Raw genomic sequence first — 107,143 nt, 5'->3', positions numbered from 1 at the left:
CGATGTGCATCCGGCCGGGTTCGAGTATGTGCCTGGTAGTGCGAAGGTGTCGGCGGCGTCGACGTCGGCGGTGACTCCGAGCGTGGATGTGGCGAACAACCGGGTGTCGGTGTCGAACTCGCTCAGTGCGTGGATGCTGTCGAAGAACGTCAACCGGACGGTGTCGTTGGAGCTGTCGTACAAGGTTCCGGACAACGCGCCGGCGGGGACGTTCGACAGTGGTCTGACGTTCGACGTGAACACCTTCGGTTCGACGCAGGTCTTCAACCCGATCGGCGTCTTCGCGACCGTCGAGGCGCCGGACACCGCCACCTTGACCGGGCTGACCGTGCCCGGCTCCGCGGCTGCGGGCACCGCCGTCGAGCTGTCGGCGACGGTGGCCCCGGTTCCCACCGGCGGCACCGTGCAGTTCAAGGACGGCGGCGCGCCGATCGGTGCACCCGTCAACGTCGTGGACGGCAAGGCGGTGCTCTCGCACACCTTCGATACGAACGGGAGCCACCCGATCACCGCGGTGTACTCGGGCGCTGGTCGGTTCCTGGAGTCGGCCTCGCCGACGTTGTCCGTGAACGTGTCTGGCGGTAGCGGCGGCGGAACCGGTTCGGCAGGATTGAACTTCGGCTCCTGATCATCTGCAGCGTGAAAAGGCCCTCACCCGACCGGTGGGGGCCTTTTCACATGTCCGGGCGACACGCACCCGATGGTGGATACGTGGTTCGATGGGGGCGTGGCAACAGAACCGATCCGGCTCGAGGTGATCGTCGGAAGCGTCCGCGTCGGCAGGTTCGCACCTGTGGTCGCCGACTGGTTCGTGCGTCGGGCGCGCGCGCACCAGGCCTTCGATGTCGGCGTGCTCGACCTCGCCGACATCGCGCTGCCCGCCGATCTGTCCGACGGTCCCGAGGCTGATGTCTTTCGCGAACGGGTCGACGCCGCAGCGGCGTTCGTGGTGGTGACCCCGGAGTACAACCATGGCTATCCGGGTGCGCTGAAGAATGCGATCGACACCGCGAAGGAGCAGTGGCGGGCGAAGCCGGTGGGTTTCGTCTCCTACGGCGGACTGTCGGGTGGTCTGCGCGCCACCGAACAGCTACGTCAGGTGGTCGCCGAGGTGCACATGGTCTCGATCCGCCAGACCGTCAGCTTTCATCAGGCGCGCAAGCGATTCGGTCCGGATGGGGAGACCGAGGACGGAGCCGCGATCGACGGCTCGGTCCGACTGCTCGATCAGCTGGCGTGGTGGGCAGAGGCGCTGCGGACCGCGCGTGCCGCCGACCCGTATCCCGGCTGACCGATCCTCACCGGGCCGGCTGAAGCGGGCGGGTGGCCCTCGGCCTGCCGATGAACGCGGTCTCCTGCGCGATGGTGACCAGGACCAGGTCGACCTGATTGCCGCCGGCACGGAGGGTCACACGGTCGCCGCTCGCGCCCGGCTGCACGATCGAGATCGTTGGATCGATCGCCGGCATGGGCTCGTGGACGTCGCGAACCCGGATGGTGGTGACCCCGGCGCGTGGCGGCACCGGCTCCACCCCGTCGAACAGAACCGCGGTGAAGGTCGGGTCGAGGCGGGTGGGATCCTCGACCAGCCGCAACCGGTCGGGTGTGGCGATGGAATCGATCAACGAGCCCCACACCTGGGGACGGTCCGAGTGGATCTGGATCCGGGCTCCCGTCGCGACGGCTCGGAAGACCAGCTGCTGTGCGAGGTACAGCTCGCCGAGCACGTCCACGTACTCGATCTCCGGTCCCACGATCCGGGCCGTCAGTCCGTGCCCGTAGTTGTCTGAACCGATCAGCTGGCCGCATCCGGACAGCGGCAGGGCCAGGGCATCGAGCTGTGCAGCGGAGAACTCGGTGAACGGGGTCAGCGTGTCGAGGTGGGCCGAGGAAAATGGCAGGTTGGAGGCCAGTCCATCGGCCTGTCTGCCCTGCATCGAGATGAGGCCGGGAAGCTCGAGCCGCTCCGGCAGGGTGCGGGTGGTCATCCGGCAGGAGGCGGCGATCCGTACCTCGCCCGTGCGTGTGCCGGGACGCAGCCGCACGGTCACCGTGGTGCCGAGGCTCGATGGTGCCCACAGCTTGGCCAGCAAGTCATCGGACAGCACCCGCGGATCGATCGCATAACCGGTGTTGCACACACCCGGCAGCGGAGTGTGGGTCCAGGAACGGGAGAACGAGTCGGGCCGCACGCCGCGGGTGATCTGTGATGCGGCGGAGGTGATCTCGCTTGCGCTGAGCAGCCGGGACGGGCAACCGGCCTCGGACAGTGCGCGGACGATCCGGCGTGCCGCGATCGACGCGGCCCGCGCCGCACCGGTGGTGCCGCCTCCGCGCCGGGCGACCGCACCGGACTGGGTGGTCGCGTCGAATCGAACCGCGAGCCATACCGTCCGCTGGGCCATGGCGGGCAGCGGACCCACCAGTTGGTCGTACACCTCGGTGGCGGGGCTGCCCGCGCTCGCGCGGTAGCCGTGGCTGACGATGTCGATGCCACCGAGACTGATGTCGTGCTGGGTCATCGATTCGGCCAGTGCGAGCACGGGGAGCCGGTGCACCGATTCGAATCCGTCGCGGGTGACCTGAGTGAGGTTGCCGGGGATCGGGAGTACCTCGATGACCGCGACCACCGACCCGTCGTCCCAGTGCAGCCCGACCACGGGACCCGAAGGGGTGCGGAAGTCCGACGTCTCGCCGAGACGGCGTTCGCGCCCCAGCAGATACCGCCATCCGGTGGCAGCCCAGTCGAGCAGACAGCGACCGCCGACCGGGACCAGCCCGAGCAGGGCGACGGCCGCTCCGACAGCCACGGCCGGCCACCAGGTCGCGCCGCAGCCTGCCGCCGCCACGCCTGCGCCCGCCCCCAACAGCTGCGCGATCACCAGATTTCGAATCGACACCCTCGGCACCACATGCCGACGCCGCCCCCGCGGTCGAGACACGATCTTCCCCCATCGCCCCTGATCCGTGCGGTCCCCGCCGCTCGGTTCCTCGACAGAACTGTACTGTGTCCCTCCGTAGTGCGCGCCAAACGGGGGAGGGATCATGGCAGCACAGCCGACCACGCGTTGGCAGGTCAACGGGTATCGGTTCTTGGTTCGTCGGATGGAACACGCCCTGGTTCGCCGGGATGTGCGAATGCTGCACGACCCGATGCGGACCCAGTCGCGTGCGCTGACCGTGGGGGCGGTCCTGGCGGTGATCGGCCTCGCCGGGTGCGGAGCGTTGGCGTTGATCCGGCCGCAGGACAAGATCGGTGACGCGCAGATCGTCGTCGGCAAGGACTCCGGGGCGATGTTTGTGATGGTGGAGGACACCCTCCACCCGGTGCTGAACCTGGCGTCCGCCCGAATGATCGCGGGCGACGCGGCGACGCCGGTCATCGTCAAGGAGTCGGAGCTCGGCACTCGTCCGCGTGGCGCCCTGATGGGCATTCCCGGTGCGCCATCGGCACTTCCGCACGGTGAGCCGACCGCATGGACCGTGTGCGATTCCATCGCGTCGGGCGGGACCAAGGCGATCAGTACCGCGGTCGTCGCGGGTGACCCGGAGCTCGGTGAGAACATCTCGACCCTTGCCGACGGCAAGGCGCTGCTGGTGACCGGAACGGACGGCACGTATCTCGTCTACGACGGAAAGCGTGCCCGGATCGACCCCGGCAATCGCGCCGTCTCGCTCGCGTTCGGTCTCGACGGCGTCGAGCCGCGGCCGGTGAGCCCGGGCCTGCTCGCGGCGATCCCGGAGGCGCCCGCCATCAGTCCTCCGGTCATCGAAGGAGCGGGCGGCCTGCCCGGCTACTCGTTGCAGGGCAAGACGGTCGGTTCGGTCGTTCGCGTGCAGGACGCGCAGGAGACCAAGTCCTATGTGGTGCTGCGGGACGGGCTGCAGCGGATCAGCCAGGCCACCGAGGACCTCATCCGGTACTCGGACTCCCAGGGCAGCGCGGGCACGGACAGCGTCACCCCGGACGTCGTGTCTCGTGCTCCTCAAGCGAACGACCTTGCCGTGTCGACCTTTCCGGCGGTGGTACCGGAGATCGTCGATATCGACAGCCGCCCGGTCAGCTGCCTGTCCTGGCGGCCGATCGGTGGGGCCGACGAGTCGGGCGGGGGACTGCGTGCCACCGTGGACGTGATCACCGGCAACGCGATTCCGCTCCCGCATGGCGCCGAGATGGTGGCGCTGGCGCAGGCAGACGGAACCGGACCCAACGCCGACACCGCCTACCTGAAGCCGGGTAGCGGTGGACTGGTCCACACCACGGGTATCGATCCCTCGAGCGAGCGCAAGGGCGCCCTGTTCTTCGTGGCGGATACGGGAGTCCGCTACGGCGTGGAGAACGTCGAGACCGCAAAGGTCCTCGGCTTCACGGACGGGAGCGCCTCGGCGCCGTGGTCGATCGTCGGGATGCTCCCTCCCGGTCCGATGCTCGGCAGGGAGGCCGCCTTCCTGGCGCACGATGGGGTGGCCCCCGACGATCAGCCGGTCGACGTTTCGCCGCCGTCGCGTTGAAGCCTGCGGCGCAACGGGAACGAGGCCAGTAGTCCTAGCCCCAGCAGCGCCACGACGCCTCCCGCTCCCGCCACGGCGACATTTCGTGGGCGATCGTCGGGTGGCTCAGGTGCATCGGGGATGGCCATCGCGGCGGACTGGGCGTCTTCCGTTGGTATGCCACCGGGAAGCTCCGCGGTCACCGCGGCCGCCGGGTCGATGACGCCGTGCCCGACGAGCGGGTCCCATCCGTCGGCCGGTGCGTGCGCTGTCTGCTCGATCCGGTCCATGACCTCGCGGGCGGTCAACTGCGGGAACCGGGCCCGGATCAGCGCAGCGGTGCCCGCCGCATAGGGCGCGGCGAAGCTGGTGCCCTGAACCGAGCCACCGTTGACGGAATCCGTCAGCCCGGTCGGTTCCGGCCTGCGCGGGTCGAGCGAGGTGATCTCGGTGCCGGGCGCGGCGACGTCGACCCACGGGCCGGGAACGGTGAAGGCGGACGGCGCGCCGTCCGGATCGACCGAACCCACGGCGAGCACCTGATCGTCGTACCAGGCCGGGGTCGCGATGGTGGTCACCGAATCCCATGGATTCGCATGGGGTGTAGCGGGATTCGTCGGCGGGTTCGATGCCCGGCAGGCCTCGCTGTCGAGATTGCCCGCCGCAGCGACCACGACGATGTCCTTGATGCGGGCGGCGTAGTCGACGGCGGCGCCGAGCATCGCGCTGTCGCCCCCGCCCACGGGGACGCACGCCACCTCGGAGATGTTGATGACCGTCACCCCGGGGAAGTCCGCGGCATGCCGGATGGCCCGGCCGAGGGTGCTCACATTGCCCACGCCCTTCGCGTTCTGTCCCTCGGCGTCCTTGCGGCCGTCGGTTTCCCGATAGATGTTGCTCGACTGCCGGATGCTCAGGATCCGGGCATCGGGAGCAACGCCCACGAATCCCGTCTCACCGTCACGATTCGCGGCGATGATGCCCGCCACCAGGGTTCCGTGCGCATCACAGTCCTGGGTGCCGTCGCCGGTGGAGACGTAGTCCCCGCCGGGGATCAGTCCGGGCAGGCGGCTGTGCCGCTCGACCCCGGTGTCGATCACCGCGACCGTCTGGCCCCGGCCGGTGCTGAGCGGCCACACCGACTCCAGGTCGAGAGCGCGCTGCGGAGGCGGTACCTGCGCGAGGTCCCCGACCGGCTGTGTGGTCGAGCAGGGATCCCTGAGCTCGGTCTTCGGCCCGGACGGCGCCGAGTTGGGCGGCACCCGGCCGGGGTCGATCGACGGCGGGGGGACTGCGATCGCGGTCGCCTGGCCGAGTGACACCGTGAGGGCGATGCCGGCGAGTGCGATCGGGATCCGTCGTGCGGGGGCGCTCACAGGCCGCGCATCATGGTGAACAGTCCGGACACCCAGCAGACCAGCGGGACCACCGCGGCGATCGCCGCGTAGTCGAGCAGTTCGACGCCGCGACGCAGGACCGGCGAGAAGGTCTGGTTCGGTGCGATGACGCCCAGCGCCAGCGCGAGACCCGCGACGACGACGGCGAGTGCGAAGACGCCGACGGACTGTCCGGGATTGGTGACGGCGGCGCCGACGAGGAGCATCAGCACGATGGCCGCGCCGCCGCCGATCAGGGGCGCCGCCTGCTCGGCACTGGCGTAGGTGCGGCCGCGCAGCATCAGGACTCCCGCGCACACCGTCGCGAGAATGGTTCCTGGCCAGTAGATTCCGCCGTCGGCAAAGACCTTGGCGGCGATCAGGGCGCCCACCGCGGTCAGCACGGTCATCGCGCACACGAGGCCGGTGAGGTACTGCCGGGCACGGGCAGCGCGCGATGCGAGGGAGGTGAACGAGGGCAGTGCGGCGTCCGGTTCGATGGCCTCCTCCTCGATGTCGACCGCCGACCCCGGTGCGGGCACGGGTGGCAGGGGGAGTTGGGCCAGCAACATCGCGATGCGCGGGGCGACGGCGAGTCCGGTGAGCGCGACGGCCGCGAGGACAGCACCGATCGCATACGTGGGCTGTGCGGTCAGCGTGCCGACCGCGGCGGCGGCGGACACCGGCAGCGCGGCGGACGCGATCCCGGTGAACAGCGCAAGGCCGACGCCGCTGATCCGCAGCGCGAGTGCGGCGGCCGCCCCGCATGTCACGACGCCCAGCAGCAGGCCGGGGGCGCCGAGTCGGCCCGGCACCATCAGTGCGCCCGCGGTGAATGCGAGAGGCATCGCGCAGCCGCAGAGCACCGCAGCCGCGGCACGGTCGAGGTAGATCCGGCTCACGACGGTGCCGGCCGTGATCAGCAGCGCGGCGACGAACAGGGCCGCGAACGCGCCGATGAGGCTGTCCGATTCCGCGCGGGCCAGCAGCAGCGCTCCTGCGCCCGCCGCCGTGGCGAGGACCGCGACGGCCCCGCCCATCACCCGTGCCGAGAGCGGGGTCCAGCGCCGGTACCGGTCGGCCTCCAGCGCCGCGACGTTGTGCATGATGTCGTCGAACAGGGGTGCCGGGGCGCTCGTCGGCGCGGATTGCAGTACCAGCAGGTCGCCGTCGCGAACTCCGTGTTCGCCGAGGCTGAGGGTGGCCGACAGCGGTGACTGCCCGATCCGTGCCAACACCCATTCGGTTGGCTCGAACGGCTCTGCGGGCGTGGCGAAGTCGTTTGCGATGCTGTGGCTTTCGATCATGTCGACGATGCCGGGAATGATCAGTGCCAGCGGCACCCCGAACGGGACCGCGAGGTCCACCTGGGTGTGATCTGCCAGGATCGTCAGGCGACACAGGTCGGTGCGGCCACCCCGATGTGCGTCGGCCGAAGACGCATCCACGCGCGCAGCGGTCATGGTTCGTTTCCCCCCAAGAAACTCGGTGTGCAGGTCCCCACCTGCACCGATCCTCGCCTAACGGGTGCACTCTACGACATGGGGATCCTCGGACCGGCGCTGTGGGGCGGGCGGGGGATGGGCTAACCTCTCATGGCTCGAGGTGTCGACTCAGGGGAGTGGGTCCATTTCGGGATCACCGAGCGGAATCTGGGGGGTGAACGCGCGTGAGTACCGTGCGATTCGTACGAAGGGCGCGCCGAGAGGTGCCGCGCACGCCTGGCGGCGAGCTGAGCCTGCAGGCGCCGCCCGAGATCCCGAAGATCATTCCTGGCAACCTGCTCACCAAGCTGCTGCCGGTGGTGATGGTGGTGGCGATGCTCGGCATGGTCGCCCTGATGTTCACCTCCGGCATGGCCGCCAACCCGATGTCTCTGCTGTTCCCGGTGATGATGGTCGTCTCGATGCTGGGGATGCTCGCGGGTGGGGGCGGAAAGGGCGGGGGCGCCAGGTCGGCCGAGGCGAACGAGGACCGCAAGGACTATCTGCGCTACCTCGATCAGCTGCGCAGGGACGTCTACGACACCGGCGACAAGCAGCGCGCGGCGCTCGAATGGAGTCACCCGGACCCACGGTTCCTGTGGACGCTCGCGGGGACCGCGCGGATGTGGGAGCGGCGGGTCGCCGATCCGGATTACTGCCACGTTCGGGTCGGCCGAGGCAGCCAACGGCTGGCGACCCGGTTGATCGCGCCCGAGACCGGTCCGGTGGAAGATCTCGAACCGGTCGCCGCGGTGTCGCTGCGACGATTCGTGCGCACCCATTCGGTGGTCCACGAGCTGCCGACCGCGGTCTCGGTACGTGGATTCGCCGCCATCGGCATCGACGGTGATCGGCAGGCGGCCCGGGCGATGGTGCGTTCGATGCTGGTGCAGCTGTGCACCTTCCACGGTCCCGATCAGTTGCAGATCGCGGTCGTCTGCGGTCCCGACACCGCTCCCGAGTGGGAATGGGCGAAATGGCTGCCGCAGTCGCAGCATCCGGAGGCGCAGGACGGGGCAGGTACCAGCCGGATGTTCTTCGGTTCGTTGATGGAGTTCGAGGCATCGCTCGGACCGCAGCTCGCCGTGCGCAGCCGATACTCGCGCAACGCCCCGGCGACTCCGGGGGTGGCGCAGATGATCGTGGTGATCGACGGCGGGATCCTGGACGGCGAGTCGATCATCGACGGCGGCCTCGACTCGGTGACGGTGCTCGATCTCAGCGGCTACTGCCCGAAGCTGGCGGCAAGCCGGGGGATCCAGCTGGTGATGGATGGCGAATCCATCGGCGCACGAAGCGGTTCCGGGATCGAGATCTTCGCGGTCGCGGATCACCTCAGTACCCATCAGGCGCAGACCGCAGCCAGGCGGCTGGCCCCCTACCGAACGGCAACCCAGCAGGCGACCGACGCGGTCGAGGACGGTCAGCCGGTTGCGAGCTGGCACCACCTGCTCGGCATCCCGGATGTCGCCACCCTCGACCCGGAGGTGGCCTGGGCGCCGAGGACCGCGCGCGAGCGCCTGCGGGTACCGATCGGCGTCGGTATGGACGGTTCGCCGGTCGAGATCGATCTCAAGGAAGCCGCCGAGAACGGCATGGGCCCGCACGGCCTGTGCATCGGCGCAACCGGATCGGGGAAGTCGGAGTTCCTCCGCACCCTGGTGCTCGGGCTCCTGGCCACCCATTCGCCGGAATCGCTCAACCTCGTGCTCGTCGACTTCAAGGGCGGCGCGACCTTCCTCGGACTCGAGGGAGCGCCACATGTCGCCGCGGTCATCACGAACCTCTCCGAGGAGTTGGCGATGGTGGACCGGATGAAGGACGCGCTGGCGGGTGAGATGAACCGCAGGCAGGAGCTGCTGCGTTCGGCGGGCAACTTCGCGAACGTGTCCGACTACGAGAAGGCGCGTGCCGCCGGAGCCGACCTCGCCCCGCTGCCTGCGCTCTTCATCGTGGTCGACGAGTTCTCCGAGCTGCTCAGTCAGCAGCCGGAATTCGCGGATCTGTTCGTGGCGATCGGGCGGCTGGGCCGGTCCCTGCACATGCACCTGCTGCTGGCCAGCCAGCGGCTCGAGGAGGGCAAGCTGCGCGGGCTCGACAGCCACCTCTCCTACCGGATCGGCCTCAAGACGTTCTCTGCCAACGAGTCCCGCACCGTTCTCGGTGTGCCCGACGCGTACCACCTTCCCGGGACGCCGGGCTCGGGCTACCTCAAGTGTGACTCGGCCGAGATCGTGAGATTCGCAGCGGCCTATGTCTCCGGTCCCTACCTCGGTGGACGAACCAGGGGTGCGATCGAGGCAGCCGCGTCCCCCGTCGACCTGCGCCCGCGCCCGTTCACCGCCGCACCGGTATCCGACCTGATCATCGATGTCCCGGCCGCGCCGCCGCCGAGCGCCGCGGACGCAGAGCCCGAATCGAGCGGGGCGACGGTCCTGGAGACGGTGGTGGACCGGATCCGTGGACGCGGACCCGCCGCCCACAACGTGTGGCTGCCCCCGCTGGAGGACCCGCCGACCCTGGACTCGATGTTGCCGACATCCGTTCTGGTGGAGCCGGTTTCCGCGGTCAGTACGCTGCGGGCGCCGATCGGCATCGTGGATCGGCCCTACGACCAGCGGCGCGACGAGCTCGTGGTCGATCTCTCCGGATCACAGGGCAACATGGCGATCGTCGGTGGACCGCAGTCGGGCAAGTCGACCGTGCTGCGCACCGTGATCATGTCGATGGCCCTGGTCCATACTCCCGAGCAGGTGCAGTTCTACTGCCTCGACTTCGGTGGCGGCACCCTCGCGGGCCTGGCCGGACTCCCGCACGTCGGATCGGTCGCGAACCGCCTCGACGTGGACCGGGTGCGGCGCACCGTCGCCGAGATGAACTCCATCGTGCGTCAGCGGGAGCACCGCTTCCGGGAGCTGGGCATCGATTCGATGGCGGAGTTCCGGCGGCTGCGTTCGCTCGACCCGGCCACCGGCGGCCCGGGAGCGCTCGGCGTCTCCGAGGACCCGTTCGGCGACGTGTTCCTGGTGATCGACGGCTGGCCCAGCATCCGGCAGGACTTCGAACCCCTCGAGGCGCAGATCGGCGCGCTGGCCGGTCAAGGGCTCTCGTTCGGCGTGCACGTGCTCCTCACGGCGTCCCGGTGGGGCGAGATCCGCCCGGCCCTCAAGGATCAGCTGGGCACCCGGATCGAGCTCCGCCTCGGCGACCCGTCGGATTCGGACGTGGGTAGGCCAAAGGCATCCCGTGTACCGGAGGGGCGACCGGGCCGCGGTATGACGCGAGAGGGTCTGCACCTGCTGACGGGCTTGCCACGGGTGGACGGGAACCCGCGCAGTGCCGACCTCACCGCGGGCGTCGCGGACGCCGTCGCACGGATCTCGGCGGTCAGCCTCGGGCGCGCCGCACCGCCGGTGCGGATGCTCCCCGAACGGTTCCCGCGCGCCGAACTGCTCGCGATGGCGGCGCCGGGCCGTCCGGCCGCGGGGGACGGCGGATGTCTCCGGATCCCGATCGGCATCGACGAGGCCGAATTGGCCCCGGTGTTCGTGGACTTCGCGGAACAGCCGCACATGCTGACGTTCGCCGACAGCGCCTCGGGCAAGACCACACTGCTGCGCGGGATCTGCGCGGGCATCATGGAATCGAACACTCCATCGCAGGCCAAGATCATCCAGATCGACTACCGGCGGACCATGCTGGGGGTCGTCGAGGGAGATCACCTCGCCGGGTACGCGCCGAACTCGTCGACGGCGACCAAGTTCATGAACGAGCTCGCCTCGATCATGGAGACCCGGATGCCTGCACCCGACATCACCCTCCAGGCGATGCGCGAGCGGAACTGGTGGACCGGCCCCGAGATCTACGTGGTGGTCGACGATTACGACCTCGTTGCCACCGCGAGCGGGAACCCACTGACCCCGCTGCTCGAGTACCTGCCGCACGCCAACGACATCGGCCTGCACCTGGTCATCGCCCGCCGGTCCGGCGGCGCGGCCCGGGCGCTGTACGAGCCGATCATCGCGCGGTTGCGCGACCTCGTCCCCGCAGGTCTCGTGATGAGCGGAAGCCGCGACGAGGGCAACCTGATCGGCACGATTCGTCCCAGTGAGATGCCGCCGGGCCGAGGCACTCTGGTCACAAGGGCCGGGGCGTCCCTGGTGCAGGTGGCCTGGCTCCCGCCGCTGTGATCGACGACGGGGTGCTGGCCATCCACCTCACCGAGTCGACGGTCTGGGGATGCCACGCAGGCGTCCACTTCGATTGTCCGGCAGCGGTGTACGCCGACTCCTTCGGCTTGCGGTTCGGGGAGCAGGCCTTCGCCGCGGGGATCGCCGATCCGGAGTCCTTCGAGCCGTACCCGATCAGGTATGTCGACGACGAGTACCTCTCGCTCGGCGATCGCGTGTTCCCGATGGGTGACGTGCTGGCAGGCGTGCTGGGAAACCTGGTGGCCGGGCTCGGGGTGCGCGCCGCACCGGATCTGGTGGTGCTCACCCACCCGGCGCACTGGGGTCGCGGTCGTCGGCGGGTCCTGGTCAAGGCCGGCCGCGGCATCGGCAAGGGTGTGCTCCTGATCAGCGTCCCTGAGGCGCTGGCGCGGTGGTCGCCCGAGTCGGTGCCGACCGGAAGCGCGGTACTCGAGGTCGGGTTCCTCGAGACGACGGCCTCGGTGCCGGGCGCCGACGGCGACGACTGCGTCCACCGGGGGGAACTGGGCTCGTCTGATCTGCGTGACAACCCCGACGCGGCAGGCGAGTTCGTCGCGGCGATGCGTGAACTGTGCCCCGAGCGGCCGCCGAGAATCCTCGTGACCGGCGAACTGCCGGGAACGGCTGGACTCTCGATCGTCGATGCGGTCGAGGCCGGGTGGGATCTACCGGCGGTGGTCGCGACGGTCCCTGGCTCCGCCGTGGCCACGGGCGCGCTGGCCCGCGGACTCGACGTGGTTGTCCGGGTACCGGCGCCGATCGAGGCGATCGTGCCGGTGGTGCGCCGGTCGCGGTGGGACGGCGTCGGCCGGTGGGGCCCGCTCGTCGCGGCCGGTCTGCTCGTGGTCGCGGCGATCACCGCGGTCGTCGTCGTCTCGGGCAGCACCGATCCCCGCGCACCGGCGGAGCAGGCGAAGGTAGTGCGGGCGCAGGCATCGGCGAACGCGGGCCGGGTGAGCCTGACCGTTCCCCTGGGGTGGCGCGAGCGCGCCGACCGCGACGACGCCGCCCGGGTGGAGTTGGTGCCGGAGCAGGGTGCGGCGGCCCGAATCCTGGTCGTGGCGCAGGAACTGACGCCGGGCGCCGATCTCGAGGCGGTGGCGCACACCCTGCGCCGGCGCGCGGCGATGCGGCCGGAGACCTTCGCCGCGCTCGAGCGCGGTGTCGTCGACGGGCGGCCGGGACTGCTGTACCGAGAGAGACCGGACCCCGATACCGAGGTGCGGTGGTCCGTCTTCGTCGAGGACGGGCTGCAGGTCAGCATCGGCTGCCAGATCTCGCCCGATCGGTGGGGCGACCTCGCCGGTCCGTGCGAGCAGGCGGTTCGCTCGGCGGCGATCGCCGGTCGCTGACCGCGTGCCTGCTCGCGGAAATTGATCCGGATTCGATGGAACCGAACGGCCGGGCGCGCGCGTCCAACTATCTGTAGGCGCGGTCCGTCTCAGTCCAGAGGGGGCTGGAAATCCAGGACGCGGACGATTTCGAAGGAGTTGGGCATGAGCGGTCAGATGAGGACCACCACCGAAACCATGGAGACCGCCTCGCGGCACGTGGGTGACGTCAATGCGGACATCCAGGGACAGCTGTCCTCGCTCCAGGGTCGGCTCGCCGCCGTCAACGGTGCCTGGGAGGGCGCCGCCAAGGTCGCGTTCGACAACCTGATGGTCCGGTGGGACTCGAGCGCCAAGCGCCTCAACGAGTCGCTGCTCGCGATCAGCGAGAACATCAAGGCCAACGGAGTCGCGTACGCGGCGGTGCAGGACGACCACACCAGCGCCATCAACAGCGCGGGCGGCGGCCTCAACATCTGACGTCGCGCTCGGGTCGGCCCGGGCGAGATCACCTTTTCGAACCAGACTGCTTCCGATCCACACTGTAGGAGGACCCATGAGCGGGACCATGCGTTACGACTTCGGCGCCATCGACGGCGCCCGCGCTGACATCGCCGCCACCAGCGGCAACATCAACGGCAAGCTGGGTGACCTGAAGAGCTACCTCGCTCCGCTCGTCTCCGAGTGGGAGGGCTCCGCGTCGGAGGCCTACCAGGCGCAGCAGGCCAAGTGGGATTCCGCCGCCAACGAGCTGAACCAGGTCCTCGAGGCCATCGGTCGGGCCGTCGGCGCGGGCAATGACGACATGAATGCGACGAACAACAGCGCGGCCGCCAGCTGGGCCTGAGGTCGGCGCGCTGGTCGCGTTCATGCCATGAGGATTCCCCGGTGGAGGAGAGCCACCGGGGAATTCTCGTGTTGGGGCCGGGTCATTGATTCGGGTTCGTCGGACGCGGATACTCGTAGCACCTTCGCCGAAAGGGGCAGGGGATGACGCAGACCGCAGGGGCCGACTCCGGTCCGACGGACGCCCGCCGCGCGCGGCCGCGAAGCTACCTGATGTGCCCCCCGACCTACTTCGACGTGGTCTACAGCATCAACGAATGGATGCGGCCCGAGGATCCCGTCGACACCGCGTTGGCGATGTCCCAATGGGAGCACCTGGTCGACACCTATCGGCGGCTCGGACACGAGGTCCTGACGATCGAACCCGTGCAGGGACTCCCGGACATGGTCTTCGTCACCGACAGCGGGCTCGTCATCGACGGGGTCGCGCTCGGTGCGCGTTACCGAACCGAGCAGCGGGCGGCGGAGGCCGACCACGTGCTGCGATGGTTCCGCGCCAACGGACTGCTCCGGCCCACCCGTCCCGAGTACGTCAACGAGGGCGAGGGTGACCTGCTGGTGGTCGGCGACATCGTCTGCGCGGGAACCGGGTTCCGCACCGACGAGCGCGCGCACGCCGAGGTGGCCCGGCACCTGGGTCGCCGGGTGGTCACCCTGCGACTGATCGATCCCCGGTACTACCACCTCAACACGGCGCTCGGCGTGCTCGACGATCACACCGTCGCCTACCTGCCGCGGGCCTTCGCCCCCGAGAGCCTCGGCGTCCTGCAGGACCTGTTCCCCGACGCGATCATCGCCGAGGAAGCCGACACCGAGTGGCTTGGCCTCAACCTGGTCAGCGACGGTCGCAATGTGGTGCTGCCCAGTCAGGCGCACCGGCTGGCTGATCGGCTCGCGGAGCGGGGCTACACCCCGGTCCCCGTGGACTTCTCGGAGTTCCTCAAGTCCGGCGGTGGGATCAAATGCTGCACCCTCGAACTCCGCGGGTATCGCGAACTGAAGGCGGCTCGATGAGCGCGCGGGTGCCGGTGACCGCGGGCACGCTCGCGGAACTCGCACGGGCGAGGGAGCACAGCGCGCACAACTACGATCCGTTGCCGGTGGTCATCGACTCGGCGCACGGCGCATGGGCGCGCGGCATCGACGGCGTCGAGTACCTCGACATGCTCGCCGGGTACTCGGCGCTCAATTTCGGACACGGTCACCCGCGGCTCGTCGAGGTAGCCCGCGCGCAGCTCGGCACGCTCGCGCTCACCAGCCGAGCCTTCCAGCACGCGGCGTTCGCCGGATTCTGTGAGGACGTGAGCCGACTGTGCGGCAAGGAGGCGGTCCTACCGATGAACACCGGGGCAGAAGCCGTCGAGACCGCGCTGAAACTGGCTCGCCGCTGGGGGTACGACGTCAAGGGTGTCGCCGAGGACAGCGCGGAGATCATCACCTTCGCCGGGAATTTCCACGGCCGGACCATCACCATCGTCGGGTTCTCCACCGACCCCGATGCGCACGACGGCTTCGGCCCGTACCCACCCGGGTTCCGCACCGTCGACTACGGCGACCTCGATGCGCTCGCCGCCGCGATCACCCCGAACACGGTGGCCGTCCTGATCGAACCGATCCAGGGTGAGGCCGGTGTGCTGGTCCCGCCCGCCGGCTATCTCGCCGCGGTCCGGGCGTTGTGCGACGAACACTCGATGCTCATGCTCGCCGACGAGATCCAGAGTGGGCTCGGCCGGACCGGCGACACCTTCGCCTGCGATCACGAGAACGTCGTTCCCAACGTCTACATCCTCGGTAAGGCGCTCGGCGGCGGGCTGATCCCGGTCTCCGCCGTGGTGGCGGACCGGTCGGTGATGGAGGTGATCCGTCCCGGTCAGCACGGCAGCACCTTCGGCGGGAACCCGCTCGCCTGTGCGGTCGGCAGCGAGGTGGTCCGGCTGCTGGAGACGGGGGAGTTCCAGCAGCGCAGTCGCGAACTCGGCGCGTACCTGCACGATCTGCTCGGGCAGCTGCCGGCGGACCAGGTCTCGGAGGTCCGCGGCCGCGGGTTGTGGGCAGGCGTGCAGCTGGCGGCGGGTCAGCCGGGCGCCCGGGTCATCTGCGAGCGCTTGCTGGCCCGCCGGGTGCTGGCGAAGGACGCGCACGAGGGCACCATCCGGATGGCGCCGCCGCTGGTCATCGAACGCGACGAGATCACCTGGGCGGTCGAGCAGCTGGCGGACGCGCTCGGCGAGCGGTGAACCCGACTTTGACCAGGCCCTGACCTGCGCGGTATGGTTCTACGTCGGCGTGCGGTACGGCGCGGCACTCACGTGCCCGTTGTAGTGCGGGTTCTCGGGTCTCCACTGGCCGCCGAGATCATCCGGACCACACGCTGTGGCCAGCAGCTACACGATATGACGAGGAAGTTCTGTGTCTACGTACACCCCGAAGGCCGGAGATGTGACCCGCACGTGGCACGTCATCGACGCCACTGACGTGGTGCTCGGCCGACTTGCCGTGCAGGCAGCGAACCTGCTGCGTGGCAAGCACAAGCCCACCTTTGCACCGCACGTTGACGGCGGCGACTTCGTCGTCATCATCAACGCTGACAAGGTCGCGATCAGCGGCAACAAGCGTGACGGCAAGCTCCTGTACAACCACTCGGGATACCCGGGTGGCCTGCGGTCCCGCACCGTCGGCGAGGTCCTCGAGCGGACCCCCGACCGCCTCGTGGAGAAGGCCATCGTCGGCATGCTCCCGAAGAACAAGCTCGGCAGCGCCATCGCCGGCAAGCTGAAGGTCTACGCAGGCCCGAATCACCCCCACGCCGCGCAGCAGCCGGTTCCGTTCGAGATCAAGCAGGTGGCCCAGTGACCGAGCAGAACGAGACCGCTGAGGTCGTTGTCGAGGAGACCGTGGTGGAGGAGTTCGACTCCGCGGATCAGCCCGAGATCGTCGAGGAGTTCGAGGCCGAGGCGGCCGTCGCCCCCGCAGCCCCGATCTACATCGATCGCCCGATCCAGACCGTCGGCCGTCGTAAGGAGGCGGTCGTCCGCGTCCGCCTGACCCCCGGCACCGGCGAGTTCAAGCTCAACGGCCGCACCATGGAGGATTACTTCCCCAACAAGGTGCACCAGCAGCTCATCAAGGCCCCGCTCGTCACCGTGGAGCGCACCGAGTCCTTCGACATCGTTGCCCTCCTGCACGGCGGCGGACCGTCCGGACAGGCAGGCGCCCTGCGTCTGGCCATCGCCCGGGCCCTGATCGAGGTCACCCCCGAGGATCGCCCCGCCCTCAAGAGCGCCGGCTTCCTCACCCGTGACGCCCGCGCCGTCGAGCGCAAGAAGTACGGCCTGAAGAAGGCCCGCAAGGCATCTCAGTACTCGAAGCGCTGATGTGTCGCCGATGCCGGCCCCGAGGGTCGGTATCGGCACCTGTTCACCAACAAGAGCAGGCGTCCAGCAGTACCGGACGCCTGCTCTTGTCGTAGCGAAGACAGAGGGGTCTGCTTACATGGGTCGGATGTTCGGTACGGACGGTGTGCGTGGCTTGGCGAATGCGGAGCTCGACGCCGAGTTGGCGCTGCGGATCGCGGGGGCGGCAGCCTCGGTGCTCGCGCTCTCCGAGCGGGGCGCGCCCCGACCGACAGCCGTCCTCGGACGAGACCCCCGCGCGAGCGGTGAGATGCTCGAGGCGGCTGTCACCGCCGGGCTCACCGCGGCTGGCGTCGACGTCATCAACGTCGGTGTGCTGCCAACGCCTGCCGTCGCCTTCCTCACCGGTGCCTACGACGCCGCGCTCGGCGTGATGATCTCCGCCTCGCACAACCCCATGCCGGACAACGGCATCAAGATCTTTGCGGCGGGTGGGCACAAGCTCGACGACGAGTCGGAAGACCGCATCGAGGCCGCCATCGCCGACCGCGACCTGATCCCGCGGCCGACCGGTGCCGGGATCGGTCGCGTCCGCACCGCGGTCGACGCGGCCGAGCGGTACCTCGAGAATCTCGCTCGCGCCACCACGCACCGAGTCGACGGGTTGACCGTGGTGGTGGACTGCGCGAACGGCGCCGCCTCGACGGTCGGCCCGGAGGCCTACCGGGCGGCAGGCGCGCGGGTCATCGCGATCCATGCCGATCCTGACGGCCTGAACATCAACGACGGCTGCGGCTCCACCCACCTCGACGAGCTCAAGACCGCGGTGCTCGCGCACGGTGCGGACCTGGGCATCGCGCACGACGGGGACGCGGACAGGTGCCTGGCCGTCGATGCCACCGGCGCCGTGGTCGACGGCGACGCGATCATGAGCGTGCTCGCCCTCGCCATGCGCGAGTCCGGCGAATTGGCCCAGAACACCCTGGTCGCGACGGTGATGAGCAACCTCGGCCTGCACATTGCCATGCGTGAGGCGGGTATCGAGGTCCGCACGACGGCGGTCGGCGACCGGTATGTCCTCGAGGAGCTGCGCAACGGTTCGTTCAGCCTCGGCGGCGAGCAGTCGGGACACGTGGTGTTGCCCGGCTTCGGGACCACCGGCGACGGCGTGCTCACCGGGCTCCGGCTGATGGGCCGGATGGCCCAGACCGGCAAGTCGCTGCGCGAGCTGGCCGCGGTGATGCGCACGCTGCCGCAGGTGCTGGTCAACGTCCAGGTCACCGACAAGGCCGCGGTCGCCTGCGCGCCCTCGGTGCTCGAGGCGGTCGCCGAGGCCGAGGCGATGCTCGGCGAGGCGGGCCGCGTGCTGCTCCGCCCGTCCGGCACCGAGCAGTTGGTGCGGGTGATGGTCGAGGCCACCGAGATCGAGATCGCGCAGAAGCTGGCCGACGGGCTCGCGGACCGGGTCGCCTCGGTCTAGGACGCAGCGCGCCCGCGGTCCGGAATGGGGGTGAACCCCGAACCGTTTCGGGGGATTCGCCTCATCCTCCAAGGGGATACCCCGAGGCCGAAATCAACCCTCAGCGCGATGCGGTGGCGGCACCGACTCCCGAATAGTGGAGGACAACGCAGCGAGCCGCTGCACCGTCCGCCGAAAGGGAGCGCCATGACCACCCAGACCACCAGCCGTCGCCTCACCCGCGCCCGTACCGGGAACATCTTCGGCGGTGTCTGCGCAGGCCTTGCCGAGTATCTCGGCTGGAAGCCGTGGCTGGTGCGGGCCCTGTTCGTCGCCTCCTGCCTACTGCCGGGTCCGCAGTTCCTCATCTACCTCGCGATGTGGATCTTCATTCCGAAGAGCGAGATCTGACCAGTTTCCGACTTCTCCTCGAAGAGCACCGCCCGACACCAGTCGGGCGGTGTTCTTCTCTGCACCCCTGTGACCCGTTGCACACGCGCGGCCCGATATGACACACTTCCGATTAGAAATAGCCATGTCACAAGGTTGGGGGCGGGGAAGGAGTCCGGATGGATCGGGAAGTCCCGGCAGAGTCGGCCACCAGTACTTTGGAGCGCGCCTCGCTGGTCCTCGATGTCTTCGACGGTGGGAGGCGTCTGAATCTGACGCAGATCGTGCTGCGGACGGGGCTGCCCCGTTCGTCGGTGCACCGGATGCTCGAGCGGCTCGTGTCGTTGCGGTGGGTGATCCGGCAGGGCAACGAGTACGGACTCGGCCTACGGATGATGGAGCTCGGTTCGAGCGCCGTGCACCACGATCCGCTGCGACAGGCGGCCCTGCCCAGCCTGCAGTGGCTGCACCGGACCACCGGATGCATCGTGCACCTCGGGGTGCTCGACGGAACCGACGTGATCTACCTCGAGAAGATCGGCGGGGAGCTCGCCGCCGCGGTCACCTCGCGGGTGGGTGGCCGGCTACCCGCATACTCGTCGGCGGTCGGCAAGGCGATGTTGGCTTCGTACGATTGCGCGATACTCAAGTCTCCTGGGCTCGTGACGGTCCGCGAGACCGGCACCGCCTACGAGCGTGAGGAGTCCCTGCGGGGGTTCGGCTGCATCGCCTCGCCCATCGGTCCGCCCGGCGGCCGTGAGGCGGTGGCCGCCGTCTCCATTTGTGCGCCCATCAACCGGGTGGTGTCGGAGGATCGACTCCGCTTTCCCGTGCGGACGGCCGCCGCTCAGATCTGGCGGGAGTACAAGGACTCGCAGGGCGGATCGGCGCGACCGCCGCTCGTGCGCAGTCACTCCGCGTCGATGTAGGCCAAGCCCCGGTCCCGGCAGGAGTCAGTCCTCCGCGGCCGGGGCGCCGTCGGTCACCTCGCCGACGCGCCAGCTGCCAGGGGCGATCGGCCTGGGCAGGTCCCACTCGTCGAACTCCTCGACGCGACTGTATTCCCTTGCCGCGGTATCGATGTCCTCGAGCAGGCCGCGGGCCAGGTCGATCTCGGCCTGGAAGTAGCGCTGCGACCACCGCAGGCTCAGTGCGGTGAACGCCCATGCCGGGTCACGATCGGACCTGGCCGCCTGCGCGCCTGCCCGGTCCCGGATCTCGCAGAGGTTCTTGATGTGCTCGGTGACAAGGAATTTCAGGTGTTCCGGATCGTTCAGGTGTCCCATCCAGAGTCGGAGCACGACGCCGTGCTTGAGGACCGGCAGTTCCACGGGTGCGCTGTGTGACCAGGCCCGGATCGCGCCGACGCCCGCATGGGTGATCTCGTAGACGCGGCGTGCCCGGATACCCGGTTCACAGACGACAGTGGACCTGACCAGGTCCAGGTCCTCGAGCTTCTTGAGCTCCGAGTAGACCTGACTCAGGGACGGACCCCAGTAGAAGTACTTGACGCTCAGATCGGCCCATCGCTTCAGATCATTGCCGGTGAGCTTCTCCCCGAACGTGAACATCCCCAGCACCGCCCATGCGGTGGCCGGGAGTTCGGGGTACGACGCGGAATCCGGTGTGGGCTCAACCACGGCTGGAGAATAGCATTCGGCGGCCGAGGATCAGCTGCGCTGACGGTTCGGTACGCGCCCGGCGAGCAGCATCTCGACGGTAGCGTCGCCGTACTCGTCGCGCAGTCGGCCCGTGACGTCCGGGGCACGGCGCATGTGCGCGCCACCGTCGACGGTGACGGCCGTACCCGTGACCCAGGATGATTCGGGCCCCGCGAGGAATCGGATGGCGCCTGCGATGTCCGTTGGCACCCCGAGTCGCCCGAGGGGCGTCTGCTCGAGGAACGCGGTCGGCCGGTCGCCCGTGAAGCTGGCCGCAACCTTCGGATTGTCCGGTGAGTTCACCAGACCCGGCCTGATGCAGTTGATCCGGATGCCGAGATGGCCGAACTCGTCTGCTGCCGTTCGGATGAGCGCCTCGAGCCCGGCCGCTCATGTACGGAAACGTCTGAGTCGCGATGACCGAAGAGGTGAACACCATCGATCCGCCGCCGGCGGTCGCCATGGCAGGCACGCACGACTTGATCGCGACGAAGGCGCTGGTGATGTTGATCTGCAGTTCGTCGGTGAAGCCCCGCGCGTCGTTCATCAGCAGGGGGGTCGTGCTGCCCCGACCCACCGTGCTCACGCAGATGTCGAGCCCCGCATCGCCGCTCGCCCTCTCCACGGCCGCGGCGACGTCCTCCTCGATCAGCGAATCGCCGACGATGTGATCGACCCGGGCACCGGCGGGCGCCCGCGCGGCCAGTTCCGCCGCGAACGCGGCGATCCTCGCCTCGTCTCGGCTCATGATCGTCACGGACGCACCAGCCGAGAGCAGGGCGCGGGCACCCGCGCCGCCGATGCCACCGGCGCCGCCGATGAGCAACGCAGACTTGCCGCTGAGGCCGAGTTCCATCGTGTGCACCTCCGGAGGGTGGGCGCGTTGTCGCTGCCCTGAGGCCCCGAGGCTAGCGATGTCCTCCGAGGGTTCACGGTGGCGATGTCCGCTCCGCGGGAAATCCCGGCTGGCGCCGTCGGTGCTCAGAAGTGCACTGCGACAAACGATTCGGGTGGACTTCTGCCGTGGCAGTCCAGGGTTGCGAGTTTGTCCGCTCGGCGGGAAATCCCGATTCGCTGCAGTGTGCCGCGGTCCTACGTTCCGGTTGGCAGTTCCTGTCAACCCGACGAAAGAAGGTCCTTCATGTCTCGACGCGGTACCAGGGTCGCGACCCTGCTCGTCACGAGTTCGGTGCTGTTCATGGGTTCGGCCGGTCTCGCGGCGGCCCAACCCGCCCTTCCCCCAGTGCTCGGCGGACTCCTCGAGTCCGGTTCGGCGGGGCTGGGGAGCCTGGCCCCCGTCGCGGATGCCCCGCGGCTCGAGAGCGTGGACAACTTTCGCGATGTCGCGGGCACCGGAACCGGCTACCCCGCGGCGCACGGTCGGCAGGTCGCCAAGGGGGTGTTCTATCGCTCCAACGCGATAGCACCGAACGATGCGGACCGCGCGACCCTCGCGGGCCTCGGCCTGGCCGTCGCCTACGACCTGCGCAGCCCTGGGGAGGTCGCGAAGAAGCAGGACCGCCTCCCCGACGGGGTTGCGTACATGAACATCCCGATCCTCTCCGGCAACGTCGACGAGGCCGAGATCCTCGCAGGTATCCACACGCCCGAGGACGCTCGCGAGGTGATGCGCGCGGGCAACCGTGCGTTCGTCACCGGTGAGGTGGAGCGGGCCGGGTTCGGGAAGCTGCTCACCGAACTGGCGAACACCGATGGGCCGCAGGTGTTCCACTGCACCGCGGGCAAGGACCGCACCGGTTGGGCGTCGTACCTGCTGCTGAGCATCGCCGGGGTGGCGCAGGGGACGATCATGGACGACTATCTGCTCACCAACGAGTACGCCAGGGACTCGATCGCGGCCACGCTCGCGCACATCGAGCAGGGCCAGGGGCGGGAGACGGCCGCGAAGATCGCGCCGTTGATCGGGGTCGATCAGAGCTATCTGCAGGCGGGTATCGACCAGTTGGTCACCTCCTACGGCACGGTCGAGAACTACCTGACCGCCGGGCTCGGGCTCAGCGCGGACACCGTGACCACGCTCCGGCACAAGCTGATCGGCTAGCCGCTCGCGCCTCCGATCGGTGGATCACAGCGTCGACGCCGGCCCTGAATGAGTCGCCCCGCCTCAGGCGGGGCCGGTGGACGCCGCGGGAGACGAGATGACGTCGGCCGACCGTCGCGTCCTGCCTACCTACGGTTGCGTACTGATCCGCGACTCGGGCAGGCTTTTCCCGCATCGACCACATACCGCGGGAGAGATGACATGGGGCACTACAAGAGCAACGTGCGCGATATTGAGTTCAACCTGTTCGAGGTGCTCGGAATCGGAGAACTGCTCGACGGTGGCGCCTACGGCGACCTCGACACCGACACCGTGCGCAACATTCTCGCGGAGGTCGCGAGGCTGGCCGAGGGGCCGGTGGCAGCCTCCTTCGTCGCCGCGGATCGGCATCCCGTCGAGTTCGACGCGCAGAATCACTCGATCGTGGTCCCCGAGCCCCTCCGCAAGACGGTCGAGGCCGTGAACGAGGCCGGCTGGTCGCGACTCGGGCTCCCCGAGGGCATGGGTGGCGTGCCCGCTCCCGCTCCGCTGGTCTGGGCCATCGGCGAGATGCTGGTCGCGGCGAACGGATCGGCGAGCTTCTTCAACATGGGTCCGCTGATGGCCAGCGTGCTCTACACCGTCGGGACAGAGCAGCAGATGCACTGGGCCAAGGCCGGATTCGAGCGCGGCTGGGCGGGCACCATGGTGCTGACCGAACCCGATGCCGGATCCGATGTCGGCGCGGGCCGGACGAAGGCGATCGCGCAGGACGACGGCACCTGGCACATCGAGGGCGTCAAGCGGTTCATCTCCGGCGGCGACGTCGGTGACACCGCCGAGAACCTCTTCCATCTGGTGCTGGCCCGTCCCGAGGGCGCGGGCCCTGGGACCAAGGGCCTGAGCCTGTTCTACGTCCCGAAGTTCCATTTCGATCCGGACACCCTCGAACTCGGTGAGCGCAACGGCGTGTACGTCACCGGCGTCGAGCACAAGATGGGCATCAAGTCGTCCCCGACCTGTGAGCTCACGTTCGGGGCCACGGACGTTCCCGCGGTCGGCTGGCTCGTCGGTGACGTGCACAACGGCATCGCCCAGATGTTCCAGGTGATCGAGAACGCTCGAATGATGGTGGGCACCAAGGCCACCGGGACGCTGTCCACCGGGTACCTGAATGCACTCGCCTACGCCAAGGAGCGCGTGCAGGGCGCGGACCTCACCGAGATGACGGACAAGACCGCACCCCGGGTGACCATCACCCACCACCCGGATGTGCGCCGCAGCCTGGCGATGCAGAAGGCGTACGCGGAGGGTCTGCGCGCCGTGTACCTCTACACCGCGGCGCACCAGAACGCCGACGTCGCCGAGTTGGTGTCCGGTGCCGACGCCGAGCTCGCGGAGCGGGTGAACGACCTGCTGCTGCCGATCGTCAAGGGTGTCGGCTCCGAGCGGGCCTACGAATTGCTCACCGAGAGCCTGCAGACCCTCGGTGGCTCCGGCTATCTGCAGGACTACCCGATCGAGCAATACATCCGCGATGCCAAGATTGACACCCTGTACGAGGGCACCACGGCGATCCAGGCGCAGGATTTCTTCTTCCGCAAGATCGCCCGCGACCGCGGTGTCGCGCTCGCACACGTGTCGGGCCAGGTACGCCAGTTCATCGACAACGCCGCGGGCAACGGCCGTCTCAAGACCGAACGGGCGCTGCTCGAGAGCGCGTTGACCGACGTGCAGGAGATGGCGGGGATCCTGACCGGGTACCTGATGGCCTCCCAGCAACAGCCGACCGAGCTGTACAAGGTCGGGCTCGGCTCGGTGCGCTTCCTGTACGCCGTGGGAGACCTGCTCATCGCGTGGCGCCTGCTGGTGCAGGCGGATGTGGCGCTGGCGGCCCTCGACGGCGACGCGCCTGCCAAGGACCGGTCGTTCTACCGGGGCAAGGTCGCCGCCGCGTCGTTCTTCGCCAAGAACGTCCTGCCACACCTGGCCGCGACGAAGGTGGTCCTCGAGACGATCGACAACGAGATCATGGAGCTGGAGGAAGAGGCGTTCTAGCGATGGGAAGCCTCATGTCCGATCGACTGATCACCGTCTCGGCGCCGATCGACGCCGCGGTGACGATCACGATGAACCGGCCCGAGAAGAAGAACGCGCTCTCGATCGCGATGCGCGACCAGATCAGCGATGCGCTGGACGGACTCGCGTCCGATGAGGCCGTCAAGGTGGTGATCCTCACCGGAGCGGGCGACGTCTTCAGCGCAGGATTCGACCTGCGCGAGTTCGGATCCGAGGATCCGGACGTGCAGGCGGGGCTGTGGCCGTCGAGCGACCGGTTTCATCGCACGGTGCTGCAGCACCCGCTGCCGATCGTGGCCGCGGTGAACGGGCCTGCCCTGGCCGGAGGGTTCGATCTCGCGGCGATGTGCGACATCCGGATCGCGTCCGTCACCGCGCGCTTCGCCCACCCCGAGCAGTCGTTCTCCGATGTCGTCTACGGCCCGCTGCACGACCTGGTGGGTGGCGCGGCGGCGCGATATCTGTGTCTGTCGGGACGGTCGGTCGACGCGGGGGAAGCGCTGCGGCTCGGAATCGTCAGCGAGGTCGTCGCGGCAGGGGAGCTGGCCGCGGCCGCGCGGGGCCTGGCGCGCGACATCGCTCGTGCTCCGCGGGACATTCTCGTGCGGACCAAGGCCAAGGCCCTGCGTCGGGCGAGCGGACCGGCGGGTACCGCGACCCTCGAGCTGTGAGCCTGTGCCACCGGAGGGAACCGAACCGGCCCCGGCTGCGTCTGTACTCGTGACAGGTGTATTCGGCGGGGGGAGTCGCGGTGGGGGAGCGTTTCGAACTGGACGTGGCGGCGCTGCACACCGTCACGGCGGGGTTCGTCACCTCCGCGGCAGCACTGGACGCGGCGGTGGCGGCGCTGCGGAGCCGTGACGAACGGTTCGCGGCTCCGGTGCGGGCCTGGGCGGAGGCGACGAGGTCGAACGCCGACCGGCTGGAGCGGACGACGACCGAGTACCTGCGGCAGGAGCGGGAGAACGCCTGGTCCGTCGGCGGGGCGGACCGGTGAACGCCGCCGCGTCGGGCGAGCTGGCGTACTTCGCCCGGTTCCTGCCGCGGCTGGGGTCCGTGACCGAGCCGACGATCGACTACGACCAGCTCGGCGAGCGGTACTTCGGACGCATCGAGGGTGATCTCGCGGCGCTGCGCGCGGACGCGGAGGTGGTCGGGGCAGCGGTCGACACGATGCGGGCGCAGTGCGACGCGCAGCGGCAGCTGATCCTCGGCCTCGCGGCCGGATGGGAGGGCGCCGCGGCCGACTCGGCGCGGGCGGCGCTCGATGCCGACCTCGATCGGGCCCGTGCGAGCACCGAGGCCATGGCCGCCGTGCACGCGGCCCTGCTGGCGGCGGCCGACGTGATCGCGAGGGTGGTCGCCGCGAACGCCGCGCTGATGAGCGAACTCGACGCGACGCAGATCGGCGGGCGCACCCCGGCGGAGGTCGACCTGATGATCGCGGTCGCGCGGCTCGAGCCCGGCGATCACGCGTGGGGGCTGCTGCGGCAGGCGTCGGGTCTGTTCGCCGAGCTGGCCCCGATGATCCCGCCCGTGGTGCGACCAGGGGCACTGGTCGGCGACCGGCTCCTCGACGTCGCCGTCGACCTCGCCTCGACGTGGTTGAGCGAGGTGTTCGTGCCGCACGTGCAGGCGCAGCTGGCCGGCGTTCTCGAGCTGTGCGATGCGACGGCGCTGGCGGTCGAGGGCGCGCACCGGATGGTCTCGGACGCAATGGAACTCGCCGGGTCCGATCCGAATGGAACCGGTCCGGTCGACACGGTTGCCGATCCCGTCGCCGGATCCACCCCGGCGGTTCCTGCGCAATCGCCCGTCTCGCCGGTGACGGCCGGCGAACCGACGGTGACGATGGTCGTCGTCGAGACCACCGACGGTCAGACCCTGCAGCTGGTGCGGGACGACGCCGAGCCGAGAACCTACCGTGTCGAGATCGGCGCCGACGGTGAACCGTTCCTGTGCGAATGCGGTTCGCGGGCACCCGAATCCGCGCCACAGCCGGTGTCGCCTGATCTCGCCGCGGTCACGGCGGATCGTCCGGTGCCCGAATTCCCGGCGTCGGAACCCCCGGCGTCGGCGCCCCCGGTGCCCGAATCCCCGCCACCGGCAATGTCGCCGGCACCGCCCTCACGGCAGGCTCGCGACGGCGGGTCGAAGGCCCCCGCATCGACCCTCGACGGGCAACCGGCAGGCCCGGCACCGGAGTCGGGGGCCGAACTGGCAGAGGCCGGTCCGCTGTGAGGGACGGGCCGACGGCCGAGTCGGTGCTCGCCGAGCATTCCGCCGCGCTGGATCGGATCCGGGTCGGCATCGCGGACGCCGATCTGGCCGCCGAGGCGCGTTCACGCCAATTGTGTTCCGCGGCAGTGGATCGACCGGCCGCGGAGACGGAGCCCGGCGACGGCTACCCGGTGAGCTGGCTCGTCTGATCGGCCGCCGGTTCGACTACCAGGGAGCCGGGGAGGTGGGCGCCGGGCAGCGCGAACTGTTCGTACCGGGTCTCGCCGAGCAGGTGATAGAGCAGGTATCCGGTCAGCAGTGCGCGCGTGGTCTTCTGCGTCCGGCGCTCCGAACCGCCGAGGCCGAGCGCGCCGAGCAACCTGCGGCCCTCGGGCAGCCCGCCTGCGGAGCCGCCGTCGACCGTTCGCAGGATCGCCTGACCGCCCCAGGCCTCGGCGATCGCGCGGGCGTTGCAGTTCAGCGAATCGATGTCCTCGCCGCCCGCGACGATCAACCCGGGACCGGCGATGGCGGCGGCGGACTTCTCGGCAGACGGCGCGGTCGGTGCGGGGAACAGTGCGGCGACGGCCGCGGCCGGGCCGTGCTGGGCGGCCGCGATCACCGCTGCGCCCGCCCCCATGCCGTGGCCTGCGTAGGCGACCCGGGTCGGGTCGACGCTGATCTTCCCCGGGCCGAGGCGCACGCCCGCACAGATGTCGACCGCGGTCCGCAGGTCCGCGGCGAGGCCGAGGTGTGAGGGGACCGGCGTGCGCTGGGTGGCGGGCGCGGCCACGACCAGGCCCCAGGACGCGAGGTGGGTGAGGGTCTGGGCGTACCGGTCGACGCCGGTCATCCAGCCGTGTGCGAACGCGACCGCAGGCAGCGAGAAGCCTTCCGCCGGTGTGTACACCACACCGGGCTGGCCCGCGAGGGAGAGGTCGCCGCGCAGCACCTTGTGCGGACCGCGCTTAGATAGCTGAGAGGCCAGGGTCTTCGGAGTCGGCGCCACGAGGATGACCGTATCCGATCGAGAACCACGAGGGAGAAGCGACAGGTGTTTGGCATTCCGCTACCGGTGCCCCGTGATCTGCCGCGCGCGTTCGAGAACGTGTGCGCCCGGCTCGGGTCGAACGGGCTGGCGGACCTGCGGCCGACGCCGTCTGAGGTCGTCGACTCGAACGCCGAGCGCACGATCCGTCGCTTCCGCTCCGCCGACCGTCCGGCGACGGGCGTGCCCCTGCTGTTGGTGACACCTCTGGCCGCCACCTCCGTCGCTTTCGACCTGCGTCGCGGCTGCAGCGTCGTCGAGTACCTGATGGAAACCGGCCGTGACGTGTACGTCGTCGACTACGGCCCGGTGAACTTCCAGGACCGCAGCCGCGGCTTCGAGCACTGGGTGGACGACGTCATTCCCGATGCGGTGCAGGTGGTCAGCGACGACGCCGACGGTGCGCCGGTCCATCTCGCCGGCTGGTCGCTCGGCGGGATCTTCGCCGTCTACGCAGCCGCGGCACATCCGGAGCTGCCGTTGGCCTCGCTCACCCCGATCGCCAGCCCCTTCGACCTGCGGCAGGTTCCGTTGTTCGCGACGCTGCGTCCGCTGGACCGGCTGTTCGGTCCCTACACCGTCGCTCCTCTCTACAAAGCGCTCGGCACCATCCCTGCTCCGCTCACCAGCCTCGGCTTCAAGGCCGCGAGCGTCGACAAGTACCTGACCAGGCCCTTCACCATGCTCGCGAACCTCGACGACCGGGACCACCTCGAACAGCTCGAGGCGGTGGACCGCTTCATGAACAGCATGTACGCGTATCCGGGTCGCACGTTCGGCCAGCTCTATCACGTGGTGATGCGGTCGAACGAGTTCGCGACCGGCCACATGGAGATCGGTGGCCGCCGGGTGAGCCTGAGCGACATCGACGTACCGACCATGGTCATCGCGGGCGCTGGCGACGGGCTCGCGCCGGTGAAGGCCGTCCATCACCTCACCGAACTGCTCACCGGGGCGCCTTCGGTCCGCTTCGGTGCGTACCCGGGAGGGCACCTCGGCGTGCTCACCGGGCGCGCGGCCCGCGAGACGATGTGGCCCGCGCTCGCCGACTTCCTCGATCGGTCCGAGCCGGATATCACAGCACAGTAACTGCCGTTTGCGCACAGAAATCCGGATGTCGCGAAAGCATCACGATCGGGGGTTCCGGTCTGTTTGAATTCGCGGGAATTTCCCCGACTATCCGGACGGTGCCCCATGCGCAGAGCGGCATATTGTCTCGCACTCTCGTTCCTGTTTCTCCTGGTCGCCGGTCCAACGCCCGCCGTAGCGCAACCGGGCCCCTCGGTGCTCGGGGTCGGGGAGTACCCGCGCCTGGTCCGGCTCAAGCAGTCGGGCACGATCCTGGCGTCGATGACCAGCCGCGATGCGCAGGGCTACTTCTCGCCGATCCTCGAGAGCACCGACGACGGCGCCAGCTTCCATCCCATCGGCGCGATCCGTGACCCCGAGGCCAACTCGGGGCTGTGCTGCAGCACCCTCTTCGAGGTGCCGCAGCAGGCCGGCCTGCTGCCGCCGGGGACGCTGCTGTGGGCGGGCACGGTCGGGTACGAGGCGGGCCGCGACCGGCGGATCGCCATCAAGGTGTGGGCGAGCTGGAACGGCGGCCGGGACTGGGTGCCGCTCGGCGTCGCGGCCAGGTCCCCGAACCACGAGGGCGTCTGGGAGCCCGAGTTCGTGGTCGATGCGGCGGGGACCCTGTGGCTGTACTACGCCGATGAGACCGAGATGCCCCGGCACTCACAGGTGCTGAGCAGGGTGTCGTCTGTCAACGGCCTGGACTGGGTGAACAAGGAGGTGATCCTCGCGCGGGATCCGCAGCGCGTGCGTCCCGGCATGGCCGTGGTGACCCGGCTGGCGGACGGGCGGTTCGCCTCGACTTACGAGATGTGCAATTTCGGCGCCGAATACTGCAGTCCGTACGTCAAGGTCTCACATGACGGCGTCAACTGGGGTGCGACGACCGACCCGGGGGTCCGCGTGACCACCGCAGACGGCAGCTACTTCCAGCACTCGCCGTACCTGCAGTCCGTGCCTGGCGGGCCGAACGGCACCCGACTGGTGCTCGGCGGCCAGACGTATGTCGGCAAGGACGGCAAGCCGTCCGCGAAGAACGGCAGGGTGCTGCTCGCCAACGACAACTTCGGGGCGGGCAACTGGTTCGAGATCCCGGCTCCGGTGGCGGCACCGAGCGCGAAGAACAAGACCTGCGCGAACTACAGCTCTCCGCTGCTGCCGGTGGCGGGTGGATCCAGGGTCCTGCAGGTCGCCGTCGAACTGCACAACGGGGTGTGCACCGCGTTGTTCGGCACCGGCCCGGTCACACCGTGACCCAGGTCACCCCGCGGCCGCGCCCTACCGGTCGGCAGGGGTTCGGCAGCCCAGTACCCTGGTGAACCATGTGCGGAATCGTGGGATACGTCGGCCACCGCCAGGCGCTGGACGTCGTGGTGGAGGCGCTGCGCCGGATGGAGTATCGCGGATACGACTCGGCCGGCATCGCGGTCCTCGACGGTGCGGGCGGGGTCGCGATCGAGCGTAAGGCGGGCCGCCTGGCCAACCTCGAGGCCGAGCTCGCGGAGACCGGCACCGAGCGTTTTGTCGGCACCACGGGCATGGGCCACACCCGCTGGGCGACACACGGCAGGCCCACCGACCGCAACGCGCACCCGCACCGGGACACCGCGGGCAAGGTCGCGGTCGTGCACAACGGCATCATCGAGAACTTCGCCCCGCTGCGCGCCGAGCTCGAGAACGACGGCGTCGAGTTCGCCTCCGACACCGACACCGAGGTGGCGGTGCACCTGGTCTCGCGGGCCTACGCATCCGGCGACACCGCCGGGGACTTCGTGGAGAGTGCCAGGACGGTGATCCGCCGCCTCGAGGGCGCGTTCACCCTGGTGTTCACGCACGCCGACCACCCGGACACCATCGTCGCGGCCCGCCGGTCCACCCCGCTGGTGATCGGCGTCGGCGAGGGCGAGACCTTTCTCGGATCCGATGTCGCGGCGTTCATCGAGCACACCCGCGATGCGGTCGAGCTCGGTCAGGACCAGGTCGTCGTCATCACCGCCGACGGCTACACGGTGACCGACTTCGACGGGAACGAGGACGTCCCCACGCGTCCGTTCCGGATCGACTGGGACCTCGCCGCCGCCGAGAAGGGCGGCCACGACTACTTCATGCTCAAGGAGATCCAGGAGCAGCCTGCGGCGGTCGCCGACACCCTGCTCGGGCACTTCGATGCCGGTCGCATCGTGCTCGACGAGCAGCGGCTCTCCGATCAGGAACTCCGCGATGTGGACAAGGTGTTCGTCGTGGCCTGCGGCAGCGCCTACCACTCCGGCCTGCTCGCCAAGTACGCGATCGAGCACTGGACCCGGCTGCCCGTCGAGGTGGAGCTGGCGAGCGAATTCCGTTACCGCGACCCGGTTCTCGACCGTTCGACGCTCGTCGTCGCGATCTCGCAGTCCGGTGAGACCGCGGACACCCTCGAGGCGGTGCGGCACGCGAAGGACCAGAAGGCGCGCGTGCTCGCGGTGTGCAATACCAACGGGTCCCAGATCCCGCGTGAGGCCGACGCCGTCCTCTACACCCGGGCCGGACCGGAGATCGGTGTCGCGTCCACCAAGGCCTTCCTGGCCCAGGTGACCGCGAACTATCTGGTGGGGCTGGCGCTGGCGCAGGCGCGCGGCACCAAGTACCCGGACGAGGTGGCCAGGGAGTACCGCGACCTCGAGGCCATGCCGGAGCTGGTCGCGCGCGTGCTGCAGACGGTCGAACCGGTCCGGGCGCTGGCGCGGGAACTGGCGCACTCGCCGACCGTGCTGTTCCTCGGCCGCCACGTCGGGTACCCGGTGGCGCTCGAGGGTGCGCTCAAGCTCAAGGAGCTCGCGTACATCCACGCCGAGGGCTTCGCCGCGGGCGAGCTCAAGCACGGGCCGATCGCGCTGATCGAGGAGGGCCTTCCCGTCATCGTCGTGATGCCGTCGCCGAAGGGGCGCGCCGTCCTGCACTCGAAGCTGGTCTCCAACATCCAGGAGATCAAGGCCCGCGGCGCGCGGACCATCGTGATCGCGGAGGAGGGCGACGAGGCGGTGCGTGCGCACGCGGATCACCTCATCGAGATCCCGGCGGCGCCGAGCCTGCTGCAGCCGCTGCTGTCCACGGTCCCGCTGCAGGTGTTCGCGGCCGAGGTCGCGCAGACCCGCGGCTACGACGTGGACAAGCCGCGAAACCTGGCGAAGTCGGTCACCGTCGAATAGCACACCGAGGTGGGTGGCACCGTCATCGAACGATGATGGTGCCGCCCATCTGCGGGTGCAGGGTGCATTCGTACGGGTAGGTGCCCTGTCTGCTGAAGTAGTGGCTGAACTCGCCCTCGGACATCGTCCCGCTGGCGAAGTCCCCTTCCGCGGTGCCCTTCCCGGTTGCGGTGACGTTGTGCTCCACGCCCTCGTCGTTGAACTCCCAGGTGACGGTGTCACCGATGAGTATTCGGGTGGTCGACGGCCAGAAGGCGTTGTTGTTGATCTCGACGGTCTTGTCCCGCGCCTGCGCCGGACCCGCTGTTCCCGCGAGAACCGACGCGACCAGAAGTCCCGTTGCGATGGTGGCGCCGAGTGCGCGCATGGATAAAGGGTAGCCCCGAACGGCGGCCGTGGCGATACGGTGATCCGATGCGCGAGTACTTCACGGTCGATCAGGTGCGCGCCGCCGAGGCCCTGCTGCTCGCCGCGCTACCCGAGGGCGCCCTGATGCGCCGAGCCGCGTACGGACTGACCGCCGTGGTGGCCTCGGAACTACGTTCTCGGACCGGCGGTGTCGCGGGCAGGCGGGTGACCCTGCTGGTCGGCTCCGGCGACAACGGCGGGGACGCGCTGTGGTCGGGAGCGATGCTGCGCAGGCGCGGGGTCGCGGTCCGGGCGATCCTGCTCGACCCCGTCCGGGTCCACGCCGCGGGGCTGGCGGCGTTGCGGGCCGCAGGCGGGCGGGTCGAGGTGGGCGCCGACGCCGATCTCGGCGACCCCGACCTGGTGGTCGACGGCATCGTGGGGATCTCGGGGCGGGGGCCGTTGCGACCGCCCGCCGCCGCCCTGGTGGCCAGGCTCCGCGCGCCGATCGTCGCGGTGGACCTGCCGAGCGGGGTCGACCCCGACACCGGGGTCACGGCGGGGCCCGCCGTGACGGCCGCCGTCACCGTCGCCTTCGGGGCGCTCAAGCCCGTGCACGCCCTCGCGGCGGCACACTGCGGCAGGGTGGAACTGGTCGACATCGGACTCGACCTCCCGGATGCCTCGGTCCGGACCATGGCCGCGGCCGAGATCGGCGCCAGCTGGCCGATGCCGGGATCGGCGGACGACAAGTACAGCCAGGGTGTCGTCGGGGTGATCGCGGGCAGCGCCCGCTATCCCGGCGCGGGCGTGCTGTGCGCGGGTGCCGCTGTCGCCGCCACGTCCGGCATGGTGCGGTATGCGGGAACAGCTGCGCCGCAGGTTCTCTCGCGCTGGCCGGAGGTCGTCGCGGTGGACGGGTTCGGCGCCGCGGGCCGGGTGCAGGCCTGGGTGGTCGGCCCGGGGATGGGTACCGGCGAGGAGGCGCTGACGGTGCTCCGCGCCGTCCTCGGCACCGACCTGCCTGTGCTGGTGGACGCGGACGCCCTCACCCTGGTGGCCGCGGAGCCCGGGCTCGTCGCCGGCCGGGCGGCGCCGACGCTGCTGACCCCACACGCGGGAGAGTTCGCCCGGCTCACGGGGCGCGATCCCGCGGCGGACCGGGTGGGGGAGACCCGTAGCCTGGCGGCCGAGTGGGGGACCGGCGTGCTGCTCAAGGGCCGGTGCACGGTGGTAGCCGATCCGGACGGATCGGTCCTGCTCAACGAGGCCGGTGGTTCCGCAGCCGCGACCGCCGGTGCCGGGGACGTGTTGTCCGGCGTCATCGGGGCCCTGATGTCGACCGGGCTGGCGCCGCTGACCGCTGCGGCGATGGGTGCCCGCGCGCACTCGCTTGCCGCCAACCTGGCCGCGGGGCAGGGCTCGGGCACGGCAGCGCCCATCTCGGCCGATGCGCTGTTGTCCCAGGTCAGGGCCGCGGTGAGGGTGCTTCGTGCCCAAGCGGTGCCCTAACTGTGACCTCGTTAGTGATGGAAATCATTTGGCCTTTTCGTGGTCAATGGCAGGATCGGTGATCGTGACCTCCGACTTGTCCGTATGGGACGATCTGCGCATGACATCCGCGGTGGGCCCGTCCGCGCCGCAGGCGGAAGCGCTGATCGATCTCGACGCCATCGCACACAACGTCCGGCTGCTCCGTGACCACGCGGGCGACGCCGCGGTGATGGCCGTGGTCAAGGCCGACGCCTACAACCACGGGGCGGCGGCGGTGGCGCGCACGGCGCTCGCATCTGGGGCCGCCGAGCTGGGGGTCACCACGGTCGACGAGGCCCTGACGCTGCGGGCCGCCGGCATCGACGCACCGATCCTGTCGTGGCTGCACACCCCGGACACGGACTTCACGGCCGCGATCGCCGCGGGCATCGAACTGAGCGTGTCCTCGCCCCGGCACCTGCGATCGGTGGTCGCTGCGGCCCGCACGCTCGGGTCGACGGCGACCGTCTCGCTCAAGGTCGACACCGGACTGGGACGCAACGGTGTCTCACCTCTCGAGCTCGACGACACCCTCCGCGATCTGGCCAGGGCCGAGGCCGAGGGTGCGGTGCGACTGCGCGGGATCTTCTCCCACCTGGCGCACGCCGACCAGCCGCACCACCCGGTGATCGACACCCAGGCCGCCCGCCTCGAGCACGCCGTGGCCGAGGCCAAGCGGGTGGGGCTGCGTCCGGAGGTGGTGCACCTGGCGAACTCGGCCGCCGTGCTGACCCGGCCGGACCTGCGTTTCGACATGGTCCGCCCCGGCATCGCGATCTACGGGCTCTCCCCGGTTCCGGAACTCGGCGGGTTCGGGCTGCGGCCGGCCATGACGCTGCGGGCGCGGGTGGCACTGGTGAAGAAGATCGCCGCGGGCGAGGGCGTGTCCTACGGGCACACCTGGATCGCGCCCCGCGACACCACCGTCGCCCTCTTGCCGGTCGGCTACGCCGACGGCATCCCGCGTGCCCTCGGCGGCCGCTTCGAGGTGCAGATCGGTGGCAGGCGCCATCCGCAGATCGGCCGGGTCTGCATGGACCAGGTTGTCGTCGACCTCGGACCGGATCCCGCGGGGATCGCGGAGGGGGACGTGGCAGTGCTGTTCGGCAGCGGCGACGAGGGCGAACCGGTGGCCCAGGACTGGGCCGACGCCCTCGACACCATCCACTACGAAGTGGTGACCGGGGTACGGGGGCGAATCGTTCGGGGCTTCACCGGCCGGGAGGACCTGCGATGAATCCGTTCGGGAAGGCGGGCCTGGTCGGCGGCGCGGTCAGCGCCGCCGCGCTCGGCGCGCTCGCGGGGATCACCGTCGGGCACCGCCCGACCGCCCGCCGCAGCGGCAGGCGGGACCGGTACGCCAACGAGGACTTCCGGTTGATGAGCGCCGATCGCGCCAGCATCGTCGCGGCCGAGGACGGCACGGCGCTCGCGGTTCGGGAGGTCGGTCCAGCCGATGCCCCCCTCACGGTGGTCTTCGTGCACGGCTACTGCCTGCGCATGGAGTCCTGGCATTTTCAGCGGCGCCAGCTCGAGAAGCGTTGGGGCAAGGCGGTTCGGATGGTCTTCTTCGACCAGCGCGGCCACGGCCGGTCCGGGGTCCCCGCGCCCGCGAGCTGCACCATCGGTCAGCTCGGTCGGGATCTCGATGTGATCCTCCAGGCCGTCGCGCCGAGGGGACCCGTCGTGCTCGTCGGACACTCGATGGGCGGCATGACGATCCTGGCCCTGGCGAGGCAGGTGCCGGAGTTGTTCGGCACCAGGGTGATCGGGGTCGGTCTCATCTCCACCGCGGCCGAGGGTCTCAACAAGACCGGGCTGAGCAGGAACCTGCAGAACCCCGTGATCGACGCGTTCCGGCTCGCGGTCCGCACCTCGCCTGGCCTGGTCCAGTTCGGGCGCGGCGCCGCGCGCATGCTGATCTCGCCGATCCTGCGCGCCGCCTCGTACGGCACCGATGTCAGCGAATCGCTGATGCGGTTCTCCGAGTGGATGCTCAACCAGACGTCGGTGACCACGATCGTGAACTTCCTCAAGTCCCTTGAGCTGCACGACGAATCGGCGGCGCTGCCGGTCATCGCCGAGCTGCCGTCGTTGGTGCTCTGCGGGGATGCGGACATGATCCTGCCGTTCTCCCAGTCCGAGGCGATGGCGGCCGAGCTGCCGGAGTCCGAGCTGGTGCGCGTGGTCGGCGCCGGGCACCTGGTGCAACTCGAGTTCCCGATCCGGGTGACGGACGCGATCGACCGACTGGTGGGCCGCTCCATCGCCGAGCAGGGCGATTCCGAACGGACGGTCGTCGGTGGCTGACGAGGAACCGCGCACGATCCATCTGCCGACGACCGAGGACACCGAGGCGTTCGGCAGGCGCCTCGCCCTTGAGCTGAACGCGGGCGACCTGGTTGTGCTCGACGGCCCGCTCGGCGCGGGCAAGACCGCGCTCTCGAGGGGGATCGCGGCCGGGCTCGGCGTGCAGGGCCGGGTCAGCTCGCCGACGTTCATCATCGCCCGCGAGCACCGCGCTGGCGGCGAGCGTCCCGGCGGCGGTGAGCCGGTGGCGATGGTGCACGTCGACGCGTACCGGCTCGGCATCGGTGCCGATCCGGGACAGACCTTCGACGAACTGGACGCGCTGGACCTGGACACGGACCTCGCGGGTGCCGTCGTGGTGGTCGAGTGGGGCGAGGGCGTCGTCGAGCACCTGGCCGAGCGGCATCTGCTGGTGCGGCTGCGGCGCGAACCGGAGTCGGACGTGCGCACGGCGCAGTGGACCTGGGTCTCCTAGGTATCCTCGATAACCGTGCTCGTACTCGCGGTCGATACCGCCACGCCTGCCGTCACAGCCGGGGTGGTGCGCCTTGAGGGCGACACCCCACGAACCCTGGCGACCCGGATCACGGTCAACGCACGGGCCCACGCGGAGGTGCTGACCCCGCACATCCTCGAATGCCTCGCCGAGGCGGGCGTGGTCCCCGCGGATCTCGACGCCGTCGTGGTCGGGTGTGGCCCCGGCCCCTTCACCGGCCTGCGGGTCGGCATGGCAACGGCCGCAGCATTCGGTGATGCCCTCGGGATCCCGGTGCACGGTGTCTGCAGCCTGGACGCAATCGCGGTCGAGGCCGCGCTGGGACGGGATCTGCTGGTGGTCACCGATGCCCGCCGCCGGGAGGTGTACTGGGCGCGCTACAGCGGCGGTGTCCGTGTGGAGGGACCGGAGGTGAACAAGCCGGCCGACCTGGAGCCCACTCCCTCGCAGGCGATCGCGGGATCGGCCGGTCACGTCGACCTGTTCGACCTGCCCGTCGAGCCGGTCGAGACGCCGTCGCCCGCTGGCCTGGTCGCGGTGGCCGCCGTCGCGCTGCGTTCCGGTGCGGAGCCTGCGCCGTTGGTGCCGCTGTACCTGCGTCGCCCCGACGCGGTCGCCATCGCGGACCGGAAGAAATGACCGCGCGGATCGTCGAGATGACCGCGGCCGACGCAACCCGCTGCGAGGAGCTGGAGACGGTGCTGTTCCCCGGCGACAGCCCGTGGAGCGCGGAGGCCTTTCGTTCGGAGCTGACCGGGCCGCACAACCGCTACTTCGTCGCCCGCGACGAGTCCGGCGTGATGCTCGGCTACGCGGGGATCGCGTTGCTCGGTCGCGGCTCCGACGCCGAGTCCGAGGTGCACACCATCGGGGTCGATCCCGCTCATCAGCGGCGTGGCCTCGGCGCGCAACTGCTCGCCGCGCTGTTGCGGGAGGCCGATGGACACGGCGGTCCGGTGTTTCTCGAGGTCCGCACGGACAACGAGCCGGCGATCGCGCTGTACCGGGGAACGGGTTTCGAGATCGTCGGGACCCGAAGGAACTACTACCAGCCCAGCGGCGCCGACGCGTACACCATGCGTAGGCCCGCCGCCCGGGTCGAGGGGCAGCTGTCATGATCGTGATGGGGATCGAGAGCTCGTGCGACGAAACGGGCGTCGGCATCGTCCGGTGGCACGAGGACGGCACCTGTGAGCTCCTGGCCGACGAGGTGGCCTCGAGCGTCGATCAGCACGCCCGCTACGGCGGCGTGGTGCCGGAGGTGGCCTCACGCGCCCACCTCGAGGCGATCGTCCCGACCATGCGGCGGGCCCTCGCGCAGGCCGGGATCGCCAAGCCGGACGCGCTCGCGGTCACGATCGGACCGGGACTGGCAGGGGCGCTGCTGGTCGGCGCGGCCGCCGCGAAGGCGTACGCGGCGGCCTGGGATGTCCCGTTCTACGCGCTGAACCACCTGGGTGGGCACGTGGCGGTGGACACCCTCGAGCACGGCCCGATGCCGCCGTGCGTGGCGCTGCTGGTCTCCGGCGGGCACACCCACCTGCTGCACGTCGAGGATCTGGCGCGGCCGATCGTCGAACTCGGCACCACGGTGGACGACGCCGCGGGCGAGGCGTTCGACAAGGTGGCCCGGCTGCTCGGACTCGGATTCCCCGGCGGCCCGGCACTGGATGCGGCAGCGCAGGAAGGGGATCCACGGGCAATCGCCTTTCCGCGCGGCATGACCGGACCACGGGACGCCCGCTACGACTTCTCGTTCTCGGGGCTCAAGACGGCGGTCGCGCGATTCGTGGAGTCGAAGGAACGGGCGGGGGAGCCGCTCCCGATCCCCGACATCGCGGCGTCCTTCCAGGAGGCGGTAGCCGACGTACTCACCATGAAGGCGGTGCGGGCGGCAACCGATGTCGGGGTCGACACACTGGTGCTCGGGGGCGGGGCGACCGCCAATTCGCGCATCCGCTCGCTCGCCGAGGAGCGTTGTGCCGCGGCCGGTTTGACCCTTCGTATCCCCAAGCCGCGGTTGTGCACCGACAATGGGGTGATGATCGCCGCGTTGGGAGCGCACGTAATCGCGGGGGGTGCCACGCCCTCGCCGCTGACGGTGGCAACCGATCCGGGCCTCTCGGTGACCGTCAGCCAGTCATGGACGGCGAGCGATGACCGATGAGGCGTTCGAGAATCTGCCGAGGGAGCAGCGGCGCAGCCTGATCCGGCGCGCCGCCTTCCGTCCGCTCCTCAGCGCGGTCGCGCTGGTGGTGGTGTACTTCGTCATCCCGATGGAGAATCTGGAATCCGCCTCCGCGATCGGTGGACTGGTTCTGGGTGTGGTCTTCGTCGGCGCGCTCTTCGCCTGGCAGATCAGGAAGATCGTGCGCGCGGAGCATCCGGGTCTGCAGGCGATCGCAGGCCTCGGGCTGATGCTGCCGGGGTACCTGCTCGCCTTCGCGACGCTGTACCACCTCATGTCCGTGTCGGCGCCGGAGAACTTCGACGAGCCGCTGACGAAGATCGATTCGCTGTACTTCACGCTGGTGTGCTTCTCGACCGTCGGGTTCGGCGACATCACCGCGACCACCGAGGTCGCCAGGGCCATCGTGTCGGCGCAGATCGTGGGGAACCTGTTCCTGATCGCGGTCGGTGTCCGGATCATCACCGCCGCGGTGCGGCTGGGGCAGCGCCGCAGGGGCGTCGCGCAGTGAGCGGGTTGCTCAGGCCCTGACGGGGACGGACAGCTCCAGCAGGGTCGTCCCGGTCGGCGCCTGGATCAGGTCGTCGATGGTGACCTCGTCGAGCGAGTCGTAGAACGCGATCTGGGCGCGGCGCAGTGCGCTGCGGAGCCTGCACCCGCTGCGCAGCGGGCACGGATGGTCCCCCTCGCAGGTGACGACCTCCTCGTCGCCCTCGAGGGCGCGGGCGAGCGTGCCTACGGAGGTGTGCAGGCCCGCCTCGGTGATCGTGAGCCCGCCGCCCCGACCGCGGCGGGCTTCGACCATGCCGAGTTCGCGTAGCCGGACAACGACCTTGGCCGTGTGCGTGTACGGAATCGACATCTGATCCGCCACCTGACTCGTGGTCAGGCCGCCGCCTCCAGGGGAGGCGGCCAGGCGCATCACAACGCGCAGCCCAAGGTCGGTGAAACGCGTCAGCTGCACGCTCCGACCGTATGATACTTGCATCTGAGATGCAACAAAACCGTCACGCCCGTGGCGAAACCAGCACCAGCTCGGTGTTGTGATCGACGGATCCGCCGAGCAGTTCCGGGTCGGCGTGGATGTCGTTGAACGACAACTCGCGGTACAGCGAGGCCAGGCCCTGCTGGCTGAAGTCCCCGTGCCGGACCTCGTACGGGCTGTCCGACTCGACCAGCGTGGTCAGCAGCGAGAGCGTGCCGTCGGTGTTGTCGACCACCTCGATCAGCCGCGCGTGCTGCGGGAAGTCGATGTGCGAGGCGGTGTTGATCTCCCAGAAGCCCTGCGCGGCAGTGGCACCGGGGTGCGGCGTGATCCTGTTCTCGTGGGTGTGCCCGTTCACCCAGGCGAGCACGTTCGGGAAGCGGTGCAGCAGATCCACCAGTTCGGCACCGCTGTGGCGGCGCTCGCCGGGGCGCTCGGGATCCGGAACCAGGTTGTCCATCGAGCCACTGGTGTGGTGACTGAACAGCAGGAAGTAGGTGTCCTCCCGCGACTGCGTCACCGGGCGGCCGCCCGCGTCGAAGAAGCGGCTGCTGCCCGCCTGCAGGGTCTGCTCGATCCAGCGGAACTGGGCCTCGCCGAGGGAGCCCTCGACGAACCCGGCTCGGTTGGTGGAGTCCATGCTGATCCCGACCACGCCAGGCGCGATCTCGAACGAGTAGTAGCCGATGCCGGTCTCGCCCGCGTCGGGGGCGAAGCCGTGTCCGACCGGACCGGGGCCGGCATTCCTCGGGTCGAGGTGGGCGGCGATGTACTGCCGAGGGGTGAACGGCGCACGGTTGGCGTCGGGCGTGACGATGCGCGGCGGAGTGGTGACCGCGGCGAGGATGCTCGGCAGCGCAGCCGGATCCGAGCTCGCGGCGCTGCCGATCGCGCGAGCCTGCTCGGAATCGGGTGTCTCGATCTTGATCGAGCCGGTATACATGGCCTCGAGTGGTCCGATTCCGCTGGGGATGGTGCCCTGGATCGAGTCGTCGTGGTTGCCGAACACGCTGTACCAGGGGGTGCGCAGGCCCGGGCTCGTGACGGGCGTGAGGGCCGCGGCGCCGAGCAGCCCTGGCAGCTCAGGGAATCCGGCCTTCTTGTAGATGTCGCGGATCGGCGACTCCGGGTTCCAGTACAGGTCCGACCCGGAGTTCTGCACGCCCTCATAGCGATCCGCGGCGCCGGTGTTCGGGATGAAGGTGCCGCCGTTGAGCGCGGTCAGCAGCCAGCCGAGCTCCGCGTGCTCCTTGTTGTCGGTGTTGTCGCCGGTGGTCACCACGGCGTCGAACGCGCGGCGGGTGTGCGGGCCGCCCGGCAGGGAGTTGATCCGCGACACGAGCGAGACCAGGCCCTGTGTGGTGAGCGTCTCGTGCGGGCGGAAGGCCGACCCGTTGAGCTGGTGCACGTACTCGAATCGCATGGGGGACTGGGCGTCGACGATGTGCAGGTCGGTCAGCTGCACCACGGAGGCGAGGGCCCTCCTGCGCTCCTCACGGCCCGACCGTGCCTCGGCGAGCTCGCCGCGCACGATCATCTGCCACCCGGGTCCCGCGGTGAGCCTCCGGTAGCCGGACCCGCCGACCGGGGTCGCGACGGCCTCGAGCGTGGTGCCGGCAAACGAGGCGGGCAGCGGATCGGCCGCGGCGTACCAGGTACCCCAAGGTGCCCTTCCGAATGCGCCGGCCCCGATGGTGCCCGCGGCTCCGAGTCCGGCCAGTCCGATGAATGCGCGCCTGCTGATGTTTGCCACGGCGACGACTCTAGGTCACCCGTCGTACACCTCGGGTTCACACCGTCGTCCCGCCTCCGCCCCTGAGCGGTCCGGATACCCGCCGACCTTGAGCGCTGGCACTCGCATGTATAGAGTGCTAGTTGGCGCTGACCGAGCCTCGGCACCCGCGACGACGGGGCTCGAGTGAGATGCCGCAAGCGTACGAACAAACCATCACGTCCTGGGAACAGCCCTGGACGCACAAACCCCTGAAAGTGGAGGGCTCATCGTGGCGAGCGTGAACATCAAGCCGCTCGAGGACAAGATCCTCGTCCAGGCCAACGAGGCCGAGACGACGACTGCCTCAGGCCTGGTCATCCCCGACACGGCCAAGGAGAAGCCCCAGGAGGGCACCGTCGTCGCCGTCGGCGAAGGGCGCGTGACCGACAAGGGCAACCGCATCCCGGTCGACGTCAAGGAAGGCGACACCGTCATCTACAGCAAGTACGGCGGAACCGAGATCAAGTACGCCGGCCAGGAGTACCTGATCCTCTCGGCACGTGACGTGCTGGCTGTCATCTCCAAGTAAGCCACTTGCGAACCGCCCCGGCGTCCAACACATGGGCCCGGGGCGGATCGCGTTGCGGACCCTCCCAATCCAGGAGTAGCTGAGCAATATGTCCAAGGAAATCCAGTTCAACGAGACCGCGCGGCGGGCCCTCGAACGCGGCGTCGACACGCTGGCCGACGCGGTCAAGGTCACCCTCGGTCCCCGCGGTCGACACGTGGTGCTCGCCAAGGCGTTCGGCGGCCCCACGGTCACCAACGACGGCGTGAGCATTGCCCGTGAGATCGAGCTAGAGGACCCGTTCGAGAACCTCGGCGCCCAGCTCGTCAAGAGCGTCGCCACCAAGACCAACGACGTCGCGGGTGACGGCACCACCACCGCCACCGTGCTCGCCCAGGCGCTGATTCACGGCGGCATGAAGAACGTTGCTGCCGGCGCCAACCCGATCGCACTCGGTGTGGGGATCAGCCAGGCAGCAGATGCCGTGTCGGAGGCCCTCATCGCCGCCGCCACCCCCGTCGAGGGCAAGTCCGCGATCGCTCAGGTCGCCACCGTCTCCTCGCGCGACGAGGAGATCGGTGAGCTGGTCGGCGAGGCGATGACGCGTGTCGGCGTCGACGGCGTCGTGACCGTCGAGGAGTCCTCCACGCTGCAGACCGAGCTCGTCGTCACCGAGGGCGTGCAGTTCGACAAGGGCTACCTCTCGCCCTATTTCGTCACCGACATCGATGCGCAGCAGGCGATCTTCGAGGACGCGCTGATCCTGCTCTACCGCGAGAAGATCAGCTCGCTGCCCGACTTCTTGCCGCTGCTCGAGAAGGTCGCCGAGGCGGGCAAGCCGCTGCTGATCATCGCCGAGGACGTCGAGGGCGAGGTGCTCTCCACCCTGGTGGTGAACTCCATCCGCAAGACGATCAAGGCCGTCGCGGTGAAGGCGCCGTTCTTCGGCGACCGGCGCAAGGCGTTCCTCGACGACCTCGCGGTCGTCACCGCGGGCACGGTCATCAACTCCGACGTGGGCCTGACCCTCAAGGAAGCCGGACTGGAGCTGCTCGGCAGCGCCCGTCGGGTCGTCGTCACCAAGGACGAGACGACCATCGTCGACGGCGCGGGCACCGAGGCGGACATCGAGGCCCGGGTCGGGCAGCTGCGTCGCGAGATCGAGAACAGCGACTCCGACTGGGACCGTGAGAAGCTCGAGGAGCGCCTCGCCAAGCTGTCCGGCGGCGTTGCGGTGATCAAGGTCGGCGCGGCCACGGAGACCGAGCTCAAGGAGCGCAAGTTCCGCGTCGAGGACGCGGTCAACGCGGCCAAGGCCGCGGTCGAGGAGGGCATCGTGCCCGGCGGCGGCTCCGCGCTGGTGCAGGCGGGCCAGACGCTCGGCGCGCTGGCCGCATCGCTGTCCGGCGACGAGGCGACCGGCGTCGAGGTCGTGCGCGCGGCGCTCTCGGCCCCGCTGTTCTGGATCGCCACCAACGCGGGCGTCGACGGCTCGGTCGTGGTCAGCAAGGTCGCCGAGGCGCCCAAGGGCCATGGCTTCAATGCAGCCACCCTCACCTACGGCGACCTGCTCGCCGACGGTGTGGTGGATCCCGTCAAGGTGACCCGTTCCGCGGTGGTCAACGCGGCGTCGGTCGCCCGCATGGTGCTCACCACCGAGGCCACGGTCGTGGAGAAGCCGGTCGAGGCCGCCGATGCGGATCACGGCCACGGCCACAGCCACTAGCTCCACCGTCGCCCCCGGGTGACGACACGACAGGCCCCGGACGGATCTCCGTCCGGGGCCTGTCGCGTTCGGCTATCCCAGTGGCAGCGAGGCGAACACGTCCGTGGTCGGCCGCTCCGAACCACCTGCGGGTTCCACAGTGAAGGCCAGCAGCGAGGCGCCGTCCAGATCGTCGAGCACGGCCACGGTCGAGGGCGACACCTGATCCGGCGACATCATGCCCGCCGAGACCGGGGCGCCGGTGCCCGCGATCAGCCACATCTGATAGACCGAGTCCGATGCGGGCGGGGTGACGTCGTTCATCATCAGCACCGCGGCATCGGTCGACCTGGAGTAGACGGCGGTCGCCGAGCCGCCGCCTGGCACCGCTGTCGATGACGTCCGGACGTCCGGGGCGCTCATCACCTGGGCCGCCACCGGCTGCGTTGGAGTCGGTTCGCGCAGTTGCTGCCCGATGACCACGCCGCCCGCGAGCAGCGCGACGGCGGCGGCCGCCGCGCCGACGAGCCTCCATCGGGTGGTGGTGCGCCGTCGGTCGGCGAGCGAGACCGGCGCCGGGCCCTGCCCGGTGCGGGGCTCCTGCGCGATCTGCGTCAGCAGGCGTTCGCGTAGCTGTGCGGGCGGAGCGGTCTCGTTCGCGGCGGCGGTCGTCGCCAACGTCTCCCTGCATCGGCGCACCACGGTCTCGAAATCGGTCCGCAGCCTGTCGTCGGAGGTCGCGAGCAATTGCTCAACGGCACGGCGTTCGTCCGCGTCGAGGGTGTCGAGCGCGTAGGCGTTGGCCAGGTCGATCTGGTCGTCGTCCATCACGCCACCCCCAGGCATCCTCTTAGCCGGGCCAGCCCGTCCCGGATGCGGGTCTTGATGGTGGGCAGCGCAACCCCGAGTTGTACGGCGACCTCACGGTAGGTGCGCCCGCCGTAGTAGGCGAGCGAGACCGACTCGCGCTGCACCGATGTGAGGGTGTCGAGGCAGTCGACCACGGCCTGCCGGTCCAGGCGCCCGGAGACCTCCTCGGCGACCTCGTCGAACTCGCTGCCGCGGTTGCGTGACTCGTAGACCACCTCGCGGTTCGAGTGCGACTGCTCCGACCGGACGCGGTCGACCGCTCTGCGATGCGCGAGGGTCAATAGCCAGGACACCGCGGAGCCCCTGGTCTTGTCGAAGTCGTCGGCGGTGCGCCAGAGCTGGAGGTAGACCTCCTGGGTGGTTTCCTCGGCGAAGCCGGGATCGCGCAGTACCCGGAGCACCATTCCGTAGACGCGGGCGCAGGTCCGGTCGTACAGCTCGGCGAAGGACCCCGAATCCCCGTCGGCGGCGCGGGTCAGCAGGGCGGCCAGCTCGGCCGACTCGGCCTCGCGACGGGCGAGGGCCTGCCCGGCGTCCGCCGGGCAGGCCGCCTCACCGAGACCGTGCTCGGGCGCAACGCCGGAACCCGTGGGCCCTTGGCCCGTCACCACTTTCCGATCCCGTTCATAGACAACCACGTTACTGCGGCATCAACACGGAATCGATGAGGTAGACGGTGGCATTCGCGGTGCTGACGCCGCCGCAGACGACATTCGCGTCGTTGACCTTGAGGGCATCCCCCGACCCTGTCACGGTCACCGCGGCGCCCTCGACCGTCGGGTGTTGGCCTGCGATCTCGCTCGGCGCGATCCGGCCCGGCACCACGTGGTAGGTGAGGACCTTCGTCAGCAGCGCGTCGTCGGTCTTCAGCGTGTCGATGGTGGCCGGATCCACCTTGCCGAAGGCGTCGTCGACCGGTGCGAACACGGTGAACTGTCCTCCGTTGAGGGTGTCGACGAGGTTGACATCGGGGTTGAGCTGCCCCGAGACCGCGGCCACCAGGGTGGTGAGGAGGGGGTTGTTCGAGGCGGCGACGGCCACCGGATCCTGGGCCATGCCGGAGATCGAGCCGCCGCCCTGCGGGACGGCCTCGGCGTAGCTCGCGCAGCCGGGTCCGACAAGATTCGCGGCGGGGTCGGCCGCCATCTCCGGTGCCATCGCGTCATCGGACGTGGCGGGGGCGGGCGCGGAGTCGTCGCTGTTGGCGGAGGAACACGCCGAGACGCCGATCAGGGCGACCGACGCGGTGGCCGCGATGGCGAGGGCACGGATGCGGGTGGTGCTGGTGCTCATGGGACTGCCTTCCCGAGTGTTGTGCGAGTGCTGTCGGGAAGGCATTCGGAGCGGGTGGTGCGGAGGATGGGTCACGCATCTCGGCGCGGCCCCTGATGCCGGGGCCGCGCCGAGATACGAGGTTGCCTATACCGCGATGCGGTGGCGGCCCCTGCGGGCGTGCATCTCACGTTCGGTCTCGGACATGCCGCCCCAGATCCCGTACGGCTCGCTGACACTGAGGGCGTGGCTGCGGCACTGTGCGAGTACGGGGCACTGACGGCACATCTCCTTGGCGCGGGTCTCACGCTGGGTGCGTGCCCGGCCCCGCTCGCCGTCCGGATGGAAGAACATCGCGGAGTCCACTCCGCGGCACAGGCCGTGCATCTGCCAGTCCCAGATATCGGCGTTCGGTCCGGGGAGGTGATTCGGCTGAGGCATGCCATCTCCTGTCCATCCATACACCTGAAGAGCCTCCAGGTCTGCAATCAATTCGTCTCGGCAACGTTAGAGGTATTGCGGAAAATGAGTCAATAGTTGCTCAAGTGGGGATTTCCATAGTGTTCGCACGAGAATTTAACGTTCCGTTCATAGACAAGGACATGTAGCCGTGATCGGCTGTCGCTGCGGCGGCCCTCCTGCTGGGCATCGGTGGCCTGAAAAGGGTGCTGACGAGTACTTTTGCCTGTTCGATGCGGTGGGAGGGTGGGGCGCGGGTCCTGGCAGTGCGCGAGCGGGCGTTGAGATTCTTGGTTAACGCAATTGCCACAAACCGGACTCTGAATCAGCTGCCTGATTCAATCTTTGATTCAACCTTGAAATACGTCCGCGTGGACGTAACTATCGACAAACGCGGGGTGAATGGGGTATTCGGCGGGGTGGGTGCGCCGCCGGGGCGGACGCGGACCGGCCCTACTCTTGGCCCGGTGGGGACACTGATCAACGCCGCATTCGGCGACCAGCCCGGGTTGGCCCCGTTGCCTGCCGCCGTCGACAACACGCAGCTCTGGCTCAGGGCGGTGGCGCTCGGTGGACAGGGGCGCTACGCCGCGGCCAGGACCGAACTGCTGAGCATCGCGCGTCGGCGCCCGAGCCCGGGCGTCGCCTCGCTCGCGCTGAGCACGGAGGCCTCGTTGCTCAGGCAGCTCGGGTGGCATCGGCTGGCGGCAGGCTTCGACGGGCGCGCGCTCGCGGTGCTCGGCGGCACGGCAGGCGAAGAGGCGACGGTGCAGACCGCCGCTCGATGCGACGCACTGACCGGGCTGGCCGCGGACGCGCTCGGCTGCGGTCGGCTCGCGCTCGGTTCGGCCCTGCTCGAGCGGTGCGCGCCGCTCGTGGGGAACGATCCCGCGCTGTGGCGACAGCGCATCCGCCTGAACTGGGTGAGCGCCGAGATCGCGCTGGCGTTGGGGGACGCCACCACGGCGCGTCGGCACGCGAGCGCCGCCGTCGACCTCGCCGGTGACGTCGATTCGGTGCGGCACCAGGTGAAGTCGGACCTCCTGCTCGCGGCGGCTCTCAGTGCGGGCCCGGACCCCGATGCAGCGGTTGATCTGGGCGAACAGGTGTTGAGCCGGTGCGCCGAGCATGGCCTCTTGCCCCTGCGATGGGCGGCGGCAATGCTGGTAAACGGAGTCCGTCCCGGTGCGGACGCGGCGGCGATTCGGGACGAATGTCGACGGCAAATCTCCGCCCGCGGTGGCCGATTCAGGGATCTGTGAGTATCTGTCGCTATCCTTCAAACGTTCCACCGCCAGGTGGGAGCGCTCTGGAGCGGGCGCCACTGTAACGCCAGGAATCTCTCTGACGATGACTAATACGAGCGAGGAGTTGGACTCAGCCGTCGCTGCGGCAGCGCAGGGCGATCGAGTTGCCTTGTCTCGAGTGCTGGAGAGTGTTCGACCCTTGGTTGTGCGTTACTGCCGATCACGGGTCGGAGCCGCGGAAAGGGGACAACTGTCCGCGGACGACGTGGCGCAGGAGGTATGCCTGGCAGTGATGACCGCTTTGCCGCGGTATCAGGATCAGGGCCGCCCTTTCATGGCATTCGTGTACGGCATCGCCGCGCACAAGGTGGCCGATGCCCACCGGAACGCCGGGCGTAACAAAGCCGAGTCGATGGCCGAAGTGCCAGATGTCATCTCCACCGAGGAGGGACCCGAGAAGCTCGCATTGGACTCGGAGACCACACGGCAGATGAACGCGCTACTGGGAACCCTCCCCGAGAAGCATCGGGAGATCCTCGTCCTGCGTTTGGTTGTCGGCCTGTCGGCGGAGGAGACGGCGGCTGCCGTCGGCAGCACGGCAGGAGCAGTACGGGTCGCCCAGCACAGGGCGCTCACGAAGTTGAAGAACGAAGTTGCGAAAGCGGGTGAGATGTATGGCTAGGGGCAGCAAGCGTGGTGGGGACCACGAGGGAACGCGGCGGGACACGTCCGGTGCCGACCTCACCCCGGACGCGTCGTCCCTCGACGACACCGACGCCTCGTCCGCCGATGCGACGGCCGTCGATTTCGCCGCCATCGCGCGGGACGATGCCCTCATCGACGCGATCGCCGGTGACGGCCCGATCGCGACGAACAGCCCCGAGGAGTTCGAGCTCGCGACCCTGCTGACCGCATGGCGCGCCGAGATCCTTGCCCCCGCCATGCCTGCCGAACCCGATCTCGACCAGGTGGCCGCCGCCGTCGACCGGGAACTGGCGACCATCGGATCACCCCGCCGCTCGGGTCTGCGGTTGCTCCGGCCCATCGTGGGCGCCGCCGCGGCCATCGCCGTCGTGATGGCAGGGCTGACGGTCTTCTCCTACAACGCCGTACCGGGCGATCCGCTGTGGAAGGTCAAGGAGGTCGTGTTCACCGAGCGCGCCAACTCGACCGTCGCCGGCATCGACACGACCACCAACCTGGAAGAGGCGGAACGCCTCATCCGCGCGGGCGACCCGCAGGCGGCGCTGGTGGTGCTGGAGTCCGCACGCAAGCGGGTCGACGACGTGAACGAGTCGGCCAAGCGCGACGAGCTGACGGCCTGGCGGGAGCGGCTGGTGGCCGACGCCGTCAAGACCCCTCCGACGACGACCACGCCGCCCTCGGCGCCGGGGACGAGCCCCGGACTGCCCGCAGTCCCGGGTGTGACGCTGCCGGGGGACACGGTGACTGCGCCGGTGCTGCCCACCACCGTGCTGGACCTCCCGAGCCTGCCGACCACCGTCCCGCCGGTCGAGACGGGGGTGCCGCCGATCACGGTGCCGCCGATCACGATTCCGCCGACCCAGGTGCCGCCGATCACGATCCCGCCGATCGTGACGACGCAGCCGCCGGTGCTGACGACCGTCCCGTCCGTGCCGACCACCACCAAGGTCGTGCCGCCGACCCAGGACACGCCGACGCCGCGGGACCTGACGTCGAACCCGCCGCCCAGCTGACCCGAGCCCAGACGCGAAACGGCCCGACAAGGTGAATTCCTTGTCGGGCCGTTTTCGTCGTGTCGGTTGCGGGTCAGGCGTCGAAGCCGTCGCCGTGCAGCGCCTCGTTCATCGACGCGTCCGCGTAGCCGCGGCAGTAGTCCCAGGTGACGTAGGCCTCGGGGACCGGGTCGTAGGCGGGCTCGTGCGGGCGCACGGTGCCGTCCACGAGCAGCTGCAGCAGGTTGGCGCGCAGCATGTCCCAGTCGTGGTAGTGATCCTGCTGGCAGTCGTCGCAGCACACGACGAGTCCGCGGATGCCGCGGTGGCCGAGCAGGGCCTCATAGACGGCAAGGTCCGCGAGGTCCTCTTCGACGGCCAGTCGCTCATGGGGGTCGAGGGGCTGACCCGGCTCGATCGCGTCCAGCGCGGCCGACGGATCGGAGGGGTCGCCGGCGAACGGATCCGGCGGCAGACCGGGGGGCAATTGATCACGCACAGGTCCACGGTACGCAGCGCATGCGGGTCTGCGCCAGCCGTTCCGCTCACCACGTTCGCTCGCACCCGTGTCCAGCCGATACCATGGTGGACGGGCTGAGGGAATAGTTCGCCCTCGACCGAGCATTCTTCTCAGTCCCGAAGCAATCACGACTTGACCGCGCCGCGGGGATTCGACGCCCCGCACGGCGGCGCACCACAGTTCCAGGAAAGGGTCCCGAGCCGCATGAGTATTTCCGGAGGACACGTGCGTACCGGAGGGGACCGCCCCGACAAGGTCGCCATGCTGGGACTCACCTTCGACGACGTGCTGCTGCTGCCTGCGGCATCCGACGTGATCCCGAGCCAGGTCGACACCTCCAGCCAGCTGACCCGGGAGATCCGGCTGCGGGTGCCGCTGGTCAGTTCGGCGATGGACACGGTGACGGAGTCGAGGATGGCGATCGCGATGGCGCGCGCAGGCGGCATGGGCGTGTTGCATCGCAACCTCTCACTCGAGGCCCAGGCCGGCCAGGTCGAGACGGTCAAGCGGTCAGAGGCCGGAATGGTCACCGACCCGGTCACCTGTAAGCCGACCGACACCCTGGCCGAGGTCGACGCCACCTGCGCACGCTTCCGGATCTCCGGACTCCCGGTCACCGACGACGCAGGCCAGTTGGTCGGCATCATCACGAACCGGGACATGCGCTTCGAGGTGGACCAGAATCGGCCTGTCGCCGAGATCATGACCCCGGCGCCGCTGATCACCGCGCGCGAGGGCGTCACCGCGGAGGCCGCGCTCGGGTTGCTGCGCAGGCACAAGATCGAGAAGCTCCCGATCGTCGACGGACAGGGCAGGCTGACCGGCCTCATCACCGTCAAGGATTTCGTCAAGACCGAGCAGCACCCGAACGCCACCAAGGACCGCGACGGTCGCCTGCTGGTGGGCGCGGCGGTCGGTGTCGGCGACGACGCCTGGAACCGCGCCATGACCCTGGCCGATGCCGGCGCCGATGTGCTTGTCGTCGACAGCGCACACGGCCACTCCATCAACGTGCTCGAGATGATCACCAAGCTCAAGGGTGAGATCGGCGACCGCGTCCAGCTGATCGGCGGCAATGTCGCCACTCGGGCCGGCGCCCTCGCGCTGGTCGAGGCCGGCGCGGACGCCGTCAAGGTCGGCGTCGGGCCCGGCTCCATCTGCACCACCCGCGTCATCGCCGGTGTCGGTGCCCCGCAGATCACCGCGATCCTCGAGGCCGTTGCCGCCTGTAAGCCCCTCGGCGTGCCGGTCATCGCCGACGGCGGACTGCAGTTCTCCGGCGACATCGCCAAGGCACTCGCCGCCGGCGCCTCGACCGCCATGCTCGGTTCGCTCCTCGCGGGCACGGCCGAGTCCCCCGGCGAGCTGATCCTGGTCGGCGGCAAGCAGTTCAAGAGCTACCGCGGCATGGGCTCACTCGGCGCGATGCAGAGCCGCGGGCAGGGCAAGTCCTACTCCAAGGACCGCTACTTCCAGGACGACGTGCTCTCGGAGGACAAGCTCGTCCCCGAGGGCATCGAAGGGCGGGTGCCGTTCCGTGGCCCGCTGTCCCAGGTCACTCATCAGCTGACCGGCGGCTTGCGTGCCGCGATGGGGTACGCAGGCGCCTCGACCATCGAGGAACTGCAGGAGGCGCAGTTCGTGCAGATCACCGCCGCGGGCCTCAAGGAGAGCCACCCGCACGACATCACCATGACGGTAGAAGCGCCGAACTACGTCGCGCGGTAGCCGCGCGGGATAGTTTCCAGCGAAGATCCAGGCAAGCATCAGCCACAACGAAGAAAGGGGCGCGCGTGCGCGACCTCGTTGAGATCGGCATGGGCAGAACCGCCCGTCGCACCTACGAGCTGGACGACATCGACATCGTCCCCTCCCGCCGGACCCGGTCCTCCAAGGAGGTGTCGACGGCCTGGCAGCTCGATGCGTACCGCTTCGACATCCCGGTGCTCGCGCACCCGACCGATGCCCTCGTCTCGCCCTCGTTCGCGATCGAGCTCGGCAAGCGCGGCGGGCTCGGCGTCATCAACGGCGAGGGCCTGTGGGGTCGGCACGCCGACGTCGACGCGAAGCTCGCCGAGCTGGTGCACCTCGCCGAGACGGACGACGACCCGGACGCGCCGATCGCCCGGCTCCAGGAGCTGCACGCGGCGCCGATCCAGCCGCACCTGCTGGCGGCGGCCGTCGCGCAGGTGCGCGACTCCGGTGTCACCACCGCGGTCCGGGTCAGCCCGCAGAACGCGCGCGCGCTGACCCCGGAGCTGGTGAAGGCCGGGATCGACCTGCTGGTGATCCACGGCACGATCATCTCCGCCGAGCACGTCGCGCACGGCGAGAGCGAGCCGCTGAACCTCAAGACGTTCATCTCCGAGCTCGACGTCCCCGTGATCGCGGGCGGCGTGAGCGATCACCGCACGGCGCTGCACCTGATGCGCACCGGCGCCGCGGGTGTCATCGTCGGCTACGGCTCCACCGAAGGCGCCACGACCACCGGCGAGGTGCTGGGCATCGGGGTGCACATGGCCACCGCGATCGCGGACGCCGCGGCCGCGCGTCGGGACTACCTCGACGAGACCGGCGGGCGCTACGTGCACGTCATCGCGGACGGCGACATCAGCACCTCGGGCCACCTGGCCAAGGCCATCGCCTGCGGCGCGGACGCCGCGGTCCTCGGCGCGCCCCTCGCGGTCGCGGCGGAGGCCCCCGGTGGCGGCTGGTACTGGCCGTCGGCTGCCGCGCACCCGTCGGTGCCGCGTGGCGCGCTGCTGCCGGTCGCCGCGGGCGAGCGCCCCTCCCTCGACCGCGTCCTCACCGGACCGTCGGACGATCCCTACGGTTCGCTGAACCTGGTCGGTGGACTCCGTCGCTCGATGGCGAAGTCCGGCTACTCGGACCTCAAGGAGTTCCAGAAGGTCGGCCTGACGGTTCGCGCCTGACGTCGCTCGGCGGCATCCTGCCTGTTCCTGCTACCTGTCGTTACACTTAGGCAACCCTTGTGGCATCGGTCACAGGGTTCCGGTGCATACTGACGAGTAACTAATCCAGGTTCATGGTGGAGGTGTCCAGATGGGCAAGCGTGCAACGGACTTCGATGTCCTGATCGTCGGATCCGGCTTCGGAGGCAGCGTGACGGCGCTGCGGTTGGTGGAGAAGGGGTACCGGGTCGGCATTCTCGAGGCCGGCCGCCGGTACGCCGACGCGGACTTCGCGAAGACCAGCTGGGACCTCAAGCGGTTCCTGTGGGCGCCCGCGCTCGGGTGCTACGGCATCCAGCGCGTGCACCTGCTTCGCGACGTGCTGATCCTCGCGGGAGCGGGCGTCGGCGGTGGATCGCTGAACTACGCCAACACCCTCTACAAGCCGCCGGCCTCGTTCTTCGAGGATCCGCAGTGGCGTGACATCACCGACTGGCACGACGAGCTCAGCCCGTACTACGACCAGGCTCGCAAGATGCTCGGTGTCGTGCAGAACCCGCACATGACCCCCGCGGACGAGGTGATCAAGTCGGTGGCCGAGGACATGGGCGTCGGCGAGACCTTTATCCAGACGCCGGTCGGGGTGTTCTTCGGTGAGCCCGGTAAGACCGTCCCCGACCCCTTCTTCGGCGGTGCAGGCCCGGACCGCACCGGATGTATCGAGTGCGGCGAGTGCATGACCGGCTGCCGGCACGGCGCGAAGAACACCCTGGTGAAGAACTACCTCGGCCTCGCCGAGAAGGCCGGGGCCACGATCATCCCGATGACCACCGTCACCGGGCTGCACGAGGCATCCGACGGCAGCTGGGACGTGGTGACCCGGCGGACCGGCGCCAAGATCCGCAAGAACCACAAGACCTACACCGCGCAGAACGTCGTGCTCGCCGCGGGCACCTGGGGCACCCAGCACCTGATGCACGAGATGAAGGACTCCGGCTCGCTGCCGCGCCTGTCCGACAGGCTCGGCGAGCTCACCCGCACCAACTCGGAGGCCATTCTCGGCGCCGCGAAGCTGAAGGTGGACCCGAACCTGGACCTGACCAGGGGCGTCGCGATCACCTCCTCCTTCCATCCGGCCGCAGACACCCACATCGAGCCGGTCCGTTACGGCAAGGGCTCGAACTCGATGGGCCTGCTGCAGACGCTGATGACCGACGGCGGCGGCAGCACACCGCGCTGGATCAAGCTGCTCAAGGCGATCGCCGCGAACCCGGGCCAGATGGCCAGGATGCTGTCGGTGAAGAACTGGAGCGAGCGGACCATCATCGCCCTGGTCATGCAGAACCTGGACAACTCGATCACCACCTACACCAAGCGCGGTCTGCTCGGCCGCCGCAAGGTCAGCAGCAAGCAGGGGCACGGCGAACCGAACCCCACCTGGATCCCGGCGGGCAATGAGGCCACCCGACGGATCGCGGAGAAGATCGACGGGGTCGCGGGCGGTACGTGGGGAGAGGTGTTCAACATCCCGCTCACCGCGCACTTCCTCGGCGGTTGCACGATCGGATCGGACCGCGAGCACGGTGTCATCGACCCGTACCACCGCGTGTACGGCTACCCGACCCTGAGCGTGGTCGACGGGTCGTCGGTGTCGGCGAACCTCGGCGTCAATCCGTCGCTGACGATCAGCGCGCAGGCGGAGCGTGCGGCGTCACTGTGGCCGAACAAGGGTGAGCAGGACCTGCGTCCGGCGCAGGGCGAGGGCTACCGCCGGATCAACCCGATCGCGCCCAACAGCCCGGTGGTGCCCGCGAGCGCCCCCGCGGCTCTGGTCCTGCCGATCGTCGAGATCCGCACCGGCACGGAGCAGGAGAAGACCGGAACCGGCGCGGCCTGACCGGATTCGACACGGGAAGCCCCCGACCATTGCGGTCGGGGGCTTCCCGCGTCCCGGGGCAGGCGGAGCAGGCGATGGGGTGCGCGGGGCGGGGGAGCTGGGCCGATTAGACTGGCCACGTGGCAGATACCCAGCACTCCGGCCCCTCTCAGCAGCAGCCCGTTCTCGTCGTCGATTTCGGGGCGCAGTACGCGCAGCTGATCGCTCGCCGGGTGCGGGAGGCGAACGTCTACTCGGAGGTGGTCCCGCACACGGCGACCATCGAGGAGATCGTCGAGCGCAAGCCGCTCGCGGTGATCCTCTCCGGCGGACCCTCGAGCGTGTACGAGGATGGCGCCCCACAGCTGGACGCCCGGCTCTTCGACCATGACATCCCGGTGTTCGGCATCTGCTACGGATTCCAGGCGATGGCTGGTGCCCTCGGCGGCACCGTCACCCACACCGGAACCCGCGAGTACGGACGCACCCAGCTCAGCGTGGACGGCGGCGTGCTGCACGAGGGCCTGCCCACCACCCAGCCGGTGTGGATGAGCCACGGCGACGCGGTCACCGATGCGCCCAAGGGCTTCGAGGTGACCGCCACCAGCGCGGGCGCCCCGGTCGCGGCGTTCGAGGACCGCGCCCGGCGCCTCGCGGGCGTCCAGTACCACCCCGAGGTGCTGCATTCCCCGCACGGCCAGCAGGTGCTCAGCCGCTTCCTGCACGAGATCGCAGGCATCCCGGGCACCTGGACCGCCGCGAACATCGCCGAGTCGCTGATCGAGCAGGTCCGCGAGCAGGTCGGCGACGGACAGGCGATCTGCGGATTGTCCGGCGGCGTCGACTCCGCCGTGGCGGCGGCGCTCGTCCAGCGCGCGATCGGTGACAAGCTCACCTGTGTGTTCGTCGACCACGGCCTGTTGCGGGCGGGCGAGCGCGAGCAGGTCCAGCAGGATTTCGTGGCCGCGACCGGCGCGAAGCTGATCACCGTCGACGCGGTCGACACCTTCCTCGGCGAGCTCGAGGGCGTCTCCGATCCTGAGACCAAGCGCAAGATCATCGGCCGCGAGTTCATCCGCAGCTTCGAGGGCGCGGTGTCCGAGGTGCTCGGCGAGAGCGCCGCGCACGGTGAGACCGTCGACTTCCTGGTCCAGGGCACCCTGTACCCCGATGTGGTCGAGTCCGGCGGCGGCACCGGCACCGCGAACATCAAGAGCCACCACAACGTCGGCGGCCTGCCCGAGGACCTGCAGTTCAAGCTGGTCGAGCCGCTGCGGCTGCTGTTCAAGGACGAGGTCCGTGCGGTCGGCCGCGCGCTCGGCCTGCCGGAGGAGATCGTCGCCCGGCAGCCGTTCCCCGGTCCCGGCCTCGCCATCCGCATCGTCGGCGCGGTCGACCAGGACCGGTTGGAGACACTGCGGCAGGCGGATTCCATTGCGCGCGAAGAGCTGACGGCCGCGGGCCTGGACGGTCAGATCTGGCAGTGCCCGGTGGTGCTGCTCGCCGATGTGCGCAGTGTCGGTGTGCAGGGCGACGGCCGCACCTACGGCCACCCGATCGTGCTGCGCCCGGTCTCCAGCGAGGACGCCATGACCGCGGACTGGACGCGGCTGCCGTACGACGTGATCGAGCGGATCTCCACCCGCATCACCAACGAGGTTGCCGAGGTGAACCGGGTGGTGCTGGACGTGACCAGCAAGCCGCCGGGCACCATCGAGTGGGAGTAGGCGGCTCCGCCGCCCTGTGCGCGTGTTGCACCCCGATCGGGGTGCAACACGCGCACAGTCATTTCCGGCCGTCCAGGTACAGGTAGCCGCCGACCAGCGCGACCATGCCCAGTAGGCCCGCGCCCACCGGGAGGGCACAGCCGACCGCGGTGATGACGGTCGCGGCGGCCAGCACGATCGCCATGGTCCTGGATTCGCCGGCGTCCGTACTGAGCAGCGACTCACCCATCGACCTGGCCTCATTCGGCTCTCGCATGAGCAGCCAGGCGGCGAGATAGACGGGAACGCCTGCGCCCGCGAACAGCAGCGAGAGCAGCAGCGCCAGCCGGACGCTCGACGTACTCACGTTCAGTCGGCGCGCGATGCCCGCGCTGACGCCGGCGATCATCCCCTCGTCGGGCAGCCGCTGCGGAAGGTCATGGAGGAATGAGCTTTTCGGCGTCGCGGTCTCGGGTTCCGGCATGAAGGTCTCGTTCGTGGTCATGTGATCAATCCTGTCGGCCCGCCGCGGCCCACACCATCGGGAAGGACCCCGATCTTTCGCGCGCGGACTCGGGGTGTCCGGCTCAGGGTGTGGCGAGTGCGGCCGGGTCGACGCCGGGCTCCTCGCGACCGGACAGCGCGGTCGCGACCCACAACGAACGCTGCGCGTCCGCGGTCTCGCCGTTGCGCAGGTAGTCGAGGTGGTTGTCCACCTCGCGGGTGATCGACCATCGCCGCGACAGTTCCCTGTCGAGACCGGCGGAGTCGGCGAGGTCGTCACAGCGCGCCCGCAGGCCCGCGCCCCGCCGGCCGTCCAAGTCCGCCAAGCGATTCCACAGCATCGGCGCGACCGCGAACTCGCCGACCGCGGACAGGGGCTTGGGGTCGATGGCACGCCAGTCGTCGCGGCAGGCGAGGACGTTCTCGAAATGCAGGTCCGTGTGGACCAGCACCGGACTGCCCGCCTGCTCCCGGCACACGGCTACGGCGTCCTCGATGAGCCACTGCGGGCAGGGCCTGCCGAGCCGCAGCCACAGCTCCGGTAGTTCCGTCTCCCAGCGCGCGGCCAGGTCCGCCAGGGTGTCGAAGTCGTCTCCCGGTTCGACACTCGACAGTCCGCGCATCAGCGCACCCCAGATCGGGATCGCCTGCGGCACCGGCACGCTCAGCAATGACCGGGCCGGATCCAGGCGTTCGAGCAGGATCGCCTGCTCGTCGGGGTCCGCGCGCAGCATGCGGACCGCGCCCCTGCCCTCCCAGTGCGCGAGCGCCGCCGACTCCATCGCTGACTCGGGGCTCGGGTACGACACCTTCAGTGCGGCGGGCGTGCGGTCGGGCAGCAGGACCGGGATCACGACGGCGACGTTGCCGTGCCAGAGCCGGGATCCCTCCCTGGCGAGCCCCCACTCGTCCAGCAGTCTCGTGATCAGTCCGGGTAGTCGCCGCAACCACTCCTCGGCGTCCGGGGCGTACGACCGCACCCGGGCGCCGTAGGAGTCGGGGATCGTCAGCACTATTTCCGGCGGCCGGGGGCGAAGACCAGGACCACCCCGACCACCACCGCGGCGAGCACGACGATCCACCGGAACTGGGCGTCGCCGAGGGATTCGAAGCTCCCCGGCCCGATCAGGGCCCCCACGCTGACCAGCAGCGCGACCAGCCCCGAGAGCAGGAGCAGCGCCGAGGGGCGTCGCCCCGCCTTGCCTGTGTTTTCGGTGTTCTCAGCCACGATCCACCCGCATCTCTCCGAACGTTCCGTCCATGTTGAGTGTCAGCACGGGGCCGCCGATTCCGTTGGCCCCGCCGTCGATTCCTTCGGGGAGGCAGTTCGTCTCCCCGAACGCGATCGAGCAGTTGTTCTTGACGTCCATGTTCTGGGGGACCAGAACCGTCATGCTGCCCGCGTTCATCTCCACGTCCACCGTCTTGTCCCCGGTGAGTTCGACGCCGCGGAGGTCGAGGGTGAAATCCCCGAACTGGCCCGAGTATTCGGGCTGGAGGTCGGCGGCCGTTGGCGTCCACCTGATGTCACCCATGTTCCTGCCGTCCCAGTCGACCGGTCCGATCAGCGAGGCCAGCAGCACGAATCCGATCAGCGGCCCGGTCACCACGAGCAGTCCGTAACCCCTTCGGAGGAAGGCCCCGACGAGCATGCCGACGCCGATCACCGCCAGGGCGACGGCCCCGATCCGTGCGGGGGAGAGCCACTCCGAGCCGGTGGCCGAGCTCACCGCCCAGGTGGCCGCGGCCGCGATGATGGCGAGGCCGAGCACCGTCGTGGTCAGCCGGGACTTCGGAGGCTTCGGGAGTACGGGCGGTGCGGGAGGCGTTGGCTCGGGTAGATCCCATGCGAAGGGGGCGACGCCGAGCGGGTCCCAGGCCGGGGGCTGGGGGACGTCGCTCGTGACCCCGCTCGTGGCCGTGCCGGTAGCAGTAGCAGCGCTGGTACCCGGACCGGTCGTGGTAGCCGTGTCCGAGGGAGCCGGAGCCGGAGACGCGGCGGTCTCGGTCGCCGCCGCCGCTGTCGGCTCCGGCGTGGGGGCGGTGGGCGGCGTCGAGGGCTCGTAGGTCTGCGGCAGCGTCGTGTACGGGCCGACCGAGTACGGCGCGGATGCCGGGAACGTGGTCGGCGGGAAGGTGGTCGGTGGGAACATCACGCCTGCGTAGCCGGTCGGCGGATAGACGTCAGCGGGCAGCGCAGGTGGCACCGGTGTGCGCTGGTAGAGCAGCCACAGGCCGCCGAGCATCAGCGCGAGGCTGATCAGGCCGGAGCCGCCGAGCCCGACGCCGACGGGGCCGAGCGTGCTGAGCGCGATGATCAGCGCGACCGCGAGCACCACCGTCTTGGTGCCGGACTCCGAGCTGTGCCCCCGGCCGACGAGCGATTCCGCCGCGGACGTCTGGTCGCCCGCCTGGGGGAGCAGCAGCCAGCCGGCGAGGTAGAGGACGATGCCGACCCCGCCGAAGATGGTCGACACGGCGAAGGCGACCCGGACCAGCACGGGATCCACGCGGTAGCGATGGCCGATACCAGCGGCGACGCCCGCGATCGGCCCCTGCCTGGGCAACCGCACCGGACGGGTGCGCCACAACTCGTGCAGCTGTTCCTGGAAGCTCGGATTGCTCATGATTTCAATCGTGGTCGGCGCATGCCGCCGTGCATATCGGGAGAAACCCTGATCTTTCGACGCGGACGGGGTCGGGGTGTCCGCGGTCGGTTCAGGGTCGGACCCTGATGCGCGTCGGGCGGTCGGCGTGCCACCATCGATGGTGTGCAGCCGGTCCCGCGTGCCCTCCCCACTGGGGAGGCGCCCTACCCCCGCCTCGAGCGCCGTGTCGGCGGTCGGGTGGTCGGTGGTGTCGCGGGCGGGATCGCCGATCATCTCGGCATCGACGTCCTCAAGGTGCGGGTGGCGTTCGTGTTCCTCGCCGCGCTGGCCGGCGCGGGCATCGTCGCGTACGGGCTGCTGTGGATCTTCACCCCTCCCGGCTCGGACACCGAGCGGCCGAGTCCCGTCGAGCGTCGGCGCGCCTTCGGGCTCGCGGTGATCGGTCTGGCGCTCTCGGCGGGACTCACGTGGCTGCTGAGCGGCAGCGCGGCCTCGATGATCGTCCCGGTGATCGTGGTTGCCGTCGGTGCGGCGCTGGTGTGGCGCGAATTCGATTCAGGCGGACCGCGTTCCGCGCTCGGGCTGCCTCAGCGTCCGACGGTGCTGACGTGGGCGCGGGTGCTCGGCGGCGCCACCCTCATCGTGATCGGGCTCGGCGTTGTGGTGATCGCGCGGGTCGACCTGGACTCGCTGAGGTCGTCGCTGCTGGCCGTGGTGGTGACGCTGATCGGGGCCGGACTGCTGACCGTGCCGCTGTGGCTGCGGATGTGGCGGGACCTGGCCGACGAGCGCGCCGCAAGGATCAGGAACGAGGAGCGCGAGGAGATCGCCTCGCACCTGCACGATTCGGTGCTGCAGACACTGGCACTGATCCAGAAGCAGGCCGATCGGCCCCAGGAGGTCATGCGGCTCGCGCGCGGCCAGGAACGCGAGCTGCGCAAGTGGCTGTTCGACGGAGGGGAAGCCGCGCACGCCAGCCTGGCGGAGGCGCTGCGGACCATCGCGGGTGAGGTCGAGGACCAGCACGGCATCACGGTGCGCCCGGTCACGGTCGGGGATGTCCGGCTCGACGTGGACCCGGCCGAGTCGGGACTGTCGAAGGAGGGCATCACGGCGTTGCTCGGCGCCACCCGTGAGGCACTGGTCAACGCCGCCAAGCATTCCGGTGAGACGAATGTCGACCTGTTCGCCGAGGCGGAGGCCGATGAGGTGAATGTGTTCGTGCGCGACCGCGGTACCGGTTTCGACGTGGACGCGGTGCCGGAGGACCGGCAGGGTCTGGCCAAGTCGATCAGGGCCAGGATCGAGCGTCGTGGCGGCGTGGTGGAGGTGCGGTCAACGGTGGGGCGCGGCACAGAGGTGCGGATTCAGATGCCCCGCAACGGCAATGGGCACGACGGGCCTCCCAGCGACGAGGGCGCCGGGCCCACGGCAGAGGAGGCCGCTGTTCTAGAGTGGTCGCGACAGCTGACGCCGCATCCCGAGATCAAGCACGAGTCCGATCCCCAGTCCCATCCCGAGGAGCAGCCCAGGTGAGCACCCCCACCGCCGCGTATCGCGTATTCCTGGTCGACGACCATGCCGTGTTCAGGTCCGGGGTGCGGGCCGAGCTCGGATCGGAACCGGACATCGAGGTCGTCGGTGAGGCGGGCGGGGTGGCCGAGGCGATCGCAGGCATCAACGCCACGACCCCCGATGTGGTGCTCCTGGACGTGCACATGCCGGACGGCGGCGGTGTGGCCGTGCTCGGGGGCATCGCGGCCGGCCCGGTGTGCCTCGCGCTGAGCGTGTCCGATGCGGCGGAGGACGTCATCGCGGTGATCAGGGCGGGCGCGCGTGGCTACGTCACCAAGACCATATCCGGGACCGAGCTCGCGGACGGGGTGCGCCGGGTGGCCGGTGGCGACGCGGTGTTCGGACCCCGGCTGGCGGGCTTCGTGCTCGACTCCTTCACGGGGAGGTCCGCCGTCCCCGAGCCGCCGCTCGATCCCGAACTGGACTCGCTCACCCCGCGTGAGCTGGAGGTGCTGCGGCTGCTCGCCCGTGGGTACACCTACCGCGAGATTGCCGAGGACCTGGTGATCTCGGTGAAGACGGTCGAGACCCACGCCTCGAACGTGCTGCGAAAGACCCAGCAGTCCAACCGGAATGCGCTCACCCGGTGGGCGCACCGGCGTCAGATCGACTGAATCGGGGCGTTGCCGTCGGCCGATCGGTCACATGCTGAACAGGACGACGGTCAGGACGACGATGGCGATGGCGGCGATCGCGATGAGCGTCAGCACGAGCGCCATCGGCGGGGCGGGGACGGATCGGCGCGAGGGTGCAGGGGCCGACGGGCTCACGGCCGGGCTCGGCGGCCCTGGCACCCGGGGACCCGGGCGGGGGACATTGCCGAGCGGGACGTTCTGGTCCACCGCGGGCAGGCCGGCGATGGTGCTGGTGGGCAGCCGGTTCGAGCGGCGCACCTGCCCGCCGGCGGCGCCGCGCCTTGCCCAGAACGGAACCGTGCCGTCGGCCTCCAGCAGCGGTGCGTCGAGGACGTAGGCGGGGTTGCCGCCGGTACCTGCCGCGAGGGAGGCGAGCAGGTCGCGTGCCTCGCTCATGGTGGGCCTGCGGGTGGGGTCCGGTTCGAGCATGTGCAGCAGCGCGTCGGTGATCTCGGCGCTCTTGACCGGCCGCATGATCTCCGCCCTCGCCACCCGGTGCAACAGGGCGATGGAGTCCTCGTCGATCCCGAACGGCGGCTGTCCCTCGGTGGCCGTGTACAGCGTGGCACCGAGCGAGAACACGTCCGAGGCCTCGCTGGGATCGCCCCCGCGCGCGACCTCCGGGGCGAAATAGGCCGGGGTGCCGGTGATCACGCCGGTCTGGGCGGGGGTGGTGTCGCTCTTCGCCCTGGAGATCCCGAAGTCGCTGACCTTCACCGTGCCCGCCGCGCGACCTCGGTCGGCGATGAGGATGTTGCCGGGCTTGATGTCGCGGTGCACGATGCCAGCCGCGTGCGCGTCGACAAGGGCGTCGGCCACCTGTGCCCCGATCTGCGCGACCTGGAGCGGCGGCAGCGTCTCGGTGACGTTGAGGGCCTGGGCCAGGCTGCGTGAGGGCAGGTACTCCATGACCAGCCACGGGTCGCCGTGCTCGAGCGCGACGTCGTACATGGCGATCGCGTGGTCGTGCGAGAGCTTCGCCGCGATCCGGCCCTCGCGCATGGCACGCGACCGGATCTCCTGCGCGGCCTCCTCGGTCAGTCCGGCCGTCGAGGTGACCTGCTTGATGGCGACCTCGCGGTGCAGCAGCGTGTCCTGTGCCAGCCAGACCGCGCCCATGCCTCCGCTGCCCAGCTTGGAGCGCAGTCGGTAGCGGCCCGCCACCAGGTAATCCGGTCCGACGATCCGCTTCGACTGTTCTTGCTCCGTCACACCCGAGAGGTTAGTGGAGGGCTCGGCTGCGGGTCTCGAGCGGACGCTGAACTGGCGGTTTCCCGCCGTCTTGACGGATGTCGGGAGGAGGGTCTTTACTGAGAAGAGTTCGAATGCGTGTTCGATACCACGTCCTTCCCCGTGGTTGATCGACCGGCCGTGACGGCGGTGGAGCGAAGGTGGGAGACGGTGGTGTCGGTGGTTGGTGCGATGGCCGAGGTGGCCGATTCGGCACGGTCGGAGCCAGTGGAGCCCGCAGGGTCGCCGGACCTGGCCGGGTTGTCGAGACAGGAGCGGCTCGAGCAGCTCCGGCGCCGGATGGCGGCCGTGCCCGCGCGGGGCGAATCGGTTGCGACCAGGCCCGTGTCGCAGCCGTCCGGGACCGAGGGGCTCCCGCAGCAGGCGGGGTCCGCAGGCGTACTCCCCGTTCCGCCCGCGCTGGCGTCGCTGCTGCCGCGCGGGGGGCTGGCGCGGGGTTCGGTGGTGTCCGTGTCGGGGGCGGGCTCGCTGTTGCTCGGCCTGCTCGCCTCGGTGACGGAGGCGGGAGGTCACGCGGCGGTGATCGGCCTGCCCCGGCTCGGGCTGCTGGCCGCCGCGGAGATGGGGGCCGAGCTCGGCAGGCTCGCGCTGATCCCGGACCCGGGTCCGGACCCGGTCGAGGTCGCTGCCGTCCTGCTCGACGGGCTCGACCTGGTGGTGCTGGGTCTCGGCGGGCTCGCGGTGCCGCCCTCTCGGGCGCGCGCCGTTGTGGCGCGGGCGCGGAGCAAGGGCTCGACCCTGGTGGTGACGGACGGGCGCTGGGACGGCGCCGAGATCCGGCTCGAGGCCAGGGTGTGCGGCTACGACGGGATGGGTCAGGGTGCCGAACTGGGGCGCGGGCGGCTGCGCGCGCTCCGGCTTGCGGTCAGCGCGAGGGGTCGGGCGTTCCAGCCCCGCACCACCCGGCTCGACCTGCGGCCGGTTCACGGCCGGGTGGAGTGGACGGCGGAAACGGTGCGGCAGCCAGGGGTGTTCCCGGAAGCGGTGTCGCTGTGACCGCCGGTGATCCCGCGCGGGTGCTGGCGCTGTGGTGTCCCGACTGGCCCGCGATCGCGGCCGCGGCTGCGGCGGACCTGCCCCCGACGGAACCCGTCGCGGTGACGCTGGGCAATCGTGTCGTGGCCTGCTCGGCGACGGCGCGGTCGGAGGGGGTACGCAGGGGATTGCGCAAGAGGGAGGCGCAGGGGCGCTGCCCTGGGCTGCACGTGTTCGCGGTCGACGTGGGTCGGGACGCCCGGCTGTTCGAGCCGGTCGCCACGGCGATCGACGCGGTGGCGCCCGGCGTGGAGGTGCTGCGGCCGGGGTTGCTGGTGCTCGCCGCGCGCGGGGTCAGCCGCTATTTCGGCTCTGAGCCCGCCGCCGCCGAGCGGCTGATCGACGAGGCCTCGGCGGCGGGGGTGGAGTGTCAGGTGGGGATCGCGGACGAGCTGTCCACCGCGGTGATCGCCGCCCGAAGGGCGGCCCTGGTCCCACCGGGAGCGGGTGCCGAGTTCCTCGCCCCGATCCCGGTGGCCGAGCTGGCAGCCGAGCCGAGCCTGGCGGCGAAGGGGCGCGCGGACCTGGTCGACCTGTTGCATCGGTTGGGGCTGCGGACCATCGGCGACTTCGCGGCGTTGACCCCGGTGGCGGTGGCGTCCCGGTTCGGTTCCGATGCGGTGCTGGCGCACCGCAGCGCGCGCGGGGAGCCGGAGCGTCCGCCGTCGGCACGGCGGCTGCCACCGGACCTGGACGTCGAACAGCGCTGTGATCCACCGATCGAGCGGGTGGATGCGGCGGCGTTCGCGGGGCGGGCGTTGGCCGAGCGGCTGCACGCCAAGCTGTCCGCCGCGGCGGTCGCGTGCACCAGGCTGCTGGTGCACGCGAGCACCGGTAACGGGGAACATCTTTCGCGGACCTGGCGGTGCGCGGAACCGCTCACCCCCGAGGGCACGGCGGACCGGGTGCGCTGGCAGCTGGACGGCTGGCTCACCGGGCGCAGCGAGTCGCGGCCGACGGCAGGCATCGAGGTGCTGCGCCTGGAGCCGGTGGAGGTGGTCGCGGCGGGTGCACTGCAACTGGGATTGTGGGGCGGGGTCGGTGCCGAGGACGAGCGCGCCAGGCGGGCGCTGGTGCGCGTGCAGGGTCTGCTCGGGGGTGACGCGGTCCAGGTGGGGGTGCTCAGCGGCGGCAGGGGGCCGTTCGAGCGGGTCACCCTCCTGCCGCTGGGGGATGAGCTGCGACCGGCCGCGGACCCCTCCGCGCCCTGGCCGGGGCGGCTGCCCGAACCGTCACCCTCGGCCGTGCTGTCGGGCCGGCCGCGGGTGGCGTTGGAGGGGGCGGGCGGCGCGGCCGTGCTGGTCACCGAGCGCGGTGCATTCAGTGTGGCTCCGGTCCGGCTGCGCTGGGGCAGGCGGGAGTGGGAGCTGCTGGGCTGGGCGGGACCGTGGCCGGTGGACGAGCGTTGGTGGGATCCCGCGGTGGCCCAGCGGGCGGCCAGGGCGCAGGTGCTGCTGGATGAGCCGAGGGCATTGCTGCTGATCTGCGCCGAGGGGGTCTGGACCGTGGAGGGCGTGTACGAGTGAGGTCCGGATGGCGCGCACCACCTTGCTGGATACCCCCTATGGGTATATCGTTCGTGTCATGACTTCGGATCGCGGAACTCATGCCGGTCATCGCGCGCCCGACGGACAGCCGGGGCACGACCCCGCGGTGGTCGAGGATCATGCCGGCCACGGTGCGCACGATCACGGCAGGCAGCCGGACCGAGGCGGCCATGAAGCCCACGAAGCTCATGCGGGACACGAAGGCCATGGCGGCCAGGGGGATCACGCGGGCCACGCTGATCACGTCGGACAGTTCCGGCGACTGTTCTGGATCATGCTCGCGATCGCCGTTCCCGTGGTGCTCGCCAACGCGATGTTCGCCGACCTGATCGGGTACACGTTGCCGCACAGCGGACTCGTCACCTGGATCTCACCGGTTCTCGGCACGGTGATGTACGTCTGGGGCGGCAGACCCTTCCTCACCGGCGCTGTCGCCGAGATCAAGGCCCGCCAGCCCGGGATGATGCTGCTGATCGCGCTGGCCATCACCGTGGCGTTCATCGCGTCCTGGGGCGCGAGCCTCGGAATCCTCAACCACGAGTTGGACTTCTGGTGGGAGCTCGCGCTTCTCATCGTGATCATGTTGCTCGGGCACTGGATCGAGATGCGCTCGCTCGGACAGGCGTCGAGCGCGCTCGAATCCCTCGCCGCCCTGCTGCCGGACGAGGCGGAGCGGCTCGACGGCGACGAGCCGGTCACCGTGCCGACCTCCGAGCTGACGACAGGCGATCTCGTCATCGTCCGGCCGGGCGGCCGGATCCCGGCAGACGGCACGGTCGTCTCCGGCGCGGCCGACGTGGACGAGTCGATGATCACCGGCGAGTCGGCGACGGTCCGCCGCGCGGTGGGCGACCGGGTCGTCGCGGGCACCGTCACCACCGATTCGGCTCTGCGCGTGCAGATCACCGCGGTCGGGGACGACACCGCGCTCGCAGGCATCCAACGGCTGGTGAGCGAGGCGCAGAGTTCGTCGTCGCGGGCCCAGGTGCTGGCGGACCGAGCCGCGGGCTGGCTGTTCTGGTTCGCGCTCGGCGCTGCGGTCATCACCGCTGCCGTGTGGCTGATCCTCGGTGCCCCCGAATCCGCGGTCACCCGCACCATCACCGTTCTCGTCATCGCCTGCCCGCACGCGCTCGGCCTCGCGATCCCGCTTGTCGTCTCCATCGCCACCGAGCGGGCGGCCCGCGCCGGTGTGCTCATCACCGACCGCAGGGCCCTCGAGTCGATGCGCACGGTCGACGCCGTGTTGTTCGACAAGACCGGCACCCTCACCAAGGGGGAGCCCGCCGTCGTCTCAGTCGCGGCGGCGCCCGGGTACACCGAGGACCAGGTCGTCGAGCTGGCCGCCGCCGTCGAGCGCGACAGCGAGCACCCCCTCGGCCGGGCCATCGTCGCCGCCGCCGAGCAGCGCGGGCTCGCCGTACGGGTGGCCACCGGTTTCCAGGCGCGCAACGGGGTTGGGGTGACGGCCACCGTCGCGGGCGCGGAGGTCAGCGTCGGTGGACCGGGCATGCTCGGGAGCCACGGTCTCGCCGCCCTGACATCGGCGGACGAGTGGTCGGGCCGGGGTTCGACTGTGCTGCACGTGATCCGAGACGGCGCGGTCGCCGGGGCGGTGGCCCTCGCCGACGAGATCCGTCCCGAATCGAAGCAGGCCATCGACGCACTGCACGAGCGCGGTGTGCACGTCGCCATGATCACAGGGGACGCCGAGGCGGTCGCCCAGTCCGTGGCGCAGCGACTGGGAATCGACGAGGTTTTCGCCGGTGTCCTCCCGCAGGACAAGGGCGCCAAGGTCAAGGCCCTGCAGTCCGCCGGCCGCAAGGTGGCCATGGTGGGGGACGGCGTCAACGACGCACCAGCGCTGGCGCAGGCGGACGTGGGGATCGCGATCGGTGCCGGCACCGACGTGGCGATCGCGTCCGCGGGTGTCGTGCTCGCCAGCGACGACCCCCGCTCGGTGCTGTCGGTGATCGAACTCTCCCGTGCGACCTACCGGAAGATGATCCAGAACCTGAGCTGGGCGGCGGGATACAACCTGATCTCGGTGCCGCTCGCGGCCGGGGTGCTCGCGCCGTGGGGGTTCACCCTCCCGATGGAGGTCGGGGCGCTGTTGATGTCGGCCTCGACGGTCGTCGTCGCGATCAACGCGCAGCTGCTGCGGCGGCTGGACCTGCGGCCCTCGGCCGTTCTCGCGAAGCGGCCTGAGTAACCTCACCACGTGGCCGCGGACGGGATGGCCGAGGCTGCGAAGGGCGGTTGCGGACGGTGATGCTGATGACTGCCACGACAGCCGACGATGTCGAGCTCTCCTTTCGTGATTCCGGTGGCGACGATCCGGTTCCGGTGATCCTGGTGCACGGCATGGGCGGCGACAGCCACACCTGGGACCGGTTCGCCAGGACCATGGTCGGCAGGGGGCGCCGGGTGATCGCCCTCGACCTGCGTGGCCACGGCCGCAGCGCGCACGCGCCGTCGTATCTGTTCGCCCAGTTCGGTGCCGACCTCCTGCATCTGTGCGACCACCTCCTGCTCGAACGCGTGGACCTGGTCGGGCACTCGCTCGGCGGGCACACGGCCTCGCTGGTCGCGCAGGCACGCCCGGACCTGGTGCGGCGCCTGGTCCTGGAGGAGGCGCCGCTGCCGCTCCGGACCGGCGAGACGCTGGGGCGGTTGAGCAGCAGATTGCCGACGCCGGTCGAACTCTGGCACGCCGTGACCGGGGTGATCCGACACCCGCGCGCGGTGCTCGCGTTCGACCGGTCGATGACACGCAGCGCGCTGGCCCAGTTCCGCGAACCGAACCCGGTGTGGTGGCAGAACCTGTCCGACATCACCGCCCCGACCCTCGTGATCAGCGGCGGCCCGGGTGGGATGGTCGACCCGGACCGGCTGGCGGCGGCCACGGCCGCCATCCCGCGGTGCGAGGCCATCACGATCAAGGTCGGCCACAGCGTGCACCGCGACCGGCCGAATCAGTTCGAGGCCGCCGTGACGGCGTTCCTCGAGGACTGATCGTCGGCTGCCGCGTCACCACCCCGCGCTGAACGAGTACCAGGGCCCGCGCTGGTGCCAGACCTGCACGCCCTCGCCCACCGGGTCGGGCGTGGCGGGCTCTCCGTCCGGCAGGTAGGCCACACCGTCGTCGTCGAGGAACCCGCTGTCGGTGACGACGAAATAGACGTTGTCCCCGTGCCTGCGGACGCCCCGGACGTCGTAACCGCCGATCCGGCGGTCGACGTCGGCCGGGGCGGAGCCGGACCGGATGTCTGCGACCGCCGCCGCGAAGTCCGACTGCGAGAGCTGCCAGCGTGCCTGCAGCGGTGCGTCGACCACCACCAGCGCGGCGGTGGTCGACGCGATGAGCGGCACCGCAAGGATCCAGTTGGACCAGGCGTTGCGGCGTATGAGAAAGGTGGTGGCCTTGACGGTCCAGCAGACCGCGATCAACACCGTCGGCCAGAGGCAGAACAGGATCAGGATCCAGCTGTTGGGCGTGGGAAAGGTGAACGCCCACAACGCCGCCCCGCACACCAGCGCGGTGGTGGCCAACAGCGACCATCCCGGCGGTTTGTCCCAGAACGTCGCCCACCACCGCAACACTCCGCAGCCCCCTCGTCGGCCCCGACCCCGAACCGAGGCTACCCGCGGGGTCGCCAGCTCCCGGTCTGCCGCGCGTAGGTGGCAGGCGGTGTCCCGACCGCCGCGGTGAACGCGCGGATCAGGTGCGCCTGGTCGCTGTAGCCGAGCCGGTCGGCCAGCTCCGCCCACACCACGGGGTGTCCGCTGTGCGCCTGCTCGGCGGCGTCGAGCAGGCGGTGTCGCTGGATCACCCACTTGGGCCCGATGCCGACGTACTCGGTGAACATCCGTTGCAGGCTGCGCACGCTCATCCCCGCGATCGCGGCCACCTCGTCGACCCGGTGGATGCCCGGGTCGTGCTCGATCCGCTCCAACAGCGCGGACACCTTCTCGGTGGACGGATCCGGTTCTGGCCGCACGGCTTCGAGGTAGTCCTCGACCAGTGCGGTCATCTCGTCGTCATCGACCGTGTCGAGCGCCGCGGCCGCGACCGGGCCGTCGTCGAGATCGAGGAGGTCCCCGGCGGGCAGCACGGTGCCCTCGAGCGCGCCGACGCTCGAACGCAGGAACGGTCGGAACCCGCCCGCCCGGAATGCCACCCCGATCACGTGCCCGGTTCCCAACAGCTTCCGGCTGAACGGATCGCGGCTCACCCCGTGCACGAGCAGCCGACCCTCCTCGGCGGCCATGTGGATCCTCGGCTGCGGGAGCACCTGCTGTTCGTGCGCGCCGTCGACGGCCCAGTGCACGATCCAGATGTACTCGACGAAGGGCGCCAGCGACTCTCGGGGGTGCCGCCGCGCGACGGTGAACCGCTCGGCGGCCTCGTCCGGGTGCAACACCGCCTCCGGCGTGCCGTGGGGTGGGGTCGATTCGGTCATCGCCCTCGATCCTACGATCGGCATATGACACTGACTGCGCTCGACGGCAAGCTCATCGGCTGGTCCGCCGCGTATCTGCTCTCGCAGGCCAACATCGCGCGGTTGCTCGGCCCCGCCGGGCCCAAGCTCCTCAAGACCCAGACCGCGCTGTCCGCGCGGACCTATCGGGGCGTCCTCGACAGCATGGACGAGGCGGAGACGGCCCGGTTCCGCAGTCACTTCGGACCGGACATGATCCATCCGGTCATCTACGGGGTCGCGCTGTGCACGGGGGCCAAGCGGCTGGGCCAGCTCACCGAGTTGTCTCCGACCACCCGCCGCGCACTGTACGCGGCCCCGGTCGTCGCCGCGGCCGCGGACTACGTGGAGAACGTGGTCGACCTGTACCTGCTCGACCACCGCGACCGCATCACCGACCCGGTGGTGCGCGCGACGTCGACGGTCAGCATCACCAAGTGGGTGCTGAGCCTCGGCACCCTCGCGTACCTGTCGCAGGGCTTCGTGCGGGTGTGGGCGGGCATGGCGACCGGTCGCCGGTAGCGGCGCGTTTGTTCAATCCTCTGTCGTGGTCGCCGCCTACGGTTGGACCATGGCGGTCGAACGCAGCATCGAGCACTTCCCGGACCAGGCGAGCTTCCGCGACTGGCTGGCCGCGCACCACGACAGCTCACCCGGCATCTGGCTCAAGTTCGCGAAGAAGGGGTCGGCCCAGACCAGCCCCAGTTGGGACGAGGCCGTCGAGGTCGCGCTGTGCTTCGGCTGGATCGACGGTCAGGCCCGCAAGTGCGACGACGACTTCTCGCTGCGCGGTTTCACCCCCAGACGCAGGCGCAGCCCGTGGTCGAAGCGGAACCGGGAGAAGGCCGAGCGGCTGATCGCCGAGGGGCTGGTGCAGCCGTCGGGTCTGGCGGAGATCGAGGCGGCCAGGGCCGACGGCCGTTGGGAGCGGGCCTACGAGGGGCAAGCCTCCGCGACAGTGCCGCAGGACTTCCTGGACGCGCTGGCCCTGGTCCCCGCGGCGGAGGAGTTCTTCGGCACGTTGAACAAGGTCAATCGCTTCGCGGTCAGCTACCGCCTGCAGGAGGCGAAGAAGCCGGAGACCCGCGCCCGCCGGATCGAGAAGTTCGTGCAGATGTTCGCCGAGGGCAAGAAGATCCATGGGTGACGCCGCGGGCACAACGGCCGGGTGATCGTGTCGACGGTCAGCATCACCAAGGGCCGGATGGCTGGGCCGTGTGGGTGGGATCAGCTCCAGAGAGCGGCGATGCGCGCGGCTTCGGACTTGCCTTGGCCGCGGCCGCATTCGGCGGCGGGGAGGCGGGTGGCGGTGTCGAGGGGGTTGGCTCCGAAGGCGGTGAGTGAGGGCTCGTCGGGTCGGATGACCTCGACCAGGGCCCCGTCGGCGGTGAGGGCCGCTACTTCGGCGTCGAGGTGGACGTCGGGGTTGGCGGCGATGACGAGGATGCGGTTGGCACCGGTGGCGTAGTCGGAATTGGTGGAGGTGCGGACGCCGCCGTCGACGTAGCGGACGCCCTCGATGGTGACCGCGGGCCAGATCAGGGGGACGGCGGAGCTGGCGGTCACCGCGTCGACGAGAGAGACGCCGGAGTCGCGGTGGAAGACGCGGGGCTCGCCGGTGGCGCCGTCGACGGCGAGGACGAGCAGTTCGCGATCGGGCCAATCGTGGACGGGGAGACGGGATTCGATCACGGCGCGGCGGTCGGGTTCGGGGATGGTGTCGGCGCGCAGCGCGGCGGCGGCCAGACGACGGGTGATCTCGGCCTGGTCGCCTTCGGCCTCCTCGGCGATGGCATTCCAGGTTTCGAGGAGCAGGGGGATGGGGTTGCCAGGGGGCACGATCTCGTGGCTTTGCAACGCCGGGTCGACCTGGCGCTGGAACAGTTCGCCGATGGACAGGCCGCTGCCGATCTGGGCGGCGACATTCGCGCCCGCGGAGGTGCCGACCAGCAGGTCGGCGTTGGTGACATCGAGCCCGGCTTCCGCGAGACCCGCGACGATGCCGGTTTCCCAGGCGATTCCGGCGACCCCGCCGCCGCCCAGCACCAGTGCACGCTCGTCTGCCATGCTCGCTCCACTTCGTACGGGCTGAATTCCAGATGGTCACCGAACCTAGCGCGAGCCACCGACAAGGGCTCGCCTGCCGAGGGCAGGAAGATCCATGGGTGACGCCGCGGGCACAATGGTCGGGTGACCGCCCCAGCCCCCGCACCGACCTGCTCCGCGCTCTCCGCGACGGACGAGCCGCTCGCCGGGACCGCGGCACACGTCACCGGCTGGCTGTGTCTCGAACACCCCGGCGCCTGGGGTCGCGACGTGCTCGGTGGTGAGGCGCTCGGTCCCGAGCTGTCCGCGGAACTGGAACGACGGACCGAGGCCGCGGGCGTGCGGCTGCTGCTGATCCGCAGGCCGGGCCGGAGCAGCGCGCCTCCGGACAGGCGCACCGTGCTGATCGGGCGCTCGGATCCGTCCGGTGCCTGGTGCGAGCGGCTGGAGGTGGCCGATCCCGCTGCCCTGCTGGACCTCGACCTCGAGCTGCCGGCCACCGCGCCGGGGATCGGGCGTCCGGTGACCGACCCGGTCACCCTGGTGTGTGCACACGGCAAGCGCGACCAGTGCTGCGCGGTGCTCGGCAGGCCGATCGCGGCGGAGCTGTCCGCGCGGTTCGGGGATTCGGTGTGGGAGTGCTCGCACACCGGCGGGCACCGGTTCGCGCCGTCGATGATCCTGCTCCCGACCGGCTACACCTACGGACGGCTCGGCACGCGGCAGAGCATCGAGGCGGTGCTCGCGGCCGGTCGTGGTGAGGTCCAGCTCGAGGGTCTGCGCGGCCGCAGCTGCTGGGAGTCGGCAGGCCAGGTCGCAGAAATCGCGGTGCGGGAGCAGGTTTCGGCGAGTGCCTCGGACCTCACGGTGGACGAGTCCGGCGCGCTGCCGGTGGTCCGCCATCGCGACGGGCGGGCATGGGCGGTCGAGCTGTCCCGCACCGAACTGGCCGCGCGCCCGCCGAGCTGTGGCGCCGCGTCGAAGGCCGTCGTCGCGCTGGTCGCGGAATCGGTCCGGCCGCTTACCGCGTGATCGCCGCGGTCCCTGGGACACTGGGGTGCATGTCCGAGAACAGTGACCTGCCGCGATACCGCGTCCTCACCGGACCCGACGACGCCGAGTTCTGCCTCCGGGTCAGCGCCGCCCTCGACGCCGGATACGACCTGCACGGATCACCCGCCGTCACCTTCGACGGCGACCGGGTCATCGTGGCGCAGGCGCTGATCCGCCCGCGCTAGCCCGACCCGCCGCGCGTCACCAGTGGGTGCCGGGCACCACGCGGGCGATGCGTCGTCCCACCTTCGCGACGGTGGAGTGCCTCGGTTTCGCCGCGGGTGCCGCCGCGGGTGGTGTGGCGGTGACGGCGCCGCCGTTCGCGGTCACGCCCTTGGCGGCGGGGGAGTCCGGGAACGCCCGGTACATCCGGTGCAGCACCCGGTCCTTGACGCCCGGCGCGAACAGCTGCCCGTACTCGCCGAGGGTGCCGAGCGGGTCGTCGATCCGCTTGGGGCGCTCGACCAGCCCGCGAACCACCATCGCGGCGGCCTTCTCCGGGCTGATCACCTTGCCGATGTTTGCCTTCCCCGACGGCGTGATCATGGGGGTCTCGACGAGCGGCATGTGGATGGTGGTGAATGTGATGCCTGCCGAGAGTGTCTCGGAGGCAATGGTGTCGGTGAACCCGTCGAGGGCCGCCTTGCTGGCGACGTAGGCGGAGAACCGGGGCGTGTGGCTCTGCACGGCGGCGCTGGAGATGTTCACGACATGCCCGAAGCCGCGCTCGCGCATCTGGGGGAGCAGCGCTAGGACCAGTCGGACCGCGCCGAAGTAGTTGACGGCCATGGTGCGTTCGTAGTCGTGCAGCCGGTCGGTCGAGGCGAACACGCTGCGGCGGATCGATCGGCCGGCGTTGTTGACCAGCATGTCGACGTGGTCGTGCTCGTCGAGGATGGACTTGACGGTCTGCTCGACCGATTCCCCGTCGGTGATGTCGCAGGGATATCCGAACGCGGCTCCGCCATCGGCCCTGATCTCGGCGACGGTGGCCTCGAGCTCATCCGCGCCGCGGGCCAGCAGCAGCACGGTCGCGCCCTTGGCGGCGACGGCGCGGGCCGAGGCGCGCCCGATCCCCGAGGACCCGCCGGTGATCATCACGTGCCGCCCGGCAAGGGGACCGGACCGGCGGTTGCGGGCCGGGTCGAGGTTGCGTGCCCAGTAGGACCAGAGAACGCCTGCGTAGGAACCGAAGGGCGGCACGGTGATCCCGGTACCGCGCAGCGCCTCCTCGGTCTTGCCTGCGTCGAAGGTGGTCGGCAGGGTGAGGTGGTCGAGGATGACCGGCGGGATACCGAGCCTGCCCAGCACCACGTTCCTGGCCGCCTCGACGCTGCGCAACGGCGGTCGCATCACCGGGGCGGCGACGACGCCGGGCAGGTCGGCCACCGGGTGCGGGGCGCCAGAAGCCTTGGCCAGGGCCGCGTACACCTCGCGCATCGGCTGAGGTTCGGGATTGACCAGGTGGAACACCTCTCCGTCCCGGCCGGGCATCAGCATCAGCGCGACGATGGCCTTGGCCACGAAGTCGACGGGGACCAGGTTGGTGGCGCCGAGGCTGGGCACGGCCACCGGGAGTCGGGAGGGCAGCTTGGCGAGCCCGGCGATGGCCGGGAACAGGTAGTACGGGCCGTCGATCTTGTCCATCTCGCCGGTGGTCGAATCCCCGACGACCGCGGCGGGGCGGTACACGCGCCAGGTCAGTCCCGCGGTCTCGCGGACGAGCTTCTCGGCCTCGAACTTGGTCCGGTGATAGGCGGTGGGGAAGCCCTGTCCGAGATCGAAGTCGTCCTCGGTGAAGGTGCCCTTGTGGTCGCCCGCGACCGCGATCGAGGAGACGTGGTGCAGGGTGGCGCCGGTCCGCTTGGCGAGCTCGATGACCGACCTGGTGCCCTCGACGTTGGTGCTCGCCTGCTCGTCGCCCGCGGTCATGTCGTAGATCGCGCCGAGGTGCAGGAGATGGTCGGCGGCGGGCGGGGCGGCGTCGAGGCCGAGTCCGGGTTCGGTGAGGTCGCCGAGCAGCGGGTGCACCCGGTCGCCGCCCTCCCAGCCGGCGGCCAGCTGTCGGAGCCGGGCCGCCGAGGCCGGTCGCACCAGCACGTGCACCTGGGCGTCGGGGTCGCGGCGCAGCAGCAGTGCGAGCACGTTGCGGCCGAGGAACCCGGTCCCGCCGGTCACGATGTAGGTCGACATCAGCTTTCCTCCTGCGTAGGGCTACGACAGTTAACTTACTCCGAAGTAAGAATGTGCGGAAGGCCAGGACGGCGCGAGTCTCGTGCGTGGCGCGCCCGCGTCGGCGAGGATGGGTCCCATCGGCGAAACGGGAAGAAGGAGTCGACGCGATGACGAAGTACCTGATCTCGTTCCCCAGTGGCGCCATGGTCCTTTCCGACGAGGAGCTGCAGGCGGCTTCGGATGCGTCGCACGCGGTGGTCGAGGAGGCGAAAGACGCAGGCGTCTGGGTGTTCGGCGGCGGAATCGACGAGAGCGTTCCGCCTGTCCTGGTCGATGGGGATGGCGCGGTGACCGAGGGCACGTACCCGCAGACGACGCAGCTCGAAGGCGGCTACGCGGTACTGGAGTTGCCCTCCCGCGAGGCGGCACTGGAATGGGCTGCGAAGCTCGCGGCTGCCTGCCGGTGCGCGCAGGAGGTGCGCGCGTTTCATTACGATCCCGCCAGCTGACGGGGTTCGGCATTTGAAATCGAACCGCGAATAGCACAGGTACATGATCGCCAGCAGCGGCAGGATGGTGACCAGTTCCTCACCGAACAGCTGCGGGATGGTCGATTCTGGGTGCGGGCGCGGCGGCTGCCTAGCCACGACGCGGACCGTCAGCTCGACTGCGCGAGCTGACGATCCGCGTCGTTCCGCACGGGAGCCGCGGGGAGGGCGGAGACCTCAGTGCCCGATGCCGACCTTCTCGTGCACCTTGCGCATCCACGCGGGCGCCCACCAGTTCGCCTCGCCCATCAGCTTGACCAGCGACGGGACCAGCAGCATCCGGACCACGGTGGCGTCGATGATCAGCGCCAGGATCATGCCGACGCCGAGGAACCGCATGATCGACAGCCCGGAGATGGTGAAGGCACCGGTCACGATGATCAGCAGCGCCGCGGCCGTGGTCACGATCCGGCCGGTCCGCTCGGCGCCGAACCGCACGGCCTCCTCGGTGCTCGCCCCGTTCGCCCTCGCCTCGACCATCCTCGACATGAGGAACACCTCGTAGTCGGTGGACAGGCCGAACACGACCGCGAGGATCAGGACCACGAAGGTCGCCTCCAGCGGAGCCGGGGTCACGTCGAGCAGGTCGGCGCCGTTGCCGTCCTGGAAGATCCAGGTCAGCACGCCGAACGTGGCGGCCATGCTCAGCCCGGCCATCGCCACCGCCTTGATCGGCAGGACCACCGACCCGAACGCGAGGAACAGCAGCACGAGGGTCGAGCCGACCATGATCGCGAGCATCAGGGGCAGCTTCGCGGTGACCGCGTCGTTGCCGTCGTCGACGAGGGCGGCGCCACCGCCGACCAGCACGTCGACGCCTGCCGGGGCCGGGATGGCCCGCACATCGCGGACCACCTGGCCGGGGGTCGCCCCCTCGGCGTAGGTCGCGGACAGGATCGCGAAATCGTCCGACGCCGCGACCATCCGCGCCGCGGCGACGCCGTCGACGGCCCGCACCTGCGCACCGACCTCGCTGAGCTGGGCGGTGGTGGGTGGCGCCCCGTTCTCGCCGCGCACCATCACCGTCGCGGCCTCACCGGTGGTGGGGAACTCGGTGGACAGCGTGTCCGCCGCGGTGCGGGCCGGGTCGTTCGGCGGCAGCGCGGTGTAGGTGACCTCGCCGAGGCTCGCGCCGAACAACGGCGCGGCCAGCAGCAGCAGGCCCGCGGTGATGGTCACCGCCACCGTGGCAGGCCTGCGCATCACCTTGGTGACCACGCCGCCCCAGAACTTGCGGGCCCGCTCCTCGCCGCGTTCGACGGTTCCGCGCCGCCAGGCGAGCGAGTTGATCCGGTGGCCGAGGACCGCGAGCAGCGCGGGCACCGCGGTGAGGGAGAGCACCGCGGCCCCGGTCACCGCGGCGATCGCCCCGAAACCGAGCGAACGGATGACCGCCTGCGGGAACACCAGCATGCCCGCGAAGGCACAGACCAAGAGCAGTCCGGAGAACATCACGGTGCGTCCGGCCGTGTCGACGGTGCGGCGCACGGCGGCACCGGGTTCGGTGCCAGAGGCCAGCTCTTCCCGGAAGCGGCTGACGATGAACAGGCCGTAGTCGATGGCAAGGCCGAGCCCGAGCAGGGAGGCGACGTTGATCGAGAACGAACTGACCTCGGTGACGGTGGTGAGCAGTCGCAGGATCGCCAGCGCGCTGAGCACCGCGAGCATTCCGACGAACACCGGGACGGCCGCGGCCGTGACGGTGCCGAAGACGACCACAAGGAGCAGAAGGGTGATGGGCAGCGCGATGGCCTCCGCGCGCACCAGGTCCTGCTGCAGGTGGACGTTGAAGGAGTATCCGACGACGGTGCCGCCAGCGAACTCGGTGTCGATCCCGGGTGGGGTGAGCGCCGCGGTCATTTTGTCCAGCTCGGTGAAATGCGCGCCCGCGTCCCAGTCGATCGAGATCGTCGCGAGGGCCTTGGTGCCGTCGTTCGAGGTCATCAGCTTCGCGGTGTTCGGGTCGACGGACCAGTACGAGGCGGTGGCGAGGGTGGGCACCTGCTCGCGGAACGCCGCCAGGTTCTGTTCGACCTCGGGGCCGATGTCCGCGAGGGTCTTGCCCTCCGGCGCGGTGTAGATCGCGACGATGTCCGGTGACTGTGGGCCGAACTTCTCGTTGACCAGCGAGCTGACCTGTGCCGCTTCGCTGTTCGGGTCGATATAGCCGCCCTGGCTGAGCTTGCTGAAGACCCCGAGTCCCCAGAGTCCGCTGATGAGGACGGCGAGCACCGTCAGAATCAGGACCCACCATTTCCGGGAGACGACGAATTTGGCCCAGCGCGTCATGTATGACTCTCTCGGATCGGGGGGTCGGATGCGCCACGACTCTACCGATGGCCCGCGCGGGGCTGCCCCTGGTGCCCGGCCGTCGAAACGCGGAGAGTGGACCCATGGGCATTCCGGATGTCATGTCGGGATGGCGGGTCCGCGAGCCGGGGCCGATGCGCGGCGAGCCGGTGGAGCTCGCGGAGCTGCCGGTGCCGGAACCGGGTCCATCGGAGCTGCTGGTGCGGGTGCGCGTGTGCGGGGTCTGCCGCACCGACCTGCACGTGGTCGAGGGCGATCTGCCCGTGCACCGCGGCCACGTGGTGCCCGGCCACGAGGTGGTCGGCGAGGTGGTCGGGTGGGGCGACGAGGCCGGCTCGGATTTCGGTCTCGGCGACCGGGTCGGGATCGGATGGCTCCGGCAGACCTGCGGCGAGTGCCGGTACTGCCGCCGCGGTCGGGAGAACCTCTGTCCGCACTCGCGGTACACGGGATGGGACGTCGACGGTGGGTATGCGGAGTTCGCCACCGTTCCCTCGGCATTCGCACACCGGCTGCCCGACGGCTATCTGGACGAGGAGCTGGCGCCGCTGCTGTGTGCCGGGATCATCGGCTACCGGGCGCTGACGTGCGCGGAGGTTCCGGAGGGCGGGCGCCTCGGCATCTACGGTTTCGGTGGCAGCGCCCACCTGGCGGCGCAGGTCGCGTTGGCGCGCGGCGCCGAGGTCCACGTCATGACGAGGGGGGAGCGGGCAAGGGAGCTGGCGCTCGAGCTCGGCGCCTCCTCTGCATCCGGCGCCGCGGACCCGCCGCCGGTGCCGCTGGACTCGGCGATCCTGTTCGCCCCGGTCGGCGAGCTGGTCCCGACCGCGCTGGCCGCCCTTGATCGGGGCGGCACGCTGGCCGTCGCGGGCATCCACCTCTCCGACATCCCGCCCCTGAACTATCAGCGGCACCTGTTCCAGGAGCGGACGCTGCGATCTGTCACGGCCAACACCCGCGCGGACGCCCGCGAGTTCCTGGAGTTCGCGGGGACGCACCGGCTGTTGGTCAGCGCGATGGGGTACTCGCTCGACGAGGCCGACCGGGCGCTGTCGGACCTGAAGGAGGGTCGGGTGACCGGCGCCGCGGTGCTCATCGTGTGAGGCGTCGGAACTGCTTCCGACTTGTATTGCGGAGCGGCGTCGTGTTCGAACCGACGGGTCGTAGCGTGCCGTCGGTGAATCTCGGATCGGTGCGGATCCAGTCGCCGTTCGCTCGTGTCGCTGTCTGCGTAGCTCGCTTCGCGTCCAAGTGTCCTGCTCCGGATCATCTGTTCGGTGCCCGAGCAAATAGCCAATCGGATGATGTGGCCCCCTGGGCCTGATTCGTAGCGTGGGGGACATGAACATCATCTCGCTGATCTCCCGCCGTACCGCTGTCGCCGCCTCGACCGCCGTGCTCGCCGCGCTCGCGATCGCCCCGACCACCGCCGCTGCCGCCGCTGCCGCCGCACCCGCCGCACCGGCGTACGTCGGCTCATCCCACGTCGCGCAGACCCCCTCGGACGTGCTCGCCTCGACCCCGTGGAAGACCACCAGCGCGATCGACCAGGACGGCAACCGCGTCGCCCTCGACAACCCGGCCGTCTCGAACTTCGTGGGCTGGGCCTACTTCAAGGCAGACGGCACGTACACGATGTACAACCTCGACGACAGCCCCAAGCTGCACGGCGACTGGACCGTCACCCCCGACGGCTCCGAGCGCTGGATCAACGCGAAGAACGACGCCGGCCAGGTTCTCTTCCAGCGTGTCGTCCCGATCACCCAGCTCGACAAGAACGTCTTCACGTACCGCATCTTCCCGAACGCGGCCGACACGAGCGTCTACTACGACATCGTGCACACCAAGACCAACCACGTCGAGCCCGGCACCGACGGCCGCGGCCCCGGCGCGAACGGCAACCAGGGCGGCAACGGCAGCGCCGACTACCACTTCAACAACGGCAACAGCCACTGACCCGAACACACAGAAGGCCCGGCCCCCGATGGGGGCCGGGCCCTCTGCAAGTTCTGGGAGCGCCAGCTGTCGACGTGCGGTGATGTCACATCCCACCTCGAGGCCGGCGAGTGCCGGCGCGCCGGGCCCCACCAGCAAAAGCGGCGCCACGACCGGGCCCCGTGTTGCCGCCGCGCCCTCGAGCGGGACGGCGGCGCTGACGCCGCTCACACGTCCACCGAGGTGGCGGGCATGCGCTCGCGGCCCGGCCCGGCCACCCGCACCGAGAAGGGGCGGAATCCCTTGGCGATAAGCAGGATCGGCAGGATCAGCTCGAACAGGCCGCCGGGGACGTACATCAGCATCCCGGGGTCGGAGTCGAGCGTGGCGATGTCGAGCAGGCCCGCCGGGATGGCGAGGAGCAATACGCCGTAGCCGACGAGGCCGAGCCAGGCGAGCCAGGACGGGACGAGTCCGGTCTGGAGCAGAACGAACGACAGGATCAGTCCGGCGATGCCGGAGAAGAGGTAGATGAGCAACTCGTACTGCTCGAACTGCGACTTCGTGGTGAGGAGGTAGATGCCGACGGCTCCGATCGCCGCGCACTCGAGGCACCGGGTGACCAGGTAGGCATCGGCGAGGGTCCTGCTGTATCGGCCAAGGGTTCGCCGCAATGCGAGGCCGATGCCGACCACGGCGAGGCCGCAGACGGTCTGGAGCAGTACACCCGCGACCAGGCTGCCGGTCCTGCCGGTCTCGGTGGAGAAGTACTCCTGGATCAGGGCGTCCCCGACCAGGAACGCTGCGGTGGAGAAGAGGAACAGCGCGCCGACCGTGCGGGCGGTGGTTCTGCTCGCTGCGTCGGTGCCCTGGCGGTGGTGGTCTGTCGGGGTTGTCGTCATGACGTCTTCCTCGGTGGTGGGACGTGAGACTTACGGTGTAAGTAGTTCTACGCTTACAGGGTAAGTGCGTCAAGACGAGAGGGGGAGGCATGGCACCGCCGAGGTCTGCGCGGGGTCCGCGCGGCCGGCTGAGTCGGGACGAGGTGCTCCTGGCCGCCGTCGCCTATGCCGACGAGCACGGGATCGCGTCGCTGAGCATGCGCAAGCTCGGCGAGGCGCTCGCGGTCGAGGCGATGTCCCTCTACAACCACGTGGCCAACAAGGACGACCTTCTCGACGGGATGGTCGACCACGTCTTCGGCGAGATCGTGCTCGACCCGGGCGCATCCGGCTGGCGGCAGGCAATGCGACTGCGGGCGATCTCGGCCCGCGAGGTGTTGTCGCGTCATCGATGGGCGATCGGGCTCCTGGATTCCAGGACCAGTCCGGGCCCGGCGACGCTGCGACACCATGATGCCGTCCTCGGGAGTCTTCGGGCGGGAGGCTTCTCGGTTCCGATGGCCGCGCACGCATTCGCCGTCCTCGACAGCTACATCTATGGCTTCGCGCTGCAGGAGGCCGCGCTTCCCTTCGAGGGTCCGCAGGAGACCGAGGACCTGGCTCAGGCCATCCTGGCGGGAATGCCGGCCGACGAGTATCCGCACCTCACCGAGTTGGCCGTCGAGCACGTGCTGCAGCCCGGCTACGAATTCGGCAACGAGTTCGAGTTCGGTCTCGACCTGATCCTCGACGGCCTGGAGAGGTCTTCCGCGGCAACCTGATTCGCGACGCCTGCCGCTCGGGTGCCGCACTGCCGGGGTGGGCGCCCGGGTGGGGTCTGTTGACTCCCGCGCACAGCCCGGTTCATAATAGAACACACGTTCGATGCGACTTCCCCGCTCGAGCTCCGCCGCCGGATCCCCGACGGCCGGATGCGCAGGGAAGGTGAACGCGATGGGCTGGGGAAACGGGCCACCGACGTGGTCGGAGATGGAGCGGGTGCTCTCCGGCAGGCCGGGACGGAACCCGCCGGAGGCGATGTACCCCGGCGACGGCAGCGACAGCCCGGCCTGGTCCCGCAAACGCGGCGAGTACCGCGCGGGCCCGATCTCCAGGGACGAGACGCCGACCGTGCCCTATGCGGAACTGCACGCGCACTCGGCCTTCAGCTTTCTCGACGGCGCGAGCCCGCCCGAGGAACTGGTGGAGGAAGCGGTCCGGCTCGGGCTCGAGGCGATCGCGCTGACCGACCACGACGGGCTCTACGGGGTGGTGCGCTTCGCGGAGGCGGCCAAGGAGCTGAACATGCGCACCGTCTTCGGCGCCGAACTGTCCCTGCCGTCACACGATGCGGAGTCGCCGGGTTCGCGGACGGGGACGCCGGACCCGGGCGGCACCCACCTGCTGGTGTTGGCGCGCGGGCGGGAGGGCTACCGGCGGCTGTCGCGGCAGCTCGCGGCGGCACACCTGGCGGGAGGGGAGAAGGGCAAGCCGCGCTACGACCTGGACGCGCTGACCGAGGCGGCTGGTGGGCACTGGCAGATCCTCACCGGCTGCCGCAAGGGGCACGTGCGCATGGCGCTCGACTCCGGGGGCGTCTCGGCCGCGGAGGCGGAGTTGCGCGGACTGATCGAGAGGTTCGGCAGGGACCGGGTCACCGTCGAGCTCACCCACCACGGCGTGGCCGAGGACGACGAACGCAACGGCGCGTTGGCCGCGCTCGCCGCGGCCGCGGGAGTGCCCGTCATCGCCTCCACCGCAGCACATTTCGCCGGTCCGCCACGCCGACGCCTTGCCATGGCGATGGCGGCGGTCCGGGCAAGGCAGAGTCTGGACGAGGCGGCCGGCTGGCTGGGGCCGACCGGCGGCGCGCACCTGCGGTCCGGCGCGGAGATGGCCCGGCTGTTCGCCGCGCATCCCACCGCGGTGCCGGGCGCGGCCGAGCTGGGCCGCGAGTGCGCCTTCGACCTGCGGCTGATCGCGCCCGAGCTACCGCCGTTCGAGGTGCCCGCGGGCCACGACGAGGACAGCTGGCTGCGGGAACTGACGATGGCGGGCGCCAGGCGGCGCTACGGCACCCCCGAGCAGCGGCCCGACGCCTACCGGCAGATCGAGCACGAGCTGACGATCGTCGCCCAGCTGGGGTTTCCGGGATACTTCCTCGTCGTGCACGACATCGTGTCCTTCTGCCACCGCAACGACATCCTCTGTCAGGGCAGGGGATCGGCGGCGAACTCGGCCGTCTGCTACGCGATCGGCATCACCAACGTCGACCCGGTGGGGAACAAGCTGCTGTTCGAACGGTTCCTCTCGCCCGAACGGGACGGCCCGCCCGACATCGACGTCGACATCGAATCGGATCGCCGCGAGGAGGCGATCCAGTACGTCTACAACCGCTACGGCCGCGCGTATGCGGCGCAGGTCGCGAACGTCATCACCTACCGCGGCAAGATGGCGGTGCGGGACATGGCTCGGGCGCTCGGCTTCTCGCAGGGCCAACAGGATGCGTGGAGCAAGCAGGTCAGCCGATGGACCGGGGTCTCGAAGGAAGCAGATACCGATATCCCGCCCGCGGTGCTGGAGCTCGCGGGCCAGATCGAGGGCCTGCCCAGGCATCTCGGCATCCACTCCGGCGGCATGGTGATCTGCGATCGTCCGATCGCCGACGTGTGCCCGGTGGAATGGGCGCGGATGGAGAACCGGAGCGTTCTGCAGTGGGACAAGGACGACTGCGCGGCGGTGGGGCTGGTCAAGTTCGACATGCTCGGGCTCGGCATGCTCTCCGCGCTGCACTATATGATCGACCTGGTCGCCGAGCACAAGGGACTCGAGGTGGACCTGGCCAGGCTGGACCTGTCCGAGGGCGCGGTCTACGAGATGCTGCAGCGCGCCGATTCGGTCGGGGTGTTCCAGGTGGAATCCCGCGCCCAGATGGCCACCCTGCCGCGACTGAAGCCGCGCAACTTCTACGACCTGGTGGTGGAGGTGGCGCTGATCCGGCCCGGGCCCATCCAGGGCGGTTCGGTGCACCCGTACATCCGGCGCCGCAACGGGATCGAGCCCGTCACCTACGATCACCCGTCGCTGGAGAAGGCCCTCGAGCGGACCCTTGGGGTGCCGCTGTTCCAGGAACAGCTGATGCAGATGGCGGTCGACGTGGCCGGGTTCACGGCGGCCGAGGCCGACCAGCTGCGCAGGGCGATGGGGTCCAAGAGGTCGCCCGAGCGGATGGAACGGCTGCGTGGCCGGTTCTACGACGGGATGCGCGATCTGCACGGCGTCACGGGTGAGGTGGCGGACCGGATCTTCGAGAAGCTGTACGCCTTCGCGAATTTCGGTTTCCCGGAAAGTCATTCGCAGAGTTTCGCCGCGCTGGTGTTCTACTCGGCGTGGTTCAAGCTGCACCACCCGGCGGCCTTCTGCGCCGGCCTGCTGCGGGCCCAGCCGATGGGGTTCTACTCCCCGCAGTCGCTGGTCGCCGACGCCCGCAGGCACGGGGTCCTGGTGCACGGGCCGGACGTGAACGCCAGCCTGGCGCACGCCACTCTCGAGGGCGACGGACTGGAGGTCCGGCTGGGTCTCGGGGAGGTGCGGCACATCGGTTCGGCACTGGCGGAGAAGATCGTGGCGGCCAGGTGTGAGGGCGGGCCCTACACCTCCCTGCTCGACCTGACCGGTCGGGTGGAGCTGACCACCCCGCAGGCGGAGTCGCTGGCCACCGCGGGCGCGCTCGGCTGTTTCGCCGGGTCGCGCAGGCAGGCGCTGTGGGCGGCGGGGGCGGCCGCGGGGGAGCGGCCGGGCCGGCTGCCGGGGATGGGCGCCTCCACCGTCGCGCCCACCCTGCCCGGGATGAGCGACGTCGAGCTCGCGGCCGCGGATGTGTGGGCGACCGGGGTCTCGCCGGACTCCTATCCCACCGAGTTCCTGCGCCCCCAGCTCGAGGCGCTTGGAGTGACCCCGGCGTCGGGGTTGCTGGCGGTGCCCGACGGCGACCGGGTGCTGGTCGGGGGAGCGGTCACCCACCGTCAGCGTCCGGCCACCGCTGGCGGGGTCACCTTCATCAACCTCGAGGACGAGACGGGGATGGTGAACGTGGTCTGCTCGGTGGGGCTGTGGGCCCGGTACCGCACGCTCGCGCACACCGCACCCGCGCTCCTGGTCCGCGGGAAGGTGCAGAACGCGGAGGGTGCGGTGACGGTGGTGGCGGACCGGCTGCAGCGGATGGACCTGCGGATGGCGGGCAAGTCCCGGGACTACCGGTGAACCGCGCCGAGTGAACGCTGGGGCGTGTCGGAGCTCCGTTCGCCGTCGCCCACCGGCCTAGCATCCCGGGTATGAAGGCACCTGCGCTCGCCACGATCCTGATCCTGATCGCGTTGTTGGCGGGCTGCGGTGGCGGCGAACCCGAGCAGTCGCAGTCCGAGCCGCAATCCTCGTCCGCGGCCGGTGCCGAGGCGGGCATCGCGCCCGATGCGAAGCTCGCCCCTGCGCCCGCGGAGGGCCTAGCCGAACGGCAGGAGGTCACCACCGGTTCCGTCTCGCTCACCGCGGCCGACCCCGTCGACACCGGCCGCACCGTCGTGCGCATCGTCGAGAACGCGGGCGGACGGGTCGACGATCGGACCGAGCGCCCGCGGACCGACGACACCGAGCCGAGTAGTTCTCTGACGGTTCGGATCCCGGCGGACCGCCTCACCGCCACCCTCGACGAGATCTCGGACCTGGGCGAGGTGACCGGGGTCAGCGTCAGCAGGAGCGATGTCACCATGCAGGCCCAGGACCTCGACGCGCGGATCGGTGCGCTGCAGGCCTCGGTCACGCGACTGCAGGCGCTGATCGCGACCGCAGCGAACACCGCGGATCTCATCGAGGCCGAGAACGCGCTCTCGCAGCGGCAGGCGGAAGTCGACAGCCTCGTCGCGCAGCGACGCGTGCTGGCCGACCAGGTCGAGCTCGCGACCATCTCGATCGACATCACGACCGACGGGCCGGGCAGCGCGGACCCGGACAGTTTCTGGGACGGCGTCGTCGCCGGGTGGCACGCACTGCTGTCCGCGCTGCACGGACTGGTCGTCTTCCTCGGCCGGGCTGTCCCCTGGGTGGGATTCCTCGCGCTGGTCGTCCTCGTCGGGTACGCCCTCCTGCGGCTGGTCCGAAGGCGCTGATCCTAGGCGTCTCGGGGTGTGACCGGTCACGTCCACGGCCACGCAGATACCCTAGGGGGTATAGTTCGGATCGACTGAGAGGAGTCGCCGTGAAGGTCGTCATCGTGGGTGGGGTCGCCGGAGGTATGTCCGCCGCGACCAGGTTGCGTCGCCTGGACGAGGAGGCGGAGATCGTCGTCTTCGAGCGCGGCGCGCACGTGTCGTTCGCGAACTGCGGGCTGCCCTACTACGCGGGCGGGGTCATCGAGGACCGGGAGGCGCTGCTGCTGCAGACCCCGGAGAGCCTCGCCGCCCGGTTCCGCCTCGACGTGCGGGTGCGCACCGAGGTGGTCGCCGTCGACCCCGTCGCCAGGACGGTCACCGTCCGCGATCTGCGGACCGGCGACGAGGCAGCGGAGTCGTACGACTCACTGGTGCTCAGCCCCGGCGCGAGTCCCATCGTCCCCGACATCGAGGGTGTCGGGCGGGCGCTGGTCCTGCGCGACGTCGAGGACGTGGACCGGCTGGTCGGCGAGCTGAATGCCGACGCCCGCACCGCGGTGATCGTCGGGGCCGGGTTCATCGGCGTCGAGCTCGCCGAGAACCTGCGACACCGTGGACTCGATGTCACCGTCGTCGAGCTGGCCGACCAGGTGCTGGCCCCGCTCGATCCCGAGATGGCGGCGCCGGTCGCGGAGGAGCTGCGCGGCAACGGCGTCCGGCTCGAGCTCGGCACCCAGGTGACCGGAATCGGCGTGGACACCGTGACCCTCGCCGACGGCCGCCTGATCCCTGCCGATGTCGTCGTGATGGCCATCGGGGTGCGGCCCGAGACCGCGCTGGCGGTCGGCGCGGGCATCGAGGTCGGGCCCCGCGGCGGCATCGTGGTCGACGCGAGCATGCGGACCTCGGTTGAGGGGGTCTACGCGGTGGGCGACGCGGTGGAGAAGACCGACGCGCTCACCGGCGGCGCCGGACTGGTTCCGCTGGCGAACCCCGCGAACCGGCAGGGCCGGCTGGTCGCGGACGTGATCGCGGGCAGGCCGGTGCGGGCGCGGCCCGTCGTCGGCACCGCGATCGTCGGGGTGTTCTCGCTGATGGTGGCTGCGGTCGGGTGGAACGAGAAGCGGTTGCGCGCCGCAGGCCGCGGGTACCGGGCCATCCACACGCACCCGCAGTCGCATGCCGGCTACTACCCGGGCGCGCAGGGCATGTCGCTCAAGCTGCTCGTCGACCCGGAGACCGACGCGATCCTCGGTGCCCAGGGCGTCGGCGGCGACGGCGTCGACAAGCGCATCGACGTGATCGCCACGGCCATGGTCGGCGGCCTCACCGCCTCCGAGCTGGCAGACCTCGAGCTGGCCTATGCGCCGCAGTTCGGTTCGGCGAAGGACCCGGTGAACATGCTCGGCTACGTCGCGGACAACCTGCGCACCGGGACCACCGCCACGGTGCAGTGGCACGAGCTACCGGCGCTGGTCGAGGCCGGTGCGGTGCTGGTGGACGTGCGCACCCCTGCCGAGTTCGCCAAGGGCTCGATCCCCGGTTCGCTGAACATCGAGCTCGACCAGTTGCGCTCGCGCGCAGCGGAATTGCCGGACGGCGAGCTGGTTGCGATCTGCCAGGTCGGCCAGCGTGGCCACACCGCGACGCAGCTGTTGCGCCAGCTCGGGCGCAGTGTGCGCAACCTGGACGGCGGCTACCGCACCTGGCAGGCCGGGCGGATGCCGGTCGGCGAGTTCGTCTAGGCGCGATACCTGCTCGCGCACGAGCCGCCGGGACGCTAGCTCTCGTCGTCGCCGGGGGCCTCGCCGGGCTGCTCGTCGGTTTCGGCCTTCGGGGCGGGCGGCTCGTCGTCGCTGGTCTCGTCGAGCACGCTCACGGTCACCCCGTACGGCAGGAACCGCACCAGTCGCCGCGGGTCGGTGTTGTTCTTGTGCATCCGCAGCGCCTCGAGCTCGGTCGCGAACACCTGGTCCACCCGGGCGGACCCGTCCTCGTCGACGGTGTAGATCGCCCACACGCCGTCACCGGTGTCGCCGGTCGTCTCCGGCCTCGGCCGGGGCCACGACGTGCTGGTTCCCACGTTGAACGAGTGCGAGTAGGGGATGCCCGCGTCGTCGAGGAACCGGCCGAATTTCTCGGCGGCGTCGCGCAGTCCCGCGCTGGCCTCGCGGGCGATGCGCTCGATGTCTTCCGGATCGATGCCGAACGGTCCCCTGCTGCCCATGGAAATTCTCCTTGGTCGCCCCGGCTCGTCGTCGACCCGGGATTCACCTCCAGTGTGGCCGCAGCGCGTCGGTGGCGCCAGGACCTCGGGTCACCGGGGTGCGGACTCCTGCTCGGCGAGCGCGCGGCGCGACTCCTCGTGCAGCACTTCCAGCAGCTCCTGCTCCAGTGCCACGAACTCGGGCGAGGTGACGACGGACAGTTCCCTCGGCCGCGGCAGGTCGACACGCACCTCCCGGCGCACGGTGGCGGGCCGGGCCGACAGCACGATCACCCGGTCGGAGAGGTAGACCGCCTCGCGGATGTCGTGAGTGATCATCAGGACCATCCACCGGTACCGCTGCCACACCTGCTGTAGCCAGTCCTGCATCTCGGTGCGGGTCAGTGAATCGAGGGCGCCGAACGGCTCGTCGAGCAGCAGCAGCTCGCGGTCCTGGACGACCGTGCGCAGCATCGCGGCGCGTTGGCGCATCCCGCCCGAGAGCTGGAACGGGCGTGCGTCCTCGAACCCGGACAGGCCGAAGATGGGGAACAGCTCGCGGGCGCGGCGCCTGGCCTCCCGCTTGTCGATTCCCTGCACCTCGAGCCCGAGCGCGGTGTTGTCGAGCACCGTTCGCCACGGGAACAGCAGGTCCTTCTGAGGCATGTACGCGCTGTGCGGGGTTCCCGAGGCCGCCCCGTCGCCGACGAGCACCCGGCCCGAATCCGGGGAGTCCAGCCCGGCGAGGATGTTGAACACCGTGCTCTTGCCGCAGCCGCTCGGGCCGATGACGGAGACGAATTCGCCGGGCGCTGCGTCGAAGGACACCTGGTCCAGCACTAGGCGGGCACCGCCGCGACGCCCTGGCAGCGGGTACGACTTGGTGACCCCGTCGAGCGCGATCCTCGAACCGCGTGCCTCAGCCATGGCCGTGCTCCATCCGGGACCACGGGGCGACGACCCGCTCCACCGCGAAGGTGAGCAGGTACAGGGCGATGCTGATGACGGCGGTCACCAGCACCGCCGCCAGTACCAGGTCGGTGCGGAACGAATTCTTCTGCAGGCTCATGTAGATGCCGAGTCCCTTACTGGCCCCGACGTACTCGGCGAACACGGCACCGACGACGGCGTAGGTGATGCCGATGCGCAGCGCGGTGAAGAACCTCGGCAGGGCGGACGGCAGCCGCACATACCGGAACACCTGCCAGCGCGAGGCGCGCATGCTGCGCAGCAGCGCACCGGCCTCCCGTTCGGTCGAGGCGAAGCCCTCGATCAGCCCGATCGCCATCGGGAAGAAGGTGGCCAGTGCGATCACCAGGACCTTCGGGAGCAGCCCGAACCCGAACCAGATGATCATCAGGGGGGCGATCGCGATGATCGGCAGGGTCTGCGAGGCCACGAACAACGGCACGAACGCGCGGCGCAGCCACGGCGAGAAGTCCACCAGGATCGCCAGCGCCCACGCCAGCACCAGCGACACCGAGAACCCGATCAGGGTCACCGTCAGCGTGGCGCCCGCATGCACGGCGATCTCGTCGCGGTGCCCCCAGCCCTGCTGTGCGACGCGCACAGGCGACGGCAGCAGCTGCGGACGGATCCCACTGACGTCGACATAGATCTGCCAGGCGGCGACCAGCGCCGCCACCACCACCAGGGCGGGGGTCAGTCTACGAAGGGCCGAGGTAGTCATTGGTGAAGTACGTCGACCAGTCGGGTTCGGTGGTCAACGGGTTGCCGTCCGGGCCGGCGAGCAGTCCGTGCTGATAGAGGAATCCCGAGTTGCCCGCCCATTGCGGCAGGGTCTGGGTGCCGACCTTCCCCGTCGCGTCCTTCATGTACTCCCCGGCGAGCATCCGCTGGCTCTCGATCACCAGCGACTCGTCGTTGAAGGCACCCGGGTTGGCCTCGATGAGCAGCCGCGCGGCCTCGTCCGGGTTGTCCGCGGCGAACTGGTAGCCCCGCTGCAGCGCCTGAACGAACTTGCGGGCCTGCTCGGGATGCGACTCGAGCCAGTCCTCGTTGCCGTCGACCACGATGGCGTAGGCATCGGGGAACCCGTAGTCGGTGTAGCGGAAGTACCGCATCGGGGTGCCCGCGTGCTCGGCCTCGATGCCCTCCCACGCGAAGTAGGAGACGGTGAAGTCTGCTTTGCCGGAGTAGACGGCGTCGTATGCGGAGGTGCCGAGGGTGACCGAGTTGAAATCGCCGGTGCCGCCGTCGTTTCGGATCACCTGGCGGAGCGTCTCGTTCTCGCCCGGATCGCCGAAACCGGCGTAGGTCTTGCCGTCGAGGTCCTTGGGACTGACGATGTCGGCCCGGTCGGCGCGGACGCCGATCGCGGTCGCCCAGTGCTGCAGCGGAGCCAGGACCGACACCGTGTGCGCGCCCGAGGCCCGCGAGAACGTGGACGCGTCGTGGGTGCTGATCCCGAACTCGGCGTTCCCGGCGTCGACGAGGGTGTCGACCGCGGTGTTGTTGTACGGCAACACCTCCACGTCCAGTCCGGCGTCGGCGAAGTACCCCTTTTGCTGCGCCACGAAGAGCCCGGTGTGGTTGGTGTTCGGGGTCCAGTCGAGGGCGAACCGGATGGTCTCCCCGGAGCCGGTGTCGGAGCCGCATGCGGTGAGCACCGACAGCGAGGACAGCGCGACGACGGCGCCCGCGAGCGCGCGGCGGATCCGGGCGGTCACGGCGCCGGCCAGGGCTGCGGGTGGAGCGCGGTGTCCCAGAACAGGAGTTCGTACCGTGTCGCGATGGTGAACGCCTCGACCATCGCCTCGCGCTCGCTCTCGGTTGCGGCGCTCGCGGCCGCGTCGACCAGGGTGCGGGCGGTCGCCGCGGACGTCTGGAACTCCTCGGCGTCGTAGGTGGACACCCACTGCGCGTAGGGATGTCCGGGATCGGCGGCCAGCACCTTCGCCGCGCCGGCGGCCAGGTCGCGCCCCACCTCGGCGTAGATCCAGAAGCACGGCAGGATCGCCGCGGCCGCGACCGGGTACGGCTCGGTTGCCGCGGCCGCGATCAGGTACGAGACGTAGCCGAGGCAGGTCGGGGAGTGCCGGGGTTCCTGCTCGGCGGGCGGCAGCACCCCGCCCGACAACAGGTCCTCGTGCAGGGAGGTCTCGACGACGGCCGCGCTGGCGGCGGAGGTGGCCCAGAAGGCGGCCGACGCCGGGTCGGGTGCCCGTGAGGCGAGTACGGCGAGCGCCTTCGCGTACCCGCTCAGGTACAGCGAGTCCTGCTCGACGTAGAAGCGGAAGACGTCGAGCGGCAGGCTGCCGTCGCCGAGGCGGCGGAGGAACTCCAGCTCGTCGATCGCGACGCGCAGCGTCTTGGTGTGATCCCACAGGTGTTCGGTGAAGCGGTCCTGCACGCAGTCGTCAGCGGTGCCCCCCGTGGTGGGCGTATGCGAAGCCATGACATCCCTTCGTCAGCATTACCTGGCCAGGTTCTCGGGTCTGCTCTCAGCCCCGCGACTTGCGGAGCACCCCGTGTCTCAACACGGCAGACATTAGCATCTGCGCAGGCCAGGGCCGCACCCGCCCGCGGTCACATACCCCGGCGGGTACCATCGGAGTCGACGGATCCGGACGTGAGAACTTAGGAGTGGCGAAATGACGGGTGACGAGGAGAGCATCGCGTTGGTGCTCAACAGGCTGCGGCGCGCGCAGGGCCAACTGGCGGGCGTCATCTCGATGATCGAGAGCGGCCGCGACTGCAAGGACGTGGTGACCCAGCTCGCCGCGGTCTCGCGTGCGTTGGACCGCGCCGGCTTCAAGATCGTCGCGACCGGCCTGCGCGATTGCCTGTCCGGGACCAATCGCGACAACCAGGAGCCGATGACCGAGGCGGAACTCGAGAAGCTCTTCCTGGCGTTGGCCTGAGGCCGCACCGCGCGTCGGCGGCGCCAAGGGGCGCAACCCCGCTCGGGCATCGCGGAATATGGGATCCGGACGCTTCTGGCCGTGTGTCGCGCGCCCACCTGAACGTCGGCATAGCAAGATGTAACCCGGCCGCGCGCTGAATGATTCGGCGTGCGGACGGCGATCTGTTCATACCGAATGAGGTGTTGGCGTGTCCGTGGGAATTGGGCTCAGGGTGGGCAGCATCGTGTCGCACACGGTGATCGCGTCGAACGACGCGGGAACCCCGGACCCCATAGTCATCGTCCGCGACACGGTGCTGCATGTTGGCTCCGACGGGAGCACAGTGCTCGGCGGTGCCGGGCAGGACGGCGTTACGGAGCACACGCTGTCCGGGTTCCTGTCGAGAGTCGGCGAACCCGAGGGGGTCGCGGCGAGCGACGGCACCCGGTATCGGGCGGAGGACGTGGTCGCGACCGCGATCAGCAGCCTGCTGCACGAGTGCGAGCCGTTGCCGGACCACGGCGGGCGGGACGGCGGCACGCCGCACGTCTGGGCGACCTACCCGTCCAACTGGGATCCCGAGACCGTGGCGGACCTTCGCGAATCGCTCGACTACGGCGGCATGCCGCAGATCACGCTGGTGTCCGACGCGGAGGCCTCGTGTGCCTGGTTCGAATCCGAGGTCGCGGAGACACCAGGCCAGCTGATCGGGACGTACCACGCGGACGACGCGGGAACGTCGGTGAGCCTGGTGCGCTCGGGTGTGCTGGTCGGCCGCTCCTTCCGGTTCCCCGCCGGCAGCGGGACGTCGCCCACCGCGCAGCTCTCCACCGCGCTCGGCGCGTTCGGCTGGCTGCCCTCGAACCTCGATGCCGTGATCGTGACCGGGGACGGACTGGTGGCGCGGGACACGGTCGCGTTGAAGGGCGTCGCGACCGCGCTGACCGACCGGCTCGGGGTGCACAGCGTGGTGGGGCCGGGCCCGGAGCAGGCCGCCGCGCTGGGTGCGGCGATTCTGGCCGCCGGATTCCAGACCCCGGCGATGGCGATCAGGCGGATCGGCCTGCCGCCGTCGTACGACGTCACCGAGGTGATCAGCGCGATCCCGGGTTCGGTGCGTGAGGTGCGCGAGGTCACCGACGCCCACGAACGGTCGAGCCTGCTCACCGCGTCGGCGGTTGGGGCGATCCAGGCCGTCTCGGACGTCGATGCCGATGACGACCAGGAAGGCGACGACGACGCCCCCTCGGGAGGCGGCAGGCCGCTGGTGCTGGCCGGTGCGCTCGCGCTCATCGCGGCGGTCGCTCTGATCGGCGCGGTGCTGGTGTTCCTGCTCTGACCTCACCGCGCGCGGGCGACGGGGCTCATGGGGCGGGGACGAGCAGTGACCTCGTCCACACCCCGCGCGCGGTGTTGGCGGCGACCACGGTCCAGATGCCGAGCAACAATGCGAACAGGGCCACGGAAAACCACTGGACGGCAACGGAATCTGTTGCCATCCCCAGCGCCCCCGCCCCGACCGCGCAGGCGCCGAGCGGGAACGTGAAGCTCCACCAGCTCATCGAGAAGCGGAGCCCGCGGCCTGCGGCCCGGAAGGTGAGCAGACAGGCGAAGCCGAGGACCAGCGCGCCGATGCCCGCGACCCCGGTGCCGTAGGCGACGCCGAACGCGCGGAGCCCGGCGGCCGCATCGGACGAGACCGCGGTGCCGGAGACCCGGCCGAGCAGATTCGCGGCGGCGATCGACTGCCCGATCACGCCCAGCGGGATCCACATCGTCGGGATCGCCTGCACGCCGGGCAGTCCCGCCTGGGCGAGGTGTCCGATCACCACCGCCATCGTCACGACGGCCGCGGTCAGTGCCATCGCGAACAGCGCGTAGCAGCCGAGCAGCATGGTGAGCCGGGCCTGACCCTCCGGCAGGTGGGGGATGAGCGCCGCCCCGGTGGCGGCGGACACCATCGGCGGCACGACCGGCATCAGCCACACTGGGCTGGGAGTGCCGCCGGACAGCATGCGCGGCGGCACGATGATGGCCGCGGTCACCCCGGCCACGGTGCCGAGCGCCCACAGGACCGCGGCGGCCACGACGGCGGAGGGGCCGAAGATCTCGGTGCCGACGCCGACGGCGCCGGCTCCGACGGTCAGCACGGCCATCGGCAGCGCGCCGTAGAACGGCGCCATCGCCGGATTGCGGGCGTAGCCGAGTGCCTGCTCGCGATGCCGCACCCAGTGGGCCGCGAACGCGACGGAGAGCAGCAGCAACACTGCGGTCGCCAGCACCCAGAACCCCCGCGCGATCGAGTCGCGGCCCGGCAGGTCCACCGGCAGCGAGGCCGCGCCGACCGCGATGATCCCCGTGCCCATCACCACCGCGAACCAGTTCGGCGTCAGGTGCGCCAACGCGGGGCTGCGGCGAGCGGTCGGTGCTGGGGCGGGTTCGCGGGCGATCGTGAGCATGATTAGAGACTGCCGCCCGGACGTCGGCGCCGGTAGACGGCTTGTCGTTGGCTTGTCACAACCTCAGGTTGTGACGGCCTATCCTGTTGGTATGCCGTTGTCCCCGCGCGTCCCCGAACTCGCCGCCCTCGACGTCCTGGTCTCCGTCGCCCGGCTCGGCAGCATGGGGGCCGCGGGGCGCGAACACGGACTCAGCCAACAGGCCGTCAGCGCGCGGATCCGCTCGGCCGAACGGCTGCTCGGGATCAGGGTGTTCGACCGCGCGACCACCGGCGTCACCCCGACTTACGAGGGCGGGCTGGTGCTGGAGTGGGCGGCGGGAACCCTAGCCGCCGCCGAGGAGCTGGCGTCGGGGATCTCGGCGCTGCGCGGCGAGCGCGAGGCCAACCTGACCGTGGCGGCGAGCATGACGATCGCCGAGTATCTGGTGCCGGGCTGGACGGTGACCATGCGGCGCAAGAACCCGACCGTGGTGACCTCGGTTCGGCTGCTGAACTCCACCGACGTCGCGGCCCAGGTGCTGGCGGGGGAGGCGGATCTCGGCTTCGTGGAGGGGCCGGACGTGCCGGCGGGGCTGCACGCGCGGGAGGTGGCGCGCGACGAACTGGTGGTGGTGGTCCCGCCCGGGCATCCGTGGGCGAGCGCGGCGCCGATCACCCCGATCGAGCTCGCCAGGACGCCGTTGATCCAGCGTGAGTTCGGTTCGGGCACCAGGAACACGCTCGAGAACGCCGTGCCGGGGTGCGTGAACCCGCTGCTCGAGCTCACCTCGTGCACGGCGGTCAAGGCCGCGGTCGTCGCGGGCAACGCGCCCGCCGTGGTGTCCTCGTTGGCGGTGGCGGCGGATCTGACGGACGGACGACTGGTGTCGGTCGAGGTGCAGGGCCTGCGATTGCCGCGCAGGCTGCTCGCGGTGTGGTCCGCCGACCGCGGCCTGCGCGGGCCTGCGCGCGACTTCCTCGACATCGCCGCGGGGTGAGGGCGCCGGTGTCCGGAACCAGGGTCGTCGCCGCGCAGATCAAGCCGAACAGCAAGAAGGGGCCGCTGGTCGAGACCCTCGAGGACGGCACCCTGCTGCTCTATGTGCGCGCGCCCGCGGTGGAGGGCAAGGCCAACAAGGCGGCCGAGGAGTTGCTCGCCGCTCATCTGGGCGTGTCGAAGAGATCGGTGCGGCTGATATCCGGGCAAACCTCCCGCCACAAGCGCTTCGAGGTGCAGGATTGATCCGTGTCCGAATGGGACGGTGAGGGGTACGCACAGGTCAGTGGTCTGCAGCGAACGCTGGCCGAGAGGTCGCTGTCCGGTCTCGAGCTGACCGGTGCCGAACGCCTGCTCGACGTCGGGTGTGGCGACGGGTTCATCACGCTCGCCCTGGCTGGGCGGCTGCCGAGGGGGTCGGTGGTCGGCGTCGACGTCTCGGCGGGGATGGTCGACAAGGCCCGGTCCCGGCCGGTCCCCGACGGGGCGACCGCGACCTTCCTCGTCGCGGACGCGCGCGAGCTGCCGTTCGAGGACGAGTTCGACGTGGTGGTCTCGTTCAACGCGCTGCACTGGGTTCGCGAGCAGCACCGGGCGCTGGCAGGCATCGCCAGGGCCGCGCACCCGAGTGCGCGGGTGATCATCCAGATGGTGTGCGCGAGCGAGCGGCCGAGCCTCGAGTCGGTGGCCATGCGCGTGTGCGGGGAGCAGGCGTGGGCCGAGTCGTTCGCCGGGTTCGAGGCGCCGTTCACCCACGTGGACCCCGCCGCGTATCCGGAGCTGGCCGCGTCGGCGGGCCTCGTCGTGACCGACCTGCGGACCTCGGATCTCGACTGGGACTTCGGGTCGAGGGAGGAGTTCTCCCGTTGGTGCGCGGTGGGTTTCGCGGCCTGGACCGCCCGGCTGGACGCGGACCGGGTGCCGCGGTTCGTCGACGATGTGGTTCGCGCCTACGAGGAGGTCTCGGGTGGCCCCGGCCTGTTCCGCTTCACCCAGATGCGGGTGGCCTTCGCGGTGGCGACCGCGACTCGCTAGCTGCCGCCCGCGAAGCCGTGCTGGCGCCACGCCTCGTACACGACGACGGCCGCGGCATTGGACAGGTTGAGCGAGCGCCTGCCCGGGACCATCGGGATCCGCAGCTGGGCGGTGACGTGCGGGTCGGCGAGGACCTCCTGCGACAGCCCGGTCGGCTCGGGGCCGAACAGCAGCACGTCGCCGGGTTGGTACTCGACATCCGCGAACGAGGTCTGCCCGTGCGCGGTGAACGCGTACACCCGCTCGGGTGCCAGCGCGGCCCATGCGGCCTCGAGGTTCTCGTGCACGGTGACCGAGGCCAGGTCGTGGTAGTCCAGCCCAGCCCGGCGCAGCTTCGGCTCGGACAGGTCGAAGCCGAGCGGGCCGACCAGGTGCAGCTCACACCCGGTGCCCGCGACAAGACGGATCGCGTTGCCGGTATTCGGTGGGATGCGCGGCTCGTGGAACATCAGTCGGAACACCGCATCAGCTTGCCATCGGAGGCGGCGGGCCGTTCAGCGCCCCGGGCCGCCCTGAGGTCGTATCGTCGATACAGACTCGATTGGAGGCCGACATGGAGATGCCACCCGAGGCCCGCCGGCACATCGCCGAGGATCACGTCGCCTGGTTGACCACCGTCACCGACAGCGGAGCGCCGGCACCGAACCCGGTCTGGTTCGTGCCCGACGGTGACGATCTGGTGGTGTTCAGCGCTCCCGGATCGCGCAAGGTGCACAACATCGCCGAGCGCCCGGCGGTCACCCTCAACTTCAACTCCGACCCGCACGGCACCGACATCGTCGTCATCAGCGGCACCGCGTCGGCGACCCCGAACAAGAAGTCGAGCGGCATGCGCGCCTATCTCGACAAGTACGAGGCCAGCATCACCGGCGAGCTCGGCACCACGGTCGAGGAGATAGACCGGGTCTACAGCACCGAACTGCGGATCACGCCGACCCGGGTGCGCCTGACGCCTCCCGCCTGATCGGCGCCGAGTAGCAGACCGGGAACGGCAGGTGCCCGGCCACCGGTGCCCCGCCGCGTCGGTGGGTGGGGGCAGGATGGCCGCATGGCACCGGAACACCCCGAGGAATTCGTCGGCGAGGACTTCGCGGACGCCCGACTGCCGCGTCAGAATTGGCACGATCGGCACTACACCGGCTGCAACTTCCGGGACGCGGACCTCAGCGAGTTGCGCACGGAGCGTGTCGTCTTCACCGACTGCGACTTCACCGGCGCGGACCTGTCCGGGTCACATCACACCGTGACGGCGTTCCGGTCCTGCACGTTCACCCGGACGCGGCTGTGGCACAGCGTGTTCCGGAGTTCGAGCCTGCTCGGTTCCGCCTTCGAGGACTGCCGCATCCGGCCGATCGAGTTCGACGAGGTGGACTTCACGCTCGCCTCGCTCGGCAAGGCCGACCTGCGCGGGGTCAACCTCACCGACTGCCGGCTGCGCGAGGCCAATCTCGTCGACGCCGACCTGCGGCAGACGGTGCTGCAGTCCGTCGACCTGTTCGGTGCCCGCACCAGCGGCCTTCGGCTCGAGGGCGCCGACCTGCGCGGCGCGCACGTCGACGCCTCGCTGTGGACCAGCGCCAAGCTGGACGGGGCGAAGATCGAGATGACGCAGGCGATCGCGATGGCGGGCGCGCACGGATTGATCGTCGAGCCCTAGCGACTCTCCTCCGCCACGAGGTCGGCGTCCTCGGTCGCGGTGGCAACCAGGTCCGCCGGTTCGGCGAGATGCCCGCAGTCGCATACGAGACGAGCGGTCACGGTCCCGCCACACCCGGCATGGTGGAACCGGAGAGCGCCGGTGTTCGCGTAGCGGTCGCCCCATTGCATCAAGGCGATCAGGGCGGGTAACAGTGCGCGGCCCTTGGGGGTGAGCACGTACTCGTCCCTGGTGCGTGAACCCTCCTCTCGATAGGGGCGCCGCTCGAGCAGCTCCTCGTCGACGAGCCCCTTCAATCGCGAGCTCAATGCGGCCTTCGGTATCTCGAGGTCCGCCCGCATCTCATCGAATCGCGTCACACCGTAATGCGCCTCGCGCAGCACGAGCAGCGTCCATCGGTCCCCGATCACGGTCACGGCGCGAGCGAGTCCGCAGTCGTCGAGCGGGACTCTCAGGGCGGGTCGGTCCGGCATGCGGCCAGGCTACCAAGGTTTGACTTTCAGACCCAGGTCCCGCCATGCTGGGTTTCGATATCAAACCCAGAGAGGTGGAGGCAACGCATGCCGATGGTCACGATCAAGACGATGCAGGGCAAGTCCCCGGAGGCGATCCGGAAGACCATGAGCGACGTGAGCAGGGTCGTGGCCGAGAACCTCGGCTACGACGCCGCCCACGTGATGGTGTTCGTGGAGGAAGTCGCCGACACGCACTTCCTGACGGCAGGACGGACCTGGGCGGAGCTGAAGCCCGTCCTGTACCCCGAGGGCTGACGGGACCGGGCCTGCCTCAGCGCACGAGCTCGCGCGCCAGCAGGTCCATCAGCAGCCCGTCGTCCCAGGTGCCGTTCTTGTTCTTCTCGTACTCGCGCATCACGCCGACGTCCTTGAAGCCCACCTTGCGGTAGCAGGCGATCGCGGGGGCGTTGGCGAGCTTCGGGTCGATGACCAATCGGTGGAACCGTTGGTCGTCGATGAGATGCGCGCACAGCACCCGCACCACCTCGGTGCCGAGGCCCCGGCCTTGCGTCCCGGACGAGAGGAACAGGTCTAGCCCGGCATGTCGGTAGTCGGGGTCCGGTTCGCAGTACCACTGAGCGAACCCGATGACCTGACCGTCCTCCAGCACCGTGTACTTGGTGGTGTCCGGTTCCTCGGCCTCGGGCCAGTCGTCGTCGGGAATCTGCCACCATCTGCGGACCTCGGGCTCGCGGTGGATCTCGCGCAGTCGGTCACGGTGTTCGGGGCGGATCGCGGTCAGCACCACCCGCGGGCCGACGAGATCGGGTGCCTGTTCGGGAGTCGTTGCCATGCCATCCAGTCTTACCTGAAACAATGGTGGCCGTGACTGCGACGATCCTGGATGGCAAGGCAACCCGCGACGAGATCTTCATCGATCTCAAAGCCCGAGTGGATGCGCTCAAGGCCAAGGGCATCACGCCCGGGCTGGGCACCGTCCTGGTCGGCGACGACCCCGGATCCGCGGCCTACGTGCGCGGTAAGCACAACGACTGCGCCAAGGTGGGGATCACCTCGATCCGGCGTGACCTGCCCGCAGACATCACCCAGGCGCAGCTCGAGGCCACCATCGACGAGCTCAACGCCAACCCCGAGTGCACCGGGTACATCGTGCAGCTGCCGCTGCCCAAGCACCTGGACGAGAACGCTGCGCTCGAGCGGATCGACCCGGGCAAGGACGCCGACGGACTGCATCCGGTGAACCTGGGCCGGCTGGTGCTGGGCAAGGAGGCGCCGCTGCCCTGTACCCCCCGCGGCATCGTGCACCTGCTCCGCCGCTACGAGGTGCCGATCAACGGCGCGCACGTGGTGGTCGTCGGCCGTGGCGTCACCGTCGGCCGGCCGATCGGTCTGCTGCTGACCCGTCGCAGCGAGAACGCCACCGTCACCCTCTGCCACACCGGGACCAAGGACCTCGCGGCCGAGGTCGAGCGCGCCGACATCGTCGTGGCCGCGGCCGGGGTGCCGGGGCTGATCACCGCGGACATGGTCAAGCCGGGTGCCGCGGTGCTCGACGTCGGTGTCAGCCGGACCGCCGACGGCCTGCGCGGCGACGTCGACGACAGCGTCCGCGAGGTCGCGGGATTCATCTCGCCGAATCCCGGCGGCGTCGGGCCGCTGACGCGAGCCTTCCTGCTGACCAACGTCGTGGAGCGCGCTGAGCAGCTCGCAGCGGGCTCCGAGTAGCACCGCCGATGACCGCGCAGACCTCCGCACCGACGGCGAACCGTTGGGTGCGCTTCGCCCGCAAGAACCTGCCGCTGCTGGCGGTGTTCGCGGTTGTGCTCGTCGCGGTGGTCTTCGTGCTCGCCGACCGGTGGCGGCGCGGTGCCTTCGTGTTCGGGCTGGCGACGCTGCTGGCCGCCGGATTCCGGCTGTGCCTGCCCGCCGAGCGGGTGGGGCTGCTGGCCGTGCGGGGCCAGCGCTTCGATGTCGGGGCGCTGACCGCGGTCGGCGGCGCCATCGTGTGGTTGGCGGTCTCGATCGATCCGTTGGGCACCGACTGAGCGGGTGCCGTGATCGCGGCGCCCGTGGTGTGGGCGCGCGGGTCGCGGTGCTGCCGCCGTTACGACGGCAGCACCGCGATCACGCTGCTGTGCTCACGCGGGTCGCCCTGGCCAGCGTCAGGGTCTCGTCGACCAGCGAGGTGACCCAGTCGACCTCGGTGAGGAAGCCGTCGTGGCCGGCGTCGGACCGCGCCACCCGCAGGCCGTCGCAGCCCGGCAGCAGCTCCGCCATGTCCTGGAGTTGGCGCAGCGGCATGATCCGGTCCGAGTCGATGGCGCCGACGACCACGGGGACCTGGCACGAGCCGAGCGCGGCCGCGATCCCGCCGCGGCCACGGCCGACGTCGTACCGGCTGACGGCCTCGCTGAGGACCACGTAGGAGCCGGCGTCGAAGGTCGTGACCAGCTTGTCCGCGCAGTACTCGAGGTAGCTCTGCACCGCGAACCTGCCGCCGCGCCAGATGTCCTCGCCGTGCTGGGTCGCGTTCTCGAACTGCAGGTCGAGGGCGGCCTCGCCGCGGTACGACAGGTGCGCGAACCGGCGGGCGATGCTCAGTCCGGAATCCGGGGTCCTGCCGGTGCCGTGGTAGTCGCCGCCCTGCCAGTTCGGGTCCGTGGTGATGGCGTCGATCTGGGTGGTCTGGCCGCCGATCTGGTCCGCGGTCGCGCGCGGGCCGATCGCCAGGGCAAGGGCCGAGCCGACGCGGTCGGGGTGCCCGACCGTCCACTCGAGGACGCGCATGCCGCCCATCGAGCCGCCGACGACGGAGGCGAACCGTCGGATGCCCAGTGCGTCGGCCACGGCGACCTCGGCCTCTACCTGGTCGCGGACGGAGATCAGGGGGAAGCGTGAGCCCCATGGCTTTCCGTCGGGGGCGAGTGAGCTCGGTCCGGTGGTGCCGCGGCAGCCGCCGAGCACGTTGGTGGCGAGGACGCACCATTCGTCGGTGTCGATCGGGGCGCCGGGGCCGACCATGCCGTTCCACCAACCGGGGGTGGCGTGCTGGTCGTCGGCCGGACCGGTGACGTGCGAGTCGCCCGTCAGTGCGTGCTCGACGAGCACGATGTTGTCGAGATCCGGGCTCGGCGTGCCCCAGCACTGGAGGGCGACGGTGACGTCCGGTAGCACGCCCCCGCCCTCCAGCTGGAGCGATCCGATGTTGATCTCGGTCAGACGCCCGTCCGTCGGCGGAAACGCGACGACGCTGCGGGTGCCCGGCTCAGCGATGACCGCCATCACGGTGGCGTCGGTCGGGAGCTGCTCGACGGGGGTGCTGAGGTTGATCGTTGGCGTTGACACGGCGCAAATGTTATCGATCAAGCGTCCAGGAGGAGGCCAATCCGGAAATCTCGCGCTGCCCTGATTCGGCTTGCCCGAGTGCGGCCCCGTTGCGGCCGATTCGGGCCAAATCCAGAGTCTCGCGGAGTAGTTTGGTCACCCATTCTGCCTCGGTGAGGAAGCCGTCGTGCCCATCCGCGGACCGCACCAATCGCAGGCCATCGCAGCCCGGCAGGTGCTGCGCCACCTCCTCGAGCTGGCGCAGCGGGAACAACCGATCAGAGTCGACGCCGCCGACGACAACCGGGACCGGAGTCGAGGCGAGCGCCGCCTCCACGCCGCCGCGGCCGCGACCGACGTCGTGCCGGTTGATGGCCTCGGTGAGGACCACGTAGGAGCCGGCTTCGAAGCGGGAGACCAGCTTGCGGGCCTGGTATTCGAGGTAGCTCTGCACGGCGTATCGGCCACCGCGCCACGGATCTTCCCCGGCCTGCGGTGCATTCCCGAAAGCGCCGTCGAGACCCGCCTCGGCGCGATAGGACAGGTGCGCGATTCTCCTGGCGACGCTCAGTCCGGCCTCAGGGGTCCTGCCGGTGCCGTGGTAGTCGCCGCCCTGCCAGTCGGGGTCGGCTGTGATGGCGGCGACCTGGGTGGTCTGGGTGCCGATCTGGTCCGCGGTCGCGCGGGCGCCGACCGCCAGGACCAGGGCCGAGCCGACGCGGTCGGGGTGGCCGACCGTCCATTCGAGGGTTCGCATGCCGCCCATCGAGCCGCCGACGACGGAGGCGAACCGTCGGATGCCCAGTGCGTCGGCCACGGCGACCTCGGCCTCGACCTGGTCGCGGACGGAGATCGCGGGAAACCGTGAGCCCCATGGCTTTCCGTCGGGGGCGAGCGAGCCCGGCCCGGTGGTGCCGCGGCAGCCGCCGAGCACGTTGGTGGCGAGGACACACCATTCGTCGGTGTCGATCGGGGCGCCGGGGCCGACCATGCCGTTCCACCAACCGGGGGTGGCGTGCTGGTCGTCGGCCGGGCCGGTGACGTGTGAGTCGCCCGTCAGCGCGTGCTCGACGAGCACGATGTTGTCGAGATCCGGGCTGGGGGTGCCCCAGCACTGGAGGGCAACGGTGACGTCCGGCAGCACGTCGCCGCTCTCCAGTCGGAGCGAGCCGATGGCGACCGTGACCAGTGAACCGTCCGTCGGGGGGAAGGTGTCGAGCGGTGGCGGGAGGGTGGTCGAAATGGGGTGGATCACAGTCGAACGCACGGCGCAGATGGTAGCGACCCCGCGCTCACAAAAATGGTGATAATGAAAATACGTTCGGCAGTGTGAGAATCGCCCTACTCGGCGGCGCCACGACCGGCCCTGGCCAGCGCCATGGTCTCGCCGAGCAGCGTCGTGACCCATTCGGCCTCGGTGAGGAAGCCGTCGTGTCCGTAGCGGGAGTTCACCACGCGCAGCCCGTCGCACCCCGGCAGGTGCTCTGCCAGTTCCTCCTGCTGCCGGAGCGGGTAGAGCCGATCGGAGTCAACGCCGCCGACGATCACCGGGACGGGGGTCGAGGCGAGCGCCGCCTCCACGCCGCCGCGTCCGCGGCCGACGTCGTGCCGGTTCATCGCCTCGGTGAGCAGCACGTAGGTGCCGGGGTCGAAGCGGGCGACCAGCTTGTCGGCCTGGTGTTCGAGGTAGCTCTCCACCGCGTACCGGCCGCCGTGCCAGGTGTCCTCGCCCGGCTGCGTGGCGTTGCCGAACCGGGTGTCGAGTTCGTCCTCGGTGCGGTACGTCAGGTGCGCGATCCGACGGGCGATCCCCAGTCCGGTGCGGGGCACCCGTCCGGTGCCGTGATAGTCGCCGCCCTGCCAGTCGGGGTCGGCGGTGATCGCGGCGATCTGCGTGGTCTGGGTGCCGATCTGATCCGCGGTCGCCCGCGCGCCGACCGCCAGGATCAGGGCGGATCGGACGCGTTCGGGGTGGCCGACCGTCCATTCGAGGGTCCGCATGCCGCCCATCGAGCCGCCGACCACCGCCGCGAACCGCTCGATGCCGAGCAGGTCGGCCAGCGCGAGCTCCGCCGACACCTGGTCGCGGATGGAGATCTCGGGAAAGCGCGATCCCCACGCCCGGCCGTCCGGGTCGAGCGAGGCGGGCCCGGTGGTGCCGCGGCAGCCACCGAGGACGTTGGTGGCGAGGACGCACCATTCGTCGGTGTCGATGGGGGCGCCGGGGCCGATCATGCCGTTCCACCAGCCCGGCGACGGGTGCTCGTCGTCCACGGGACCGGAGACGTGTGAGTCACCGGTCAGCGCGTGCTCGACGAGCACGATGTTGTCGAGGTCGGCGCTCGGCTCTCCCCACGCCTGGACGGCGAGGGTGACATCGGGCAGGACGACCCCGCTCTCGAGTTCCAACGGGCCGATGCCGATGCCCGTCAACCGCCCGTTCGGCGGCGGGAACCCCGCGAGGGACGGTAGGGGTCCCCGCGGAGGCCGCGCCGAACGGGCGTCTGACTCGGAGCGCACTGTCAAGATGCCGCCGCCGCGAGACCGGCCTCGAGATCGGCCAGGATGTCGTCGATGCCCTCGATGCCGACGGCGAGCCGCACCAGGCCCGGGGTCACGCCCGACGCCAGCTGCTCATCGGGGGTCAGCTGCGAGTGCGTCGTGGAGGCGGGATGGATGACGAGCGAACGCACGTCACCGATGTTGGCGACGTGGCTGTGCAGGGTGAGGGCGTTGACGAAGTTCTTGCCCGCGTCGACCCCGCCTGCCAGCTCGAACGCGACGATCGCGCCCGCACCCTTCGGCGCGAGCTTCTGGCCGCGCTCGTACCACGGCGACGAGGGCAGGCCGGCGTACGCGACCGAGGTGACCTCGGGCCGGGCCTGCAGGAACTCGGCGACCCGCTGGGCGTTCTCGACGTGCCGCTCGATGCGCAGGCTCAGCGTCTCCAGCCCCTGGCTGATGAGGAAGGCGTTGAACGGCGAGACCGCCGCACCCACGTCGCGCAGGAGCTGCACGCGGGCCTTGAGCGCGTAGGCGGGCGCACCGAGGTCGGCGAACACCGCGCCGTGGTAGCTGGGGTCGGGCGTGGTGAAGTTCGTGTGTCGGCCCTGGGTCCAGTCGAAGTTGCCGCCGTCGACGATGACTCCCGCGATCGCCGTGCCGTGCCCGCCGAGGTACTTGGTCGCCGAGTGCACCACGATGTCCGCGCCGTGCTCGAGCGGCCGGATCAGGTACGGGGTGGCGACCGTGTTGTCCACGATCAGCGGGATGCCGTTCTCGTGGGCAACCGCCGAGACACCAGAGATGTCGAAGACGTCGTTCTTCGGGTTGGAGATGGTCTCGCCGAAGAAGGCCTTGGTGTTCGGCTGGATGGCCGCGCGCCACTGCTCGAGGTTGTCCGGGTCCTCCACGAAGCTGACCGTGATGCCGAGCTTGGGCAGCGTGTAGTGGAAGAGGTTGTAGGTGCCGCCGTACAGGCGCGGGCTGGAGACGATGTGGTCGCCCGCCTCGGCCAGGTTGAGGATCGCGAACGTCTCGGCGGCCTGACCCGAGGCCAGCAGGAGCGCGGCAACGCCCCCCTCGAGCGAGGCGATCCGCTGCTCGACCGCGTCCTGGGTCGGGTTCATGATCCGGGTGTAGATGTTGCCCGGCTCGGCCAGTCCGAACAGCGCCGCCGCGTGGTCGGTGTTGTTGAACGTGTACGACGTGGTCTGGTAGATCGGCAGCGCGCGCGCGTTGGTCGTCGCATCGGACGTCTGGCCCGCGTGGATCTGCTTGGTCTCGAAGCTCCAGGCAGCGGGGTCGGTGACGGGGGTGTTCTCGCTCATGTGTTGTCTACTCCAAGAAATTGGGGGAGATCGGCGCAGCTCGGGCGCCAGGGGGCAAGACTGGGTCCTATCTGCGACAACAACACATGGTGAACCTCCGGTGGGTCGTGGCCCGCTTTGTGGGTCCGTCCCGACGGACCCGCGCTTGTCATCCGAACTTTTTCTCGGACAACCCGGTCATCACCCGGGGCACCCCACCGCGGATGGAGGGTTGCCGACCAGCTAGCCGGGGCTTGATGCTGGCACTCATGACCGCCCCCGATATTAGCGGCTCGGGTCGAGCGGTCGAAAGCGAGGTCGGCGTTTCGGCGTGGCGGAGGGGCCGCATGGGACCCGGCGACAGCGGGTGACCTGCATTACAGGGCTAGGCTGCGGGTCGCAATCATCAAGTCCGGGCATCGCCCGAGTTTCGAGTAGTTCGCAGGGAGACCGATAGTGAAAGCCGCCACAACGGCGCTGACCCGAGGTCTGACAGCACGCCACATCAGGTTCATCGCGCTGGGTTCGGCCATCGGGACCGGCCTGTTCTATGGATCGGCGGAAGCGATCAACCGGGCCGGCCCGTCGGTGCTGCTCGCCTATTTGATCGGTGGGGCGGCGATCTACATCGTGCTCCGCGCGCTCGGTGAGATGGCCGTGAGCAATCCCGTGTCGGGCTCGTTCGGTGAGTATGCGAGCAAGCATCTCGGGCCGCTGGCCGGGTTCATGACCGGCTGGACGTACACCTTCGAGATGATCGTGGTGTGCCTCGCGGATGTGACCGCGTTCGGCGTCTACATGGGGTTCTGGTTCCCCGACGTGCCGCGGTGGATCTGGGTGCTGGCCATCATCTTCTTCATCGGCGCGATCAACCTGCTCAGCGTCAAGGTGTTCGGTGAGGTGGAGTTCTGGTTCACCCTGGTCAAGATCGCGGCGATCGTGG

The 107,143-nt window shown here is 70.1% G+C and carries 106 protein-coding genes, 1 pseudogene and 1 riboswitch; of the genes and pseudogenes, 68 read left to right on the top strand and 39 right to left on the bottom strand.

What is annotated here, in order from left to right:
- A partial coding sequence (locus BR31_RS0115910) for an Ig-like domain-containing protein (protein ID WP_027501829.1) occupies window positions 1–628 on the top strand: 628 nt, incomplete at its 5' end.
- Window positions 629–727: 99 nt separating this feature from the next.
- Complete coding sequence (locus BR31_RS0115905; protein WP_027501828.1) at window positions 728–1,291, top strand: NADPH-dependent FMN reductase; 564 nt, start codon at window positions 728–730, stop codon at window positions 1,289–1,291.
- Window positions 1,292–1,298: 7 nt separating this feature from the next.
- Here BR31_RS0115905 and eccE read toward each other — a convergent pair whose 3' ends face one another.
- The gene (gene eccE / locus BR31_RS0115900) at window positions 1,299–2,900 is read right to left on the bottom strand and encodes a type VII secretion protein EccE (protein ID WP_231496507.1); all 1,602 of its coding nucleotides are present in this window, start codon (window positions 2,898–2,900) and stop codon (window positions 1,299–1,301) included.
- Between the two features lie 145 nt (window positions 2,901–3,045).
- Between eccE and eccB the strand changes: the two genes are divergently transcribed.
- A complete protein-coding gene (gene eccB, locus BR31_RS0115895) occupies window positions 3,046–4,512 on the top strand; it encodes a type VII secretion protein EccB (protein ID WP_027501826.1) in 1,467 nt (488 codons plus the stop codon).
- Here the strand turns inward: eccB and mycP are convergent.
- Window positions 4,479–5,867: a type VII secretion-associated serine protease mycosin gene (gene mycP, locus BR31_RS32270; RefSeq protein WP_027501825.1), complete on the bottom strand. Its 1,389-nt coding sequence runs from the start codon at window positions 5,865–5,867 to the stop codon at window positions 4,479–4,481. The two genes, eccB and mycP, sit on opposite strands and share 34 nt — an antisense overlap.
- Window positions 5,864–7,330 carry a type VII secretion integral membrane protein EccD gene (gene eccD, locus BR31_RS32265; RefSeq protein ID WP_027501824.1) on the bottom strand — a complete coding sequence of 489 codons (1,467 nt, stop codon included), beginning with the start codon at window positions 7,328–7,330 and terminating at the stop codon, window positions 5,864–5,866. Before eccD ends, mycP begins: the two co-directional genes overlap by 4 nt.
- A 206-nt stretch (window positions 7,331–7,536) precedes the next feature.
- Here eccD and BR31_RS0115880 point away from each other — a divergent pair, with 206 nt between their 5' ends.
- From BR31_RS0115880 to BR31_RS28910, 11 genes are all read left to right on the top strand, one after another.
- Complete coding sequence (locus BR31_RS0115880; RefSeq protein ID WP_027501823.1) at window positions 7,537–11,541, top strand: type VII secretion protein EccC; 4,005 nt, start codon at window positions 7,537–7,539, stop codon at window positions 11,539–11,541.
- Window positions 11,538–12,914 (top strand): type VII secretion-associated protein, encoded by a 1,377-nt coding sequence (locus tag BR31_RS30655; RefSeq protein ID WP_027501822.1) that lies wholly within the window; start codon window positions 11,538–11,540, stop codon window positions 12,912–12,914. The genes BR31_RS0115880 and BR31_RS30655 overlap by 4 nt, the downstream gene beginning before the upstream one ends.
- Before the next feature lie 144 nt (window positions 12,915–13,058).
- Entirely contained in the window at window positions 13,059–13,373 is a 315-nt protein-coding gene (locus tag BR31_RS0115870) for a WXG100 family type VII secretion target (RefSeq protein WP_027501821.1), read from the top strand.
- Window positions 13,374–13,449: 76 nt separating this feature from the next.
- The gene (locus tag BR31_RS0115865; protein ID WP_027501820.1) at window positions 13,450–13,740 is read left to right on the top strand and encodes a WXG100 family type VII secretion target; all 291 of its coding nucleotides are present in this window, start codon (window positions 13,450–13,452) and stop codon (window positions 13,738–13,740) included.
- A 143-nt stretch (window positions 13,741–13,883) separates the two neighbouring features.
- Window positions 13,884–14,753, top strand: coding sequence for a dimethylargininase (gene ddaH / locus BR31_RS0115860; protein ID WP_051637473.1), 870 nt, complete (start codon window positions 13,884–13,886; stop codon window positions 14,751–14,753).
- Entirely contained in the window at window positions 14,750–15,976 is a 1,227-nt protein-coding gene (rocD, locus tag BR31_RS0115855; protein WP_037176859.1) for an ornithine--oxo-acid transaminase, read from the top strand. The genes ddaH and rocD overlap by 4 nt, the downstream gene beginning before the upstream one ends.
- Before the next feature lie 172 nt (window positions 15,977–16,148).
- The gene (rplM, locus tag BR31_RS0115850) at window positions 16,149–16,592 is read left to right on the top strand and encodes a 50S ribosomal protein L13 (protein WP_027501817.1); all 444 of its coding nucleotides are present in this window, start codon (window positions 16,149–16,151) and stop codon (window positions 16,590–16,592) included.
- On the top strand, window positions 16,589–17,113 hold the full coding sequence (rpsI, locus tag BR31_RS0115845; protein ID WP_027501816.1) for a 30S ribosomal protein S9: 525 nt from the start codon (window positions 16,589–16,591) through the stop codon (window positions 17,111–17,113). The genes rplM and rpsI overlap by 4 nt, the downstream gene beginning before the upstream one ends.
- Window positions 17,114–17,231: 118 nt before the next feature.
- Window positions 17,232–18,572, top strand: a complete 1,341-nt coding sequence (glmM, locus tag BR31_RS0115840) for a phosphoglucosamine mutase (protein ID WP_027501815.1) — start codon at window positions 17,232–17,234, stop codon at window positions 18,570–18,572.
- Window positions 18,573–18,758: 186 nt separating this feature from the next.
- On the top strand, window positions 18,759–18,962 hold the full coding sequence (locus BR31_RS0115835; RefSeq protein ID WP_027501814.1) for a PspC domain-containing protein: 204 nt from the start codon (window positions 18,759–18,761) through the stop codon (window positions 18,960–18,962).
- A 158-nt stretch (window positions 18,963–19,120) separates the two neighbouring features.
- Entirely contained in the window at window positions 19,121–19,870 is a 750-nt protein-coding gene (locus tag BR31_RS28910) for an IclR family transcriptional regulator (RefSeq protein WP_051637472.1), read from the top strand.
- Window positions 19,871–19,894: 24 nt separating this feature from the next.
- Here BR31_RS28910 and BR31_RS0115825 read toward each other — a convergent pair whose 3' ends face one another.
- From BR31_RS0115825 to BR31_RS32470, 3 genes and pseudogenes are all read right to left on the bottom strand, one after another.
- On the bottom strand, window positions 19,895–20,512 hold the full coding sequence (locus BR31_RS0115825) for a PadR family transcriptional regulator (protein WP_081830517.1): 618 nt from the start codon (window positions 20,510–20,512) through the stop codon (window positions 19,895–19,897).
- Between the two features lie 99 nt (window positions 20,513–20,611).
- Window positions 20,612–20,929, bottom strand: coding sequence for an SDR family oxidoreductase (locus BR31_RS32475; RefSeq protein ID WP_269321355.1), 318 nt, complete (start codon window positions 20,927–20,929; stop codon window positions 20,612–20,614).
- Between the two features lie 124 nt (window positions 20,930–21,053).
- A pseudogene (locus BR31_RS32470) lies at window positions 21,054–21,458 on the bottom strand (SDR family NAD(P)-dependent oxidoreductase); the annotation flags it as partial.
- Between the two features lie 285 nt (window positions 21,459–21,743).
- On the opposite strand from BR31_RS32470, the gene BR31_RS0115805 reads away from it, so the two are divergent.
- The 6 genes from BR31_RS0115805 to BR31_RS0115780 all read left to right on the top strand — a co-directional run bounded on the left by BR31_RS0115805 (window position 21,744) and on the right by BR31_RS0115780 (window position 27,151).
- Window positions 21,744–22,664: a tyrosine-protein phosphatase gene (locus BR31_RS0115805; RefSeq protein WP_027501809.1), complete on the top strand. Its 921-nt coding sequence runs from the start codon at window positions 21,744–21,746 to the stop codon at window positions 22,662–22,664.
- Window positions 22,665–22,865: 201 nt separating this feature from the next.
- On the top strand, window positions 22,866–24,701 hold the full coding sequence (locus BR31_RS0115800; protein WP_027501808.1) for an acyl-CoA dehydrogenase: 1,836 nt from the start codon (window positions 22,866–22,868) through the stop codon (window positions 24,699–24,701).
- Between the two features lie 14 nt (window positions 24,702–24,715).
- A complete protein-coding gene (locus BR31_RS0115795; protein WP_027501807.1) occupies window positions 24,716–25,393 on the top strand; it encodes an enoyl-CoA hydratase/isomerase family protein in 678 nt (225 codons plus the stop codon).
- An 80-nt stretch (window positions 25,394–25,473) separates the two neighbouring features.
- On the top strand, window positions 25,474–25,719 hold the full coding sequence (locus BR31_RS0115790; RefSeq protein ID WP_156042507.1) for a hypothetical protein: 246 nt from the start codon (window positions 25,474–25,476) through the stop codon (window positions 25,717–25,719).
- Entirely contained in the window at window positions 25,716–26,963 is a 1,248-nt protein-coding gene (locus BR31_RS0115785; RefSeq protein WP_027501805.1) for a hypothetical protein, read from the top strand. Before BR31_RS0115790 ends, BR31_RS0115785 begins: the two co-directional genes overlap by 4 nt.
- On the top strand, window positions 26,960–27,151 hold the full coding sequence (locus BR31_RS0115780) for a hypothetical protein (protein ID WP_027501804.1): 192 nt from the start codon (window positions 26,960–26,962) through the stop codon (window positions 27,149–27,151). The genes BR31_RS0115785 and BR31_RS0115780 overlap by 4 nt, the downstream gene beginning before the upstream one ends.
- On the opposite strand, the gene BR31_RS0115775 is transcribed toward BR31_RS0115780, so the two are convergent.
- On the bottom strand, window positions 27,127–27,951 hold the full coding sequence (locus BR31_RS0115775; protein ID WP_027501803.1) for a poly(ethylene terephthalate) hydrolase family protein: 825 nt from the start codon (window positions 27,949–27,951) through the stop codon (window positions 27,127–27,129). The genes BR31_RS0115780 and BR31_RS0115775 overlap by 25 nt on opposite strands.
- Window positions 27,952–27,996: 45 nt before the next feature.
- On the opposite strand from BR31_RS0115775, the gene BR31_RS0115770 reads away from it, so the two are divergent.
- The 3 genes from BR31_RS0115770 (at window position 27,997) to glmS (ending at window position 32,252) form a co-directional block, all read left to right on the top strand.
- Window positions 27,997–29,079, top strand: a complete 1,083-nt coding sequence (locus BR31_RS0115770; protein WP_081830514.1) for an alpha/beta fold hydrolase — start codon at window positions 27,997–27,999, stop codon at window positions 29,077–29,079.
- A gap of 105 nt (window positions 29,080–29,184) precedes the next feature.
- The gene (locus tag BR31_RS0115765) at window positions 29,185–30,318 is read left to right on the top strand and encodes a sialidase family protein (protein WP_027501801.1); all 1,134 of its coding nucleotides are present in this window, start codon (window positions 29,185–29,187) and stop codon (window positions 30,316–30,318) included.
- A gap of 68 nt (window positions 30,319–30,386) precedes the next feature.
- Window positions 30,387–32,252: a glutamine--fructose-6-phosphate transaminase (isomerizing) gene (gene glmS / locus BR31_RS0115760; RefSeq protein ID WP_027501800.1), complete on the top strand. Its 1,866-nt coding sequence runs from the start codon at window positions 30,387–30,389 to the stop codon at window positions 32,250–32,252.
- 22 nt (window positions 32,253–32,274) lie between these two features.
- On the opposite strand, the gene BR31_RS0115755 is transcribed toward glmS, so the two are convergent.
- Window positions 32,275–32,619, bottom strand: coding sequence for a cupredoxin domain-containing protein (locus BR31_RS0115755; protein WP_027501799.1), 345 nt, complete (start codon window positions 32,617–32,619; stop codon window positions 32,275–32,277).
- A 47-nt stretch (window positions 32,620–32,666) separates the two neighbouring features.
- On the opposite strand from BR31_RS0115755, the gene BR31_RS0115750 reads away from it, so the two are divergent.
- The 8 genes from BR31_RS0115750 to BR31_RS0115715 all read left to right on the top strand — a co-directional run bounded on the left by BR31_RS0115750 (window position 32,667) and on the right by BR31_RS0115715 (window position 39,638).
- Window positions 32,667–34,112: a bifunctional ADP-dependent NAD(P)H-hydrate dehydratase/NAD(P)H-hydrate epimerase gene (locus tag BR31_RS0115750; protein ID WP_027501798.1), complete on the top strand. Its 1,446-nt coding sequence runs from the start codon at window positions 32,667–32,669 to the stop codon at window positions 34,110–34,112.
- A gap of 100 nt (window positions 34,113–34,212) precedes the next feature.
- On the top strand, window positions 34,213–35,370 hold the full coding sequence (alr, locus tag BR31_RS0115745; protein ID WP_037176881.1) for an alanine racemase: 1,158 nt from the start codon (window positions 34,213–34,215) through the stop codon (window positions 35,368–35,370).
- On the top strand, window positions 35,367–36,443 hold the full coding sequence (locus BR31_RS0115740; protein ID WP_027501796.1) for an alpha/beta fold hydrolase: 1,077 nt from the start codon (window positions 35,367–35,369) through the stop codon (window positions 36,441–36,443). Before alr ends, BR31_RS0115740 begins: the two co-directional genes overlap by 4 nt.
- Window positions 36,436–36,918 (top strand): tRNA (adenosine(37)-N6)-threonylcarbamoyltransferase complex ATPase subunit type 1 TsaE, encoded by a 483-nt coding sequence (gene tsaE / locus BR31_RS0115735; RefSeq protein ID WP_027501795.1) that lies wholly within the window; start codon window positions 36,436–36,438, stop codon window positions 36,916–36,918. Before BR31_RS0115740 ends, tsaE begins: the two co-directional genes overlap by 8 nt.
- Before the next feature lie 15 nt (window positions 36,919–36,933).
- Window positions 36,934–37,578 (top strand): tRNA (adenosine(37)-N6)-threonylcarbamoyltransferase complex dimerization subunit type 1 TsaB, encoded by a 645-nt coding sequence (gene tsaB / locus BR31_RS0115730; protein WP_027501794.1) that lies wholly within the window; start codon window positions 36,934–36,936, stop codon window positions 37,576–37,578.
- A complete protein-coding gene (rimI, locus tag BR31_RS0115725; RefSeq protein WP_027501793.1) occupies window positions 37,575–38,057 on the top strand; it encodes a ribosomal protein S18-alanine N-acetyltransferase in 483 nt (160 codons plus the stop codon). Before tsaB ends, rimI begins: the two co-directional genes overlap by 4 nt.
- Entirely contained in the window at window positions 38,054–39,106 is a 1,053-nt protein-coding gene (gene tsaD / locus BR31_RS0115720) for a tRNA (adenosine(37)-N6)-threonylcarbamoyltransferase complex transferase subunit TsaD (RefSeq protein WP_027501792.1), read from the top strand. Before rimI ends, tsaD begins: the two co-directional genes overlap by 4 nt.
- On the top strand, window positions 39,096–39,638 hold the full coding sequence (locus BR31_RS0115715; RefSeq protein ID WP_027501791.1) for a potassium channel family protein: 543 nt from the start codon (window positions 39,096–39,098) through the stop codon (window positions 39,636–39,638). Before tsaD ends, BR31_RS0115715 begins: the two co-directional genes overlap by 11 nt.
- A gap of 9 nt (window positions 39,639–39,647) precedes the next feature.
- Here BR31_RS0115715 and BR31_RS0115710 read toward each other — a convergent pair whose 3' ends face one another.
- Together BR31_RS0115710 and BR31_RS0115705 are read right to left on the bottom strand one after the other, a co-directional pair.
- Window positions 39,648–40,091, bottom strand: coding sequence for an RrF2 family transcriptional regulator (locus BR31_RS0115710; RefSeq protein WP_027501790.1), 444 nt, complete (start codon window positions 40,089–40,091; stop codon window positions 39,648–39,650).
- Between the two features lie 43 nt (window positions 40,092–40,134).
- The gene (locus tag BR31_RS0115705) at window positions 40,135–41,865 is read right to left on the bottom strand and encodes a TIGR03767 family metallophosphoesterase (protein WP_027501789.1); all 1,731 of its coding nucleotides are present in this window, start codon (window positions 41,863–41,865) and stop codon (window positions 40,135–40,137) included.
- 250 nt (window positions 41,866–42,115) lie between these two features.
- Here BR31_RS0115705 and groES point away from each other — a divergent pair, with 250 nt between their 5' ends.
- Both groES and groL read left to right on the top strand, forming a co-directional pair.
- Window positions 42,116–42,415, top strand: a complete 300-nt coding sequence (gene groES / locus BR31_RS0115700; RefSeq protein WP_027501788.1) for a co-chaperone GroES — start codon at window positions 42,116–42,118, stop codon at window positions 42,413–42,415.
- A gap of 88 nt (window positions 42,416–42,503) precedes the next feature.
- On the top strand, window positions 42,504–44,120 hold the full coding sequence (groL, locus tag BR31_RS0115695) for a chaperonin GroEL (protein WP_027501787.1): 1,617 nt from the start codon (window positions 42,504–42,506) through the stop codon (window positions 44,118–44,120).
- A 72-nt stretch (window positions 44,121–44,192) separates the two neighbouring features.
- On the opposite strand, the gene BR31_RS0115690 is transcribed toward groL, so the two are convergent.
- From BR31_RS0115690 to BR31_RS0115675, 4 genes are all read right to left on the bottom strand, one after another.
- Window positions 44,193–44,927 carry an anti-sigma factor gene (locus BR31_RS0115690; protein WP_027501786.1) on the bottom strand — a complete coding sequence of 245 codons (735 nt, stop codon included), beginning with the start codon at window positions 44,925–44,927 and terminating at the stop codon, window positions 44,193–44,195.
- Window positions 44,927–45,577, bottom strand: a complete 651-nt coding sequence (locus BR31_RS0115685) for a sigma-70 family RNA polymerase sigma factor (RefSeq protein WP_197023629.1) — start codon at window positions 45,575–45,577, stop codon at window positions 44,927–44,929. Before BR31_RS0115685 ends, BR31_RS0115690 begins: the two co-directional genes overlap by 1 nt.
- 31 nt (window positions 45,578–45,608) lie before the next feature.
- Entirely contained in the window at window positions 45,609–46,262 is a 654-nt protein-coding gene (locus BR31_RS0115680; RefSeq protein WP_027501784.1) for a fasciclin domain-containing protein, read from the bottom strand.
- A 126-nt stretch (window positions 46,263–46,388) separates the two neighbouring features.
- A complete protein-coding gene (locus tag BR31_RS0115675) occupies window positions 46,389–46,682 on the bottom strand; it encodes a WhiB family transcriptional regulator (RefSeq protein ID WP_027501783.1) in 294 nt (97 codons plus the stop codon).
- Between the two features lie 485 nt (window positions 46,683–47,167).
- On the opposite strand from BR31_RS0115675, the gene BR31_RS0115670 reads away from it, so the two are divergent.
- The 3 genes from BR31_RS0115670 (at window position 47,168) to BR31_RS28900 (ending at window position 49,665) form a co-directional block, all read left to right on the top strand.
- Complete coding sequence (locus BR31_RS0115670) at window positions 47,168–47,962, top strand: hypothetical protein (RefSeq protein ID WP_027501782.1); 795 nt, start codon at window positions 47,168–47,170, stop codon at window positions 47,960–47,962.
- 88 nt (window positions 47,963–48,050) lie between these two features.
- Entirely contained in the window at window positions 48,051–48,629 is a 579-nt protein-coding gene (locus BR31_RS0115665) for a sigma-70 family RNA polymerase sigma factor (RefSeq protein ID WP_027501781.1), read from the top strand.
- Window positions 48,622–49,665 (top strand): anti-sigma-D factor RsdA, encoded by a 1,044-nt coding sequence (locus BR31_RS28900; RefSeq protein WP_081830512.1) that lies wholly within the window; start codon window positions 48,622–48,624, stop codon window positions 49,663–49,665. Before BR31_RS0115665 ends, BR31_RS28900 begins: the two co-directional genes overlap by 8 nt.
- Window positions 49,666–49,738: 73 nt before the next feature.
- On the opposite strand, the gene BR31_RS0115655 is transcribed toward BR31_RS28900, so the two are convergent.
- The gene (locus BR31_RS0115655; RefSeq protein ID WP_027501780.1) at window positions 49,739–50,143 is read right to left on the bottom strand and encodes a DUF5319 domain-containing protein; all 405 of its coding nucleotides are present in this window, start codon (window positions 50,141–50,143) and stop codon (window positions 49,739–49,741) included.
- A gap of 225 nt (window positions 50,144–50,368) precedes the next feature.
- Between BR31_RS0115655 and guaB the strand changes: the two genes are divergently transcribed.
- The 4 genes from guaB (at window position 50,369) to guaA (ending at window position 56,679) form a co-directional block, all read left to right on the top strand.
- Complete coding sequence (gene guaB / locus BR31_RS0115650) at window positions 50,369–51,892, top strand: IMP dehydrogenase (protein ID WP_027501779.1); 1,524 nt, start codon at window positions 50,369–50,371, stop codon at window positions 51,890–51,892.
- A gap of 65 nt (window positions 51,893–51,957) precedes the next feature.
- Complete coding sequence (locus BR31_RS0115645; RefSeq protein WP_027501778.1) at window positions 51,958–53,097, top strand: GuaB3 family IMP dehydrogenase-related protein; 1,140 nt, start codon at window positions 51,958–51,960, stop codon at window positions 53,095–53,097.
- A 130-nt stretch (window positions 53,098–53,227) separates the two neighbouring features.
- Entirely contained in the window at window positions 53,228–54,973 is a 1,746-nt protein-coding gene (locus BR31_RS0115640) for an FAD-dependent oxidoreductase (protein WP_027501777.1), read from the top strand.
- A gap of 119 nt (window positions 54,974–55,092) precedes the next feature.
- Window positions 55,093–56,679, top strand: a complete 1,587-nt coding sequence (gene guaA, locus BR31_RS0115635; protein WP_027501776.1) for a glutamine-hydrolyzing GMP synthase — start codon at window positions 55,093–55,095, stop codon at window positions 56,677–56,679.
- Between the two features lie 58 nt (window positions 56,680–56,737).
- On the opposite strand, the gene BR31_RS0115630 is transcribed toward guaA, so the two are convergent.
- From BR31_RS0115630 to BR31_RS0115615, 4 genes are all read right to left on the bottom strand, one after another.
- Window positions 56,738–57,163, bottom strand: a complete 426-nt coding sequence (locus BR31_RS0115630; RefSeq protein WP_027501775.1) for a PspC domain-containing protein — start codon at window positions 57,161–57,163, stop codon at window positions 56,738–56,740.
- Window positions 57,164–57,245: 82 nt separating this feature from the next.
- On the bottom strand, window positions 57,246–58,175 hold the full coding sequence (locus tag BR31_RS0115625) for an aminoglycoside phosphotransferase family protein (protein ID WP_027501774.1): 930 nt from the start codon (window positions 58,173–58,175) through the stop codon (window positions 57,246–57,248).
- Window positions 58,175–58,390, bottom strand: coding sequence for a hypothetical protein (locus tag BR31_RS0115620; protein WP_027501773.1), 216 nt, complete (start codon window positions 58,388–58,390; stop codon window positions 58,175–58,177). The genes BR31_RS0115625 and BR31_RS0115620 overlap by 1 nt, the downstream gene beginning before the upstream one ends.
- A complete protein-coding gene (locus BR31_RS0115615) occupies window positions 58,383–59,789 on the bottom strand; it encodes a PspC domain-containing protein (RefSeq protein WP_027501772.1) in 1,407 nt (468 codons plus the stop codon). Before BR31_RS0115615 ends, BR31_RS0115620 begins: the two co-directional genes overlap by 8 nt.
- Before the next feature lie 144 nt (window positions 59,790–59,933).
- Between BR31_RS0115615 and BR31_RS28895 the strand changes: the two genes are divergently transcribed.
- Complete coding sequence (locus tag BR31_RS28895) at window positions 59,934–61,307, top strand: PspC domain-containing protein (protein ID WP_051637470.1); 1,374 nt, start codon at window positions 59,934–59,936, stop codon at window positions 61,305–61,307.
- Entirely contained in the window at window positions 61,304–61,960 is a 657-nt protein-coding gene (locus tag BR31_RS0115605) for a response regulator (protein WP_027501771.1), read from the top strand. Before BR31_RS28895 ends, BR31_RS0115605 begins: the two co-directional genes overlap by 4 nt.
- Window positions 61,961–61,987: 27 nt before the next feature.
- Here BR31_RS0115605 and BR31_RS0115600 read toward each other — a convergent pair whose 3' ends face one another.
- Complete coding sequence (locus BR31_RS0115600) at window positions 61,988–63,193, bottom strand: serine/threonine-protein kinase (RefSeq protein ID WP_027501770.1); 1,206 nt, start codon at window positions 63,191–63,193, stop codon at window positions 61,988–61,990.
- 210 nt (window positions 63,194–63,403) lie between these two features.
- Between BR31_RS0115600 and BR31_RS0115595 the strand changes: the two genes are divergently transcribed.
- The 4 genes from BR31_RS0115595 to BR31_RS0115580 are packed head-to-tail and all read left to right on the top strand — an operon-like array spanning window position 63,404 to window position 68,829.
- Entirely contained in the window at window positions 63,404–64,228 is an 825-nt protein-coding gene (locus tag BR31_RS0115595) for a hypothetical protein (RefSeq protein ID WP_027501769.1), read from the top strand.
- Window positions 64,225–65,793 carry a DNA polymerase Y family protein gene (locus BR31_RS0115590; protein WP_027501768.1) on the top strand — a complete coding sequence of 523 codons (1,569 nt, stop codon included), beginning with the start codon at window positions 64,225–64,227 and terminating at the stop codon, window positions 65,791–65,793. Before BR31_RS0115595 ends, BR31_RS0115590 begins: the two co-directional genes overlap by 4 nt.
- A 58-nt stretch (window positions 65,794–65,851) precedes the next feature.
- On the top strand, window positions 65,852–68,026 hold the full coding sequence (locus tag BR31_RS0115585) for a copper-translocating P-type ATPase (protein WP_081830510.1): 2,175 nt from the start codon (window positions 65,852–65,854) through the stop codon (window positions 68,024–68,026).
- 59 nt (window positions 68,027–68,085) lie between these two features.
- Complete coding sequence (locus BR31_RS0115580; RefSeq protein ID WP_156042506.1) at window positions 68,086–68,829, top strand: alpha/beta fold hydrolase; 744 nt, start codon at window positions 68,086–68,088, stop codon at window positions 68,827–68,829.
- 15 nt (window positions 68,830–68,844) lie between these two features.
- On the opposite strand, the gene BR31_RS30650 is transcribed toward BR31_RS0115580, so the two are convergent.
- Window positions 68,845–69,366: a hypothetical protein gene (locus BR31_RS30650; protein ID WP_156042505.1), complete on the bottom strand. Its 522-nt coding sequence runs from the start codon at window positions 69,364–69,366 to the stop codon at window positions 68,845–68,847.
- A gap of 89 nt (window positions 69,367–69,455) precedes the next feature.
- The gene (locus tag BR31_RS0115570; RefSeq protein ID WP_027501764.1) at window positions 69,456–70,277 is read right to left on the bottom strand and encodes an AraC family transcriptional regulator; all 822 of its coding nucleotides are present in this window, start codon (window positions 70,275–70,277) and stop codon (window positions 69,456–69,458) included.
- A gap of 24 nt (window positions 70,278–70,301) precedes the next feature.
- On the opposite strand from BR31_RS0115570, the gene BR31_RS0115565 reads away from it, so the two are divergent.
- Complete coding sequence (locus tag BR31_RS0115565) at window positions 70,302–70,817, top strand: hypothetical protein (protein ID WP_027501763.1); 516 nt, start codon at window positions 70,302–70,304, stop codon at window positions 70,815–70,817.
- Window positions 70,818–70,866: 49 nt separating this feature from the next.
- Entirely contained in the window at window positions 70,867–71,442 is a 576-nt protein-coding gene (locus BR31_RS0115560; RefSeq protein WP_027501762.1) for a YdeI/OmpD-associated family protein, read from the top strand.
- 80 nt (window positions 71,443–71,522) lie between these two features.
- Here BR31_RS0115560 and BR31_RS0115555 read toward each other — a convergent pair whose 3' ends face one another.
- On the bottom strand, window positions 71,523–72,362 hold the full coding sequence (locus BR31_RS0115555) for a patatin-like phospholipase family protein (RefSeq protein ID WP_027501761.1): 840 nt from the start codon (window positions 72,360–72,362) through the stop codon (window positions 71,523–71,525).
- A 123-nt stretch (window positions 72,363–72,485) separates the two neighbouring features.
- Between BR31_RS0115555 and BR31_RS0115550 the strand changes: the two genes are divergently transcribed.
- Window positions 72,486–73,373, top strand: a complete 888-nt coding sequence (locus BR31_RS0115550) for a sucrase ferredoxin (protein WP_027501760.1) — start codon at window positions 72,486–72,488, stop codon at window positions 73,371–73,373.
- 29 nt (window positions 73,374–73,402) lie between these two features.
- Complete coding sequence (locus BR31_RS31170) at window positions 73,403–73,579, top strand: DUF1737 domain-containing protein (RefSeq protein ID WP_072749949.1); 177 nt, start codon at window positions 73,403–73,405, stop codon at window positions 73,577–73,579.
- 16 nt (window positions 73,580–73,595) lie between these two features.
- Here BR31_RS31170 and BR31_RS0115540 read toward each other — a convergent pair whose 3' ends face one another.
- Window positions 73,596–75,587, bottom strand: a complete 1,992-nt coding sequence (locus BR31_RS0115540) for an SDR family oxidoreductase (protein WP_027501759.1) — start codon at window positions 75,585–75,587, stop codon at window positions 73,596–73,598.
- Window positions 75,588–75,736: 149 nt separating this feature from the next.
- Here BR31_RS0115540 and BR31_RS0115535 point away from each other — a divergent pair, with 149 nt between their 5' ends.
- Window positions 75,737–76,078 (top strand): YciI family protein, encoded by a 342-nt coding sequence (locus BR31_RS0115535; RefSeq protein ID WP_027501758.1) that lies wholly within the window; start codon window positions 75,737–75,739, stop codon window positions 76,076–76,078.
- Between the two features lie 216 nt (window positions 76,079–76,294).
- On the opposite strand, the gene BR31_RS0115530 is transcribed toward BR31_RS0115535, so the two are convergent.
- Window positions 76,295–78,406, bottom strand: coding sequence for an MMPL family transporter (locus BR31_RS0115530; protein ID WP_027501757.1), 2,112 nt, complete (start codon window positions 78,404–78,406; stop codon window positions 76,295–76,297).
- 122 nt (window positions 78,407–78,528) lie between these two features.
- On the opposite strand from BR31_RS0115530, the gene BR31_RS0115525 reads away from it, so the two are divergent.
- Window positions 78,529–79,530, top strand: coding sequence for a zinc-binding alcohol dehydrogenase family protein (locus tag BR31_RS0115525; protein WP_027501756.1), 1,002 nt, complete (start codon window positions 78,529–78,531; stop codon window positions 79,528–79,530).
- Window positions 79,531–79,768: 238 nt separating this feature from the next.
- Window positions 79,769–80,383, top strand: a complete 615-nt coding sequence (locus tag BR31_RS28885) for a DUF4822 domain-containing protein (RefSeq protein ID WP_051637469.1) — start codon at window positions 79,769–79,771, stop codon at window positions 80,381–80,383.
- Window positions 80,384–80,589: 206 nt separating this feature from the next.
- Here the strand turns inward: BR31_RS28885 and BR31_RS0115515 are convergent, their stop codons facing one another.
- Complete coding sequence (locus BR31_RS0115515; RefSeq protein ID WP_027501755.1) at window positions 80,590–81,264, bottom strand: DUF4386 domain-containing protein; 675 nt, start codon at window positions 81,262–81,264, stop codon at window positions 80,590–80,592.
- Window positions 81,265–81,353: 89 nt separating this feature from the next.
- Between BR31_RS0115515 and BR31_RS0115510 the strand changes: the two genes are divergently transcribed.
- The 4 genes from BR31_RS0115510 (at window position 81,354) to BR31_RS0115495 (ending at window position 88,135) form a co-directional block, all read left to right on the top strand.
- Window positions 81,354–82,025 carry a TetR/AcrR family transcriptional regulator C-terminal domain-containing protein gene (locus tag BR31_RS0115510; RefSeq protein ID WP_027501754.1) on the top strand — a complete coding sequence of 224 codons (672 nt, stop codon included), beginning with the start codon at window positions 81,354–81,356 and terminating at the stop codon, window positions 82,023–82,025.
- A 172-nt stretch (window positions 82,026–82,197) separates the two neighbouring features.
- Window positions 82,198–85,506, top strand: coding sequence for an error-prone DNA polymerase (locus BR31_RS0115505; protein WP_027501753.1), 3,309 nt, complete (start codon window positions 82,198–82,200; stop codon window positions 85,504–85,506).
- Between the two features lie 71 nt (window positions 85,507–85,577).
- Complete coding sequence (locus BR31_RS28880; protein WP_051637468.1) at window positions 85,578–86,408, top strand: DUF4349 domain-containing protein; 831 nt, start codon at window positions 85,578–85,580, stop codon at window positions 86,406–86,408.
- 89 nt (window positions 86,409–86,497) lie between these two features.
- Window positions 86,498–88,135 (top strand): FAD-dependent oxidoreductase, encoded by a 1,638-nt coding sequence (locus BR31_RS0115495; RefSeq protein WP_027501752.1) that lies wholly within the window; start codon window positions 86,498–86,500, stop codon window positions 88,133–88,135.
- Window positions 88,136–88,170: 35 nt separating this feature from the next.
- Here the strand turns inward: BR31_RS0115495 and BR31_RS0115490 are convergent, their stop codons facing one another.
- The 5 genes from BR31_RS0115490 to BR31_RS0115470 all read right to left on the bottom strand — a co-directional run bounded on the left by BR31_RS0115490 (window position 88,171) and on the right by BR31_RS0115470 (window position 92,014).
- Complete coding sequence (locus BR31_RS0115490; protein ID WP_027501751.1) at window positions 88,171–88,617, bottom strand: hypothetical protein; 447 nt, start codon at window positions 88,615–88,617, stop codon at window positions 88,171–88,173.
- A gap of 90 nt (window positions 88,618–88,707) precedes the next feature.
- A complete protein-coding gene (locus tag BR31_RS0115485) occupies window positions 88,708–89,523 on the bottom strand; it encodes an ABC transporter ATP-binding protein (RefSeq protein ID WP_027501750.1) in 816 nt (271 codons plus the stop codon).
- Window positions 89,516–90,286, bottom strand: coding sequence for an ABC transporter permease (locus tag BR31_RS0115480; protein ID WP_037176849.1), 771 nt, complete (start codon window positions 90,284–90,286; stop codon window positions 89,516–89,518). Before BR31_RS0115480 ends, BR31_RS0115485 begins: the two co-directional genes overlap by 8 nt.
- Complete coding sequence (locus BR31_RS0115475; RefSeq protein WP_231496506.1) at window positions 90,264–91,286, bottom strand: ABC transporter substrate-binding protein; 1,023 nt, start codon at window positions 91,284–91,286, stop codon at window positions 90,264–90,266. Before BR31_RS0115475 ends, BR31_RS0115480 begins: the two co-directional genes overlap by 23 nt.
- Window positions 91,283–92,014, bottom strand: a complete 732-nt coding sequence (locus BR31_RS0115470) for a TenA family protein (protein ID WP_051637467.1) — start codon at window positions 92,012–92,014, stop codon at window positions 91,283–91,285. Before BR31_RS0115470 ends, BR31_RS0115475 begins: the two co-directional genes overlap by 4 nt.
- Before the next feature lie 196 nt (window positions 92,015–92,210).
- Between BR31_RS0115470 and BR31_RS0115465 the strand changes: the two genes are divergently transcribed.
- Window positions 92,211–92,480, top strand: a complete 270-nt coding sequence (locus BR31_RS0115465) for a metal-sensitive transcriptional regulator (RefSeq protein ID WP_027501746.1) — start codon at window positions 92,211–92,213, stop codon at window positions 92,478–92,480.
- Window positions 92,481–92,670: 190 nt separating this feature from the next.
- Complete coding sequence (locus BR31_RS0115460) at window positions 92,671–93,801, top strand: hypothetical protein (RefSeq protein ID WP_027501745.1); 1,131 nt, start codon at window positions 92,671–92,673, stop codon at window positions 93,799–93,801.
- 25 nt (window positions 93,802–93,826) lie between these two features.
- Here the strand turns inward: BR31_RS0115460 and BR31_RS0115455 are convergent, their stop codons facing one another.
- A complete protein-coding gene (locus tag BR31_RS0115455; protein ID WP_051637466.1) occupies window positions 93,827–94,921 on the bottom strand; it encodes a TDT family transporter in 1,095 nt (364 codons plus the stop codon).
- A 91-nt stretch (window positions 94,922–95,012) separates the two neighbouring features.
- Here BR31_RS0115455 and BR31_RS0115450 point away from each other — a divergent pair, with 91 nt between their 5' ends.
- The 3 genes from BR31_RS0115450 to BR31_RS0115440 are packed head-to-tail and all read left to right on the top strand — an operon-like array spanning window position 95,013 to window position 96,934.
- Window positions 95,013–95,900 (top strand): LysR family transcriptional regulator, encoded by an 888-nt coding sequence (locus tag BR31_RS0115450; protein ID WP_027501743.1) that lies wholly within the window; start codon window positions 95,013–95,015, stop codon window positions 95,898–95,900.
- A gap of 8 nt (window positions 95,901–95,908) precedes the next feature.
- Window positions 95,909–96,145: a DUF167 domain-containing protein gene (locus tag BR31_RS0115445; RefSeq protein ID WP_027501742.1), complete on the top strand. Its 237-nt coding sequence runs from the start codon at window positions 95,909–95,911 to the stop codon at window positions 96,143–96,145.
- Between the two features lie 3 nt (window positions 96,146–96,148).
- Window positions 96,149–96,934: a class I SAM-dependent methyltransferase gene (locus BR31_RS0115440; RefSeq protein ID WP_027501741.1), complete on the top strand. Its 786-nt coding sequence runs from the start codon at window positions 96,149–96,151 to the stop codon at window positions 96,932–96,934.
- Here the strand turns inward: BR31_RS0115440 and BR31_RS0115435 are convergent.
- Window positions 96,931–97,395 carry a tRNA (cytidine(34)-2'-O)-methyltransferase gene (locus BR31_RS0115435; RefSeq protein WP_027501740.1) on the bottom strand — a complete coding sequence of 155 codons (465 nt, stop codon included), beginning with the start codon at window positions 97,393–97,395 and terminating at the stop codon, window positions 96,931–96,933. The two genes, BR31_RS0115440 and BR31_RS0115435, sit on opposite strands and share 4 nt — an antisense overlap.
- Window positions 97,396–97,487: 92 nt before the next feature.
- Between BR31_RS0115435 and BR31_RS0115430 the strand changes: the two genes are divergently transcribed.
- Together BR31_RS0115430 and BR31_RS0115425 are read left to right on the top strand one after the other, a co-directional pair.
- Window positions 97,488–97,898: a pyridoxamine 5'-phosphate oxidase family protein gene (locus BR31_RS0115430; protein WP_027501739.1), complete on the top strand. Its 411-nt coding sequence runs from the start codon at window positions 97,488–97,490 to the stop codon at window positions 97,896–97,898.
- 84 nt (window positions 97,899–97,982) lie between these two features.
- Entirely contained in the window at window positions 97,983–98,591 is a 609-nt protein-coding gene (locus tag BR31_RS0115425) for a pentapeptide repeat-containing protein (RefSeq protein ID WP_027501738.1), read from the top strand.
- Here the strand turns inward: BR31_RS0115425 and BR31_RS28875 are convergent.
- The gene (locus BR31_RS28875; protein ID WP_081830509.1) at window positions 98,588–99,064 is read right to left on the bottom strand and encodes a winged helix-turn-helix transcriptional regulator; all 477 of its coding nucleotides are present in this window, start codon (window positions 99,062–99,064) and stop codon (window positions 98,588–98,590) included. The genes BR31_RS0115425 and BR31_RS28875 overlap by 4 nt on opposite strands.
- Window positions 99,065–99,151: 87 nt before the next feature.
- Here BR31_RS28875 and BR31_RS31905 point away from each other — a divergent pair, with 87 nt between their 5' ends.
- The gene (locus BR31_RS31905; protein ID WP_037176846.1) at window positions 99,152–99,361 is read left to right on the top strand and encodes a tautomerase family protein; all 210 of its coding nucleotides are present in this window, start codon (window positions 99,152–99,154) and stop codon (window positions 99,359–99,361) included.
- Window positions 99,362–99,377: 16 nt separating this feature from the next.
- Here the strand turns inward: BR31_RS31905 and BR31_RS0115410 are convergent, their stop codons facing one another.
- Window positions 99,378–99,899: a GNAT family N-acetyltransferase gene (locus tag BR31_RS0115410; RefSeq protein WP_197023628.1), complete on the bottom strand. Its 522-nt coding sequence runs from the start codon at window positions 99,897–99,899 to the stop codon at window positions 99,378–99,380.
- Window positions 99,900–99,931: 32 nt separating this feature from the next.
- Here BR31_RS0115410 and BR31_RS0115405 point away from each other — a divergent pair, with 32 nt between their 5' ends.
- Together BR31_RS0115405 and BR31_RS0115400 are read left to right on the top strand one after the other, a co-directional pair.
- On the top strand, window positions 99,932–100,792 hold the full coding sequence (locus tag BR31_RS0115405) for a bifunctional methylenetetrahydrofolate dehydrogenase/methenyltetrahydrofolate cyclohydrolase (RefSeq protein WP_197023627.1): 861 nt from the start codon (window positions 99,932–99,934) through the stop codon (window positions 100,790–100,792).
- A gap of 8 nt (window positions 100,793–100,800) precedes the next feature.
- Window positions 100,801–101,112, top strand: coding sequence for a DUF3017 domain-containing protein (locus tag BR31_RS0115400; protein ID WP_051637464.1), 312 nt, complete (start codon window positions 100,801–100,803; stop codon window positions 101,110–101,112).
- Between the two features lie 79 nt (window positions 101,113–101,191).
- On the opposite strand, the gene metX (BR31_RS0115395) is transcribed toward BR31_RS0115400, so the two are convergent.
- From metX (BR31_RS0115395) to BR31_RS0115380, 4 genes are all read right to left on the bottom strand, one after another.
- Entirely contained in the window at window positions 101,192–102,349 is a 1,158-nt protein-coding gene (gene metX, locus BR31_RS0115395; protein ID WP_037176864.1) for a homoserine O-acetyltransferase MetX, read from the bottom strand.
- A 73-nt stretch (window positions 102,350–102,422) separates the two neighbouring features.
- Window positions 102,423–103,634: a homoserine O-acetyltransferase MetX gene (metX, locus tag BR31_RS0115390; RefSeq protein ID WP_027501733.1), complete on the bottom strand. Its 1,212-nt coding sequence runs from the start codon at window positions 103,632–103,634 to the stop codon at window positions 102,423–102,425.
- 98 nt (window positions 103,635–103,732) lie between these two features.
- Window positions 103,733–104,911 (bottom strand): homoserine O-acetyltransferase MetX, encoded by a 1,179-nt coding sequence (metX, locus tag BR31_RS0115385; RefSeq protein ID WP_081830507.1) that lies wholly within the window; start codon window positions 104,909–104,911, stop codon window positions 103,733–103,735.
- Window positions 104,912–104,913: 2 nt separating this feature from the next.
- Entirely contained in the window at window positions 104,914–106,221 is a 1,308-nt protein-coding gene (locus BR31_RS0115380) for a bifunctional o-acetylhomoserine/o-acetylserine sulfhydrylase (protein WP_027501731.1), read from the bottom strand.
- A gap of 136 nt (window positions 106,222–106,357) precedes the next feature.
- Window positions 106,358–106,475, bottom strand: a riboswitch (SAM riboswitch).
- A 181-nt stretch (window positions 106,476–106,656) separates the two neighbouring features.
- Between BR31_RS0115380 and BR31_RS0115375 the strand changes: the two genes are divergently transcribed.
- Window positions 106,657–107,143, top strand: a 487-nt coding sequence (locus BR31_RS0115375) for an amino acid permease (RefSeq protein ID WP_027501730.1), incomplete at its 3' end; no start/stop codon positions are given.

This window comes from Rhodococcus sp. UNC363MFTsu5.1 (genome assembly GCF_000686785.1).
GTDB classification, from domain to species: Bacteria; Actinomycetota; Actinomycetes; order Mycobacteriales; family Mycobacteriaceae; genus Rhodococcus_G; species Rhodococcus_G maanshanensis.
Note: the sequence above shows the minus strand (reverse complement) of the source record. Positions and strands in the feature narration are given on the sequence as shown.

Bases quoted from the DNA above. Each gene is read 5' to 3' on its own strand.
- BR31_RS0115380 (WP_027501731.1), bottom strand. From the start codon at position 106,221: ATGAGCGAGAACACCCCCGTCACCGACCCCGCTGCCTGGAGCTTCGAG.
- BR31_RS28880 (WP_051637468.1), top strand. From the start codon at position 85,578: ATGAAGGCACCTGCGCTCGCCACGATCCTGATCCTGATCGCGTTGTTG.
- BR31_RS0115585 (WP_081830510.1), top strand. From the start codon at position 65,852: ATGACTTCGGATCGCGGAACTCATGCCGGTCATCGCGCGCCCGACGGA.
- BR31_RS31905 (WP_037176846.1), top strand. From the start codon at position 99,152: ATGCCGATGGTCACGATCAAGACGATGCAGGGCAAGTCCCCGGAGGCG.
- BR31_RS0115455 (WP_051637466.1), bottom strand. From the start codon at position 94,921: ATGCTCACGATCGCCCGCGAACCCGCCCCAGCACCGACCGCTCGCCGC.
- BR31_RS0115825 (WP_081830517.1), bottom strand. From the start codon at position 20,512: ATGTTCACGTTCGGGGAGAAGCTCACCGGCAATGATCTGAAGCGATGG.
- BR31_RS0115800 (WP_027501808.1), top strand. From the start codon at position 22,866: ATGGGGCACTACAAGAGCAACGTGCGCGATATTGAGTTCAACCTGTTC.
- BR31_RS0115505 (WP_027501753.1), top strand. From the start codon at position 82,198: ATGGGCTGGGGAAACGGGCCACCGACGTGGTCGGAGATGGAGCGGGTG.
- BR31_RS28910 (WP_051637472.1), top strand. From the start codon at position 19,121: ATGGATCGGGAAGTCCCGGCAGAGTCGGCCACCAGTACTTTGGAGCGC.
- BR31_RS0115765 (WP_027501801.1), top strand. From the start codon at position 29,185: ATGCGCAGAGCGGCATATTGTCTCGCACTCTCGTTCCTGTTTCTCCTG.
- BR31_RS0115750 (WP_027501798.1), top strand. From the start codon at position 32,667: ATGCGCGAGTACTTCACGGTCGATCAGGTGCGCGCCGCCGAGGCCCTG.
- metX (WP_037176864.1), bottom strand. From the start codon at position 102,349: ATGGCGGTCATCGCTGAGCCGGGCACCCGCAGCGTCGTCGCGTTTCCG.
- BR31_RS0115535 (WP_027501758.1), top strand. From the start codon at position 75,737: ATGACGAAGTACCTGATCTCGTTCCCCAGTGGCGCCATGGTCCTTTCC.
- BR31_RS0115630 (WP_027501775.1), bottom strand. From the start codon at position 57,163: ATGACCACGAACGAGACCTTCATGCCGGAACCCGAGACCGCGACGCCG.
- BR31_RS31170 (WP_072749949.1), top strand. From the start codon at position 73,403: ATGTCCGAGAACAGTGACCTGCCGCGATACCGCGTCCTCACCGGACCC.
- BR31_RS0115865 (WP_027501820.1), top strand. From the start codon at position 13,450: ATGAGCGGGACCATGCGTTACGACTTCGGCGCCATCGACGGCGCCCGC.
- BR31_RS0115530 (WP_027501757.1), bottom strand. From the start codon at position 78,406: ATGACGCGCTGGGCCAAATTCGTCGTCTCCCGGAAATGGTGGGTCCTG.
- BR31_RS0115430 (WP_027501739.1), top strand. From the start codon at position 97,488: ATGGAGATGCCACCCGAGGCCCGCCGGCACATCGCCGAGGATCACGTC.
- rocD (WP_037176859.1), top strand. From the start codon at position 14,750: ATGAGCGCGCGGGTGCCGGTGACCGCGGGCACGCTCGCGGAACTCGCA.
- BR31_RS0115675 (WP_027501783.1), bottom strand. From the start codon at position 46,682: ATGCCTCAGCCGAATCACCTCCCCGGACCGAACGCCGATATCTGGGAC.
- BR31_RS0115870 (WP_027501821.1), top strand. From the start codon at position 13,059: ATGAGCGGTCAGATGAGGACCACCACCGAAACCATGGAGACCGCCTCG.
- BR31_RS0115540 (WP_027501759.1), bottom strand. From the start codon at position 75,587: ATGTCGACCTACATCGTGACCGGCGGGACCGGGTTCCTCGGCCGCAAC.
- BR31_RS28875 (WP_081830509.1), bottom strand. From the start codon at position 99,064: ATGCCGGACCGACCCGCCCTGAGAGTCCCGCTCGACGACTGCGGACTC.
- BR31_RS0115715 (WP_027501791.1), top strand. From the start codon at position 39,096: ATGACCGATGAGGCGTTCGAGAATCTGCCGAGGGAGCAGCGGCGCAGC.
- BR31_RS28885 (WP_051637469.1), top strand. From the start codon at position 79,769: ATGAACATCATCTCGCTGATCTCCCGCCGTACCGCTGTCGCCGCCTCG.
- BR31_RS0115690 (WP_027501786.1), bottom strand. From the start codon at position 44,927: ATGGACGACGACCAGATCGACCTGGCCAACGCCTACGCGCTCGACACC.
- BR31_RS0115795 (WP_027501807.1), top strand. From the start codon at position 24,716: ATGTCCGATCGACTGATCACCGTCTCGGCGCCGATCGACGCCGCGGTG.
- BR31_RS0115805 (WP_027501809.1), top strand. From the start codon at position 21,744: ATGTCTCGACGCGGTACCAGGGTCGCGACCCTGCTCGTCACGAGTTCG.
- guaB (WP_027501779.1), top strand. From the start codon at position 50,369: ATGAGTATTTCCGGAGGACACGTGCGTACCGGAGGGGACCGCCCCGAC.
- BR31_RS0115410 (WP_197023628.1), bottom strand. From the start codon at position 99,899: ATGGCAACGACTCCCGAACAGGCACCCGATCTCGTCGGCCCGCGGGTG.
- BR31_RS0115565 (WP_027501763.1), top strand. From the start codon at position 70,302: ATGACACTGACTGCGCTCGACGGCAAGCTCATCGGCTGGTCCGCCGCG.
- BR31_RS0115470 (WP_051637467.1), bottom strand. From the start codon at position 92,014: ATGGCTTCGCATACGCCCACCACGGGGGGCACCGCTGACGACTGCGTG.
- BR31_RS0115640 (WP_027501777.1), top strand. From the start codon at position 53,228: ATGGGCAAGCGTGCAACGGACTTCGATGTCCTGATCGTCGGATCCGGC.
- BR31_RS0115425 (WP_027501738.1), top strand. From the start codon at position 97,983: ATGGCACCGGAACACCCCGAGGAATTCGTCGGCGAGGACTTCGCGGAC.
- BR31_RS0115465 (WP_027501746.1), top strand. From the start codon at position 92,211: ATGACGGGTGACGAGGAGAGCATCGCGTTGGTGCTCAACAGGCTGCGG.
- ddaH (WP_051637473.1), top strand. From the start codon at position 13,884: ATGACGCAGACCGCAGGGGCCGACTCCGGTCCGACGGACGCCCGCCGC.
- BR31_RS0115480 (WP_037176849.1), bottom strand. From the start codon at position 90,286: ATGACTACCTCGGCCCTTCGTAGACTGACCCCCGCCCTGGTGGTGGTG.
- BR31_RS0115755 (WP_027501799.1), bottom strand. From the start codon at position 32,619: ATGCGCGCACTCGGCGCCACCATCGCAACGGGACTTCTGGTCGCGTCG.
- BR31_RS0115510 (WP_027501754.1), top strand. From the start codon at position 81,354: ATGGCACCGCCGAGGTCTGCGCGGGGTCCGCGCGGCCGGCTGAGTCGG.
- rimI (WP_027501793.1), top strand. From the start codon at position 37,575: ATGACCGCGCGGATCGTCGAGATGACCGCGGCCGACGCAACCCGCTGC.
- BR31_RS0115485 (WP_027501750.1), bottom strand. From the start codon at position 89,523: ATGGCTGAGGCACGCGGTTCGAGGATCGCGCTCGACGGGGTCACCAAG.
- BR31_RS28900 (WP_081830512.1), top strand. From the start codon at position 48,622: ATGGCTAGGGGCAGCAAGCGTGGTGGGGACCACGAGGGAACGCGGCGG.
- eccB (WP_027501826.1), top strand. From the start codon at position 3,046: ATGGCAGCACAGCCGACCACGCGTTGGCAGGTCAACGGGTATCGGTTC.
- glmM (WP_027501815.1), top strand. From the start codon at position 17,232: ATGGGTCGGATGTTCGGTACGGACGGTGTGCGTGGCTTGGCGAATGCG.
- BR31_RS0115525 (WP_027501756.1), top strand. From the start codon at position 78,529: ATGTCGGGATGGCGGGTCCGCGAGCCGGGGCCGATGCGCGGCGAGCCG.
- BR31_RS0115570 (WP_027501764.1), bottom strand. From the start codon at position 70,277: ATGACCGAATCGACCCCACCCCACGGCACGCCGGAGGCGGTGTTGCAC.
- BR31_RS0115665 (WP_027501781.1), top strand. From the start codon at position 48,051: ATGACTAATACGAGCGAGGAGTTGGACTCAGCCGTCGCTGCGGCAGCG.
- BR31_RS0115595 (WP_027501769.1), top strand. From the start codon at position 63,404: ATGGCCGAGGTGGCCGATTCGGCACGGTCGGAGCCAGTGGAGCCCGCA.
- BR31_RS0115615 (WP_027501772.1), bottom strand. From the start codon at position 59,789: ATGAGCAATCCGAGCTTCCAGGAACAGCTGCACGAGTTGTGGCGCACC.
- BR31_RS0115740 (WP_027501796.1), top strand. From the start codon at position 35,367: ATGAATCCGTTCGGGAAGGCGGGCCTGGTCGGCGGCGCGGTCAGCGCC.
- BR31_RS0115680 (WP_027501784.1), bottom strand. From the start codon at position 46,262: ATGAGCACCAGCACCACCCGCATCCGTGCCCTCGCCATCGCGGCCACC.
- alr (WP_037176881.1), top strand. From the start codon at position 34,213: ATGACATCCGCGGTGGGCCCGTCCGCGCCGCAGGCGGAAGCGCTGATC.
- BR31_RS0115835 (WP_027501814.1), top strand. From the start codon at position 18,759: ATGACCACCCAGACCACCAGCCGTCGCCTCACCCGCGCCCGTACCGGG.
- BR31_RS0115400 (WP_051637464.1), top strand. From the start codon at position 100,801: ATGACCGCGCAGACCTCCGCACCGACGGCGAACCGTTGGGTGCGCTTC.
- BR31_RS0115490 (WP_027501751.1), bottom strand. From the start codon at position 88,617: ATGGGCAGCAGGGGACCGTTCGGCATCGATCCGGAAGACATCGAGCGC.
- BR31_RS0115555 (WP_027501761.1), bottom strand. From the start codon at position 72,362: ATGGCAGACGAGCGTGCACTGGTGCTGGGCGGCGGCGGGGTCGCCGGA.
- BR31_RS0115515 (WP_027501755.1), bottom strand. From the start codon at position 81,264: ATGACGACAACCCCGACAGACCACCACCGCCAGGGCACCGACGCAGCG.
- glmS (WP_027501800.1), top strand. From the start codon at position 30,387: ATGTGCGGAATCGTGGGATACGTCGGCCACCGCCAGGCGCTGGACGTC.
- eccD (WP_027501824.1), bottom strand. From the start codon at position 7,330: ATGACCGCTGCGCGCGTGGATGCGTCTTCGGCCGACGCACATCGGGGT.
- BR31_RS0115450 (WP_027501743.1), top strand. From the start codon at position 95,013: ATGCCGTTGTCCCCGCGCGTCCCCGAACTCGCCGCCCTCGACGTCCTG.
- groL (WP_027501787.1), top strand. From the start codon at position 42,504: ATGTCCAAGGAAATCCAGTTCAACGAGACCGCGCGGCGGGCCCTCGAA.
- BR31_RS0115580 (WP_156042506.1), top strand. From the start codon at position 68,086: ATGCTGATGACTGCCACGACAGCCGACGATGTCGAGCTCTCCTTTCGT.
- BR31_RS0115560 (WP_027501762.1), top strand. From the start codon at position 70,867: ATGGCGGTCGAACGCAGCATCGAGCACTTCCCGGACCAGGCGAGCTTC.
- tsaD (WP_027501792.1), top strand. From the start codon at position 38,054: ATGATCGTGATGGGGATCGAGAGCTCGTGCGACGAAACGGGCGTCGGC.